At 71.3% G+C, this 115,343-nt stretch carries 93 protein-coding genes, 1 tRNA gene and 2 pseudogenes (1 of these 96 running past the window's edge); 48 read left to right on the top strand and 48 right to left on the bottom strand.

Features of this window, described 5'->3' with window-relative positions; all coding sequences use genetic code 11:
- Positions 1-929: the 5' portion of a PLP-dependent aminotransferase family protein gene (locus ACGFNU_RS41760; protein ID WP_392602170.1), read on the bottom strand. It extends 508 nt beyond the left edge of the window; 929 of the gene's 1,437 nt are visible here — the first part of the coding sequence; it begins with the start codon at positions 927-929; the stop codon falls past the left edge of the window.
- 113 nt (positions 930-1,042) lie between these two features.
- Between ACGFNU_RS41760 and ACGFNU_RS41755 the strand changes: the two genes are divergently transcribed.
- From ACGFNU_RS41755 to ACGFNU_RS41740, 4 genes are all read left to right on the top strand, one after another.
- A complete protein-coding gene (locus ACGFNU_RS41755; protein ID WP_392602169.1) occupies positions 1,043-1,990 on the top strand; it encodes a DMT family transporter in 948 nt (315 codons plus the stop codon).
- Between the two features lie 159 nt (positions 1,991-2,149).
- Positions 2,150-3,790 carry a fumarate hydratase gene (locus tag ACGFNU_RS41750; protein ID WP_392602168.1) on the top strand — a complete coding sequence of 547 codons (1,641 nt, stop codon included), beginning with the start codon at positions 2,150-2,152 and terminating at the stop codon, positions 3,788-3,790.
- 165 nt (positions 3,791-3,955) lie between these two features.
- A complete protein-coding gene (locus ACGFNU_RS41745) occupies positions 3,956-5,227 on the top strand; it encodes a serine/threonine-protein kinase (RefSeq protein ID WP_392602166.1) in 1,272 nt (423 codons plus the stop codon).
- A gap of 108 nt (positions 5,228-5,335) precedes the next feature.
- Positions 5,336-6,727 (top strand): class II fumarate hydratase, encoded by a 1,392-nt coding sequence (locus ACGFNU_RS41740; protein ID WP_392602165.1) that lies wholly within the window; start codon positions 5,336-5,338, stop codon positions 6,725-6,727.
- Between the two features lie 168 nt (positions 6,728-6,895).
- Here the strand turns inward: ACGFNU_RS41740 and ACGFNU_RS41735 are convergent, their stop codons facing one another.
- The 7 genes from ACGFNU_RS41735 to ACGFNU_RS41705 form a co-directional block, all read right to left on the bottom strand.
- Positions 6,896-7,372, bottom strand: coding sequence for a hypothetical protein (locus tag ACGFNU_RS41735; RefSeq protein ID WP_392602164.1), 477 nt, complete (start codon positions 7,370-7,372; stop codon positions 6,896-6,898).
- A gap of 235 nt (positions 7,373-7,607) precedes the next feature.
- Positions 7,608-8,060 carry a transglycosylase SLT domain-containing protein gene (locus ACGFNU_RS41730; protein ID WP_392602163.1) on the bottom strand — a complete coding sequence of 151 codons (453 nt, stop codon included), beginning with the start codon at positions 8,058-8,060 and terminating at the stop codon, positions 7,608-7,610.
- Between the two features lie 445 nt (positions 8,061-8,505).
- A complete protein-coding gene (locus ACGFNU_RS41725; RefSeq protein WP_392602162.1) occupies positions 8,506-9,441 on the bottom strand; it encodes a lytic transglycosylase domain-containing protein in 936 nt (311 codons plus the stop codon).
- Positions 9,442-9,986: 545 nt separating this feature from the next.
- Positions 9,987-11,336, bottom strand: coding sequence for a PhoH family protein (locus ACGFNU_RS41720; protein WP_392602161.1), 1,350 nt, complete (start codon positions 11,334-11,336; stop codon positions 9,987-9,989).
- A gap of 96 nt (positions 11,337-11,432) precedes the next feature.
- Complete coding sequence (locus tag ACGFNU_RS41715) at positions 11,433-12,251, bottom strand: isoprenyl transferase (RefSeq protein WP_392602160.1); 819 nt, start codon at positions 12,249-12,251, stop codon at positions 11,433-11,435.
- 136 nt (positions 12,252-12,387) lie between these two features.
- The gene (locus ACGFNU_RS41710; RefSeq protein WP_392602159.1) at positions 12,388-12,906 is read right to left on the bottom strand and encodes a hypothetical protein; all 519 of its coding nucleotides are present in this window, start codon (positions 12,904-12,906) and stop codon (positions 12,388-12,390) included.
- A 128-nt stretch (positions 12,907-13,034) separates the two neighbouring features.
- A complete protein-coding gene (locus tag ACGFNU_RS41705) occupies positions 13,035-13,556 on the bottom strand; it encodes a hypothetical protein (RefSeq protein WP_392602158.1) in 522 nt (173 codons plus the stop codon).
- Between the two features lie 116 nt (positions 13,557-13,672).
- Between ACGFNU_RS41705 and ACGFNU_RS41700 the strand changes: the two genes are divergently transcribed.
- Both ACGFNU_RS41700 and ACGFNU_RS41695 read left to right on the top strand, forming a co-directional pair.
- On the top strand, positions 13,673-15,208 hold the full coding sequence (locus ACGFNU_RS41700) for a DHA2 family efflux MFS transporter permease subunit (RefSeq protein WP_392602157.1): 1,536 nt from the start codon (positions 13,673-13,675) through the stop codon (positions 15,206-15,208).
- Positions 15,189-15,830 carry a TetR family transcriptional regulator gene (locus ACGFNU_RS41695; protein WP_392602156.1) on the top strand — a complete coding sequence of 214 codons (642 nt, stop codon included), beginning with the start codon at positions 15,189-15,191 and terminating at the stop codon, positions 15,828-15,830. Before ACGFNU_RS41700 ends, ACGFNU_RS41695 begins: the two co-directional genes overlap by 20 nt.
- A 146-nt stretch (positions 15,831-15,976) precedes the next feature.
- On the opposite strand, the gene ACGFNU_RS41690 is transcribed toward ACGFNU_RS41695, so the two are convergent.
- The 4 genes from ACGFNU_RS41690 to ACGFNU_RS41675 form a co-directional block, all read right to left on the bottom strand.
- Complete coding sequence (locus ACGFNU_RS41690) at positions 15,977-17,149, bottom strand: C40 family peptidase (protein ID WP_392602155.1); 1,173 nt, start codon at positions 17,147-17,149, stop codon at positions 15,977-15,979.
- A 206-nt stretch (positions 17,150-17,355) separates the two neighbouring features.
- Positions 17,356-19,341, bottom strand: a complete 1,986-nt coding sequence (locus tag ACGFNU_RS41685; protein WP_392602154.1) for a thioredoxin domain-containing protein — start codon at positions 19,339-19,341, stop codon at positions 17,356-17,358.
- A gap of 30 nt (positions 19,342-19,371) precedes the next feature.
- Positions 19,372-20,118: a glycoside hydrolase family 16 protein gene (locus ACGFNU_RS41680; protein ID WP_392602153.1), complete on the bottom strand. Its 747-nt coding sequence runs from the start codon at positions 20,116-20,118 to the stop codon at positions 19,372-19,374.
- Between the two features lie 181 nt (positions 20,119-20,299).
- Positions 20,300-21,235, bottom strand: coding sequence for a ribonuclease Z (locus ACGFNU_RS41675; RefSeq protein WP_392602152.1), 936 nt, complete (start codon positions 21,233-21,235; stop codon positions 20,300-20,302).
- 89 nt (positions 21,236-21,324) lie between these two features.
- On the opposite strand from ACGFNU_RS41675, the gene ACGFNU_RS41670 reads away from it, so the two are divergent.
- On the top strand, positions 21,325-21,801 hold the full coding sequence (locus tag ACGFNU_RS41670) for a pyridoxamine 5'-phosphate oxidase family protein (RefSeq protein ID WP_392602151.1): 477 nt from the start codon (positions 21,325-21,327) through the stop codon (positions 21,799-21,801).
- Here ACGFNU_RS41670 and ACGFNU_RS41665 read toward each other — a convergent pair.
- Genes ACGFNU_RS41665 through mca form a run of 3 tightly spaced genes read right to left on the bottom strand, consistent with a single transcriptional unit; the run spans position 21,776 to position 24,199 of the window.
- Positions 21,776-22,999 carry a low temperature requirement protein A gene (locus ACGFNU_RS41665; RefSeq protein ID WP_392602150.1) on the bottom strand — a complete coding sequence of 408 codons (1,224 nt, stop codon included), beginning with the start codon at positions 22,997-22,999 and terminating at the stop codon, positions 21,776-21,778. The genes ACGFNU_RS41670 and ACGFNU_RS41665 overlap by 26 nt on opposite strands.
- A gap of 25 nt (positions 23,000-23,024) precedes the next feature.
- Positions 23,025-23,324 carry a hypothetical protein gene (locus tag ACGFNU_RS41660; RefSeq protein WP_392602149.1) on the bottom strand — a complete coding sequence of 100 codons (300 nt, stop codon included), beginning with the start codon at positions 23,322-23,324 and terminating at the stop codon, positions 23,025-23,027.
- Positions 23,324-24,199: a mycothiol conjugate amidase Mca gene (gene mca, locus ACGFNU_RS41655; RefSeq protein WP_392602444.1), complete on the bottom strand. Its 876-nt coding sequence runs from the start codon at positions 24,197-24,199 to the stop codon at positions 23,324-23,326. The genes ACGFNU_RS41660 and mca overlap by 1 nt, the downstream gene beginning before the upstream one ends.
- 122 nt (positions 24,200-24,321) lie before the next feature.
- Between mca and ACGFNU_RS41650 the strand changes: the two genes are divergently transcribed.
- A complete protein-coding gene (locus ACGFNU_RS41650; RefSeq protein ID WP_392602148.1) occupies positions 24,322-24,702 on the top strand; it encodes a DUF4307 domain-containing protein in 381 nt (126 codons plus the stop codon).
- A 127-nt stretch (positions 24,703-24,829) separates the two neighbouring features.
- Positions 24,830-25,330 (top strand): transcription elongation factor GreA, encoded by a 501-nt coding sequence (greA, locus tag ACGFNU_RS41645; RefSeq protein WP_151565612.1) that lies wholly within the window; start codon positions 24,830-24,832, stop codon positions 25,328-25,330.
- Between the two features lie 90 nt (positions 25,331-25,420).
- Here the strand turns inward: greA and ACGFNU_RS41640 are convergent, their stop codons facing one another.
- Positions 25,421-25,978, bottom strand: a complete 558-nt coding sequence (locus ACGFNU_RS41640; protein WP_392602147.1) for an Lrp/AsnC family transcriptional regulator — start codon at positions 25,976-25,978, stop codon at positions 25,421-25,423.
- A gap of 122 nt (positions 25,979-26,100) precedes the next feature.
- Here ACGFNU_RS41640 and hppD point away from each other — a divergent pair, with 122 nt between their 5' ends.
- The 7 genes from hppD to ACGFNU_RS41605 all read left to right on the top strand — a co-directional run bounded on the left by hppD (position 26,101) and on the right by ACGFNU_RS41605 (position 35,566).
- Entirely contained in the window at positions 26,101-27,195 is a 1,095-nt protein-coding gene (gene hppD, locus ACGFNU_RS41635; protein WP_392602145.1) for a 4-hydroxyphenylpyruvate dioxygenase, read from the top strand.
- A 70-nt stretch (positions 27,196-27,265) separates the two neighbouring features.
- Positions 27,266-27,946: an RDD family protein gene (locus ACGFNU_RS41630; RefSeq protein ID WP_392602144.1), complete on the top strand. Its 681-nt coding sequence runs from the start codon at positions 27,266-27,268 to the stop codon at positions 27,944-27,946.
- An 88-nt stretch (positions 27,947-28,034) separates the two neighbouring features.
- On the top strand, positions 28,035-29,027 hold the full coding sequence (locus tag ACGFNU_RS41625; RefSeq protein WP_392602143.1) for an RDD family protein: 993 nt from the start codon (positions 28,035-28,037) through the stop codon (positions 29,025-29,027).
- Positions 29,028-29,087: 60 nt separating this feature from the next.
- Positions 29,088-30,614 (top strand): M1 family metallopeptidase, encoded by a 1,527-nt coding sequence (locus ACGFNU_RS41620; protein WP_392602142.1) that lies wholly within the window; start codon positions 29,088-29,090, stop codon positions 30,612-30,614.
- 133 nt (positions 30,615-30,747) lie between these two features.
- On the top strand, positions 30,748-32,460 hold the full coding sequence (locus ACGFNU_RS41615) for a M1 family metallopeptidase (protein ID WP_392602141.1): 1,713 nt from the start codon (positions 30,748-30,750) through the stop codon (positions 32,458-32,460).
- Positions 32,457-33,911 (top strand): M1 family metallopeptidase, encoded by a 1,455-nt coding sequence (locus ACGFNU_RS41610; RefSeq protein ID WP_392602140.1) that lies wholly within the window; start codon positions 32,457-32,459, stop codon positions 33,909-33,911. Before ACGFNU_RS41615 ends, ACGFNU_RS41610 begins: the two co-directional genes overlap by 4 nt.
- A 221-nt stretch (positions 33,912-34,132) precedes the next feature.
- Positions 34,133-35,566 (top strand): M1 family metallopeptidase, encoded by a 1,434-nt coding sequence (locus ACGFNU_RS41605; RefSeq protein WP_392602139.1) that lies wholly within the window; start codon positions 34,133-34,135, stop codon positions 35,564-35,566.
- A 51-nt stretch (positions 35,567-35,617) separates the two neighbouring features.
- On the opposite strand, the gene ilvA is transcribed toward ACGFNU_RS41605, so the two are convergent.
- The 3 genes from ilvA to ACGFNU_RS41590 form a co-directional block, all read right to left on the bottom strand.
- The gene (gene ilvA, locus ACGFNU_RS41600) at positions 35,618-36,841 is read right to left on the bottom strand and encodes a threonine ammonia-lyase (protein ID WP_392602138.1); all 1,224 of its coding nucleotides are present in this window, start codon (positions 36,839-36,841) and stop codon (positions 35,618-35,620) included.
- Between the two features lie 140 nt (positions 36,842-36,981).
- Positions 36,982-37,950: an ROK family protein gene (locus tag ACGFNU_RS41595; RefSeq protein WP_392602137.1), complete on the bottom strand. Its 969-nt coding sequence runs from the start codon at positions 37,948-37,950 to the stop codon at positions 36,982-36,984.
- Positions 37,943-39,127: an FIST N-terminal domain-containing protein gene (locus ACGFNU_RS41590; RefSeq protein ID WP_392602136.1), complete on the bottom strand. Its 1,185-nt coding sequence runs from the start codon at positions 39,125-39,127 to the stop codon at positions 37,943-37,945. Before ACGFNU_RS41590 ends, ACGFNU_RS41595 begins: the two co-directional genes overlap by 8 nt.
- A gap of 157 nt (positions 39,128-39,284) precedes the next feature.
- Between ACGFNU_RS41590 and ACGFNU_RS41585 the strand changes: the two genes are divergently transcribed.
- The 3 genes from ACGFNU_RS41585 to ACGFNU_RS41575 are packed head-to-tail and all read left to right on the top strand — an operon-like array spanning position 39,285 to position 43,309.
- On the top strand, positions 39,285-40,697 hold the full coding sequence (locus ACGFNU_RS41585) for a sigma 54-interacting transcriptional regulator (RefSeq protein WP_392602135.1): 1,413 nt from the start codon (positions 39,285-39,287) through the stop codon (positions 40,695-40,697).
- 14 nt (positions 40,698-40,711) lie between these two features.
- On the top strand, positions 40,712-42,736 hold the full coding sequence (locus tag ACGFNU_RS41580) for a VWA domain-containing protein (RefSeq protein ID WP_392602134.1): 2,025 nt from the start codon (positions 40,712-40,714) through the stop codon (positions 42,734-42,736).
- A 30-nt stretch (positions 42,737-42,766) separates the two neighbouring features.
- Positions 42,767-43,309 (top strand): hypothetical protein, encoded by a 543-nt coding sequence (locus tag ACGFNU_RS41575; protein WP_392602132.1) that lies wholly within the window; start codon positions 42,767-42,769, stop codon positions 43,307-43,309.
- Here ACGFNU_RS41575 and ACGFNU_RS41570 read toward each other — a convergent pair.
- Together ACGFNU_RS41570 and ACGFNU_RS41565 are read right to left on the bottom strand one after the other, a co-directional pair.
- Positions 43,306-44,334 carry an alpha/beta hydrolase gene (locus tag ACGFNU_RS41570; protein ID WP_392602131.1) on the bottom strand — a complete coding sequence of 343 codons (1,029 nt, stop codon included), beginning with the start codon at positions 44,332-44,334 and terminating at the stop codon, positions 43,306-43,308. The two genes, ACGFNU_RS41575 and ACGFNU_RS41570, sit on opposite strands and share 4 nt — an antisense overlap.
- 95 nt (positions 44,335-44,429) lie before the next feature.
- Positions 44,430-45,578: a cystathionine gamma-synthase gene (locus ACGFNU_RS41565; RefSeq protein WP_392602130.1), complete on the bottom strand. Its 1,149-nt coding sequence runs from the start codon at positions 45,576-45,578 to the stop codon at positions 44,430-44,432.
- A gap of 157 nt (positions 45,579-45,735) precedes the next feature.
- On the opposite strand from ACGFNU_RS41565, the gene ACGFNU_RS41560 reads away from it, so the two are divergent.
- Positions 45,736-47,892 (top strand): MMPL family transporter, encoded by a 2,157-nt coding sequence (locus tag ACGFNU_RS41560; RefSeq protein WP_392602129.1) that lies wholly within the window; start codon positions 45,736-45,738, stop codon positions 47,890-47,892.
- Positions 47,893-48,090: 198 nt separating this feature from the next.
- Positions 48,091-50,250 (top strand): MMPL family transporter, encoded by a 2,160-nt coding sequence (locus ACGFNU_RS41555; protein WP_392602128.1) that lies wholly within the window; start codon positions 48,091-48,093, stop codon positions 50,248-50,250.
- A 163-nt stretch (positions 50,251-50,413) separates the two neighbouring features.
- Here ACGFNU_RS41555 and ACGFNU_RS41550 read toward each other — a convergent pair whose 3' ends face one another.
- The gene (locus ACGFNU_RS41550) at positions 50,414-51,790 is read right to left on the bottom strand and encodes a cystathionine beta-synthase (RefSeq protein WP_392602127.1); all 1,377 of its coding nucleotides are present in this window, start codon (positions 51,788-51,790) and stop codon (positions 50,414-50,416) included.
- A 167-nt stretch (positions 51,791-51,957) separates the two neighbouring features.
- On the opposite strand from ACGFNU_RS41550, the gene ACGFNU_RS41545 reads away from it, so the two are divergent.
- The 4 genes from ACGFNU_RS41545 (at position 51,958) to ACGFNU_RS41530 (ending at position 56,481) form a co-directional block, all read left to right on the top strand.
- Complete coding sequence (locus ACGFNU_RS41545) at positions 51,958-53,004, top strand: SGNH/GDSL hydrolase family protein (RefSeq protein ID WP_392602126.1); 1,047 nt, start codon at positions 51,958-51,960, stop codon at positions 53,002-53,004.
- A gap of 210 nt (positions 53,005-53,214) precedes the next feature.
- Positions 53,215-54,594, top strand: a complete 1,380-nt coding sequence (locus ACGFNU_RS41540) for a PQQ-binding-like beta-propeller repeat protein (RefSeq protein ID WP_392602125.1) — start codon at positions 53,215-53,217, stop codon at positions 54,592-54,594.
- A gap of 230 nt (positions 54,595-54,824) precedes the next feature.
- Positions 54,825-56,045 (top strand): acetyl-CoA C-acetyltransferase, encoded by a 1,221-nt coding sequence (locus ACGFNU_RS41535; protein WP_392602124.1) that lies wholly within the window; start codon positions 54,825-54,827, stop codon positions 56,043-56,045.
- Positions 56,046-56,253: 208 nt separating this feature from the next.
- Entirely contained in the window at positions 56,254-56,481 is a 228-nt protein-coding gene (locus ACGFNU_RS41530; protein ID WP_392602123.1) for a DUF4287 domain-containing protein, read from the top strand.
- A 226-nt stretch (positions 56,482-56,707) separates the two neighbouring features.
- Here the strand turns inward: ACGFNU_RS41530 and ACGFNU_RS41525 are convergent, their stop codons facing one another.
- From ACGFNU_RS41525 to ACGFNU_RS41495, 7 genes are all read right to left on the bottom strand, one after another.
- Positions 56,708-57,493: a Bax inhibitor-1/YccA family protein gene (locus tag ACGFNU_RS41525; RefSeq protein ID WP_392602122.1), complete on the bottom strand. Its 786-nt coding sequence runs from the start codon at positions 57,491-57,493 to the stop codon at positions 56,708-56,710.
- A 137-nt stretch (positions 57,494-57,630) separates the two neighbouring features.
- A tRNA-Leu gene (locus tag ACGFNU_RS41520) sits at positions 57,631-57,704 on the bottom strand.
- Between the two features lie 144 nt (positions 57,705-57,848).
- Positions 57,849-59,135, bottom strand: coding sequence for a class I SAM-dependent methyltransferase (locus ACGFNU_RS41515; RefSeq protein ID WP_392602121.1), 1,287 nt, complete (start codon positions 59,133-59,135; stop codon positions 57,849-57,851).
- Between the two features lie 32 nt (positions 59,136-59,167).
- Positions 59,168-60,526, bottom strand: a complete 1,359-nt coding sequence (locus tag ACGFNU_RS41510) for an NAD(P)/FAD-dependent oxidoreductase (RefSeq protein WP_392602120.1) — start codon at positions 60,524-60,526, stop codon at positions 59,168-59,170.
- A gap of 320 nt (positions 60,527-60,846) precedes the next feature.
- On the bottom strand, positions 60,847-61,665 hold the full coding sequence (locus ACGFNU_RS41505) for a uracil-DNA glycosylase (RefSeq protein ID WP_392602119.1): 819 nt from the start codon (positions 61,663-61,665) through the stop codon (positions 60,847-60,849).
- A gap of 26 nt (positions 61,666-61,691) precedes the next feature.
- A complete protein-coding gene (locus tag ACGFNU_RS41500; RefSeq protein ID WP_392602118.1) occupies positions 61,692-62,723 on the bottom strand; it encodes an HAAS signaling domain-containing protein in 1,032 nt (343 codons plus the stop codon).
- Positions 62,720-63,055, bottom strand: coding sequence for a PadR family transcriptional regulator (locus ACGFNU_RS41495; protein WP_392602117.1), 336 nt, complete (start codon positions 63,053-63,055; stop codon positions 62,720-62,722). Before ACGFNU_RS41495 ends, ACGFNU_RS41500 begins: the two co-directional genes overlap by 4 nt.
- A 192-nt stretch (positions 63,056-63,247) precedes the next feature.
- Here ACGFNU_RS41495 and ACGFNU_RS41490 point away from each other — a divergent pair, with 192 nt between their 5' ends.
- The gene (locus tag ACGFNU_RS41490; RefSeq protein WP_392602116.1) at positions 63,248-64,003 is read left to right on the top strand and encodes a DUF2510 domain-containing protein; all 756 of its coding nucleotides are present in this window, start codon (positions 63,248-63,250) and stop codon (positions 64,001-64,003) included.
- An 8-nt stretch (positions 64,004-64,011) separates the two neighbouring features.
- Here ACGFNU_RS41490 and ACGFNU_RS41485 read toward each other — a convergent pair whose 3' ends face one another.
- From ACGFNU_RS41485 to eno, 4 genes are read right to left on the bottom strand one after another with little or no spacing between them, the layout of a single operon-like run.
- The gene (locus ACGFNU_RS41485) at positions 64,012-64,953 is read right to left on the bottom strand and encodes an exopolyphosphatase (RefSeq protein WP_392602115.1); all 942 of its coding nucleotides are present in this window, start codon (positions 64,951-64,953) and stop codon (positions 64,012-64,014) included.
- The gene (locus ACGFNU_RS41480) at positions 64,950-65,546 is read right to left on the bottom strand and encodes a DUF501 domain-containing protein (RefSeq protein ID WP_392602114.1); all 597 of its coding nucleotides are present in this window, start codon (positions 65,544-65,546) and stop codon (positions 64,950-64,952) included. The genes ACGFNU_RS41485 and ACGFNU_RS41480 overlap by 4 nt, the downstream gene beginning before the upstream one ends.
- A 51-nt stretch (positions 65,547-65,597) precedes the next feature.
- Positions 65,598-66,041, bottom strand: a complete 444-nt coding sequence (locus ACGFNU_RS41475; RefSeq protein WP_392602113.1) for a septum formation initiator family protein — start codon at positions 66,039-66,041, stop codon at positions 65,598-65,600.
- Between the two features lie 42 nt (positions 66,042-66,083).
- A complete protein-coding gene (eno, locus tag ACGFNU_RS41470) occupies positions 66,084-67,367 on the bottom strand; it encodes a phosphopyruvate hydratase (RefSeq protein WP_392602112.1) in 1,284 nt (427 codons plus the stop codon).
- A 157-nt stretch (positions 67,368-67,524) separates the two neighbouring features.
- Between eno and ACGFNU_RS41465 the strand changes: the two genes are divergently transcribed.
- From ACGFNU_RS41465 to ACGFNU_RS41450, 4 genes are read left to right on the top strand one after another with little or no spacing between them, the layout of a single operon-like run.
- Positions 67,525-68,574: an ABC transporter substrate-binding protein gene (locus ACGFNU_RS41465; RefSeq protein WP_392602111.1), complete on the top strand. Its 1,050-nt coding sequence runs from the start codon at positions 67,525-67,527 to the stop codon at positions 68,572-68,574.
- Positions 68,571-69,374, top strand: coding sequence for an ABC transporter ATP-binding protein (locus ACGFNU_RS41460; RefSeq protein ID WP_392602110.1), 804 nt, complete (start codon positions 68,571-68,573; stop codon positions 69,372-69,374). The genes ACGFNU_RS41465 and ACGFNU_RS41460 overlap by 4 nt, the downstream gene beginning before the upstream one ends.
- Positions 69,364-70,239 (top strand): ABC transporter permease, encoded by an 876-nt coding sequence (locus tag ACGFNU_RS41455; RefSeq protein WP_392602109.1) that lies wholly within the window; start codon positions 69,364-69,366, stop codon positions 70,237-70,239. Before ACGFNU_RS41460 ends, ACGFNU_RS41455 begins: the two co-directional genes overlap by 11 nt.
- Positions 70,240-70,297: 58 nt before the next feature.
- The gene (locus ACGFNU_RS41450) at positions 70,298-71,650 is read left to right on the top strand and encodes a sensor histidine kinase (protein ID WP_392602108.1); all 1,353 of its coding nucleotides are present in this window, start codon (positions 70,298-70,300) and stop codon (positions 71,648-71,650) included.
- Here ACGFNU_RS41450 and ACGFNU_RS41445 read toward each other — a convergent pair.
- Both ACGFNU_RS41445 and ACGFNU_RS41440 read right to left on the bottom strand, forming a co-directional pair.
- Entirely contained in the window at positions 71,647-71,997 is a 351-nt protein-coding gene (locus tag ACGFNU_RS41445) for a tetratricopeptide repeat protein (RefSeq protein WP_392602107.1), read from the bottom strand. The two genes, ACGFNU_RS41450 and ACGFNU_RS41445, sit on opposite strands and share 4 nt — an antisense overlap.
- 58 nt (positions 71,998-72,055) lie before the next feature.
- Positions 72,056-72,922, bottom strand: coding sequence for an NmrA family NAD(P)-binding protein (locus ACGFNU_RS41440; RefSeq protein ID WP_392602106.1), 867 nt, complete (start codon positions 72,920-72,922; stop codon positions 72,056-72,058).
- A gap of 78 nt (positions 72,923-73,000) precedes the next feature.
- Here ACGFNU_RS41440 and ACGFNU_RS41435 point away from each other — a divergent pair, with 78 nt between their 5' ends.
- Entirely contained in the window at positions 73,001-73,399 is a 399-nt protein-coding gene (locus ACGFNU_RS41435; RefSeq protein ID WP_392602105.1) for a winged helix-turn-helix transcriptional regulator, read from the top strand.
- Between the two features lie 16 nt (positions 73,400-73,415).
- On the opposite strand, the gene nhaA is transcribed toward ACGFNU_RS41435, so the two are convergent.
- The 6 genes from nhaA to mfd all read right to left on the bottom strand — a co-directional run bounded on the left by nhaA (position 73,416) and on the right by mfd (position 84,268).
- The gene (gene nhaA / locus ACGFNU_RS41430) at positions 73,416-75,278 is read right to left on the bottom strand and encodes a Na+/H+ antiporter NhaA (RefSeq protein WP_392602104.1); all 1,863 of its coding nucleotides are present in this window, start codon (positions 75,276-75,278) and stop codon (positions 73,416-73,418) included.
- Positions 75,279-75,290: 12 nt separating this feature from the next.
- Positions 75,291-76,238 (bottom strand): NADP-dependent oxidoreductase, encoded by a 948-nt coding sequence (locus ACGFNU_RS41425; RefSeq protein WP_392602103.1) that lies wholly within the window; start codon positions 76,236-76,238, stop codon positions 75,291-75,293.
- Positions 76,239-76,314: 76 nt separating this feature from the next.
- Positions 76,315-78,675 carry a transglycosylase domain-containing protein gene (locus ACGFNU_RS41420; protein WP_392602102.1) on the bottom strand — a complete coding sequence of 787 codons (2,361 nt, stop codon included), beginning with the start codon at positions 78,673-78,675 and terminating at the stop codon, positions 76,315-76,317.
- 208 nt (positions 78,676-78,883) lie between these two features.
- Positions 78,884-79,888 (bottom strand): MazG family protein, encoded by a 1,005-nt coding sequence (locus tag ACGFNU_RS41415; protein WP_392602101.1) that lies wholly within the window; start codon positions 79,886-79,888, stop codon positions 78,884-78,886.
- 122 nt (positions 79,889-80,010) lie between these two features.
- Complete coding sequence (locus ACGFNU_RS41410) at positions 80,011-80,679, bottom strand: SurA N-terminal domain-containing protein (protein ID WP_392602100.1); 669 nt, start codon at positions 80,677-80,679, stop codon at positions 80,011-80,013.
- Between the two features lie 61 nt (positions 80,680-80,740).
- Positions 80,741-84,268: a transcription-repair coupling factor gene (gene mfd / locus ACGFNU_RS41405; protein WP_392602443.1), complete on the bottom strand. Its 3,528-nt coding sequence runs from the start codon at positions 84,266-84,268 to the stop codon at positions 80,741-80,743.
- 248 nt (positions 84,269-84,516) lie between these two features.
- Between mfd and ACGFNU_RS41400 the strand changes: the two genes are divergently transcribed.
- The 5 genes from ACGFNU_RS41400 to ACGFNU_RS41380 all read left to right on the top strand — a co-directional run bounded on the left by ACGFNU_RS41400 (position 84,517) and on the right by ACGFNU_RS41380 (position 90,361).
- Positions 84,517-85,089 (top strand): TetR/AcrR family transcriptional regulator, encoded by a 573-nt coding sequence (locus ACGFNU_RS41400; RefSeq protein ID WP_392602099.1) that lies wholly within the window; start codon positions 84,517-84,519, stop codon positions 85,087-85,089.
- Positions 85,086-86,642 carry an MFS transporter gene (locus ACGFNU_RS41395; protein WP_392602098.1) on the top strand — a complete coding sequence of 519 codons (1,557 nt, stop codon included), beginning with the start codon at positions 85,086-85,088 and terminating at the stop codon, positions 86,640-86,642. Before ACGFNU_RS41400 ends, ACGFNU_RS41395 begins: the two co-directional genes overlap by 4 nt.
- Before the next feature lie 87 nt (positions 86,643-86,729).
- Positions 86,730-87,671 carry a class I SAM-dependent methyltransferase gene (locus tag ACGFNU_RS41390; protein ID WP_392602097.1) on the top strand — a complete coding sequence of 314 codons (942 nt, stop codon included), beginning with the start codon at positions 86,730-86,732 and terminating at the stop codon, positions 87,669-87,671.
- Between the two features lie 124 nt (positions 87,672-87,795).
- Positions 87,796-89,268: an adenylyl-sulfate kinase gene (cysC, locus tag ACGFNU_RS41385; protein ID WP_392602096.1), complete on the top strand. Its 1,473-nt coding sequence runs from the start codon at positions 87,796-87,798 to the stop codon at positions 89,266-89,268.
- 106 nt (positions 89,269-89,374) lie between these two features.
- Positions 89,375-90,361: a sulfite exporter TauE/SafE family protein gene (locus tag ACGFNU_RS41380; RefSeq protein WP_392602095.1), complete on the top strand. Its 987-nt coding sequence runs from the start codon at positions 89,375-89,377 to the stop codon at positions 90,359-90,361.
- A 56-nt stretch (positions 90,362-90,417) separates the two neighbouring features.
- On the opposite strand, the gene ACGFNU_RS41375 is transcribed toward ACGFNU_RS41380, so the two are convergent.
- The gene (locus tag ACGFNU_RS41375) at positions 90,418-91,197 is read right to left on the bottom strand and encodes a WecB/TagA/CpsF family glycosyltransferase (protein WP_392602094.1); all 780 of its coding nucleotides are present in this window, start codon (positions 91,195-91,197) and stop codon (positions 90,418-90,420) included.
- Between the two features lie 119 nt (positions 91,198-91,316).
- Between ACGFNU_RS41375 and ACGFNU_RS41370 the strand changes: the two genes are divergently transcribed.
- The 3 genes from ACGFNU_RS41370 (at position 91,317) to ACGFNU_RS41360 (ending at position 94,827) form a co-directional block, all read left to right on the top strand.
- Positions 91,317-92,099 (top strand): hypothetical protein, encoded by a 783-nt coding sequence (locus tag ACGFNU_RS41370; RefSeq protein WP_392602093.1) that lies wholly within the window; start codon positions 91,317-91,319, stop codon positions 92,097-92,099.
- Between the two features lie 112 nt (positions 92,100-92,211).
- Complete coding sequence (locus tag ACGFNU_RS41365; RefSeq protein ID WP_392602092.1) at positions 92,212-93,486, top strand: hypothetical protein; 1,275 nt, start codon at positions 92,212-92,214, stop codon at positions 93,484-93,486.
- Between the two features lie 72 nt (positions 93,487-93,558).
- Entirely contained in the window at positions 93,559-94,827 is a 1,269-nt protein-coding gene (locus ACGFNU_RS41360; RefSeq protein WP_392602091.1) for a glycosyl hydrolase, read from the top strand.
- Between the two features lie 63 nt (positions 94,828-94,890).
- Here ACGFNU_RS41360 and ACGFNU_RS41355 read toward each other — a convergent pair whose 3' ends face one another.
- Positions 94,891-97,704: a PKD domain-containing protein gene (locus ACGFNU_RS41355; RefSeq protein WP_392602090.1), complete on the bottom strand. Its 2,814-nt coding sequence runs from the start codon at positions 97,702-97,704 to the stop codon at positions 94,891-94,893.
- A gap of 258 nt (positions 97,705-97,962) precedes the next feature.
- Between ACGFNU_RS41355 and ACGFNU_RS41350 the strand changes: the two genes are divergently transcribed.
- From ACGFNU_RS41350 to ACGFNU_RS41310, 9 genes are all read left to right on the top strand, one after another.
- Positions 97,963-99,393: a hypothetical protein gene (locus tag ACGFNU_RS41350; RefSeq protein ID WP_392602089.1), complete on the top strand. Its 1,431-nt coding sequence runs from the start codon at positions 97,963-97,965 to the stop codon at positions 99,391-99,393.
- A complete protein-coding gene (locus ACGFNU_RS41345; protein ID WP_392602088.1) occupies positions 99,390-100,631 on the top strand; it encodes a hypothetical protein in 1,242 nt (413 codons plus the stop codon). The genes ACGFNU_RS41350 and ACGFNU_RS41345 overlap by 4 nt, the downstream gene beginning before the upstream one ends.
- Complete coding sequence (locus ACGFNU_RS41340; protein WP_392602087.1) at positions 100,628-101,497, top strand: sulfotransferase; 870 nt, start codon at positions 100,628-100,630, stop codon at positions 101,495-101,497. Before ACGFNU_RS41345 ends, ACGFNU_RS41340 begins: the two co-directional genes overlap by 4 nt.
- 25 nt (positions 101,498-101,522) lie before the next feature.
- Positions 101,523-103,025, top strand: a complete 1,503-nt coding sequence (locus ACGFNU_RS41335; protein ID WP_392602086.1) for a hypothetical protein — start codon at positions 101,523-101,525, stop codon at positions 103,023-103,025.
- A 140-nt stretch (positions 103,026-103,165) separates the two neighbouring features.
- Positions 103,166-105,247, top strand: coding sequence for a Wzz/FepE/Etk N-terminal domain-containing protein (locus ACGFNU_RS41330; RefSeq protein WP_392602085.1), 2,082 nt, complete (start codon positions 103,166-103,168; stop codon positions 105,245-105,247).
- Positions 105,231-106,952 carry a polysaccharide biosynthesis C-terminal domain-containing protein gene (locus tag ACGFNU_RS41325; RefSeq protein WP_392602084.1) on the top strand — a complete coding sequence of 574 codons (1,722 nt, stop codon included), beginning with the start codon at positions 105,231-105,233 and terminating at the stop codon, positions 106,950-106,952. The genes ACGFNU_RS41330 and ACGFNU_RS41325 overlap by 17 nt, the downstream gene beginning before the upstream one ends.
- A complete protein-coding gene (locus ACGFNU_RS41320; protein ID WP_392602083.1) occupies positions 106,936-108,261 on the top strand; it encodes a hypothetical protein in 1,326 nt (441 codons plus the stop codon). Before ACGFNU_RS41325 ends, ACGFNU_RS41320 begins: the two co-directional genes overlap by 17 nt.
- 16 nt (positions 108,262-108,277) lie before the next feature.
- Entirely contained in the window at positions 108,278-109,636 is a 1,359-nt protein-coding gene (locus ACGFNU_RS41315; protein WP_392602082.1) for an RCC1-like domain-containing protein, read from the top strand.
- Positions 109,630-110,613, top strand: a complete 984-nt coding sequence (locus tag ACGFNU_RS41310; protein ID WP_392602081.1) for a glycosyl hydrolase — start codon at positions 109,630-109,632, stop codon at positions 110,611-110,613. The genes ACGFNU_RS41315 and ACGFNU_RS41310 overlap by 7 nt, the downstream gene beginning before the upstream one ends.
- Before the next feature lie 45 nt (positions 110,614-110,658).
- Here ACGFNU_RS41310 and ACGFNU_RS41305 read toward each other — a convergent pair whose 3' ends face one another.
- The 5 genes and pseudogenes from ACGFNU_RS41305 to ACGFNU_RS41285 all read right to left on the bottom strand — a co-directional run.
- The gene (locus tag ACGFNU_RS41305) at positions 110,659-111,591 is read right to left on the bottom strand and encodes a hypothetical protein (RefSeq protein ID WP_392602080.1); all 933 of its coding nucleotides are present in this window, start codon (positions 111,589-111,591) and stop codon (positions 110,659-110,661) included.
- Between the two features lie 71 nt (positions 111,592-111,662).
- On the bottom strand, positions 111,663-112,559 hold the full coding sequence (locus tag ACGFNU_RS41300) for a glycosyltransferase family 2 protein (protein WP_392602079.1): 897 nt from the start codon (positions 112,557-112,559) through the stop codon (positions 111,663-111,665).
- Between the two features lie 137 nt (positions 112,560-112,696).
- Positions 112,697-113,674 (bottom strand): annotated as a pseudogene (gene rfbB, locus ACGFNU_RS41295) (dTDP-glucose 4,6-dehydratase); the annotation flags it as partial.
- 85 nt (positions 113,675-113,759) lie between these two features.
- The gene (locus ACGFNU_RS41290; protein WP_392602442.1) at positions 113,760-115,022 is read right to left on the bottom strand and encodes a sulfate adenylyltransferase subunit 1; all 1,263 of its coding nucleotides are present in this window, start codon (positions 115,020-115,022) and stop codon (positions 113,760-113,762) included.
- 17 nt (positions 115,023-115,039) lie between these two features.
- Positions 115,040-115,343: pseudogene (locus tag ACGFNU_RS41285) on the bottom strand (sulfate adenylyltransferase small subunit); the annotation flags it as partial.

Below are 115,343 nucleotides of genomic sequence, written 5' to 3'. Positions count from 1 at the left end.
ACCACGCGCTCGGGGTCGACGCCCTGAAGGCAGCCCACCGGCTCGCGGTCGTAGCGGAACTCCGCGTCGTAGTCGTCCTCGATGACCAGGCCGTTCACGTCCCGCGCCCAGGCGATCAGCTCGGCCCGGCGGCGGGGCGACAGGACCACGCCCGTCGGGTACTGGTGGGCCGGGGTGACGAGGATCGCACGCGCCTGCGTCCGGGCGAGCGCGGCCACGTCGACGCCCTCGGAGTCGACCGGGACGGGGGCCAGGCGGACACCGGTGGCGTCCAGCATCGGGGTCTGGCGGCTGCTGGTGGGGTCCTCCACCGCGAGTTCGCGATGCCCGTCCCCGACCAGCATCCGGACGATCGCCGAGAGCCCGTGCGCGACCCCGTTCATGATCACGATCTGGTCGGGGTCGGTGTGCGCGGCGCGGACGCGGCCGAGATACCCGGCGAGCTCGGCCCGCAGCAGCGGCGCGCCGCCCGGGTCCGGATAGCCGAGATCTTCCTTGGGGAGGGTGCGCAGCGACGCGCGCACCGCGGCGAGCCAGCGCTCGCGCGGGAACGCGGCGAGGTCGGGCAGGCTCGGCCACAGGTCGTAGGCCAGCGAGCCGTCCGGGGTGTCCAGCGACGGTCTCGCCGCGGGCTCGCAGGGCCAGAGCGGCGGGCGGGCGGCGGGGGGCGGGGCGTCCGCGCGGGCCAGGGGCGCCACCCGGGTGCCGTCGCCGCGCCGGGCGATCAGGAAGCCCTCCGCGATGAGCTGCTCGTAGGCGGTGACCACGACCCCGCGCGACACATCGAGATCACGGGCGAGGTCGCGGCTCGACGGCAGCCGGGTGCCGGCGGTCAGCCGCCCGGTCCGGACGCCCGCGCGGAACCCGGCGGCGATCTGCGAGGCGAGGCGTCCGGCGGCCCGGTCGAGGGTGAGATGCAAGTCGGTCACATAATGCTCAGCGTCCGGAGAGTGGCCGCGCGTCACCGTCGCCGCTTTGGTCCACGGTACGGCGGCCTCATTGGCCCTGTCTCAAGGTCCAAAATACTCCTAGCGTCCCTGTCATGACATCGATCACCAGCACCAGGGGCATGCTGGGCGCCGGAAGCGCCATGTTCTGCGTCGGCACCCTCACCGCGGTGTCGGCCACCATCGCCGACTACCCGGTCTTCGGCGGCCAGGCCGTCCGCTACACGGTCGCGGCCGCGATTCTGCTCGTCGTCGTGCGGTTCCTGGACGCGCGCCAAGACCGGCCACAGCTGGCGCTGCGGAATCTCACACCGCGGGATCTCGTACTGCTGACAGCGCTCGCGGGTACCGGCCTCGCCGCGTTCAACGTGTTCATCGTGGCCGCGACCCGCGACACCAGCCCGGCGACGATCGGCACGGTGATCGCCACCGTGCCGATCGTCCTGGCCCTGGTCGGGCCGATCCTCGAACGGCGCAGGCCGTCCCCCACGATCGTCGTCTCGGCCGTCGTGGTGGCCCTGGGAGCGGCGCTGGCGAACGGCCTGGGCAGCGGCACCCTGCACGGGCTCCTGCTGTCTCTGGGCGCCCTGGGCGGGGAGGTGTGCTTCTCGCTGCTGGCCGTGCCGCTGCTGCCCAAGCTCGGCCCGCTGCGGGTGTCGGCCTACTCGGCGGCCCTGGCGGCGCCGATGCTGCTGGTCATCGGCCTGATCGCCGACGGCCGCGGCGTCGTGCGGACGCCCACGGTGAGCGAGGCGGCGGGCTTCACCTACCTGACGGTGATCGTCACGACCGTGGCGTTCTTCCTCTGGTACGACGCGATCGGGCGGCTGGGCGCCGACCGGGCGGGCCTGTTCGCGGGCATGATCCCGGTGAGCGCGGTGATCACCACGGTGGTCCTCGGCCTGGGCGGCCCCGGCCCCGCAGACCTGCTGGGCGCCGCACTGGTCGCGACGGGCGTGGTGATCGGCCTACGCCCCCGCCGACGCCCCGCGGCAGCCCCCGCCCCGGCCCCCGAACCCGAACCCGAGCCGGCAGGCTGCTAGCCGCATCCCCAACGATCCGCGTCCTCTGCCGCCGCGCCCCTGCCGCCCGCGCCCCTGCTAGCGCCCCCAGGGCGGCCGAATCCCCCCTTTCATCCGGATCGCGGGCGGGGGGCCGTACCCTGTAGGGCGGCCCCATCAGAACGTGCGCGAGGATCTTCGATGCCTGAGTTCTCCTACACCGACCTGCTGCCGCTCGGTTCCGACGACACCGAGTACCGGCTGCTCACGACCGAGGGCGTGTCCACCTTCGAGGCGGGCGGCCGGACGTTCCTGCAGGTCGAGCCGGAGGCGCTGCGGCTGCTCACCGAGACCGCGATGCACGACATCTCGCATCTGCTGCGGCCCGCGCACCTCAAGCAGCTCCGCAAGATCCTGGACGACCCCGAGGCCTCGCCGAACGACCGGTTCGTGGCCCTCGACCTGCTCAAGAACGCGGGGATCTCCTCCGGCGGCGTCCTGCCGATGTGCCAGGACACCGGCACCGCGATCGTGATGGGCAAGCGCGGCCAGCACGTCCTGACCGACGGACGCGACGAGGAGCACCTCTCGCGCGGCGTGTACGACGCGTACACCAAGCTCAACCTGCGCTACTCGCAGATGGCGCCGGTCACGATGTGGGACGAGAAGAACACCGGCAACAACCTGCCCGCCCAGATCGAGCTGTACGCGGCGCCTGGCGACGCCTACAAGTTCCTCTTCATGGCCAAGGGCGGCGGCAGCGCCAACAAGTCGTTCCTCTACCAGGAGACCAAGGCCGTCCTGAACCCCAAGCGGATGCTCACCTTCCTGGAGGAGAAGATCCGCTCCCTGGGCACGGCCGCGTGCCCGCCGTACCACCTGGCGATCGTCGTCGGCGGCACCTCCGCCGAGTACGCCCTCAAGACGGCCAAGTACGCCTCGGCGCACTACCTCGACACGATTCCCAGCGAGGGCTCGCCGCTGGGCCACGGCTTCCGCGACCTGGAACTGGAGCGGCAGGTCTTCGAGCTCACCCAGAAGCTCGGCATCGGCGCGCAGTTCGGCGGCAAGTACTTCTGCCACGACGTGCGCGTCATCCGGCTCCCCCGGCACGGCGCGTCCTGCCCGGTGGCCATCGCGGTGTCGTGCAGCGCCGACCGGCAGGCGCTCGCCAAGATCACCGCCGAGGGCGTGTTCCTGGAGAAGCTGGAGACCGACCCGGCGCAGTATCTGCCGGACACCACCGACGAGCACTTGGACGACGCCGTCGTCCGCGTCGACCTCAACCGGCCGATGGACGAGATCCGCGCCGAGCTCACCAAGTACCCGGTCAAGACCCGGCTGTCGCTCACCGGCCCGCTGGTCGTGGCACGCGACATCGCGCACGCCAAGATCAAGGAACGGCTGGACGCGGGCGAGCCGATGCCGCAGTACCTGCGCGACCACGCCGTCTACTACGCGGGCCCCGCCAAGACGCCCGAGGGCTACGCCTCCGGCTCGTTCGGCCCGACCACGGCCGGCCGGATGGACTCCTACGTCGAGCAGTTCCAGGCGGCGGGCGGCTCGTTCGTCATGCTGGCCAAGGGCAACCGCTCGCAGCAGGTCACCGACGCCTGCAAAGCGCACGGCGGCTTCTACCTCGGCTCCATCGGCGGCCCCGCCGCCCGCCTCGCCCAGGACTGCATCAAGAAGGTGGACGTCCTGGAGTACGCCGAGCTGGGCATGGAGGCCGTCTGGAAGATCGAGGTCGAGGACTTCCCGGCCTTCATCGTCGTGGACGACAAGGGCGGCGACTTCTTCGCCGACACCACGGGCCCGGTGCTGACGATCGGCCGCCGCTGAGCGGAAGATCCCCGCGCCCCGAGCCCCGCGATCCATGATCGATCGCAGGTCAGGCAAGCCTGAAACGCGAGGATCGTACGCATTCGTCAGATTATTGGCCCCAAATCCAAGTTGGTGCCCAGGTCTCCAGGATGACCGCCTGGCCACTCCGGTATCTTTTCCGCCATGTCTCAGTCAGGTGGCCTCGTGCTCGCGACGCGCTACCGGCTGGTCTCGGAACTGGGTTCCGGTGCCAACGGCACCGTGTGGAGAGGCCATGACGAGCTCCTCGATCGCGCCGTGGCGATCAAGGAGCTTCGGCTCCCCGAGGATCTCTCCGAGGACGACCGGGTCGTCTTCTACCGCCGGACGCTGCGCGAGGCACGGGCCCCGGCGCAGTTGCGCTCCCCCGCCATCGTCGAGGTCTACGACGTCGTCATCGAACAGGGCCGGCCCTGGATCGTGATGGAGCTGATCGAGGCGCCGAGCCTCGAGCAGCTCGTCGAGCGATCAGGGCCGATCTCCGCCGCGCAGGCCGCGCACATCGGGCGCCAGCTGCTCAGCGCGCTGGCCGTCGCGCACAAGGCGGGGATCGTCCACCGGGACCTCAAGCCGAGCAACGTGCTGCTCGACGGCGACCGGGTCGTGCTCACCGACTTCGGGCTGGCCTACTCCTCGGGGTCGGTCAGCCTGACCAAGACCGGCCACTTCATGGGCTCCCCCGCCTATGTCGCGCCCGAGGTCGCCGCCGGCGAGAAGGCCACCCCGCAGTCCGACCTCTGGTCGCTGGGGGCCACGCTCTACGCCGCCGTCGAGGGCCGCCCCCCGTTCGAACGGGAGAACGTCATGGCCACGCTCAGCGCCCTGGCCAACGAGAACGTCGCCACCCCCCAGAACGCCGGCGCGCTCACCTCGGTGATCACCGGCCTGCTGGAGAAGAGCCCCACCCGGCGGCTCAGCCACGCCCGCGCGTCCGACCGGCTCGAACGCGCGCTGGCCGGGCCCCGCTCCGGCCGCCGGCCCCCGGCGCCGCGCTACCGGCTGGCGGCCATCATCGCGATGATCGCGGCCATCCTCGCCTCGTGCGGCATCGGCGCCACCGCGCTGATCGTCGGCATGAACAAGGAGAGCCCCGGCCCGTCCCCCACGGCGCCCACCTCGGCGGCGACCGGTGACCCGACCGGCGCGCCGGAGGGCGCGGGCTCCAGCACCCTGGTGATCCGGGCGCTCGCCGGCACGTGCCGGATCTTCGTCTCGGTGCCGGGACAGACGATCAACGTGCTGGCCAACGAGACCCTCGTCAAGGGCGACACCCGCCAGTACGACCAGCCGGAGCTCAACGTCGTCCTCCACGACGCCGCCGCCTGCGACGTCTGGGTCAACGGCAAGCAGGAACCACCGGGCGCACCGGGCGCCACCAGGCGCTTCCCCGTCAAGAAGACCACCTCCGGAGGCTGACCGCGCCTCCGGAGCGAGCCCTCATGCCGCCCCGCGCGGGAATGCGCGAGGCGGCCTGAGGGCTGGCTCTGGAAGAGGGTTAGATTCATAGACGGAGGTGGCTGGACCATGGCCGAGCAGGAATTCCGGATCGAGCACGACTCCATGGGCGAGGTGCGGGTACCGGCGACGGCCAAATGGCGGGCCCAGACGCAACGGGCCGTCGAGAACTTCCCGATCTCGGGGCGCGGGCTGGAGGCGTCCCACATCGCGGCGCTCGGCCACATCAAGGCGGCGGCGGCCACGATCAACGCCGAGCTCGGCGTTCTCGCCAAGGATCTGGCGGCGGCGATCAACGAGGCCGCGCTGGAGGTGGCCGCGGGCAGGTGGAACGACCAGTTCCCGATCGACGTGTTCCAGACCGGCTCGGGGACCTCGTCCAACATGAACGCCAACGAGGTGATCGCGACGCTGGCCGCCGAGCGGCTGGGCGCCCCGGTCCATCCCAACGACCACGTGAACGCCTCCCAGTCGTCCAACGACGTCTTCCCGTCCTCGATCCACATCGCGGCCACGGGCGCCGTCCTGACCGACCTCATCCCGGCGCTGAACCATCTGGAGGGCGCCCTCGACCGCAAGGCGATCGAGTTCGCCGCGGTCGTGAAGGCCGGCCGCACCCATCTGATGGACGCCACGCCGGTGACGCTGGGCCAGGAGTTCGGCGGTTACGCGGCCCAGATCCGGCTCGGCGCCGAGCGGCTGCGGTCGGTGCTGCCCCGGCTCGCCGAGCTGCCGCTGGGCGGGACGGCGGTCGGCACGGGCATCAACACCCCCGAGGGCTTCGCGCAGCGGGTGATCGCTGAGATCGCGCGGGTCACCAGCCTGCCGCTGAAGGAGGCGCGCAACCACTTCGAGGCACAGGGCGCGCAGGACGGGCTCGTCGAGACCAGCGGGGCCCTCCGCACCGTCGCGGTGAGCCTCATCAAGATCGCGAACGATCTGCGCTGGATGGGCTCGGGGCCGCGCGCGGGCCTGGCCGAGATCCGGCTGCCCGACCTGCAGCCGGGCTCGTCGATCATGCCGGGCAAGGTCAACCCGGTGATCCCCGAGGCGGTGGCCCAGGTGGGCGCGCAGGTCATCGGCAACGACGCGGCGATCGCGTTCGGCGGCGCGTCGGGCAACTTCGAGCTCAACGTCATGCTGCCGATGCTGGCCCGCAACGTGCTGGAGTCGATCACTCTGCTGGCCAACGTGTCGCGGCTGCTGGCCGACCGCGTCATCGCCGGCATCGAGGCCGACGCCGACCGGGCCCGCGAGTACGCCGAGTCGTCCCCGTCGATCGTGACGCCCCTCAACCGCTACATCGGTTACGAGGAGGCCGCGAAGGTCGCCAAGCAGGCCCTCAAGGAGCGGAAGACCATCCGCGAGGTCGTCCTGGAGCGCGGCTACGTCGACGAGGGCAAACTCACCCTGGAGCAACTCGACGCCGCTCTCGACGTCCTCAGCATGACACGTGCTTAAGGCTTCGCGGCCTCGACGACCTCGCCTGGAGGCTCGCCCGCCGAATCGCAAAGCGGCGAGCGCGACATCGCTTCGCGATCTCTCGTGAAGCCTCGCCTTCGGCTGGCTTCACGACCCGTTAGCGCGCTCGCGTGCGTGGCTGAGGTCGCAGATCGGGCCCGCGAGTCCCTAGTACCAGCCCGCGGCCTGGAAGTGGCCCCAGGCGGCGCACGGGCTCCCGTAGCGGTACTTCACGTACCGGAGGCCCCACTTGATCTGGGTGCGCGGGTTCGACTGCCAGTTCGGGCCCGCGCTGCCCATCTTGGAGCCGGGCAATGCCTGCGGGATGCCGTGGGCGCCGGTCGAGGCATTGTGGGAGTGCTCGTTCCAGCCGCTCTCCCGCGCCCACAACTGCTCCAGGCAGCGGTACTGCGTCGCCTGACGCCAGCCGTGCCGGGCCATCATGGCCCTTGCGAGGAGCTTGTTCGCGTGTGCCCTGCCCAGCTTGCGCTGCCTGACATGAATCAGCTTCAGGGCCCGCTTCTCGTGGATCCTCTTCTGGGCGGCCACCAGGACGGTGCGCTGAACCTTGACCACGGCGCCCTCCACGGGCTCCATGACCATGGGGCCGCCGACCACCACGGCGGCCACCCCAAGAGCGATCACTCGGAAGCGGTTACGTATGTGAGGTGACACGCCGAGTAGCGTGCTGCGAATCCGGTGAGGTTATTCGGCTGATCCGGTCACCTGTGCCAGGACTTTGCCGACCTATTGGCCCCCGCTGCCCGTCGGGGACGACAAAAGGGGCGGGTCGGAACCCGCCCCTTCGCCGTCTCGCCGGCGCTCGGCGCCCTCGGCGAATCACACGTTAACCGAGCGGATCAATGCCCATCAGGGCAGATCAGTACCAGCCACGCGAGTTGGAGTGGCTGAGCGCCCGGCAGGGGGTGCCGTAGCGGCCCTTGATGTAGCCCAGGCCCCACTTGATCTGGGTCTTGGGGTTGGTCCGCCAGTCCTTGCCGGCACTCCGCATCTTCCGGCCGGGGAGGGCCTGCGCGATGCCGTACGCGCCGGACGAGCGGTTGCGGGCCTTGTGGTTCCAGTGGCTCTCGCGGTTCCAGAGCTTCACCAGGCACTTGAACTGCCGCTTCGACCAGCCGCGCTTCTTCACCATGGGCTTGGCGATCGCCTGGTTGCGCTGGGCGCGGGTCTTCTTCTTCGCCTGGGCCTTGGCGGCGACCACGGTGGCCGTGGTGGGGGCCGAGGCCTGGGCGGGGACGGTCTCCGCGACGACGCCGAAGGTCAGCGTGGCTGCGAGCGCGAGGGTCGCGGAACGACGCAGCGCCGGCTTCACGGAGGAAGGAGGGGACTTGCGAACCAAAACGAACCTTTCATCGTGCCGGGCGGCCGGTCGGCCCAGCGGGCTTCACCTCGTTGGTGCGGCCTCACCCTGGGGGGGCGGGGCGACCGGGCACCGGAACGTCCGGAACGTGGTCACGTCCGGGACGCGGGCACGTGCGGGCAGCACCCAGCGATCGGGTGGCCGTGCACGATTTCCGAGGTGACGGCGGGACGCCGGAAAATGCGTCTCCGCCTGAGATGTAGGCGTTCCGGCGTGTCCTTTACGCCGGTGCCGTGTTGTGGGCCCGTCGAGGGGCCGGCCGCGTCAGCGCGGCATCATTCAGAGCGGGAACGGTGTCCCGCGAAGAGGACTCGCCGGTCCTCGCCGGGCGGCCGGGATGGAGGCCGCCCGGAGCCTCTGTGTGGGATTCGTACCGCCCCACATGGCGGAGGTGGCTCTAGTACCAACCCTTGGACTGGAAGGCGCCCCAGGCACCGCAAGGGGTCTTGTAGCGGCTCTTGATGTAGCCCAGGCCCCACTTGATCTGGGTCCTGGCGTTGTTGCGCCAGTCGGGCCCCGCGCTGGCCATCTTGGAGCCGGGCTTGGACTGCGGGATGCCGTACGCGCCCGACGGGTTGGCGGCGTGGGTGTTCCAGCCGCTCTCCCTGTTCCACAGGTTGACCAGGCAGCCGAACTCGCCCTTGCCGCCGAAGCCGTAGCCGGGCAGGAGGGATTTGGCGATCGCCTGCGCCTGACCGGCCGGTACCGGGTCGCCCGTGGGCGGCGAGTCGCCACCGCCATCGTCGCCGTCGTCGCCGGGCTTCTTGGTGGGGATCGGAGAGCCCTTGGGACGCAGGGCCGGGGCCTTGCCCGGCTTGCTGCGGGCGGCGCGCGAGGCGCGCTCGTAGGCGGCCTGGCGGCGCTGCGTCTCCAGCGCCTTGGTGTCGACCTGGGGCGCGTCGGCGGCGAGCTGCGGGGCCGGGGAGACCGTGGTCGCGCCGGCCGCCTTGCCGTCGCCGGAGTCGCCGGTGAGCGCGAACGCCGCGACCGCGCCGCCGCCGACCAGGACGGCCGCGCCGGCCGCCACCGCGACGACCTTGAGGCCGAGACCGGACGGGAGGGTCGCGCGCCGTGGCGAACGGTCATTGCTGATCTGGTCGCGGCCGGCCTTGTCGCGCGGCCCCTGGAGACCGGCGGCCATGGGCCCGGCGGGGAACGCGTCGACCCGCGTCGTCTCCGCGTCCAGGGGCGCGGCGGCACCCGCGGGCACCTGCCCGGGAGCTCCGGCGGGCGCCTGCTCGGCGGGCACCGCCTGCAGGCTCGCGGTGTCGCCCGCGGAGGACAGGGGCCGGCCGGGGTCCGGGGCGTCGTACATGCCGCCGGCGACCTTCACGTCGTCCTCGTGGCCCGGGGGGTCGAAGCTCTGTCGTTCGTCTCGCCTAGGGGACCAGGGGTGGTCTCCGGTCAAGGCGGTCCTTCCGACGGTCGCACGCGCATGGACACGCGCACGAGGTGCGTCCACCCCCGGCCCGTCCGCCCGCCGCGAGGGCGAGTCCGGACCCGGAGCGGAGCGTCGGCCCGCGTGGCGTGACAGGGGATGCCAGGCGCGCCCGCACCGCTCGGGGGGTGCTTACGAGGAGACACAATGCCCGAGGTCGAGGAGTGCTCCGCAACCAAAACGAGACAGAAGCCCCGGGTGAGGCCTTTGTCAACTCGCCGCAAAATTCCCGCAAAGTGCGGGTAGACCTGGGATTCCTTACCTTCGCCTTAGTTCGTGTGACCTTCATCACAATTGACCGAGAGATGATTGATCATCACCCTCGGTGAGGGGATTTCATCACGACTTTCATCACGACGAGGGCGCCCCGGCGGTGATCACGCCACCGCCGGAGCGCCCTCATCGAACGTGCTGGTCAGCCCCGTCTCCAGGGCCTCCGATCAGGCGCCCACGTCACCGAGCATGTCGGTCACCAGCGCGGCGATCGGGGACCGTTCCGAACGGGTCAGCGTCACGTGCGCGAACAGCGGATGCCCCTTGAGGCGCTCCACCACCGCCGCCACGCCGTCATGCCGCCCCACCCGCAGGTTGTCGCGCTGGGCGACGTCGTGGGTGAGCACGACGCGCGAACCGGCGCCGATCCGCGACAGGACGGTCAGCAGGACGCCGCGTTCGAGCGACTGCGCCTCGTCCACGATCACGAACGCGTCGTGCAGCGACCGGCCCCGGATGTGCGTCAGCGGCAGGACCTCCAACATGCCACGGTCCAAAACCTCCTCGACGACCTCCGGGGTGGTCACCGCCGACAGCGTGTCGTAGACCGCCTGGGCCCACGGCGACATCTTCTCGTTCTCCGAGCCCGGCAGGTAGCCGAGGTCCTGCCCGCCGACCGCGTACAGCGGCCGGAAGACCACCACCTTGCGGTGCTGGCGGCGTTCGAGGACCGCCTCCAGGCCGGCGCACAGGGCCAGTGCCGACTTGCCGGTGCCCGCCCGGCCGCCGAGCGAGACGATGCCCACCTCGTCGTCCAGGAGCAGGTCCAGCGCGATCCGCTGCTCGGCGGACCGGCCGCGCAGCCCGAAGACCTCCCGGTCGCCGCGGACGAGCCGCACCGACTTGTCGGCCTGCACCCGCGCCAGCGCCGAACCCCGCTCGGACAGCAGCCGCAGGCCGGTGTGCGCGGGCAGGTCCCGTGTCTCCTCCAGATCGGCCCGCCCCGACTCGTACAGCTCCTCGATCTGCCCCGCCGGCACCTCCAGCTCGCGCATCCCGGTCCAGCCGGACTCCACCACGGCGAGCTCGGCGCGGTACTCCTCCGCGGTGAGCCCGACGGCCGAGGCCTTCACCCGCATCGGCAGGTCCTTGGAGACCAGGACGACGTCGCGGCCCTCCTTGGCCAGCCAGCTCGCCACCGACAGGATCCGGGTGTCGTTGTCGCCCAGCCGGAAGCCGTCGGGCAGCACGCTCGGGTCCGAGTGGTTGAGCTCGACCCTGATGGTGCCGCCCTGCGCGCCGATGGGCAGCGCCTCGTCCAGCCGGCCGTGCTCCAACCGCAGGTCGTCAAGGGTGCGCAGGGCCTCCCGGGCGAAGTAGCCAAGCTCCGGATGGTGCCGCTTGGCCTCGAGTTCGGAGATGACGACGATGGGAAGTACGACCTCGTGCTCGGCGAACCGGGTCATCGCCCCCGGGTCGGCGAGCAGGACGCTGGTGTCGAGGACGTACGTGCGCCGGTCCGGACCGATCGGCCCGGGGTTCCCGGAGGCGGGACGGCGCGTGGAGGATGTGGCCACTCGATCTCCCTGTTTCTGGGGAACTGCCCGTGGCGCGCCAGTCCGCCCCCGTACGGCCGTGCCGGGCCTGGGGCGGTGATCAGGGATGGATGATCCTTAGGAACCGTAGCGCCGGTGCCGCGCGGCATACGAGCGGATCGCCCGCAGGAAGTCGACCTTGCGGAAGTCCGGCCAGTGGACCTCGCAGAAGTAGAACTCCGAATGGGCGCTCTGCCAGAGCATGAAGCCGGAGAGGCGTTGCTCCCCCGAGGTACGGATGACCAGATCGGGGTCCGGCTGGCCGCGCGTGTAGAGATGCTCAGCGATGTGCTCAACATCGAGGACCTCGGCGAGCTCCTCGATGCTGGTGCCTTTGCCCGCCTGCTCGAGGAGCAGTGAGCGCACCGCATCAGCGATCTCACGTCTACCTCCATACCCAACCGCGACGTTCACAATCAGCCCGGGAGCGTCGGATGTCGCCTCTCCGGCATCTTTCAGGACACGTGCGGTCTTGTCGGGCAGGAGATCGAGGGCGCCGACCGGCTTGACGTGCCAGCCGTCGGCGGCGAGGTTGCGGACGGTCTTCTCGATGATCGCCAGGAGCGGTTCGAGCTCCTTGGCGGGCCGGCCCAGGTTGTCGGTGGACAGCAGCCACAGCGTGACCACCTCGACCCCGGCCTCGGTGCACCAGTGCAGCAGCTCGGAGATCTTGTCGGCGCCCGCCTGGTGGCCGGTGTTGACGTCGGCCATGCCCATCGAGCGCGCCCAGCGCCGGTTGCCGTCCAGGATCACGCCGACATGGCGGGGGACGATGTCGGTGGGCAGCGACGACTCCACCCGGCGCTCGTACATCCGGTACGCGACGTCCCGTACCGCTCCGTACGCGACGCTGCTCTTGATCGCGCCGGTCAGCCTCGCACGCCGCCCCACACCCATGTGCTCCCCGTCCCGCCGTGTTCCCTAGAACGACGCCTAATTATGGCCCGGACGTGACGGTTGTCCCACCGTCTCCGGTATTTACGCAGGCGACCAGGCCCGGCCACCGCACTGGGACGATCAGTTCGCGGGACGGTCAGCGGCGAACCCGCGGCCACTGTTCGCGGTAGCCGGCCCCAGCCCGTTCGGCGTCGGCGAGGAGGTCGGCCAGGAAGCCGTGCAGCTCAGCCGAGGTGAGCACGGCCCGGACGCCGCGCCCGCCCGAGCCCCAGGCCTCGATCACCGCGCGGCGGGCGACGCGCCAGGCGCCCAGGCCGGTGCCCTGCCGCTCGATCCACACCGAGGAGGTGCGCAGCGCGCAGCGCAGCTCCCCCGTGCTCGCCACGTCCCCCCGGTCGCGGTAGCGGAAGGCGAAGAGCTCGGGCTCGCGGACGCCGCGGGCGTTCGGCGGGTCGGGGAACCGGTCGTCGGGATCGGGCCACGCGGCCGCCTGCGGCGATTCCCCGGCGCGCGCGGCGGCCACCCGGCCGGCGAGCTCGGCGAGGAAGTAGCCGCAGCGCTCCCCCACCGCGCCGAACGAGTCCCCGTCGCGCCGCAGCTCCAGCGTGACCTCGAACGGCGTGCCGCCGCGGTCGCGCGACGCGACCGGCACCACCGCGAGCGATGATCCGTCAAGACAGCGAAGTCCCCCCACGTCCGGCACAGTAGGCCAGCCCACCACCATGATCACACCCAGTGACACTAGTGATCATGTAATGAAATCCGGCCGGGGACGCCGGACGATCAGGCCTGCGGTCCGGCGGCCCGTGCGCGTTCGACGTACTCCAGGGCGGTGCGCAGCTCGCCGAGCCACTCGTCGGTGTTCTTGCCGACCAGGCGCACGCACCAGGCCAGGGCGTCGCTGCGGCTGCGCGCGACGCCCGCGTCGACCAGGGTGTCCAGGACGCGGCGTTCGGGCTGCCGGAGCCGGGTCATGACGGGCACCGAGAGCGTCGTGAACATCTCTCGCTGGTCGTCGCACTCGACGCCCCACGACACCTTGTGGCCGAACCGGTGCTCGGCCTCGCGGGCGATGGCGATGCGCTGGTCGCGGGTGTCCTCGCGGAAACGCTGGATGTGGCCCGCCACGGCGGCGGCCCGCTCGGTGCCGGCGAGGTCGCCGGCGGCCGCGGGCAGCGGCAGCCGGCCGACGACGCTGACCTCTTCCCGGTCCAGGACGACCTCGGGCACCGCCTCGAACCAGTTCTCGGGAAGCCGCCCGGAGAACCAGGCCCGCACCGTCTCCGCTGCTTCGCTCGTATTCATGTAATCAAAATTACATCTCCTTTCCGCCACAGTCCATGAGGGGGACCATATTGACTCTCGCCATCTTTTGAGAGTTACTCTCATTTCATAGAAACTTCTTTTTGGAGGTGAGAGTCATGAAAATCAGCGGCGGCTCGCGGCGATGGTGGAGTCTGGGCGCGCTCGCGCTCAGCCTGCTGGCGCTGGGCTTCGACCTGACGATCCTGAACGTGGCCCTGGCCACGCTCTCGGCGGACCTGGACGCCGGCACGAGCGAACTGCAGTGGATCGTCGACTCGTACGTGCTGGTCTTCGCGGCGTTGCTGCTTCCCGCCGGGCTCCTGGGCGACCGGTTCGGCCGCAAGCGCCTGCTGCTCCTCGGGATGGCGGTCTTCGGCCTCGCCTCGCTCGGCGGCGCGCTCGCCGGGGGCCCGGCGGAGGTCATCGTCGCGCGCGCGTTCATGGGCGTGGGCGCGGGGATCATGATGCCGCTGTCGATGTCGATCCTGCCGTCGATCTTCCCGCCGGCGGAGCGCACCCGCGCGGTCGCGATCTGGTCGGCCTCCATGGCGCTCGGCCTGCCCCTCGGGCCGCTGCTCGGCGGCTGGCTGCTGGAGCACTTCTGGTGGGGCTCGATCTTCCTGATCAACGTGCCCGTGGTCGCGGTGGGCGCGGTCGCCGTCGCCGTCCTGCTCCCGGAGTCCCGCGACACCAGCGCCCCTCGCCTGGACGTGGTGGGCACGCTGCTGTCGGTCAGCGGGCTCACGGGGCTGGTGTACGGCATCACCGAGGGCCCGGCCGACGGCTGGAGCGACCCGGTCATCATCGGCTCGATCGGGGCCGGTCTCGTCCTGCTCATCGCGTTCGTCCGGTGGGAGCGGCGCCTCGCCCAGCCGATGATGGACGTCGGGCTGTTCCGCGACCCCGCCTTCACCTGGGCCGTGATCGCCGGGACGCTGGGGACGGTCGTCATGGCCGGCGCCCTCTTCGTCCTCCCGCAGTACCTCCAGGTCGTGCAGGGCAACGGCGTCTTCGACACGGGCCTGCGGCTGATCCCGATGCTCCTCGGCCTCATGGCGGGCGGCCTGGCGACCGAGCGGCTGACCGGGCGCACCGGGCACAAGCCGCTGATCGTCACCGGGCTGTTCCTGCTGGCCGCCGGACTCGGCTGGGGCGCGCTGACCGACGTCCACGACACCTACTCCTCGACCGCGATGTGGTTGTCGGTCCTGGGCGTCGGGGTGGGGCTGACCATGATCCCGGCCATGGACGTCGTGCTGAGCCGCCTCCCCGACGACCAGGCCGGCCGCGGCTCGGGCCTGGTCCAGACCCTGCGGCAGACGGGCGCCGCGCTGGGCATCGCCGGGCTGGGCAGCCTCCTGTCGGTCGTCTACCGCGACCGCGTCGAGCTGGGCGGCCTGCCCGCGGAGGCGGCCGGCAGGGCACGCGACTCGATCGGCGGGGCCGCCGCCGTGGCCGAACGGCTCGGGGACGCCCGCCTGCTGGCCTCCGCCCAGGACGCCTACGTGCACGGGATGAACGCGGCGCTGGCGGTCTGCGCGCTCGCCGCCCTCGTCGTCGCGCTGCTGCTCTGGATCTTCCAGCCGCCGCCGGAACGTGCGCGGACGGCCGCCGATAGCCCAGAATCGGACCATGAGCACGTCGCTTCCTGAGCACGCCATCGACCGGCTCCAGGACCGGCTGGAGCGGCTTCCGCTCCGGGAGCGCAAGAAGCTGAAGACCCGGCGGGCGATCCAGGACCACGCCCTCCGGCTCTTCGTCGAGCAGGGCTACGACGAGACGACGGTCGAGCAGATCGCCGAGGCCGCGGAGATCTCTCCGAGCACGTTCTTCCGCTACTTCCCGACCAAGGAAGACGTCGTCATCACCGACGAGTACGACCCAATCATGGCGGAGATCTTCCGGGCCCAGCCGGCCGGGGCCGGCGTCATCGACGCGCTGCGCGCCACGTTCCGCGAGATCCTGCCGCAGATGCTCGCCGGCGACATGGACACCGTCATCGCCCGGATGCGGCTGACCGCCCAGGTGCCCGCGCTGCGCGCCCGCACCACCGAGTCACTGCGGGAGGGCACGCACGCCGTGCTCAAGGAGATCGTCGCCGAACGGACCGGACGCCCCGCGGACGACCTGGACGTCGAGGCGTTCACCTGGGCGCTCCTCGGCGTCCTCCAGGCGGCGATGTACGCCTGGCTGGACGGCAAGGTCGAGATCGAGAACCTGCCCGGCCTGATCGACCACAACCTCGAACTCGTCGCCAGAGGCTTCCCGCTCTGACACCCCAGCCCGCACGCGAACGCGCTAACGGGTCGTGAAGCGAGCCGAAGGCGAAGCTTCACGAGAGATCGCGAAGCGATGTCGCGTTCGCCCGCTTTGCGGTTCGATGGCCGCGCCCTCAGGGCGCGGCCATCGAGGCCGCGAAGCTAAGCAAGCCCAGCGGCCTGCCGCGGGTTGACCCGGACGGCGCCGCGCATGTTGCGGGTGTAGACGTCCTGGATCTGGACGACCGTGCCACGGCGCGGGGCGGCCAGCATCTTGCCGTTGCCCAGGTAGAGCGCGATGTGCGAGATGTAGCCCGGCGCGGTCGGGTCGTTCGCCCAGATGAGCATGTCGCCGGGCTGCGCCTTGTTGTAGGGGATCACCCAGCCGGCCCGCGCCTGGTCGGCGGCCACGCGCGGCAGCCTGATGCCCGCCCGGGCGAAGGCGTACTGCATCAGCCCGGAGCAGTCGTAGCCGCCCTCCTTCTCCGACTCGCCGCCCCAGACGTAGGGCCAGCCGAGGCGGGTGTGGGCGGCGCGGATCACCGTCTGGACCTGCTGCGCGGTCATCACCTGGCCGTTGGCGCTCGGCAGCTTCTGCGCCTCCGGGTAATCGATCTTGGGGCTGACCTCCACCGCGCGGGCCTGCTTGGGCAGCAGCTTGCGCAGGTGCTTGACGAGCGTGGCCGCCTTGACCTTCGGCGCGCTGACCAGCATCGCGTTGGAGGTCGGCATGCCGAGCGACCGGGCGCTGGCGTGCGAGATCACCGCGTCGACGTCGGCGATGCCCATGGTGGCGTACGCGCCGACGCGCAGGTTCGACTGCTTCTGCTTGCCGCCCACCGGGATCTGCGCGCCGAGCTGGACCCCGCCGTCGTTGCCCATGGTGAACGAGATCGCCACGTCACCGCCGGCGATGTTGCGCCACAGCGCGTCGGACTGGGCGGTCGGCTTGGGCGTGTAGTTGCGGAACGTGGAGGGCTCGACGCCCAGCACGCCCACCCGCTTGCCCGCGACCATCGCCTGGACCGCGTCGACGATCTCGACGCCCCGCACACCCTTGACCTTGCGCACCCTCTCGACCACCTCGGGCGGCAGCGTGCCGGGCGCGGCGACGAGCACATGCGGCGACAGGCGTTTGCCGAGCGGCGCGAGAGCGGTCGGTGACAGCTGGTAGTTGCCGGAGGCGGCGACGAACTGCTGCCGCGAGGTCTGGGGTGTGGCCTCGGGTGTGCCGCCCTGATCGTGCGCGACCAGCACCGCCGTGTTGACGGCGAGCGTGGTCAGCACCGAAACGCCGATGATCGTCGGAAGAACCCGGCGGTCCGGCCTGCGCACGGCAACACTCCCTCGTTGGTCAACCTTGACGACTATGGCTCACAAAGGTGACCACCGTCCAGATACCCGGCGCACCGCACGCCACCCTGACATGGACGGCCGCAATCAGTCAGCCCCAGCTCCGTTACCCATTGGTAACACCAAGCGTCACTGAGATCAAGGTCACTCCATGACAAACTAGCCGCCCTCTCCGGCTGCCCGGTACGTCAGGCCGGTCGACCTCGTAGTTCGCGGACGAGATCAGCCGTGGCCGTCACCGGCAGGCGGCACACGAACCCCCGGCACACGTAGGCGGCGGGCGCCCCGTCGACGAGGCCCCGCCCTTCGAGCAACGGGATCTCCGAGCCGCCCGGCTCGCCCACGGTCACCACCGCGCCGGGAGACACCGCCATCAGCGCCGTCTGGTGCAACGCCCTCGTCCGCTCGTCGTCCCGGTCGCCCACGACGGCGACCTCCAGCGGCCCCTCGGTGTACGCCTCGGTCACCGCCAGGCCCCACCCGGCGAACCGCGCGGCCTTCTCGGCCAGCAAGGTCACGGGCCCGAGCGCGCCGGCCGCCGCCTCCCGATGCCGTTCCGAGCCGGTCAGCGCCGCGTACGACAGCAGGGCGCCCGCCGCCGCGAACTGCCCGGACGGGGTCGCGTTGTCGGTCGGGTCCTGCGGCCGCCGGAACAGCCGTTCGGCGTCGTCGGCGGTGTCGAAGAACCCGCCCGCCCCGTCCTCGAACCGTTCGAGCACCGTGCCGAGCAGCTCGCCGGCCAGCCGGACCCACTTCGCGTCGCCCGTGACGCCCTGGAGCGTCAGAAACCCCTCGGCCACGTCCGCGTAGTCCTCCAGAACGCCGGCATTCGCTCCCGCGACGCCATCGCGCGACGTCCGCACGAGCCGCCCGTCCGCGATGTGCAGGCGTTCGAGGAGCCGGGCGACCTCCTCCGCGGCGGCCACCAGGTCCGGACGGCCGAACAAGGCCCCGCATTCGGCCAGTGCCGCGATCGCCAGGCCGCTCCAGGCCGCGACGATCTTGTCGTCCCGTGCCGGGGGCACCCGCTGCTCCCGCGCGGCGAGCAGCTCCGCCCGCACCCGCGCGTACCGTTCGAGGTCCTCGGGGTCGCGCAGCAGTTGCAGGACCGATGTCCCGTGCTCGAACGTCCCGGTGACGTCGAACAGCTCCTCGGCATAGGCGCCGTCGTCATCACCCAGCAGGACGCGCAGTTCCTGGGGCGTCCAGACGTAGAACTTGCCCTCGACACCCTCACTGTCGGCGTCCAGGGCAGAGGCCAGCCCGCCCTGTTCCGTACGCAGGTCGCGCAGCATCCAGTCGCACGTCTCCAGCGCGATCCGGCGCGCGAAGGGACTCCCCGTCAGCCGCCACCAGTGCGCGTAGACCCTCGCCAGCAGCGCGTTGTCGTAGAGCATCTTCTCGAAGTGCGGGACGATCCACGCGTCGTCCACCGAGTAGCGCGCGAAGCCCCCACCGAGCTGGTCGTACATGCCGCCCCGCGCCATCGCCTCCAGGGTGTGCCCGGCCATGGCGAGGGCCTCGTCGTCACCCGTGCGCGCGTGGTGCCTCAGCAGGAACTCCAGCGCCATCGACGGCGGGAACTTCGGCGCTCCCCCGAAACCGCCCCGGGCCTTGTCGTACGACCCCGCCAGCGACCTGACCGCCGCCGCGAGCAACTCCTCCCCCGGCGGCTGCGCCCCGCCCAAGGCCGGCCGCTGGGCGGCGAGAGCCGTCACGACCTGCTGCCCCTGCCCCACGACCTCGTCCCGCTGCTCCGTCCACGCCTTGTGGACCGCGTTCAGGAGCGCCTGGAACTGCGGCCGGGGGAAGTACGTGCCGCAGTAGAACGGGTGCCCGTCCGGCGTCATGAACACCGTCATCGGCCAGCCGCCCTGGCCCGTCATCGCCTGGGTGGCCTCCATGTAAACGGCGTCGACGTCCGGCCGCTCCTCCCGGTCCACCTTGATGTTGACGAACAACGAGTTCATGAGCCGCGCCGTCTGGACGTCCTCGAACGACTGGTGCGCCATCACGTGGCACCAGTGGCAGGCGGCATAGCCGACCGACAGGAGGATCGGGACGTCGCGCCGCCGGGCCTCGGCGAACGCCTCGTCGTTCCACTCCCACCAGTCCACCGGATTGCCCGCGTGCTGCAGCAGGTACGGGCTCGTCGCGTCCTTGAGGCGGTTCATGCCCCGATCCTGCCCGATCCGGCTCCCGCCTCACTTCGGGTGTTTGTAGATCTTGACCCAGTCGACGTGCATGGTGACCCATTTGGGGGTGCCGCGGGTCCGGCAGAAGCCGCGGCCGCGGTCGCACACCTGGTCGTTCTGCAAGGCGAGGCCCATCTTGCTGCGTTCGGGCGTCAACGGGCCGCGGTAGCTCCACACCTTCTTACCGTCCATCCAGAACGTGAGGCTGTGCGGGAGCCAGTCGACCGCGTAGGTGTGCCATTCGGTGGCGTCGGTCCGGATGTTGTGGGGCCGCATCGTGTTGCCCGGCCCGTGGTGGATGAAGATCCCCACGTTCTGCCTGGTCGCGTCGATGACCTCGGCGAAGTCGATCTCCGCGTACTCGGGCCTGCCGAAGACCTCCGGCCACAGCAGGGCGACCGCCGAGTAGCCGACGCCCTTCTCGGCGCGCATGCGCACCTCCCAGCGGCCGTGCGTCAGGTTGAGGTGAGAGGCGATGCCGCCGGACAGATCCTTGCCCTTGTAGATGCCGCCGGTGAGCTTGAGCGTGCCGTCCTCGACCTTGGTGGCGGCCTTGGTACGCGGGTTCGTCCTGGCGTTCGGGTAGTCGTAGACCAGCCACTTCGAGGTGTCGACACGATCGCCGTCGAAACCGTCCACGAGCACCGGCTTGCCCCAGAAGCCAGGCGTCTTCGGCCCGGCCTTCCGGACGGGACGCGGGCTCGGCGGCGGGGTCTCGCTTGGACGTGGCCTCGCGGCGTCCGGCTCGCTTCGCACGGGGGTCGCTGTAGAGGCCCGTTCCGTCTCCGCTGAATCACAGGACGCAATGGTCAGGAGCACAAGCAGCACGGCGGCACTCCGGGTCGGCGACATGCCCCCATGACAACAGCGCGCGACGAAAGACCCGCCAAAGATGCCGATAGTCGCCTACCGCTTGCTTTTCGGGCCGATCAAGGCGTCAGGCGCGGCGCCGCGGCGGCAGGACGACCCGGTCGAGATCGTGGACGAGCACGATGTCCCCGCCGTACGCGGCGGCCGCCTGCTCGACGAAGCGCGGCTCGTTCTCCGCGCGGTAACGCTCCGAGATATGGGTCAGCACGAGCCGCCGCACGCCCGCGGCCGCCGCCACCTCGCCCGCCTGCCGTGCGGTCAGATGGCCGTAAGCGGCCGCCAGCGCGGCGTCCTCGTCGAGGAACGTCGACTCGATGATCAGGAGGTCCACGTCCGCCGCCAGCTCGTGCACGCCGTCGCAGAGCCGGGTGTCCATGATGAACGCGACCTTCTGACCGGGCCGCGGGACGCTGCACTCCGCCAGGGTCACCGTGCGCCCGTCCGGAGCGACGACCTCGCCCTCCTCCTGGAGCCTCCGGACGAGCGGGCCGCGCAGCCCGTGCGCCGCGAGGAGGGCGGGCTTCATCGTCACGCCGTCGGGCTCCTCCAGCCGGTAGCCGTACGCCTCGACCGGATGCGACAACCTCCGCGCGGTCAGGCCGAACGGCGCGTCGCCGGTGTCGAGGGCCATCCGTTCACCCGAGACGGGCTGCTCCTTGATGACCTCGGTGCCCCGGAAGGGGGTCGCGTACCGGAGCCGCTCCCAGTACTGCGCGCCGCTCGCCGGGAACGCCGCGTCCACCCGGTGCTCGACGCCGTCGCGGGCGATGCGCTGCACGATCCCCGGGACCCCCAGGCAGTGGTCGCCGTGGAAGTGCGTCACGCAGATCCACGTCACGTCGCTCGCGGTCACCCCGGCGAAGGACATCTGCCGCTGCGTCCCCTCGCCCGGGTCGAACAGCAGGCCGTGCCCGTCCCAGCGCAGCAGATAGCCGTTGTGGTTACGGGACTTCGTGGGCACCGCGCTGGCGGACCCGAGCACGACGAGATCGCGAACGGACATCCCTCCATGGTGCCGCCCGGCGGTCCGGCAGCCGAACGATATTCTGCCGAGAGTCGCCGCAAGTGAGCCCTTACCCCGGAGGTGCGCCCGTGGGCAGCAGCAAGCGAGACAAGATCAAGATGACGCCCGCCGAGACCGCGGACTTCCTGACCTCCTCGTACAAGGTGCAGGTCGCCACGGTCGGCAAGGACGGCGAGCCGCACCTGGTCACGATGTTCTACGCGCTGCTCGACGGCAAGATCGCTTTCTCCACGTACAAGTCCTCGCAGAAGGTCCTCAACCTGCGCCGCAATCCGACCATGACCTGCCTGGTCGAGGACGGCGACGAGTACGGCGAGCTGCGCGGCGCCGCCCTCTACGGGCAGGGCCGCGTCATCGAGGACCCCGCGATCCGCCTCCAGGTGGGCGCGGTCGTCGGCGCCCGCCTGGCGGGGATGCCGGTGCCCGAGATGGGCGCCCCCATCGAGCCCGAGTTCGCCGCGGCCCTCGAACAGTCGCTGGCCAAGCGGGTCATCATCGTGATGGAGCCCGACCGCGTCGTCAGCTGGGACCACCGGAAGGCGTGACGGCGACGATCCCGGCCTCCGCCTCGGACTGCTGCCGGCGGAGGAAGGCCCGTACGGTCAGGACGTCCCAGACGGCCAGGATCACCATGACGGCGGTCGAGGCGCACGCCAGGAACAGCGGGGTGACGAAGGAGTAGGTCAGGCCCAGGGCGGCGAGCGCGAGGACCGCGGTGACCCTGACGGCGGTGAGATGACCGAAGACGACCCGCTTGAAGAGCGCGTGGCCGAAGACGAAGAGCGCCGGGCCGCCCAGCACGACGGCGGCGGTGCCGCCGCTCACGTGGCCTCCCGGGTGCGCCATCACGAGCTCGTCCCCCACGGCGGTGACGATGATGCCGGCGATCATCGGGAGGTGCACGAACGTGTAGGCGATCCGGCCCAGCCGTCCGGGGTCGTCGGATCCGGCGATGAGCTCGGCCGCGGCGTCGGCGGCCCGGTCGAAGTAGAGCCACCACATCGCCGCCGCGGTGAGGAAGGCCTGCACCATCGCCAGCGTGGTCGCGGCGGTCGGGTCATGACCGGCGAACGTGGCGCCGGTGATCAGCAGGGACTCGCCGAGCGCGATGATCGTGAAGAGCCGGCACCGTTCGGCCATGTGCTCGCCGTCGATCGTCCAGTCCGTCGTCCGGGACCGCCCCAGCCCGGGAACCCGGTACCCCGCCCAGGGCCCGGCGTACTCCAGGACGACCGCCGCGGTCCAGAACCAGATGCGGGCCTGGTCGTCCACCAGCGCGCCGGCGATCCAGACGGTCGCCGGGACGGCGATCCAGACCATGATGCGCCGGAAGTTGGGCCCGAGCTCGTGGCGCCGGGTCACGACCACCACGTAGAACGTCCGGCCCGCCTGCACCGCCACGTAGGCGCCCGCGAACCACAGCGCCCGGCCGTCGTCGAAGGCGTGCGGGATCGACGCCGACATGATCATGCTGGCGAGCATCACGCCCGCGAGCATGATCCGGTTGCGCTGGTTGTCCGGGTCGAACCAGTTGGTGGTCCAGCTGGTGTACATCCACGCCCACCAGACGGCGAGCAGCAACAGCAGCGTCTCGGCGGCGCCGCGCGGCGTCAGGTGCTCCAGCAGCCGATGCGACAGCTGCGTCACCGCGAAGACGAAGACGAGATCGAAGAACAGCTCGAACGGCGTGACCCGCGCCGCGCCGTCGCGGTCTCGGAGGGGGCCGGGGAACAGAGAACTCACGGGCCGATCATGCCCGAGACGAAGGTCAGGCGGTGCCGCCGCTCTCCTTTTCGGCGGGCTCCGCGTCGGCCTTGGGGGACGGCGCGGCCTTCGCGGACGTGGCGGACGGCGCGGACGGCGACGGCTTCGCGGCCTTGGCGGACTGCGCCGCCTCCCACTCCCGCTGCTTGAGGTCGGCCTCGCGCGGCGCCTGGATCCTGCCGATCTGCTTGTTCATCGAGCGGATCAGGAAGACCAGGGCGACGACCAGGGCGAGGAAGACCCCGAAGCCGAGGAAGCCCGGCGTGACGGTGTCATCGTTCAACGGCATGGCCAGCGGGAACACTACAAAGCCACCTTCTCCCGGATACCGGCGAACAGGTCGTCCTCCGGCAGCTCGGTGTCGACCAGGGACCTGGCCAAATGGTAGTCCTCCGTCGGCCATGCCTCACGCTGGAGGTCCAGCGGGCACACGAACCAGAAGCCGTTCGGGTCGATCTGGGTGGCGTGGGCGAGCAGCGCCTGGTCGCGCGTCTCGAAGTGGTCGGCGCACTGCACGCGGGTCGTCACCGCCCACGGCTGCGGCCGGCCCTCCATGTTCTTGAGCCACTCGCCGTAGGGCGACTCGATCCCGGCCTTGGTCATCGCGCTGTCGAGCGCGACGAGCCGGTCCTTGGTGAAGGTCATGTGGTAGTAGAGCTTGAGCGGCTGCCACGGCTCGCCGGTGCCCGGGTAGCGGTCGGGGTCGCCCGCGGCCTCGAACGCCTCCACCGAGACCTCGTGGGTCTTCACGTGGTCGGGGTGCGGGTAGCCGCCCTTCTCGTCGTAGGTGAGCATCACGTGCGGCCGGAACTCGCGGACGGCCTTCACCAGCGGCTCGGTGGCGGCGTCGAGGGGCTCCAGGGCGAAGCAGCCCTCGGGCAGCGGCGGCAGCGGGTCGCCCTCCGGGAAGCCGGAGTCGACGAAGCCCAGCCAGCTCTGCCGGACGCCGAGGATCTCACGCGCCCGCGCCATCTCCTCCTCGCGGACCTTGCCGATGTCGGCTTTGATCTCGGGGCGGTCCATCGCCAGGTTGAGGATGTCGCCGCGTTCGCCGCCGGTGCAGGTGACGACGAGCACCTCGACCCCGTCCGCGACGTAGCGGGCCATGGTCGCCGCACCCTTGCTCGACTCGTCGTCAGGGTGGGCGTGCACGGCCATGAGCCGCAGCGGTTCGGACACCTGCTCGGGCACCTCGGGATCTCCCTCTGGAGGCTCTTGGCGGACCCCGGTGCGGAGCACTCGCCACGACGGAAGAGAATTGTTCCTGACAACGTCCGCACCCCGCACGGAGATTCCCCGCGATGGCCACGAGCGCCCCAGCCGCACCGACCTCATCCCGCCGCGGCAAGTTCGGCCTGGTGGTGATCGGCCTGCTCGCCGCCGTCTGCGCGGGCGGCTGGGCGATCATCATGGCGAACGTGGGGCAGCAGCCCGGCATCGCCAAGCAGACGATCACCTACAGCGTACTGAGCGACTCGTCCGTGCAGATCAAGTATTCGGTCTCCAAGGGCGAGGCCGACGAGGTGCGCTGCGTGGTGGACGCGTTCGACACCGACTTCGCCGTGGTCGGCAAGCGGGAGATCACCGTGCCGCCCGGGACCAAGACCATCACGCGGACGGACGTGCTCCCGACGAGCAAGCGGGCCAACGGAGCCCGCGTCGAGAGCTGCCGCAAGGTGTGAATCGGCTGGTGGAAGCCCGCCGGTGGATGGCCGGTTGCAGGGGGCCTCAAGGGGGAACCTTTACCTCTGCACACCGGATAGGCTAGAGGTTTCACCCGGCCGCATTTCATGTGGATGAGGAGTATCCGTGACCGAGACCCGCGCTGACAACGTCACCTGGCTGACCCAGGAGGCGTACGACCGGCTCAAGTCTGAGCTGGACCATCTGTCGGGCCCGGGCCGCATCGAGATCGCAGCGAAGATCGAGGCGGCGCGGGAAGAGGGCGACCTGCGCGAGAACGGCGGCTACCACGCGGCCAAGGAGGAGCAGGGCAAGATCGAGGGTCGCATCCTCCAGCTGCAGAGCATCCTGGAGAACGCGCGCGTCGGCGAGGCGCCGCGCACCGAAGGGGTCGTCGGCCCGGGCATGACCGTCACGATCTCCTTCGAGGGCGACGACGAGGAGGTCACCTTCCTGCTCGCCTCGCGCGAGGAGAGCGGCGCCCCCATCGACGTCTACTCCCCCAAGTCCCCGCTGGGCGCCGCGATCAACGGCAAGAAGGTGGGCGAGAAGGCGTCGTACTCCCTGCCCAACGGTCGCAGCATGACCGTCGAGATCCTGGACGCCACGCCGTACCAGGGCGCTTAATCTCTTCCCCCTTGACCAGGGGGATCGCAGGCCGGGCCTTTATCGCGGCCCCCGCCCACCCATGAGCGGGCTAGCCGCATTCGAAGACTTCTAGTCGGTCCGCCGCTCCATCCGGGGTGGCGGACCGCCGGTTTTTCCAGGCCTCGCCGCGCTTCCGGCCCTCCCCTGCCCGCCCGTCCGCCTGCCCGCCGCCGCCCGGACGAGCGGGAGCGCGCGCTGCCGCACCTGGGTGGCCAGCGAGATCACCGAGGACGCCCGCTCCACCCCCTCCACATCGACGATCATGTCGATGACCCGTTGCAGGTCCTGGTTGCTGCGGGCCACCACGCGGCAGAGCATGTCGTTCTCCCCGGTGATCGTGTGCGCCTCGATCACCTCCGGCACCCCGGCCAGCCGTTCCGCCACCGGATCGTGCCCGCCGGCCTGCCTGATCTGCAGGGTCACGAACGCGGTCACCCCATAGCCCAGCGCGCCCGGATCGACCTCCGGCCCGAAGCTCCGGATCACGCCGTCCCGCACCAGCCGGTCGAGCCGCGCCTGCACCGTGCCGCGCGCGACGCCGAGGCGCCGCGACGCCTCCAGCACGCCGATCCGCGGCTCGGCGGCGAACAGCTCCAGCAGCCGCGCGTCCAGGTCGTCGATCGTCACCCCAGCCCTCCCATGGTCACCATGTACAGAAAGCCCGGCGTTACCCGTCGGTCACCCGGCAGATTGCCCAGTGATTCAGACCACTGTTGCGCAGTCTGTAGTCGATTGTCGAGATTGGGGGCATGGATGAGTTCCCGGTCAAGGGCATGGACGCCGTCGTCTTCGCCGTCGGCAACGCCAAGCAGGCAGCGCACTACTACTCGACCGCTTTCGGGATGCGCCGGGTGGCCTATCGCGGCCCCGAGAACGGCAGCCCCGACGAGGCGGTGCACGTGCTGGAGTCCGGCGGCGCCCGGTTCGTCTTCCGCGGCCCGGTGCGGGCGGGCACCGACCTCGGCCGCCACGTCGCCGAGCACGGCGACGGCGTGGTGGACCTGTCCATCGAGGTCCCCGACGCGGAGGCGGCGTACCGGCACGCCCTCGCCAAGGGCGCCACGGGACTGGCCGAGCCGTACGTCATGGAGGACGAGCACGGCAAGGTCGTGATCGCCGCCATCGCCACGTACGGCGAGACCAGGCACACCCTCGTCGACCGCAGCAACTACTCCGGCCCCTACCTGCCGGGCTTCGAGGCCGCCGACCCGATCGTGGAGCCTCCCGCGGCCAAGCGGTACTTCCAGGCGATCGACCACTGCGTCGGCAACGTCGAGCGCATGAACGAGTGGGCCGACTTCTACCACCGCGTCATGGGCTTCACCGACATGGCCGAGTTCGTCGGCGACGACATCGCCACCGAGTACTCCGCGCTGATGTCCAAGGTCGTCGCGGACGGCACCCGCAAGGTCAAGTTCCCGCTGAACGAGCCGGCCGAGAGCAGGCGCAAGTCCCAGATCGACGAGTACCTGGAGTTCTACGGCGGGCCCGGCGTCCAGCACATCGCCCTGGCCACGGGCGACATCCTGGCTTCGGTCGACCAGATGCGCGCCGCCGGCGTCGAGTTCCTGGAGACCCCGGACTCCTACTACGAGGACCCCGAACTCCGCGCCCGCATCGGCGAGGTCCGCGTCCCCGTCGAGGAGCTCCAGAAGCGCAAGATCCTCGTCGACCGGGACGAGGACGGCTACCTGCTGCAGATCTTCACCAAGCCCGTGCAGGACCGTCCCACGGTCTTCTTCGAGCTGATCGAACGGCACGGCTCGCTGGGCTTCGGCAAGGGCAACTTCAAGGCGCTGTTCGAGGCCATCGAGCGCGAGCAGGAGCGCCGCGGCAACCTGTGAGCCCGCCTCGGTCCCCCGTGGACCCCTCCTCCCTCTCGGGGGGCCGAGGTTTACGCCACAATGGGCCGTCATGACCCCCCAGGACCCCTCCCCCGAGTGGCAGCCCCCTGAGCCCGAGCGTCCCCGTCCCTACGAGGGAACGTACGGCGGAGTGCGGCCCCCGGCGCCCGGGGGCGCTGTGCCCCCGGGGCCCTACCCGCAGCAGGGACCGTACGCGCCGCACGGACCGGAACTGGCGAGCCGCTGGGCCCGCCTCGGCGCCTCCCTCCTGGACGGCTTGATCGTGGGCGCCGTCTCCGCGCCGTTCCTGATCCAGGCGATCCGCTGGAACGAGCTGGACGAGATCGCCCAGTCCGGCCGGTCCACCTCACCGCTGGACGCGTACGACATCCCGCGCCTGATCGCGGGGTACGCCGTCGCGCTCGTCCTGGGCTTCGCCTACTTCACGATCCAGCACGCCAGGTCGGGCCAGACCGTCGGCAAGCGCGCGGCCGGGATCCGGGTCGTCCGGGCCGACGACAACGGCGCGATCACCTGGCGCCAGGCCGTCCTCAGGCAGGTCGTCGTCTACCTCTTCAACGCCGTCGCGGGTGTGGCCAACTTCGTCTTCCCCCTCATCAGCCTGGTCGGCGTGCTCGACCCCGCCTGGATCCTGTGGGACCCCCGCCGGCAGTCCCTGCACGACAAGGCCGCCGGGACGCTGGTCCTCAAGGTCGACCACCGCGCCCCGAATCCCTACCGCCGGGACTGATCCACTTCTGGTCCTCGTTCGGGAAAGCTTTGGCCTGGGCGAGGCGTGGCGGTGTTTCGGCGGCCGGACACGGGCTCACGTTGTCGGCATGACCCAACCGCCGCACGATCCCGCACCCGGGGAGCAGCCGGACGACGAGCCCGGCACCAGGCCGCCCGCGTACAGCGAGCCGCCCCCGCACGGCGAACAGCTTCCCTACGACCGGCCGTCCGCGAAGAACGAGCCGCCCCCGTACGGGCAGCAGTCCCCGTATGGCGAGCAGCGCGCCTACGGCGAGCAGCCCTCCTACGGGCAGACACCGTCGTACGGGCAGACACCCGCGCCCGGGGAGCAACCTCCCTATGGCCAGCAGCCCCCCTCCGGCCAGCAGCCTTCCTATGGTCAGCAGCCGCCATATGGGGGCCAGTCGCCTTATGGGGAGCAGCCGTACGGAGGAGGCCAGCCACCGTCCGGGGAGCAGCCGTACGCGGGAGGGCAGCCGCCGTACGGGGAGCGACCGCCTCCGTATGGGGGCCCGGGACAGCCTCCTTACGGCGGGCAGCCTCCGCACGGAGGCCTGCCCGGGTACGGGGGCGGAGACAGCGGTTACAACGATCCCGCCGCGGGGCTGGCGAGCATCGGCCGGCGTCTCGGCGCCGGCCTGATCGACCTCGTACTGGTGTTCGTCGTGACCAGCGTCATCTCGCTGCCCTTCGTCGACTGGAACCGCGTGTTCGACCCGGAGAACGGCGAGTCGGTGACGTTCTCGGCCGGGCAGGGGCTCGCGAACGTGATCGGCGCGGTGCTGGCGTTCCTCTACTACTGGCTCATGACCCGGACGTCCGGCCAGACGCTGGGCAAGAAGGCCCTCGGCATCCGGGTCGTGCGGGAGGAGGACGGCGGGGCCGTCGCCAACGGCCAGGCTCTCAGCCGTGCGGGGCTCTACGTCGTGCTCGTGATGATCTGCTGCTGCGTGGCGGGGATCGTCGACGTGGCGTGGATCCTGTGGGACGCGCGGCGGCAGGCGCTGCACGACAAGGTCGCGCACACGGTGGTGGTCAAGGTCCAGGCCGGGGCGCCCAGCCCGTACACCGGTCACTGACCGACTTCGGCGGTAGATCCAAGTTGCCCAGACCGCCTCCGCGACGGCAGTCTGGGCACCGTGACTTCGGCCGGACGCTCCCGCAGACCCCTTCTCCGCCGCCCAGCCTCGCGTGGGCTGGCCGCGCTCGCCGTCGCGGGGGCCCTGACGGGCTGTCAGGTCACGATCGGCGACAAGGACACCGCCGACCCGAGCCCGCCGCCACCGCCGAACTCCGGGACGGGCGGCCCGAGCGGGCCCGACACGGCGGGCGACCGTTATGTGCCGGGCGACGGCAACGGCGGTTACGACGTCCAGCACTACAAGCTCAAGCTCGCCATCACGCCGGGCGGAGCCAAGGAGCTCGACGGCACGGCCGAGATCACGGCCACCGCCACCGAGCGGCTGAGCCGCTTCAATCTGGATCTGACCGGGCTCGACGTCGCCGAGGTGACCGTCGACGGGGCCCCGGCGCAGCAGCAGCGGCAAGGCAGCGAGCTGATCGTCTCCCCGGCCAAGGCGCTGGAGAAGAACGCCAAGTTCACGGTGTCCGTGCGCTATTCGGGCACGCCGCAGCCCGTCGTGGACCCGATCCTGGGCCGGTACGGCTGGATCCGCACCTCGGACGGGGTCTTCGTGGCCTGCCAGCCGAGCGGCGCGCACACCTGGTTCCCGAGCAACGACCATCCGAGCGACAAGGCCACGTTCGACTTCGAGGTCACGGTGCCCGCGGGGCTGACCGCGGTGGCCAACGGCGAGCCCACGTCCAACGTGCCGAGCGGCGACGGGTCGGCCACTCCCGGCGACGGCCCGGACATCATCCCGGCCGCGGCCAGCCGCCGCGCGGTCACCACGAGCTGGCGGGTCAAGGACCCGATGGCCACCTATCTCGCCACGGTGACGGTGGGCCGGTTCGGCGTGAAGACCGGCAAGACGCCCGGCGGCATCCCGATCATCTCAGCGGTCGACCCGTCGGTGCCGGCCGTGCGGCTCGACGCCTTCCACGCCAAGAACGCCGAGGTCACCGACGAGCTGGTGAAGCTGTTCGGCCCGTTCCCGTTCACCTCCACGGGCGGGATCGTCGACAACGCGGCGGTCGACTTCGCGCTGGAGACGCAGAACCGGCCCGTCTACAGCGCCCTCGGCTCCGACCAGACGATCATCGCGCACGAGCTCGCGCACCAGTGGTTCGGCGACAGCGTCAGCGTCACCAAATGGCAGGACATCTGGCTCAACGAGGGCTTCGCCACCTACGCCGAGTGGATCTGGAGCGAGCGCGTCGGCAACGAGACGCTCCAGGCGAAGTTCGACGGCCTGTACGCCGACGCCGGCAACCGCGAGCTCTGGAACGTCCCGCCCGGCAACCCCGGCCGCGCCAACATGTTCGGGCGCTCGGTCTACGACCGGGGCGGGATGACCCTGCACGCGCTGCGCAAGAAGGTCGGCGACGAGAAGTTCTTCGAGATCCTCAAGACCTGGGCCAAGGAGCGGCGCCACTCGAGCGGGACGACGCCGCAGTTCGTCCAGGTCGCCGAGCGGGTGTCCGGGCAGCGGCTCGACACGTTCTTCGACGCGTGGCTCTTCAAGCGGGGCCGCCCCGCGCTGTGACGCCCGCCGGGTGATCGTTTCCGTACTCTGCGGGTGAATGTGCGGCAAGGGCTCGGAAAAACCCGGCCAAGTGACGCGACGCCGCGCCTGGACGGCCAGCAGTGTGGGCCGGGTGAACGGGCCTTGGGGACGCATGACCGCGGCGACCACCGCCGCCGCCGTGCTGGTAACGATCAACGGCAGTGAGACCGCGACGGCCGGCGCGGCCGACCCCGGCGGGGAAGGGCGGCCCACGGCCGAGCCCTGTCCGCCGAAATCCGCACCGGCGCCTTCGCCGAAGCCGGCATCGACGCCCGCGGCATCGCCCGCGGCTACACCTGCGGCCTCGCCCGCGGGCGAACGGCTGTTCCGCCGGCTCGCGGTGCCGCCACCCGACGCTCCCGCCGCCGCGTCCGTCCCGGCGCCACCACCCGGTGCGGCGAGCGGCCCGGTCCCGCACGCCCTGCAGAGTTCCGGTCCCGACACGCCTCCCGGGCACAGCACCGCGCTCGACGGCTGCGACCCCGGGACGGGCGGGACGTCCGGCCCCGTGCCGGCGCGCGCCTCCGTCGGCAAGCCGGGTGCGGCCGGAATGGGCGACCCGTACTTCCGCGAGGCGGGCAACGGCGGCTACGACGTGCTGCACTACGACGTGGCGCTCGCGTACGCCAAGGGCGGCAAGGTCGACGCGACCGTGACCGTCACCGCCGAGGCCACCCAGGACCTGTCGCGCTTCAACCTGGACTTCCGCGGGCCCAAGATCGTCGGCATCACCGTCGGCGGGCGGCGCGCCGCGTACCGCCGCAAGGGCCAGGAGCTCACGGTCGTTCCCGCCGCGGGGCTCAAGGCCGGCACGGAGTTCACCACCGTGGTCCGCTACTCGGGCCGGCCGGGCCCGGTGCGCAACGGCTCGCTCGGCACGTACGGCTGGGTGCCGAGCAAGGACGGCGCGGTCGTCGTCGCCGAGCCGGACGGCGCGCCCACCTGGCTGCCGGTCAACGACCACCCGAGCGACAAGGCCACCTACGCCTTCCGCATCACGGTGCCCAAGGATCTGCGGGCGCTCGCCAACGGCTCGCCCGGCCAGGTCGTGCGCCAGGGCGCCACCACGACGTACGAGTGGGCCGAGAAGTCGCCGATGGCCCCCTACCTGGCCATGGTGGCGATCGGGAAGTTCCGGGTGAAGCACGGCATGGCGGGCCGGACGCCGGTGATCACCGCCGTGGACCCGCGGTTCCGGAAGACCGCCGGGGCCCTGCACAAGACCACGGTCAAGGCCCTCGCCTGGGAGTCCTCGGTCTTCGGGCCGTACCCGTTCGCCACCGCCGGCGGCATCGTGGACGACCCGCGGCTGGACTACGCGCTGGAGACGCAGGAGCGGCCGGTGTACGCCGGGTTCGCACCCGACGACGACTTCATCGTGCACGAGCTGGCCCACCAGTGGTTCGGCAACACCGTCAGCGTCACCCGGTGGCAGGACATCTGGCTGAACGAGGGCTTCGCCACCTACGCCGAGTGGCTGTGGCGGGAGCGCGGCAAGAAGGACTCCGCCAAGAAGATCTTCAAGCGCTACTACCGGCAGCCGGGCGGGTCGCCGATCTTCAGCCCGCCGCCGGGCAGGCCGGGCCGCCGCAACCTGTTCAGCTTCTCGGTCTACATCCGCGGCGCCATGACCTTGCAGGCCCTGCGCCAGCGGGTCGGTGACAAGGCCTTCTTCACGATCCTCAAGACCTGGCCGGCGGCGCACCGCGACGCCAACGCGACCACGCCGCAGTTCGTCGCGCACGCTGAGAAGGTCTCCGGCAAGCAGCTCGACAGGCTGTTCAAGGTCTGGCTCTACACGAAGGGCAAGCCCAAGAAGTGGTGAACAAGCCTGCCGCGGCCCGTCGTACGGCCGCGCTGCTCCTGACGCCCGCGCTCGCCGCCGCCGTCCTGCACGCCCGTGAGCAGGGCGGCGCCGCCGGACGTCCCGCCGCGGAAGGTTCGGCGGTCCCCGCACGCGCTGCGGCCGAGACGTTCACGGCGGGTGCGCCGGGTGTGGGCGACTCGTACTTCCCGGACGCCGGCAACGGTGGCTACGACGTCGGGCACTACGACATCAGCCTCGACTACGTGCCTCGTGGCCAGCGTGTCTCCGGCACCACGACCATCACCGCGAACGCGACCCAGAACCTCGCGCGGTTCGATCTGGACTTCGTCGGCAACAAGGTCCGCTCGGTGAAGGTGAACGGTGCGCCGGCCACGTTCGCGCGGCATGGCCAGGAACTCGTGGTCACACCGCGCGGCGGGGTCGCGAAGGGCGACCGGTTCACCGTCGCGGTGACGTACGCCGGTTCGCCGCGGCGGCTGCACGATCCCGTGCTCGGCCAGACCGGCTGGATCCCCACCGCCGACGGCGTCGCCACGCTCTCGCAGCCGGTCGGCTCCGCGACCTGGTTCCCGCTGAACGACCACCCGTCGGACAAGGCCACCTACGCGTACGCCGTCACCGTCCCGAAGGGCCTCTCGGTGGTGGCGAACGGCGAGCTCGAAGGTTCGGCGAACGCCGGCGGCAAGAGCACGTTCAGGTGGCGGTCGGCCCAGCCGATGGCCGGTTATCTGGCGCTGATCGCGATCGGGCGGTTCACGACGCTCGACGGGCGGTCGCCGGGCGGTGTCCGCACGTTCACCGCCGTCGACCGCGGCAACCGCAGCAGCCCCAAGCGCCTCCAGGAGCTCACCGCCGACGTGACCGACTGGGGCACGCGGACCTTCGGCCGGTTCCCCTTCGACTCCACCGGCGGCATCGTCGACGATGTGCCGGTCGGGTACGCGCTGGAGACGCAGAACCGGCCGATGTACCCCGGCGGCGCGAGCGTCACGCTGATCGTCCACGAGCTGGCCCACCAGTGGTTCGGCGACAGCGTCAGCGTCGCCCGGTGGCAGGACATCTGGCTGAACGAGGGCTTCGCCACCTATACCGAGTGGTTGTGGAGCGAGCAGCACGGCGGCCGCAAGGCCGAGGCGTTCTTCGCCAAGGCGTACTCGCGGCCCCGCAACTACCCGGGCTGGAAGATCCCGACGGCCGCGCCGGGACGGAAGGGGCTCTTCGAGTCGTTCCCGGTGTACGTCCGCGGGGCGATGACGCTGCACATGCTGCGCAAGACCGTCGGCGACGCCGCGTTCTTCCGGATCCTGCGGGCCTGGACCGCCGAGCACGCGCACGGGAACGCCACGACGGCCGACTTCCGGAAGCTCGCCGAGCGCGTCTCGGGCCGCGACCTCGACCGCCTGTTCGACGCGTGGTTGTCCACCCCGCGCAAGCCGAGCCCCCGCTGAACGAAGGACCACCTCCGCCTGGGGATGGCTTTTAACCGAAAAGCTGGCCCGAACTGGCCGATTTGATACCAAATCGCGCTTGCACGGCTATTGATCAGCCGAAATTCTTGGGGCTGCCGTGCTTTTCTGGGGGGCGACCCCCAGACCCCCGCGGACTCCCCATCACGCCTTGCTTCGCGGCGGCGTGCGGGGCCCCAACGACTCCTCCGAGGACGAGGTCGATGAGCAGATCCCCCAAGGTTCTGGCCGCCGTGGCGCTGACCGCCACCGCCGGCCTTCTTGTATCAGCGGCCCCCGCCCAGGCCACCGCCGTCCGGTTCACGCCCGGCGCCCCCGGGGCGGGTGACCCGTATTTCCCCGACATGGGCAACGGCGGCTACGACGTCGCCCACTACGACATCGGGCTCAAGTACGACCCGGCGACCAAGGGCGTCCAGGCCGTCACCCAGATCAAGGCGCGCGCCACGCAGAACCTCTCGCGCTTCAACCTCGACTTCCTGGGCCCGCTGAAGATCTCGGCGCTGCGCGTGGACGGCAAGAAGGCCGCCTACAAGCGCACGGGCGCCCAGGAGCTGGAGATCACGCCGCCCAAGGGGCTGCGCGAGGGCAAGCGCTTCTCGGTCGCCGTGGCCTACTCCGGCGTGCCGCAGACGATCAATGACCCGGCGCTGGGCGTGTCCGGCTGGGTGCCGACCGCCGACGGCGGGATCATGCTCAACCAGCCCATCGGCGCCGCGACGATCTACCCGGTGAACGACACCCCGCTCGACAAGGCCACCTACAGCATCACGCTGGCCGCGCCGAAGGGCCTGGCGACGCTGGCGAACGGCGACCCGGCGGGTTCGTGGACCAAGGGCGGCCTCGCGGTCTCCCGGTGGAAGATGCGCCAGCCGATGGCCAGCGAGCTGAGCATGATCGCGATCGGCAAGTACGACGTGCTGCGCACCAAGCTCCGCACCAAGAACGGCTCGATGCCCAACATCACGGCCACCGACCAGCAGCTGGGCATTTCGGCCGCACTGGCCAAGGACTTCAACAAGCAGACCGGCGACTACCAGAACTACCTCGCCACGATCTTCGGCGCCTACCCGTTCTCCTCCACCGGCGGTATCGCCGTGAAGGCGAACGTCGGCTACGCGCTGGAGACCCAGGGCCGCCCGGTCTACGACCTCACCCGGCGTCCCGGCACCATCCCGCGGCCGGACCTGCTCGTCCACGAGCTGGCCCACCAGTGGACCGGCGACAGCCTGACGCCGAAGCGCTGGGCCGACATCTGGCTCAACGAGGGCTTCGCGACCTACTCCGAGTGGCTGTACTTCGAGAAGTACACCGGCAAGCCGGTCCAGCAGACCTTCGACGAGGTGTACGCCACCCCGGCCGACGACGACCTGTGGAAGCCGAAGACCGCCGACCCGGGCCGGGACAACATCTTCCACCCGACGGTCTACGACCGCGGCGCCATGACGCTGCACGCGCTGCGCAAGGCGATCGGCGACAAGAAGTTCTTCGCGCTGGCCAAGGCCTGGCCGACCGCCAACCGGTACGGCAACGTCAGCACCGCGGACTTCATCCGCTTCGCCGAGAAGATCTCCGGCAAGCAGCTGGACGCCCTCTTCCAGAAGTGGGTCTACACGTCCGGCAAGCCCACCCTCTGATGTAGGTGATCGATCGGTCACGGTGGTCCCTCGCCGGAGGGGCCACCGTGATCAGCTCAGCGTCAGGGTGTAGCCCTTGGCGCGCAGACGACCGAGGACCTCTTCGCCGTGGTCGGAGCCTCGCGTCTCCAGGTGGAGCAGCACCTCGGCCTCTTCGACGTGAAGGCGCGCGGCGACCCGCTCGTGCATCACGTCCAGCACGTTCACGCCCAGCTCGGCCAGCTCGCTGAGCAGCGTCACCAGCGCGCCCGGCCGGTCTTTGAGCCGGCAGCGGACGACCATGTAGCGGCCCGCCCCGGCCAGCCCGTGGCGCAGCACCTTGGCCATCAGCAGCGGGTCGATGTTGCCGCCCGACAGCAACGCGACGACGGGCGTCCGGACCGCGTACGAGTGCTCCAGCAGCGCGGCGACGCCCGCCGCGCCCGCCGGCTCGACCACCAGCTTGGCGCGCTCCAGGCAGAGCAGCAGCGCCTGCGAGATCGACTCCTCGGTCACCGTGACGACGGCGTCGACCAGCTCGTTGACCAGCTCGTAGGTGAGCTCGCCGGGCGCGCCCACCGCGATGCCGTCGGCCATCGTCGGGTTGACCTCGACGCGCATCGGCCGGCCGGCGGCGAGCGACGGCGGGAAGGCCGCGGCCCGCTTGGCCTGGGCGCCGACGACCTTGATGTCGGGCCCGCCGCGCTCGCGCGCCACCGCCCGCAGGGCCACCGCCACCCCGGACATCAGCCCGCCCCCGCCGACCGCGCCGACGACGGTGCGGACGTCCGGGCACTGCTCCGCGATCTCCATGCCGATCGTGCCCTGCCCGGCGACCACGTCGGGGTGGTCGAACGGGTGGATGAGCACGGCGCCGGTCTCCTCGGCGCGGGTCTGGGCGGCCACCAGGCAGTCGTCGACCGTCGGCCCCGGGAAGACCACGTCCGCGCCGTAGCCGCGGGTGGCGGCCACCTTGGGCAGCGGCGCGCCCTCGGGCATGAACACGGTGGCCTTGCAGCCGAGCATGGCGGCGGCCAGCGCGACGCCCTGGGCGTGGTTGCCGGCGCTCGCCGCGACCACGCCGCGGGCCCGCTCGCCGTCGCTGAGCCGCGCGATGCGCACGTAGGCGCCGCGGATCTTGAACGAGCCGGTGCGCTGCAGGTTCTCGCACTTGAGGTAGACGGGCCCGCCGACGATCTCCGACAGCACCCGGGAGTGGACCAGCGGAGTCGGAACGATCACTCCGCGCAGCAGCTCCTGGGCCGCGCGGATCTCATCGGCGCTGACGAGGTCCATCCCCGCATCCTCTCACCCCGGGAGACCCGTCCTGACCCATCCCTCACGGCCCGCTGACCGGCGCCCGACCGGCGCCCGACCGGCGCCCGACCGGCGCCCGACCGGCGTCCGGCCGACGCCCGACCTGGCACGCGGACCGTTCAGTCGGCGTTCCAGTAGCGGTCCGCGGCGAAGATCAGGGCGGCCGCCCCGATGAGGCCCGACGTCTGGCCGAGCGCGGCGGGCACCACCTGCACCTGGCGGGCGAACCTCATCCGGGCGTGGACGCGCAGCGCCTCCTCCAGCGGGTCGAAGAGCAGCGCGCCCGCCTGCGACAGGCCCCCGCCGATCGCGACGACCTCCAGGTCGCACAGGTGGGTGGCCGAGGCGATCGCGATGCCGAGCGCGCGCCCGGCCCGCACCATGGCGGACTCGGCGACCGGATGGCCGCGGCGCGCGTCGCCCGCCAGGTCGACGCCGGTGGCGTCGCGCCGCCCCGTCCGCCAGCCCTGCTCCTGCGCCCAGGCCACCAGGCCGGGGCCGCGCGCGATGGCCTCCAGGCAGCCGCGCCCGCCGCACACGCAGGGCGGGCCCTCGGGGTCGACGACCACATGGCCGATATGCCCGGCGTTGCCGCTGGCGCCGTCGATCAGGTGCCCGTTGAGGACCATCCCGCCGCCCACCCCGGTCGACACCACCATGCCGAGCACGTTGTCGCGGCCTCGCCCGGCGCCGCGCCAGTGCTCTCCGACGGCCACGCAGATCGCGTCGTTGTGCACCCGGACCGGCAGGCCCGCGTACCGCGACCGCAGCCGGGCCCGCAGCGGGAACCCGCGCCACGCGGGGATGTTGAGCGGCGACACCTCGGCCGCCGGCCAGGTCATCGGGCCGCCGCAGCCGACGCCGACGCCCGCGAGATCGGGACTGCCGGCATCGGCGGCGACCTTGTCCAGCAGCGACTCCAGCGTCCGCCAGAGCCCCTCGGCGTCCACGCCCGCGTCGTTCGGGGTGACGATCCGGTCGTAGGCGGCGACGCGCCCGCCGGGCTCCACCACCGCCACGGCCGTCTTCGTCCCGCCGATGTCGATCGCCATCACGGGCGAGCCGGCGTCGTTCGGCGGGTCAGTCATCGCGGCCGGCCGGGCCGAACGCCAGGATCGAGGCGGTGAACCCGTGGACGTGGTTGCGCCCGGCCACCGGGCCGATCTCCCCCGCCGCGAAGAAGCCGCCGACCCCCACGTCCCCGAACGTGCGGCTGAGGACCTGCGCGTCGTGGTCGGAGTCGGGGAACATCGTCCGGCCCCGCCCGTTGCACGAGAACAGCAGCGCGCCCTCGACGGGGCCCACCTCGAAGCGGTCGAGCAGCGCGGCGAGGTCCTCGTCGGCGGCCCCCGCGTCGCGCACCTGGAACCGCACCGTGCGGCCGACCTCGACCACGTCGCCGATGGCGATGGCGCCGCTGTCGGTGTCGGCGCCCACCACGCCGCGGACGAGGAAGTCGCCGTGCTCGTGCTCCTCGGCGTACTCGTCCATGGCCACGCCGATCAGCAGCCCGCGGCCGGCGAGCTCCTGCTCCTCCTCCGGCAGGCCCAGCACGATCTGCTCCAGCTTGTCGAGCGCGGGCGTGCCGGCCAGCTCGTACAGCACGTTCTCGTCGGCCTTGGTCACCACCATGTCCGGCCCGATCGGGCGGGCGCCCTGGCTGACCACGGTCGCGGCCGTGACGGCGCCGCCCAGCACGACACCGACCGCGCCCGAGTCGAAGATCTCGCCGTCGAGGAACACGCGGGTGCCGCCGCGGCCGCCGGGCTCGGGGCCCGGCCCGCCGCTCTCGGCCATGCCGCCCACCAGGGGCAGCCCCGGCATCGCGTCGTCGGAGCGCTCGACGAACGCGTCCACCGGGAAGGTGTACGGATCGGCGAGCAGCACGCCCACCACGTCGTCGTCGTGCCCCTCGGGCATGCCGACGACGATCAGGCGGTCGTCGGTCTTGAGTGTCTCCAGCCGGAAGGGCTCCAGACGGGCACCGGGCAGCACGGCCGCCCAGGCGCTCACCGCGCTGTCCTCCTCCACGCCGCGGCCCCCGCCGATCACCCCGGAGGCGCTGCACCCGAGGACCACGGCGCCCTCGGCGGTGGTCATCGCGCGGTACGCGGCGGCCTCCAGCTCGTCGGGGTCGCTCGTGGAAATGAACACACAGACCAGATCTGGTGGTGAGTCCAGCGGCGCGAGCGCCTGTTTCACCGCCGATTCGGCGGCGCTGGGCAGATCGGGTCCGAGGGCCAGGCCGTCACCGAAGCGAGCCATCGGCCTCCCCTCCTTCGAGCCGTACACCGGATGGGGTCACGTCTCCCAGTCTCCCTGCTCGGTCGCGCAGGCCCAAATAGGCGTCCCGCGGCCCCCGCCGCCGCGATTACGGCGACCGGGGTGCGATTCCCCGGATCGGCGACGTAATGTCGATCGCGTGCGTCCAACCACACCTCGCGAGACCACACTGGGCGATCTTCGCACCAGTGGTCACATCCAGCGGTCGGTGAAGGCCGAGCTCCGTCACAACCTGCTCGTCCGGCTGAGATCCGGCGAGCCGCGCTTCCCCGGGATCGTCGGCTTCGACGACACCGTGCTCCCCCACCTCGAACGCGCCCTGCTGGCCGGACACGACCTGGTGCTGCTGGGCGAGCGCGGCCAGGGCAAGACGCGGCTCATCCGCACGCTGACCGGGCTGCTGGACGAGTGGACGCCGGTCATCGCGGGCTGCGAGATCAACGACCATCCGTACGAACCGGTCTGCGTGCGCTGCCGGCGGCTCGCCGCCGAGACCGGCGACGACCTGCCGGTCGCGTGGAAGCACCGGGACGACCGGTACGGCGAGAAGCTCGCCACCCCGGACACCTCCGTCGGCGACCTGATCGGCGACGTCGACCCGATCAAGGTGGCCGAGGGCCGGACGCTGGGCGACCCCGAGACGGTGCACTTCGGCCTGGTGCCGCGCACCAACCGCGGGATCTTCTCCATCAACGAGCTGCCCGACCTGGCCGAGCGCATCCAGGTGGCGCTGCTCAACGTCCTGGAGGAACGCGACGTCCAGGTCCGCGGCTACGCGCTGCGGCTGCCCCTCGACGTGCTGCTGGTCGCCAGCGCCAACCCGGAGGACTACACCAACCGCGGCCGCATCATCACGCCGCTGAAGGACCGGTTCGGCGCCGAGATCCGCACCCACTACCCGCTGGAACTGGAGGCCGAGCTCGACCTCATCCGGCAGGAGGCGGCGATCGACGAGCTCCAGGCGGAGGTCCCGGGCCACCTGCTGGAGGTGATCGGGCGGTTCACGCGGCTGACGCGCGAGTCGACCGCGGTCGACTCGCGGTCCGGGGTGTCCGCGCGGTTCGCGCTCGCGGGCGCCGAGACCGTCGCCGCGGGGGCGCTGCGCCGCGCCGCGCTCACCGGGGAGGAACGCCCGGTGGCGCGCGTGTGCGATCTGCCCGCCGTCGTGCCGTCCCTGATGGGCAAGGTCGAGTTCGAGGTCAGCGAGGAGGGTCGCGAGCAGGAGGTGCTGGAGCATCTGCTGCGGCGCGCGACCGCCGAGACCTACCGCCGCACGCTGGGCGCCGCCGACCTGTCCGGGCTGCTCGACAAGTTCGACGCGGGCGAGGTGGTCGAGTCCGGCGAGCTGGTCTCCTCGGCCGAGCTGCTGCGCCGCATCGGCCCGGTGCCCGGCCTCGCCAAGATCATGGAACGGCTGGAGCTGTCCGGGGACTCCCCCGGCCAGGCCGCGGCCGCGCTGGAGTTCGCCTTGGAGGGGCTCTTCCTCACCCGCCGGCTGTCCAAGGACGCCTCGTCCGGCCGCGCCGACGGGACCGCCACCTACCGAACCTGAGTCAGGGGCCGCTGATGAGCCGTTACCGGTATGGGGCGTACCACGACGGGCCCGACCCGCTCGCGCCGCCCTACGACGTCCGCGACGCGCTCGACGCGATGGGCGACGCGGTGCTCGAGGGCAACCGGCCCGACGACGCGCTGCGCGAGCTGCTGCGCCGCGGGCTGCCGGGCGCGGAGGGCCGCCGCGGGCTCGACGACCTGCTCCGGCAGGTTCGCGAGCGGCGGCGCGCGCTGCGCGACCGCGGCCGGCTCGACGGGACACTGGAGCAGGCGCGCGCGCTGCTCGACACCGCGATCGGGCAGGAGCGCGCGGAGCTGTTCCCCGATCCGAGCGACGAGGCCCGGCTGCGCGAGGCCGAGCTCGACACGCTGCCACGCGACACCTCGCAGGCGATCCGGCGCCTGTCGGATTACGACTGGCGGTCGCCCGCCGCCCGCGAGACGTTCGAGCGGCTGAAGGACCTGCTGCGGCGCGACGTCCTCGACGCGCAGTTCCAGGGCATGAAGCAGGCCCTGCAGAGCCAGGACCCGCGCATGATGGAGCGGGTCAAGGACATGATGGCCGCGCTCAACGAGATGCTCGACAGGGACGCGCGCGGCGAGCACACCCAGGATGACTTCGACCGGTTCATGCAGGAGTACGGCGACTTCTTCCCCGACCAGCCGCAGAACCTCGAAGAGCTGGTCGACTCCCTGGCCCGCCGGGCGGCGGCCATGGACCGGCTGCTCGCCTCGCTCAGCCCTGAGCAACGCGAAGAGCTCGCCGGGCTCATGGAGCAGGCCATGCAGGACGCCGGCCTGGCCATGGAGATGTCACGGCTGAACGACGCGCTCCGCGCCCGGCGGCCGGAGCTCGGCTGGGGCGGCCAAGAGCAGATGACCGGCGACAACCCGCTCGGCGTGGGCGACGCCACGACCGCGCTGGCCGAGCTCGCCGACCTGGCCGAACTGGAGGCCGCGCTCGGGCAGGAGTACCCCGGCGCCCGCATGGACGACATCGACGAGGCGGCCGTCCGCCGCGCCCTCGGCCGCCAGGCGGTCGACGACCTCGCCGAGCTGCGCCGCATCGAGAAGGAGCTGGAACGGCAGGGCTACCTGCAGCGCAAGCGCGGCAAGCTGGAGCTCACCCCCAAGGCCGTGCGGCGGCTCGGCGAGACGGCGCTGCGCAGGGTTTTCTCGCAGCTGGAGGCGGGCCGCCGGGGCGACCACGACCAGCGCGACGCCGGGCAGGCGGGCGAGCTGACCGGGTCGAGCCGCGAGTGGCGGTTCGGCGACGAGCAGCCCCTGGACGTCGTCCGCACGATCGGCAACGCCATCCACCGCGGCGCCATGGAACGCCCGGCCTCGCCCTCGCTGGGCAAGGCTCAGCCGAGGGACGCCAACGGCACCGGTGGCGCCCACGGCACCAACGGCGTGCGGCTGTCCGTGGACGACTTCGAGGTGCACGAGACCGAACGGCGCACCGCCGCCGCCGTCTGCCTGCTCGTCGACCTGTCGTACTCGATGGTGCTGCGCGGGACGTGGGCCGCCGCCAAGCAGACCACGCTGGCGCTGCACACCCTGGTGACGAGCAAGTACCCGCAGGACGCCATCCAGATCATCGGCTTCTCCAACTACGCGCGCGTACTGCACCCGACGGAGATGACCGGGCTCGACTGGGACATGGTGCAGGGCACCAACCTCCACCACGCGCTCATGATCGCGGGCCGCCATCTGGACAAGCATCCCGACTTCGAGCCGATCGTGCTGGTGGTGACCGACGGCGAGCCGACCGCGCATCTGCGGTCCGACGGCCGGTCGGTGTTCGACTACCCGCCGTCCGCCGACACGCTGGTGCTCACGATGGCCGAGGTCGACAAGATGACCCGGCGCGGCGCCTCGCTCAACGTCTTCATGCTGGCCGACGACCGGCGGCTGGTCTCGTTCGTGGAGGAGGTCGCGCAGCGCAATGGCGGCCGGGTCTTCGCGCCCGACGCCGAGCGGCTCGGCGAGTACGTCGTGAGCGATTACCTGCGGGTACGGCGCGGCCGTCGCTAGCCCCCGCGCGGGCGGGCTAGGGTCGGCGCCATGTCGAACTCCGATCGCCTGCTGCTGATCCTGCACATCGGGTTTGCGATCTTCACGCTGGGCCCGCTGACCGCCGCGACGATGGCCACGCCGCGGTTCATCCGCAGGCGGAACACCGTCGTGCTCCGGTACCTCAACCGGACGACGCGGATCTACGGCCTCGCGACGCTCGGCATCCTGCTGTTCGGCATCTTCCTCGCCAAGGGCGACTTCGCGAGGGTCTGGCTGACGGCGTCGCTGACGTTGTTCATCGTGGGCCTCGTCCTGCTGACGCTGGTGGAACGGGACCAGCGCAAGGCGATCCACCTGCTGGAGGTGGCCGAGGCCGAGGCGGCACCCGTCACGTCCGCCGGCAAGGACGAGGACGGCGAGGAGGACGAGCCGGGCGAGAACGAGGAAGGCGCCGCCTCACCGGCCCCGCCCCCGGCTCCGGCACAGGCCGGCGTCGCCGAGGTGGAACGCGGCCGGATCGCCTCCCTCTCGGGGGTGGTCGCGCTGCTCTGGCTGGTGATCCTGTTCCTGATGGTCTGGTACGGGCGTTAGGGCTTCGTCCGGGACTTGATCCAGGACAGCATCGCCGGGTAGACCGTCTCGTCGTTCAGCAGCGCGTTGCCGTGCAGGTCGCCGGGCACCGTCCTGACCGTGACGGGCACGCCGACGGCGCGCAGCGCGCTGGCCAGGCCGGTGCTCTGGGTCACCGGGACGAAGTCGCCCGCGCTGTGGATGAGCAGCATGGGCGCGTCGCCGGGCGTGGCGTGGGCCGCGGAGTTGGCGTCGTCGACCAGGTCCCAGCAGGCGGGGCTGGTCTGGCTCGGCACGCAGCCGAGGAGCTTGACGACCGCGCCGCGCAGGCTGCCCTGGGAAGGGGTCGCGGTCGCCGCGCTGCCGTCCTGGTAGGCCAGATAGGGGGTGTTGACCGGCGACAGGGCCACCACGCCGCGCACCTGCCCCGAGCCGGTGCCGGCCGTGCCCAGCTGGGTCGCCAGCTGGCCGCCCGCGGAGGCGCCGACCACGACGAGCCGCTTGGGGTCGACGTTCCATGTCTTGGCGTGCTTCTTGACGAAGCCGAGCGCGGCCTGCGCGTCGTTGCGCTGCGCGGGCCAGTGCGCCATGCCGGACAGCCGGTAGTCGGCGGCGAAGACCGTGAAGCCCTGCGTCGTCAGGCGGCGCGCGAAGTACTTCCAGCCAGTCCTGCTGCCCTTGCGCCAGGAGCCGCCGTGCAGCAGCAGAACGCCCGGGCGGGCCTGCTGCTTCTGCGCCTTCTGGCCCTTCTTCGGCTTGGCCGGGGCGCGCCAGTAGACGTCGACCCGCTGGCGCGGATGCCGTCCGTAGGCGTAGGTGCGCTGCCTGGGCGGCTTCGGCGTCACGATCACCGCGCGCGCGGAGACCACCGAGGAGTCGGCCCGCGGTGACGGGGCGCCGGCCGTCGGGGCCGAGGCCGTCGTGGACGAAGTCCGGGCATCCGTCAGCACGGGCGCGGGCGGGTCGGCCTGCGCGCCCGCCGGAACGGCCACGGCCGACAGGCAGGTCGCGGCGAAGGCCGCTCCGGCGACCAGTACTTTGCGCACTCGGGCCCCTTTCTCGGCGGAACCTGGCGCGCACATCATAAAGCCTTGATCATGTCCATGCCCCCCGAAGCCGCCTGAGACGGGAGACACCTACCTCACGCGAGGGCCTGGTCGAGGTCCCGGAGGAGGTCGTCGACGTCCTCGATGCCGACCGAGAGGCGCACGAGATCGCTGGGGACCTCCAGCGGCGAGCCGGCGGCGGAGGCGTGCGTCATGCGGCCCGGGTGCTCGATCAGCGACTCGACGCCGCCCAGGGACTCACCGAGGGTGAAGAGCTCGGTGCGCTCGCAGACGCGGACGGCGGCCTCTTCGGAGGCCATCCGGAACGAGACCATGCCGCCGAAGGCCTTCATCTGCTTGGCGGCGGCCTCGTGGCCCGGGTGGGCGGGAAGCCCCGGGTAGAGGACCTCGGTGACCGCCTTGTGGCGGCTCAGCATGGCGACGACGGCCTCGGCGTTGGCGCAGTGCCGGTCCATCCGCACGGCCAGGGTCTTGATGCCGCGCAGGGTCAGCCACGCGTCGAACGGGCCGGCGACCGCGCCCATCGCGTTCTGGTGGAAGGTGAGCCGCTCGCCGAGGCCGGGGTCCGCCACGATCAGCGCGCCGCCGACCACGTCGGAGTGGCCGCCGATGTACTTGGTGGTGGAGTGCACGACCACGTCGGCGCCCAGCGCCAGCGGCTGCTGGAGGTAGGGCGAGGCGAAGGTGTTGTCGACGGCGAGCAGGGCCCCCGCGTCGTGGGCGACGGAGGCCAGCGCGGCGATGTCGGCGATACCGAGGAGGGGGTTGGTCGGCGTCTCGACCCAGATCAGCTTCGTCTCCAGGCGGACCGCCGCGCGGACGGCGGCGATGTCGTTCAGCGGCACCGGGTCGAAGGTCACGCCCCACGGCTCGGCGACCTTGGCGAAGAGCCGGTAGGTGCCGCCGTAGGCGTCGTTCGGGATGACGACGTGGTCACCGGGCTTGAGCACCGTGCGCAGCAGCGCGTCCTCGGCGGCGAGGCCGGACGCGAACGCCAGCCCGCGGGAGCCGCCCTCGATCTCGGCCAGGCAGGTCTCCAGGGCGGTCCGGGTCGGGTTGGCCGACCGCGAGTACTCGTAGCCGCCGCGCAGCCCGCCGATGCCGTCCTGCTTGTAGGTGGAGACCTGATAGATCGGGGGGACGACCGCGCCCGTCGTGGGGTCGGCCTCCTGCCCCGCGTGGATGGCCAGCGTCTCGAATCCCTGGTGAACGTCCTTGTCCATGAGGACGAGGCTACCCACCCGCGGCGATACCGGAGGACGAGGGACCCACCCCGCAGGTATCAGGCCAGGGTTGGCTTCGCAGCGGGACCACAACGAGAAATCCCATCTTTAGCGTCTTTGTCATTCCCCCCATACATCTGAGCTGAAGGAAAGACGCATGTTCGCATGGCTCGCGCGCGTCGTCGTCAGACATCCGTGGTGGACGATTCTGGCCTGGGTGGTCGCCGCCGTGGCCATCGTCATGACTGCACCCGCCATCTCCACGCAGGAGGACACGGCCGACTTCCTCCCGTCCAAGTACGAGTCGATCCAGGCCGCGAAGATCGCTGAAAAGGCGTTCCCGCAGCAGGACGAGGAATCCGCGCTGATCGTCGTCAAACGTTCCGACGGGGCGCCGCTCACCGCCGCCGACGGCGCCAAGGTCACCCGGGTGGCCAAGGCGCTGGAGGGCCGCAAGCCCCCGGTGGTCCGCACGTTCACCACCGGGCCGGACACGGTCGCGCCCAACAAAGCCGTCCAGATCATCGGCATGCCGATGGTCGGAGACGACGACGACAAGATGAGCGAGGCGGTCAAGCAGGTCCGCGATCAGCTGCCCGCCCAGCTGACGGGCACCGGGCTCGACGCCAAGATCGGCGGCAATGTCGCCGCCTGGGTGGACAACGAGAAGTCGTTCGAGCAGTCCTTCGAGATCGTCGGCATCGCGACGTTCATCCTGATCATCGGCCTGATCCTGCTGATCTTCCGGGCGCCGCTGGCCGCCCTGCTGCCGCTGCTGGTGATCACGGCGACGATGCAGGTGGTGAACGGGCTGGTCGCGTTCGCGGCGAACGCCTTCAACTGGGAGGTCGGTGACGACCTCGGCATCATCATGCTGATCGTGCTGTTCGGCATCGGCACCGACTACATCCTGTTCCTGCTGTTCCGGTTCCGTGAACGGCTGCGCGCCGGGGACGACAAGCGGACGGCGATGATCCTTTCGATGGAGCGGGTCGGCGAGGTCATCTTCTCCGCCGCGGCCGCCGTCGCGATCGCCTTCCTGGTGATGCTGCTGGCCGCGTTCGGCGGGTTCGGGCCGATGGGCCCGGCGCTGGCGATCGCCGTCACCGTCATGGCGATCACCGCGCTCACCCTCGTCCCGGCGATCGTCTCGCTGCTCGGCACCGCCGTCTTCTGGCCGTCCAAGGCCTGGCGCAAGCACCCCAAGGGCAGCCAGGCGGCCGCGCTCGGCCGGCTGGTCGGCAAGCGCCCCGCGCTGGTCGCCCTCGTCTCCGGTGCCCTGCTCGTCGGCCTCGCCGCCGGCACGTTCTCCTTCAAGAGCAACAACGACTTCTTCGCCGGCTTCCCGCAGGACACCGAGTCGGCGCAGGCCAACAAGGACATGCAGAAGGGTTTCCCTCCCGGGCTGACGACGCCGGTCTCGGTGTACGTCAAGCGTTCGGACGGCAAGGCCATCGGCCAGGGGCAGCTCGCCGCGTTCAGCGCGAAGGCCAAGGACGTGCCCGGCGTGGGCCGCGTCCAGCAGCCGGAGGTGAGCACGGCGGACCGGTCCGTGGGCCGCGTCGACCTGCTGCTGAAGCAGAACCCGCTCTCGGCGGAGTCGATCGAGCTGGTCCGCGGCGATCTGCGGGACGCGGTGCACAAGGCCGCGCCACCCGGCACCCGCACCTACGTCGGCGGGGAGACCTCCACGTTCGCCGACATCAACAACGTCATGAACCGTGACCTGTCGGTCATCCTGCCGGTGGCGGCGCTGCTCATCGCCTTCATCCTGGCCCTGCTGCTCCGCAGCATCGTGGCGCCGATCTACCTGGTCGCGGTGGTGCTGCTCGGCTTCGCGGCCACGCTGGGCGCGGCGGTCTACACGTTCCAGGGCGCGCTGGGCGAACCCGGGATCACCTTCCAGCTGCCGACGATCCTCTACCTGTTCGTGCTGGCCATCGGGACCGACTACAACATCCTGCTGACCGCGCGGCTGCGGGAGGAGGCCAAGGAGGGCAACGACCCGCGCCGGGCCGCCGCCCTGGCCGTCGAGCACGGCGGCCCGACCGTCGCCGCCGCCGGGCTCATCCTGGCCGGGACCTTCTCGGTGATGATGCTGGCGAAGGTCTCGATGCTCCAGCAGATCGGCTTCTCGGTGGCGATCGGGATCGTGCTGTCGGCGTTCGTGATCTCGATCTTCCTGGTCCCGTCGATCACCGCGCTGCTCGGCCACAAGGCGTGGTGGCCCGGTCACGGCGACGAGCCGCCGGTGCGCAAGGGCCACGATCCGCTGGAGGAGCAGTTCGCCGCCTCCGCGAGGCATGCCCGGTGAGTCGCCCGCGGCGGCGTCCTGCCTGATCGGAAAGGGTCTGGCAGGAGGAGGGTGGACCTAGGTCCACCCTCCTGGAGGAGGAGATCCTCCATCGGAGGTATGGGGTGATAGTTCGGCGCTCAGGCTGACCACAAACGCCAGAACGTTCCATACGGTTGATCGGTATCGCTGGATAAATCACACCTTGAAGGAATCCGAATGTTCGCACGGCTTGCGCGGTTCGTCGTGAGACACCCGTGGTGGACGATCTTGGCGTGGGTCGTCGCCGCAGTCGCCATCGTCGGTCTCGCGCCCAGTATCGAGACCAAGTCCGACCAGGCAGACTTCCTGCCCAGTAAGTACGAGTCCATCCAGGCCGCGAAGCTGGCGGAGAAGTCGTTCCCGCAGGCCGCGGACGCCACCGCGTTCGTCGTGGTCCAGAAGCCCGGCGGCGCGAAGATCACGCCGGCCGACAGCACCAAGATCACCCAGGCCGCGCAGACGCTGACCGCCAAGAAGTACAAGAGCGTGGTGGCCATCCAGACCAGCCCGCAGTCCGTGGCGCCCAACCAGGCGTTCCAGCTGATCAACGTGTCGCTGAAGGGCACCGATCAGGACGCCCAGAAGGACCAGGGCGAAGCGATCAAGAACATGCGCAAGGACCTGCCCGGCGCGCTGGGCAGCGGCCTGACCGCGAAGGTCGGCGGTGACACGGCGTCCTTCGTCGACAACGAGGACTCCTTCACCCAGTCCATGGCGCTCGTCTCGGCCGGCACGTTCATCCTGATCATCGGGCTGATCCTGCTGATCTTCCGGGCGCCGATCGCGGCCATCCTGCCGATCATCGTCATCTTCGCGACGGAGATCGTCTCGATGAAGGTGATCGGTGCGGCGTCCAAGCTGCTGAACTTCTCCGGTGACGACAGCCTGCAGATCATCTTGACGATCGTCCTGTTCGGCATCGGCGCGGACTACTACCTGTTCCTGCTCTTCCGCTTCCGCGAACGGCTGCGGGCGGGCGACGACAAGAAGACCGCCCTGATCACCACGGTGGAGCGGGTCGGCGAGGTCATCACCTCCGCCGCCGCCGCCATCGCCGTGACGTTCCTGGTGCTCATGCTCGCCGCGTTCGGCATCTTCTCCGCCTGGGGCCCGTCGCTGGCCATCGCCGTCATCGTCATGGGCATCACGTCGCTGACGCTGTTCCCGGCGCTGCTCTCCCTGCTCGGCACGGCGATCTTCTGGCCGTCCAAGTCCTGGAAGAAGGAGCCCGAGGCCAAGGTCTCGGCCGGGATGGGCCGGATGGTCGGCAAGCGCCCCGCGCTGGTCGCCCTCGTTTCCGGCGGCCTGCTGGTCGTCCTCGCCCTCGGCGCGTTCAACTTCAAGGCCGACTACGACTTCCAGGCCAGCTTCCCGCAGAACACCGAGTCCGCGGAGGCCATGAAGGAGATGCAGAAGGGCTTCCCGCCCGGACTGACCACGCCGGTCCAGGTCTACCTGGAGTCCACCGACGGGCAGCCGATCGCCAAGGCCAAGCTCGACGACTTCGCCGCGAAGGCCAAGACCCTGCCGGGTGTGGGCGGCGTCAACCCGCCCCAGACCGGCACGGGCGGCAAGGTGGTCCAGATCGACCTGCTGCTCAAGAAGAACCCGAACAGCAACGAGTCCATCGCGCTGGTCAAGGACGAACTGCGGCCGGCCGCGCACGAGATCGCACCGGCCGGCACCAAGATGCTGGTGGGCGGCGCCACCGCGGTCTACGGGGACATCAACAAGGTCGTCAACCGCGACCTGTCGGTGATCCTCCCCGTGGCCGGCGTCCTGATCGCGCTCATCCTGCTGCTCCTGCTGCGGTCGGTGGTCGCACCGCTCTACCTGGTGCCGATCGTGCTCCTCGGCTTCGCGGCCACGATGGGCTCGGCGGTGTTCGTCTTCCAGGGCGCGATGGGCCAGCCGGGTGAGATCTTCCACCTGCCGATCATGCTGTACCTGTTCGTGCTGGCCATCGGGACCGACTACAACATCCTGATGACCGCGCGACTGCGCGAGGAGGCCAAGGAGGGCCACGAGCCGCGCAAGGCCGCCGCCCTGGCGGTCCAGCACGGCGGCCCGACCGTCGCCGCGGCCGGTCTGGTCCTGGCGGCCACCTTCTCGGTGATGCTGCTGGCCAAGGTCACGATGCTCCAGCAGATGGGCGGCTCCATCGCCATGGGCATCGCGCTGTCGGCCTTCGTGATGGCCATCTTCCTGGTCCCCGGCGTCACCGCGATGCTGGGCCACAAGGCCTGGTGGCCCGGTCACGCCGACCGGCCCAAGGCGGTGCCGCCGGGCACGGGCGAGACCCGCGAGGACTTCGTCCCGTCGGGTTACCGCTCCTGAGACGTTGGATTGCGGCGTGGGGTCTGAAATAGCCGCCCACGACCACGCGCCGCAATTCAACTTCGTGAGAAGGCGAAGCGCCGGAGATCAGGACGATCTCCGGCGCTTCGCCGCGTTCAGCCCCGCCTCGGGACGGGCCTCCGCCTCGGGACGGGCCCGCGGGTCAGGACGATCCGCCGGCCAGGAAGGCGAGGACGTCCTGGCGGGTGATGAGGCCCTTGGGCTTGCCGTCCACGAGGACGACGGCGCCGCCGGCCTTCTCCAGGACCTCGACGGCCTTGCTGACCGGCTCGCCGGAGCCGAGCGTCGGCAGCGGCGCGGACATGTGCGCCTCCAGAGGGTCGGCCAGCTTCGCCCGGTCCTTGACCAGCACGTCGAGCAGGTCGCTCTCGACGATGGAGCCGACCACCTCGGCGGCCATGACCGGCGGCTCCTCCTTCATCACCGGGAGCTGCGACACCCCGTACTCACGCATGATCGCGATCGCGGTCTGCACACTCTCGTGCGGGTGGACGTGCACGAACTCCGGCAGGGCGCCGCCCTTGCGGGTGAGCACCTCGCCCACCGGGGTCTCCTCGGTGGACGGGGCGAGGAAGCCGTAGTCGGCCATCCATTCGTCGTTGAAGATCTTGGAGAGATAGCCGCGGCCGCCGTCCGGCAGCAGCACCACGATCACCGCGTCCGGATCCGCCGCGGCGGCGACGCGCAGCGCCGCGACGACCGCCATCCCGCAGGAGCCGCCGACCAGCAGGCCCTCCTCGCGGGCCAGCCGGCGCGTCATGACGAACGAGTCGCGGTCGGAGACGGCGATGACCTCGTCGCAGATGTCGCGGTCGTAGGTCTCGGGCCAGATGTCCTCGCCGACGCCTTCGGTGAGGTACGGGCGGCCGCTGCCGCCGGAGTAGACCGAGCCCTCCGGGTCGGCGCCGATGATCTTCACCGCGCCACCGGAGATCTCCTTGAGGTACCTGCCGGTGCCGCTGATGGTGCCGCCGGTGCCGATCCCGGCGACGAAGTGCGTGATCCGCCCCTCGGTCTGCTCCCACAGCTCGGGCCCGGTCGTCTCGTAGTGCGAGCGCGGGTTGTTGGGGTTGGTGTACTGGTTGGGCTTCCAGGCGTCCGGGATCTCGGCGGCGAGCCGGTCCGAGACCGAGTAGTAGGAGTCCGGATGCTCCGGCGAGACCGCGGTCGGGCAGATGACCACCTCGGCCCCGTACGCCCGCAGGACGTCGATCTTGTCCTTGGCGACCTTGTCCGGGCAGACGAAGACGCAGCGGTAGCCGCGCTCCTGCGCCACGATGGCCAGGCCGACCCCGGTGTTGCCGGAGGTCGGCTCGACGATGGTGCCGCCCGGGCGCAGCTCGCCCGAGGCCTCGGCGGCGTCGATCATCCGGACCGCGATGCGGTCCTTCACCGAGCCGCCGGGATTGAAGTACTCCACCTTGGCCAGCACCTGCGGTGCCGGGCCTCCGGTGACCTTGCGCAGCCGGACGAGCGGGGTGTTGCCCATGAGCTCGACGAGCGAATCGTGTACGTGCACGCGACGTCCTTGTCGGGTTTCAACAGGTCGCATCCGCGTTCGGCCGCAGCGGCGCGGGATGCGGATTCGGATAGATTCCAGTTTCCGAAGGTAGCCCAGAACAGCCGTCGGGGGCATCCGCGGCCGTACGGGGTACAACCTCTGGTAATGACGGAGGGTGAGCGACGATGCTGAGAGCGTTGACCGCGCGGCGCATAGCGACCGCGGCAGCGTACGGGGGCGGTGGCATCACCGCACTGGGCGGGATGACGTTCGGGTTGGTCCTCGCGGAGGCCAAGATGGCCCGCCGGATCATCCAGGCGACGCCGTACGGCGACCCGCCCGCGGCCGACAACCTCTACGGCGGGCGGTTGCCCGGCGAGCCCGTCTCGTTCGTCATGCTCGGCGACTCCACCGCGGCCGGTCTCGGCGTGGCCGTGCCCGAGGAGACGCCCGCCGCGCTGCTGGCCGCCGGGCTGTCGGCGATCGCGGCCCGCCCGGTGTGGCTGACGAACGTGGCGAAGTCGGGATCCCGGTCGGAGGCGCTCGAGGAGCAGGTCTCCCGGGCGCTGGCGGCGGAACCGGAGATCGCCGTCATCATGATCGGCGCCAACGACGTCACCGGCCGCGTGTCCGCCGTCGAGTCCGTGCGCCATCTGGCGGCCGCGGTCGAACGCCTGCGGGCCGCGGGCTGCGAGGTCGTCGTGGGCACGTGTCCCGATCTGGGCTCGGTGAAGCCCCTCATGCAGCCGCTGCGGTGGATCGCGCGCCGCGCCAGCCGCCAGCTCGCCGCCGCCCAGACGATCGCCGTGGTCGAGCGCGGCGCCCGGTCGGTCTCGCTCGGCGACCTCCTCGGCCGCGAGTTCGCCGCCGATCCGCTGGCGATGTTCAGCGACGACCGCTACCACCCGTCCGCCCACGGCTATGCCGCGGCGGCGATGGCGATGCTGCCCTCGATGGCCGCCGCGCTCGGTCTGGAGCCCGATCCCGAGGCGCTGCCCGACCCGCGCCGCGGCGAGGGCGTACTGCCGGTCTACCTGGCGGCCGCCGAGGCGGCCGAGGAGCCCGGCACCGAGGTGGCGGGCACCAGGGTCGCCGGTCGCGAACGCGGCCCTCGCGGGGCCTGGGCCACGCTCCTGCGTCGCCGCCGCCCGCTCGACCGGGACGTGGAGGACGGCCTGGAGGAGGCGCCGGCACCGGGGCACATCGCCTCTGGCGAGGCCGGCGCCGCCTGATGCGCGGCCCCGCCCCGGCGGTTCGCGGCGTGACAGAAACAGCTCCGGATTTGTAGTTCCTCTGTTACGTTCTGTTGTTGCGACGACGACGGCGGGTGCCGCGGGCGGCCTTGAGGGCCCGGCGCCCCGGAGCGGCAGGCAGGCGCCGTCGCCTCACGGCTCGGCCATCCCCGTCCCTTGACACCCATAGCGCCCGCTGAGGAGCTACCCATGGCCTCGCACACTCGACGATCACGACACTCCGCAATCAATCCGGCACACATCGCCATGGCGGCGCTGCTGCTCGGGGCGGCGGCCTGCTCCAGCGGCCCCGGCACGAGCGGCGCGGCGGCCGCGCAGAGCGGCTGGTCGGGCAAGGGCGTGAACACGGTCAGCCGTCCCGTCACTGGGGCCGACGTCACGGCCGTGACGGCGCTGCGTCCCGACGGCTCGCTGGAGACGTCGGTGTTCGACCTGGCCAAGGGCCGGAAGTTGTGGACCCGCCCGGCCACGATGGTCGGCCGGCTCTCCGGGATGGGCGTCCAGCCGCCCGCGGTGGTCGACGCCGCGGGCAGCGGGGTCGTGGTCTCGCTCGAACCGCAGAAGACCGGCAAGTGGAAGGCGACGCTGGTCGCCCGCGACGCCCGTACCGGCGCGCAGAAGTGGGTCCGGCCGGTCGACTCGACGTTCGGTCCGGTGCGCTGCGGCGCCTACGTCTGCATGTCGGAGTTCACGGCCCGCAAGAGCGCCCGGTTCGTCGTCCTCGATCCGGCGGCGGGCGGCAGGCAGCTGTGGAAGATGGCGGGCATCACCGAGGTCGAGTGGGCCGATCCCGCCAAGCTCGTGGCGTTTCGGATGGCCAGGCATCCGACGCTGGAGGCCCACGACCTCAAGACCGGCAAGACGTTGTGGAGCTTCCCGGTCGAACGCGCGGTCGGCTCCGGCGTCAACCTCTCCGGCGGCTGGGCGTTCGGCTCGCTCGGGGACGTGATGGTCGGCTACGTGGCCCCGTACCAGCCGCGCAAGGGCACGCCGCTGTCCGCGTTCGGCTTCTTCGGCATGGACATGGCGACCGGCAAGCCGGTGTGGACGCGCAAGCGGCTGCTCCGCGTCTATCCCAGCGCCAATCCCTCCGTCGCGCTGATCACCCGCCAGGTCACCCCGGCCGGCGGCTACGGCGGCTTCGAGCAGCTCGATCCGCGAACGGGCCGGACGACCGGCACGATCACCGCGGACAAGGCCCCCGAGAGCGCCTGGTGGCTGGCCTTCCCGGCGGACCTGACGAGGCTCGGCTTCCTGTCGCAGGGCCGCGCGGGCGCCGCCTACGACCTGCGCAGCGCCGCCCGGGCCACGACCAAGGGCGTGCGCGCCTGGTCGTTCTGCACGGTCAATCCGGCCGAGCTGAAGATCACCGGGCAGCGCGGCTTCTTCCCGGTCGCCCCGCTGTGCGCCTACGACCTCTCCACCGGCAAGAGGATCAGCGAGCCCGGCCCGCCGCCCGGCTGGTACACGGGGGCCGTCAAGGGGTGGCGCACCTGGCGGGACGAGCGTGGCCTGCTGCACGCGATCAAGGACGCCAAGGGCACGACTCCCGGTATGTACGGCCTCTGATCCGGCACGGGCCGATGTGTGGCGCGGATCACAAGGTGGGCCGCGTCCGGCGGGGCGCGGGGGGAACGATTGTCGCGACGTGAGCAAGTGCCCGCTTATTGGACTCATCGTCCATAGGCTCCGGGCCCCGCCGTGTACGCCCGTCCCGGCAGCGGCTAGATTGCCTAGTGACCGGTGAGTAACACCGTCGCCGGGGACAGCCACCGGCCGCTCAGACAGGGAGATCCGACATGCCCGAGGCAGTCATCGTCGCCACCGCGCGTTCGCCCATCGGCCGCGCGTTCAAGGGGTCGCTCAAGGACCTGCGCCCGGACGACCTCACCGCCCAGATGATCACCGCGGCCATGGCCAAGGTGCCCCAGCTCGACCACACCCAGATCGACGACCTGCTCCTCGGCTGTGGCCTGCCCGGCGGCGAGCAGGGCTACAACCAGGCCAAGGTGGTCGCCACGCTGCTCGGCTGGGACAGCGTGCCCGGCGCGACGATCACGCGCTACTGCTCCTCCTCGCTGCAGACGTCCCGGATGGCGCTGCACGCGATCAAGGCGGGCGAGGCCGACGTCATCGTCTCGGCGGGCGTCGAGATGGTCAGCCGCTTCGCCAAGGGCAGCAGCGACGGCCTGCCCGACACCCAGAACCCGCTGTTCGGCGACGCCGAGGCCCGCACCGCCAAGGCGGCCGAGGGCGGCGCCGGCCTCTGGCGCGACCCTCGCGAGGACGGGTCGCTGCCCGACATCTACATCGCGATGGGCCAGACCGCCGAGAACGTGGCGGGCATCCGCAACGTGAGCCGCCAGGCCCAGGACGAGTTCGGCGTCCGCTCACAGAACCTGGCCGAGAAGGCCCTCGCCAACGGGTTCTGGGAGAAGGACATCACCCCCGCCACCCTGCCCGACGGCACGGTCGTGTCCAAGGACGACGGCCCGCGGCCCGGCACCACCTACGACAAGGTGTCGACGCTGCAGCCGGTGTTCCGTCCCGACGGCACCGTCACGGCCGGCAACTGCTGCCCGCTGAACGACGGCGCCGCGGCCGTCATCATCATGAGCGACGCCAAGGCGGCCGAGCTCGGCATCACCCCGCTGGCCCGCATCGTCTCGACCGGCGTCACCGGCCTGTCCCCCGAGATTATGGGCCTCGGCCCGGTGGGCGCCTCCCAGCGCGCGCTGGCCCTGGCGGGGATGACCATCGACGACATCGACCTGGTCGAGATCAACGAGGCGTTCGCCGCGCAGGTCCTGCCGTCCGCCGACGAGCTCGGCGTCGACATGGACAAGCTGAACGTCAACGGCGGCGCCATCGCGGTCGGCCACCCGTTCGGCATGACCGGCGCCCGGATCACCTCCACCCTCGTCAATTCGCTGCAGTTCCACGACAAGCAGTTCGGCCTGGAGACCATGTGCGTGGGCGGCGGCCAGGGCATGGCGATGGTGCTGGAGCGCCTCAGCTGACGTCCCCGGTGCCGGGTTCGTGACCGGCACCCCTTCCCACCTCGAACGGCCCGCGCGAGAGGCGCGGGCCGTTGGTTTTTTATATGAACGATCGTTACGTTATGAATGATCTACGTTACGTAATGGATAGGTCCCCGTTAGGGGGTTGTCACATCCTGGTCGCTGTTGCAGAGTCGGCAGGAAGAGCCCCGCTTCCTGGAGGTGCCAATTGTCTTTGAACCACTCGCCGGAGACGCACACCAAGCTGATAGCCCGCATCCCGCAAGTCACAGGACGTGACATCCCCGAGTGGTTCACCGCCATAGAGAACGGACCCGCCTTCCTCCGCTGCGAGGAGCGCTGCAACTGGCTCGCCGACGAACACGGGCTCTCGCACGGCTACGCGGCCGCACTGGTCCGCGAGCACGAGCGCACCCGCCGGGCGCGCCACTACTGACTTGAACGCCCCACCGGCCGGCAACGACGCCGGGCCGGCGGCGGCCCCCCACACAGACTTAGCGGGATCCCGCCAACGGATGGCCTCCGCAGTCCTACCGCTACGCGGTACGACCCTGGTGCCGAGATCCCGCAACTGATTCGCCCCCTGCCGGAGCCAAGGCCGGCAGGGGGCGAGTCACGTTTCTGGGACGCGGAACGCTCCGCTGGCCCGGAGGTACGAGAGGCTAGTCCCGGAAGTACGAGAGCAGCCGCAGGATCTCCAGGTAGATCCACACGAGGCTCAGCGTGAGCCCGAACGCGCAGTACCAGGCGAACTTCTCCGGCGCGCCGGCCCGCACGCCCTGCTCGATGGAGTCGAAGTCCAGCAGCAGGAAGAAGCAGCCGACCAGGATAACGATCACGCTGAACGCGATCCCGAGCGGGCCGTTCTCGCGGATGCCGATGCCCGAGTCGTTGAAGAGTCCGACGACGAGGTTGACGAGCATGAGCCCGACGAGCGCGAGCCCGGCGGCGCACACGAAGCGCGCGAACTTCGGCGTCACCCGGATGATCTTCAGCGAGTGCACCGCGAGCATCGCGGCGAACGCGAGCGCGGTGCCGATGACCGCCTGGAAGACGATCCCGGAGTAGAACGTCTCGTAGTAGTGACTGACCCCACCGACCCCGACGCCGTAGACCGCCGAGAACGCCAGCACGAGCGGCGCGTTGGCCTTGCCCGAGAAGCTGATGTACAGGCCGATGCCCAGCTGCAGCAGAAAGGCGACCACCGCGATCGTCCGCGCGGTCTGGACCGGCACGAACGCCCAGGTGAGCGCGCCGGTGGCCACCAGGGTGGCGAGGCTCAGGAAGCTGCGGATGACGACGTCGTCGTAGGTCATCGTCCGCTGGGCGGGGGGCGCGTAGGACGGCGCGTTGTACATGTCCTGGAGGTGCTGCGGAGGCGGCGCGCCGTAGCCGCCTCCCTGCCCACCGAAGGCATTGCCCCGGAACGCCGGGTTCCTGCTCTCCATTGCTGCCTCCACTCAGGCGAACTGGTCCGATCATTCTAGAGGCCGGGGACGCTTTCCGGCGCCTCCGGAGCGTGACGGCCTGGTATCGGGAAGATGGGCGAACGGCCGGCGCCCATGGAAAGGCGCCGGCCGTGATGTGCCCCCGGTCGGATTTGAACCGACACCTCTGGCTCTTTTAGGGAACCTGCCTCTGCCGTTGGGCTACAGGGGCGGCGCAATCATACCCACGCTCATTGGCGGTCCCACGTGCCGCTATTCGACCGAGACCGCATTTTCCGCCGAGTCGAGCCGCAGTGCAGGTCAGAGCACCCAGGACGGGGCAGAACGCCGGAATGGCGAGCGCTTCATCCCGTTATTACGGCGCGCCATCCGTATGGACCGCGAACGCCTCGACCATGGTTGTTCCTGCCCGTCCGTCGCGATCACGGCGAATTGCACAGATTTCATGGACGCCGACGCGGCCGCTCTCGCAGGCCAGTGCGGAGGCCGCGAGATAGAGCAGCCAGACCCTGGCCCGGCCCGCTCCCGCGATCTCGGCGCATTCGGCCCAGTGCCGCTGGAGGTTGGCCGCCCAGGCACGCAGCGTGCGGGCGTGGTGCTCGCGCAGCGCGCCCACGCCGCGCACCTCCAGGCCGGCCTCCTCCACCTCGCCGACGATCTCGGCGAGCGGGCGCAGCTCGCCGTCGCCGGGGAACATGTAGCTGGTGGTGAACGTCCGCCGGATCTGGTGCGGGCCGGGCCGCCGCACCGGCTCCTGGATCAGGAGCCGGCCGCCGGGCGCCAGCAGCTCGTACAGCCGGGGCATGTCCCGGCCCAGCGACTCAAGGCCGGCGAGCCCGACGATGGCGTCGTAGGGCCCGCCGCCCGCGGCGGCGAGATCGCGGCCGCGCGGCTCGACCCGGTCGGCCAGCCCGGCGGCGGCCGCGCGCTCGCGGACGTGGTCGGCCTGCCCGGCCGTGCGGGTGAGGCCGACGACGCGCACGCGATGCTGCTCGGCCAGGTGGCACGCCAGGGCGCCCCACGCGCAGTTGAGGTCGAGGACGCGGGCACCGGGGAACAGGCCGAGCCGGTCGGCGACCGAGTCGAGCGCGGTCCGCTGCGCCTGCTGGAGATCCACCGCGCCGTCCCACAGCCCGCTGCCGTGCGCCATCTCGCCGCCGAACAGCCGGGCGAAGAAGGCGGACGGGGCCTCCAGCGGGCCGGGTTCGGCGCCGTTGCCGCGCCGGCCGGACCGGAACTCCTCGGGCGGGGGCTTGGGCTCGGGGCCCACCGCGCCGAGCGTCACCGCCGTCCGGACGATCTCGCGCTTGTCGTCGGTGCTGAGCCGGATCGGCTCGTCGCCGCTGCGCATGACGCGCTGCACGGCGCCGAGCGCCGCGAAGACGTCGCCCTCGATGTCCAGCTCACCGGCGACGTAGGCGCGGGCGAGCCCCATCTCGCCGGGCTTCCACAGCAGCCGGCGCAGCGCGCGGCGGTGCCGGATGACGAACGCGGGCGCGGTGGCGGGCCCGATCGTGCTGCCGTCCCAGGCGCGGACCCGGATCGGCAGGTCGTCGGCCGCCGCCGGGCCGTCGCCGTCCTCGGCACCGAGCATGATCTTGGTGAGCAGCGGGGCGAGCCGGGAGGCCACACCGTCCTGCACGACGCGTGCTCCTCTCGGCCGTCCCTTGACACCTAGTCGTCGTGGCGCCGGCCGGCCGCGAGCTCGAACTCCCGCCGGGGCCGCTCCAGCGCGCCGAGCGAGACGATCTCACGCCGGAAGAACAGCGCGAGCGTCCAGTCCGCGGTGACGCGCATCTTGCGGTTGACCGTCGGCACCCGAGAAAGATGGTATGTGCGGTGCATGAACCAGGCGAGCACGCCCCTCAGCTTGATGCCGTACACGTTCGCCACACCTTTGTGGAGGCCGAGCCCGGCAACGGACCCGACATAGGCGTGCTTGTACGGCTTGCGGGGCTTTTCCCGCAGGTCGCGCACGATGTTGTCGGCGAGCACCTTGGCCTGCCGCACCGCGTGCTGGGCGTTGGGCGCGGTGAACTCGCCGGGCTTGGTGAGGTCGGGCACGGCGGCGTTGTCGCCCGCCGTGTAGACGCCATCGAGGCCCTCCACGACCAGCTCGGCGGTCGCCTTGATCCGGCCCTTGTCGTCGATCGGCAGGTCGCTGTCGCGCACGACCGGATTGGCCTTGACCCCGGCGGTCCACACCAGCGTGCCGGCGTCGAACTCCTCGCCGTCGCTCAGCACGATGTGCCGTTTCTCGGCGGACTTGAGCATGGTCTTCAACTTGATCTCGATGCCGCGGCGGCGCAGCGCCTCGACCGTCCACTCCCCCATCTCGGGCCCGACCTCCGGCAGGATCCGGTCGGCGGCCTCGACCAGGATCCAGCGCAGTTCCTTCTGGTCGATGGTCGGATACCACTTGACCGCGTCGCGGGACAGGTCTTCGAGCTCGGCCAGCGCCTCCACGCCGGCGAAGCCCCCGCCGACGAAGACGAAGGTCAGCGCCCTGCGCCGCGCCTCCTCGTCGTCGATCGAGGAGGCGATGTCCAGCTGGTGCAGGACGTGGTTGCGCAGGAAGATCGCCTCTTCGACGGTCTTGAAGCCGATGCCGCAGTCGGCCAGGCCCGGGATCGGCAGCGTGCGGGAGATCGACCCGGCGGCCACGACGAGCTGGTCGTAGGCGAACTCCCGCTGTTTCTCCCCCGCGTTCGCGGCGCCCGCCGGGCGCACGGTCACCTTGTGCGCGGCATGGTCGATCTTGGTGACGTGCCCGTTCACGATGGTGCAGCGTTTGAGCACCTTGCGCAGCGGGGTCACCACGTGCCGCGGCTCGATGTTGCCGGCCGCGGCCTCCGGCAGGAACGGCTGGTAGGTCATGTAGGACTGCGGGTCCACCACGGTGATCGTGACCTCGCCGCGCCGCAGGTCACCCCGCAGTTTCCTCTGCAGGCGCAGCGCGGTGTACATGCCGACGTAGCCGCCGCCGACGATGAGGATCTTCCGGGCAGTGTCCGATGTACGCAGAGCTGGCATATCCCTGGAGGTACCCGGATCTGCCCCGAATCACATGCTCGCTTCGGTAATCACGGACTTACATCAGTAATCAGGTGCTTACTTCAGTAATCACGCACTTGCTTCAGTAATCACGCAATCCAGGCGAACATCTTCGCCCTCTCCGGCATCTCACTGGATGTATCGCAAGAACGGCGGCGGGACAGGGCCCGACGGGGGCGCCAAGCGGCCGGATCGGACCGCGGGGGTGCGAAGGACGGTCCGTCCGCTTGGCCACGGCCCTGCCCCGCCGTTCGACCTGTTCAGGGGGTTCTTGCCGTTCCCCGACCGCCCTCTGGCCGCTACCGGCCGCCCAGGCCGGCGAGAGTGCGGGCCCGGGCGAAGACGGTGTCGAGCATCTCCTCCGTGACCCTGCCGGTGAAGGTGTTCTGCTGGCTCGGGTGGTACGTCCCGACCATCGCCACCGGGTCGCCCGCCGGGGATGTGATTTCGATCTCCACCCCGTGGCCGAAGGAGGGCCGGGGCCTCGGCAGCGCGTATCCGGCCTGCCGCAGCGCGGGCCAGGCCCCCTGCCAGGCGTAGCCGCCGAGCATCACGATGACCCGCACGCTCGGCGCCACCTTCTCGATCTCGTGCGTCAGCCAGGGCTGGCAGGTCAGGCGTTCGGCCGGCGTCGGCTTGTTGTCGGGCGGGGCGCACCGCACGGTGGCCACCATCCGGGCGCCGATCAGCCGTTGCCCGTCGCCCGCGTGCACGCTGGTGGGCTTGGCCGCGAGGCCGACCCGGTAGAGCGAGGCGAACAGCCAGTCGCCCGAGCGGTCGCCGGTGAAGACCCGCCCCGTCCGGTTGCCGCCGTGCGCCGCCGGGGCCAGCCCGATCAGCAGGATCCGGGGGTCGTCGTCGCCCCAGCCCGCGATCGGGCGGCCCCAGTACTCCTCGTCCGCGAACGCCCGGCGCCGCTCGACGGCCACCCGTTCCCGCCACTCGACCAAGCGGTCACAGGCCCGGCACACCGACTGGCGCGCGCACAGCTCGGCCAGATCGGGCGCCTTCTCCGCCAGCTCGACCACCTGCGCCGCGTCGTGCGCCACGGGCGTGTCCGGGGTGGCCGGGTCTTCCGGCCACCCTGTTCCCGGCGGTACGAAGGGTGCATTGGTCATGCCAGCGATCCTCGCATGACCTCAGGTCAGCGTGTCGGCGTGGAGGTGGGGGTGGGGGTGGGAGGCGAGGCGACCGGAGTGGGGTCGGCCGTCGGAGCGTCCGAAGGGCTGGGCATCGGGATGGCCGAGGGCCTGGGCTTGGGCGTGGGCATCGGGGTACCGGGAACGCACGAGGGGCCGGGCGTCGGCTCCGTCCCCGAATCGTCCTGCCGGCGGAGCGGCAACGGATAGGAATTGGTGATCGGGGGCTTGCTCCCGCAGCGCTCCAGCTCATAGCCGTATCCCTCGTAGGGAAGCTGCAGCGGGTAGCCGTCCTGGTTGTAGAGGAGGATGTCCTGGAGCGGCTTGCCGTCCTTGGAGTACGGGTAGAGGTTCGCGAGGTCCTGCCATTCCGCCGGCTGTGCGGCGGCCTCGGGCTCCGCCACCGCCACCTGCGAGATGTCACGCGAGGCCAGCTGGGTGAGGCCGAGATTCGCCTGGATGGCGACGAGGAGGGCGATCGCCAGGCCGTTGAGCCCGATGATCAGAACGCGCGGCGCGCCTTTCGCGTGCGCACGCGAAAGCCGGCCGAGGGCGATCGAGGCCACCACGAAGAGGATCAGGACCGCCCACTGGGCGGCGCCCCGGGGGCGGGTGTGCCAGTCGTCGTCCCAGAACCGCCAGAGCAGCAGGGCCGCGACCCAGGCCCGCACGATCCACCACACCGAGCGGAACTCCTTGAGGAAGCCCCACCCGGAGCGGAGGGCCGCGGAGTCGTCGACCTTCTCGCGGAGCCGGGCCTCCATCGACTGGAAGGTGCCCGCGGCGGTGTCGCGGACCGAGCGCCGGGTCCGTACCGTTCCGGTGCCGTAGGCGGCGCGGAGCTCGGTGGCGTACTCCACGGGGAGGCCCAGGCGGCTGACCAGCGGCTCGTCCGACTCGGCGGAGACCTCGGCGAGGTGATCCTCCAGATCCTCCAGCAGTTCGGCGCGGTCCGCCTCCGGAATGTCGGCGAGGGCGGCCCGGACGTCCCGGGCGTACTGCTCGATCTCTTCCTGCCTGTCGATCGGCGAGTTCATGGCGTCCCCTTGTCGACGTCGTCCAGAAGATCGTTCATGGTGTGCGCGAAGGCGGCCCAGGTCTTGGCCGATCCGGTGAGCTGGGCGCGGCCCGCGTCGTTCAGGCCGTAGTACTTGCGGTGCGGCCCCTCCTCGGAGGGGACGACGTAGGAGTTGAGCGCGCCGCCCTTGAAGAGCCGGCGGAGCGTGCCGTACACCGACGCGTCACCGACGTCGTCGAGCCCTGCCTCGCGCAATTGCCGGACCACGTCGTAGCCGTAGCTGTCGTTGCGATCGAGGACGGCCAGCACGGCGAGGTCGAGCACTCCCTTGAGAAGCTGGGTGCTGTCCATAGTGCGGTATACGGTACTACGCATTGCGCGGTACCGCTCAATAGCCGGTTCTAAATCGGGAACGGGCCGGATGTGGCGCGCGTCGCAGTGGCAAGTCATATCGCCCGCCTGGTCCCGACTCGATACGATGCGACTCGCATTGCCGGTCGGGGAGGCGGGTGTCCGGCGCACCGTGCTGAGCGGAGGCATGCCTTGTCGCAACCGGGCTGGTACCCAGACCCCTATGGCAGCGGCAGCCTGCGCTGGTGGGACGGGCAGAACTGGACGCAGAACCTGAATCCGCAACCCGCGACGCCGCCCCGGCAGGCGCTCCCGCAGGAGCAGCCTCAGTACACCCCGCAACCGCAGGGCCAGTACGCGGAACACCCGGGGCAGTACGGAGCGCAGGCCGACTGGGGTCAGCCGGCGGCTCCGCAGCCGCTCGACGCCATCGTGCGCGGGCTACACCTGCACGCCGACGAGCAGCTGGTCGGCTATGGCACCACCTCTCTCGCCTGGGGGCACGTCGAATGGGTCGCCTACTGGGCGGCGGTTCCCGCTGGTAGCGAATACGGCCCGCAGCCCGACGGCGTTCAATGGGTCTTCCAGGTCGGCCGCCATCCGTTCCACGGCGGGCCCAGGGTCGAGGTGGTCATGGAGCAGGAGGAGCTCTGGCTCCGGCTGGTCGAGATGTGCCGCCGCCTGGTCGAGCCGCGGCTGGTCGGCGAGCTCGCCCGCGAGGTGCGCGACGGCGAGTCGATCGACGTGGCGCAGGGGCTGACCGTCCATCCCGGCGGCGTCCGCGGCAACCGGGTCTCGCTGAGCTGGTCGGCGATCTCCGGCGCGACCCTGGAGAACGGCCGCGTCTGGATCCAGCAGGCGAGCGGCTCGGCCGCGGTGCTGTACGTCCCGCAGCAGAACCCGAACGCCGTGCTCATCCCCGCCCTGCTCGCCGCCCTCAAGCGGTAGCGCGCGCGTCAGGACAGCGACCAGGCGATGCCGTCGAGGATGTCGTGCTCGCTGACCACCACGGCGCCGAAGCCGTACTCGCGCATGATCCGGTCGAGGATCAGCGCGCCCGCGCCGATGACGTCGACCCGGCCGGGGTGCATGACGCCGATCGCCGCGCGCTCGGCCCGCGTCGCGTGCAGCAGGTTGCGGGTGACCTCGTGCACCTGGGTGGCGGTGATGCGCGACAGGTGGATCCGGGCCGGATCGTACTCCGGCAGGCCCTGGGCGATCCCGGAGATCGTCGTGACCGAGCCCGCCAGCCCGACGAGCGTGCGCGCCTCGTCCACCGGAACGGTCCTGCGGACCTCGGCGAGCGCCGCGTCGATGTCGGCGGCCGCGGCGGTGATCTGCTCGGGCGACGGCGGGTCGCCGTCCTTGAGGTGGCGCTCGGTCATCCGCACGCAGCCGATGTCCATCGAGCGGGCCGCCTCGACCGTGTCGCCGCCGAGCACGAACTCGGTGGAGCCGCCGCCGATGTCGACCACCAGATAGGGCCGGGCGGGACGCAGCGCGGCCAGCTCGCGGGTGGCGCCCAGGAACGAGAGCTCGGCCTCCTCGTCGCCGCTGATCACCTCGGGCACGACGCCGAAGATGTCGACGACGCCGCTGACGAAGTCGGCCCGGTTGTCGGCGTCGCGGGTCGCGCTGGTCGCCACGACGCGCACCTTCTCGGCCCGGTGCCGGTCGATGAGCCCGGCGTAGCCGCGCATCGCGGTGAACGTCCGGTCGAGCGCCTCGGGCGCCAGGCGGCCGGTCTCGTCGACGCCCTGCCCGAGCCGCACGATCTCCATGCGCCGCTCGACGTCGGTGAGCGACCCGCCGGAGCCGCCCGCGCCGTCCGGGACGATGTCGGCGATCAGGAGGCGGACCGAGTTGGTCCCGCAGTCGATCGCGGCGACGCGTGTCACTGGGCCTCCTCGGGGCCGGCCTCCGGATCGGGATCGGCCTCGGCATCGACACAGACGCAAGGGCCGGACCGCCACCATTCGGGCAGCGCGTCCAGGGCCTCACGGCCGAACGGGTTGACGCCGGGCACGGCGAGCTCGTGGCCGATCAGCGCGTGCAGGCACTTGACGCGTTCGGGCATGCCGCCGGCGCTCTGCATGCCCGCGGGGAGCGGCTCGACGCCGTCCTCACGGGTCGCCTCGTCGCGGCGCCGCAGGTAGTCGTCGTGCGCCACGGCGTACGCGGCCTTGAGGGACGGGTCGTGGGCGAGCCGTTCCTGCATCTCGCGCATCATCCCGCCGCCTTCGAGGGTGCCGATGGCCGAGGCGGCCTTGGGGCACGTCAGGTAGAAGAGCGTGGGGAACGGCGTGCCGTCGGGCAGCCGCGGCGAGGTCTCGATGACCGCGGGCAGCCCGCACGGGCACCGGTAGGCGACCCGCCGGATGCCGCGCGGCGCACGGCCGAGCTGGGCCGCGACCGCCCGCCGGTCCCGGGGGGAGGACCCCCCGGACGCACCGGTCACGGCGCCGGTGGCCTGGTCTGACTTGTTGATCATTTCCGTCCCCACCCGAGCCGTCCCGGCCGTGTCTCCCTGCACTCCAGGACGTCAGCGCGGTCTGTCCGCGGCCTCCACGGACCGCCAGAGCGACTCGTACCACGGCGGCCTGCTGGACCGGCCACCCTGCTGGTCCTGCGGGCCATCTCCCCCACCACCGTCAAGAACGATGAAGCACTTCTCCCCCGGGTTGCAATAGTGGAGTCTTCGCTTGGCTTCTCGCTCAATGTACGACTTATCCCCCAGTCGTTGCTTGCGTTGGGCGAGTTCTTCCACTTGCTCGCGCGCCACGCGTTCCTTGTGTTCGAGGTCGGCGATCTCCTGGCGCTGCGCGATGTACTCGCGCACGGGATAGGCCAGGCTCAGCGCGATCGCGCACATCACGATCGCCAGGATCGCGGCTCGGCTGGTCAGCGCGGGGTTCTTGCGCGTACCGCCGCCCGGGGAGGAGTCCTTGCCTCCCCGGACGGCCTTGCGGTCGTCGTCCTTCGCCAAAGCGGGCGCCCCCTGCCGGGTCGACGGCGGTACGTGCGGCGATCAGCCTTCCCGGGTGAAGCGCGGGAAGGCGGCGGCGCCGGCGTAGCGGGCGCCGTCGTCGAGCAGCTCCTCGATGCGCAGGAGCTGGTTGTACTTGGCGACGCGGTCGCTGCGCGCCGGGGCGCCGGTCTTGATCTGGCCGCAGTTGGTGGCGACGGCCAGGTCGGCGATCGTGGTGTCCTCGGTCTCGCCGGACCGGTGGCTCATCATGCAGCGGTAGCCGTTGCTCTGCGCCAGCGAGACGGCGTCGAGCGTCTCGGTCAGCGAGCCGATCTGGTTGACCTTGACCAGCAGCGCGTTGGCGGTGGCGGTGTCGATGCCGCGCTGGAGCCGCTCGGGGTTGGTGACGAACAGGTCGTCGCCGACCAGCTGGACCTTGCCGCCGACCGCCGCGGTGAGGGCCTGCCAGCCCGCCCAGTCCTCCTCGTCGAGGGGGTCCTCGATGGAGACCAGCGGGTAGGCGTCGACCAGCTCGCCGTAGTAGGCGGCCATCTGCTCGGAGGTGCGCTTGGTGCCCTCGAAGTCGTAGGACCCCTCGGTGTGGAACTCTGACGCCGCCACGTCCATCGCCAGCGCGATGTCGCGGCCCGGGGTGAAGCCCGCCTGGCCGATCGCGTCGATGATCAGGTCGAGCGCCTGGCGGTTGCTGGGCAGGTCGGGGGCGAAGCCGCCCTCGTCGCCCAGCCCGGTCGACAGGCCCCGGCTCTTCAGCACGGACTTGAGCGCGTGGTAGGTCTCGGCGCCCCAGCGGACCGCCTCGGAGAACGTCGGCGCGCCGATCGGCGCGATCATGAACTCCTGGACGTCGACGTTGGAGTCGGCGTGCGCGCCGCCGTTCAGGATGTTCATCATGGGCACCGGCAGGAGGTGCGCGTTGGGGCCGCCCACGTAGCGGAACAGCGGCAGCCCCGCCGAGTCGGCCGCGGCCCGCGCGACCGCCAGGCTCACGCCCAGGATCGCGTTGGCGCCCAGGTTCGCCTTGTTGGGCGTGCCGTCCAGGTCGATCAGCAGCTGGTCGATCAGCCGCTGCTCCGACGCCGGGTAGCCGACGAGCTTCTCGTCGATGGTCTCGTTGACGGCCCGGACGGCGTCGCGCACGCCCTTGCCGCCGTACCGCTCGCCGCCGTCCCGCAGCTCGACGGCCTCGAACTGGCCGGTGGACGCCCCGCTGGGCACCATGGCGCGCTGCTCGGTGCCGTCGGCGAGCAGCACCTCGACCTCGACGGTCGGGTTGCCGCGGGAGTCAAGGACTTCCCGGGCGAGTACGGCCTCGATCGACGACACGGGCAACTCCCTTGGTTCTGCTGCGGCTGATGGTTCTGAGCCTATCGAAGGCGGGCCCTCGTTACGGAACCGTGCCACACCTGCGACTTGACGAAGGCATTACCTACATTGTCTACTGTGACCATCAAACACACTTGATAAGTAGGGAATACTGACAATGCTCGGCAGATACCGCGGCCGGATCGCCGCCACAGCACTGATCGTCCTGGCTGGAGCCGGCACGTTGGGCGCCTGCGGCGACGACTCCGACGGCGGGAAGTCCGGTGCGCCCGCCGCGCTCAAGCTCGGCTACTTCCCCAACATCACGCACGCGACCGCACTGGTGGGCGTCGAGAAGGGCATCTTCGCCAAGCACCTGGGCACCGCGCCCAAGACCGCGACGTTCAACGCCGGCCCGGCCGCCGTCGAGGCGGTCTTCTCCGGCGCCGTCGACGCCACGTTCGTCGGTCCCAACCCGGCCATCAACGCCTGGGCCAAGTCCAAGGGCAAGGCGATCAAGATCATTTCCGGCGCCGCGTCGGGCGGTGTCGCGCTGGTGGTCAAGCCGGGCATCAAGACCCCGCAGGACCTCAGGGGCAAGAAGATCGCCACCCCGCAGCTGGGCAACACCCAGGACGTGGCCGTCCGGTACTGGCTCAAGAAGAACGGCCTGACCGCCAACAAGGACGGCAGCGGCGACGTCAAGGTCGTGCCGCAGGAGAACGCCACGACCCTGCAGACCTTCGCCCAGGGCACCATCGACGGCGCCTGGGTGCCCGAGCCGTTCGCCTCCCGCCTCGTCCTGGAGAGCAAGGGCGTGAAGCTGGTCGACGAGAAGACCCTCTGGCCCGGCGGCAAGTTCGTCATCACCCACCTGATCGTCCGCCAGGACTTCCAGAAGAAGCACCCGGACCAGGTGAAGAAGCTCCTCCAGGGCGTCGTCGAGGCCACCGCCTACCTCAACGACGACCAGGCGGACGCCAAGAAGGCCGTCAACGCGGCACTCAGCAAGCTCAGCGGCAAGCCGCTCAAGGACGCGGTGCTGGACTCGGCCTTCAAGGAGATCCAGTTCACCACCGACCCGGTCGCGCCCTCCCTCGTCCAGGGCGCCCAGCACGCGGAGGAGATCGGACTCCTCGAGAAGACCGACCTGAACGGCATCTACGACCTCGGTCCTCTCAACGAGATCCTCAAGACAAGCGGAAAGGCACAGGTCAGCGACAAATGACACAGGCCGTCCAGGCCGCCCCGAGCCGGACCGCGGCCGCGGTACGGCTCGACGGCGTGTCCAAAGCATTCGGTTCCGGCACCTCGGCGCTGCTGGCGCTCGACAACGTCTCGCTGGACGTCGCGCCGGGCGAGTTCGTCTGCCTCCTCGGCGCGTCCGGCTGCGGCAAGAGCACCCTGCTCAATCTGGTCGCCGGCCTCGACGAGCCGACCGCCGGAACGATCGACATCGACGGCGCCCGGGTCGCGCTCATGTTCCAGGAGCCGGCGCTGTTCCCGTGGCTGAACGTCACCGCCAACATCGAGCTGGCGCTCAAGATGCGCGGGGTGCCCCGCGCGCAACGCCGGTCCCGCGCCGGTGAGCTGCTCGACTCGGTGCACCTGGGCGACTTCGCCAAGAAGCGGCCCCACCAGCTCTCCGGCGGCATGCGGCAGCGGGTCGCGCTGGCCCGCGCCCTGGCCCTCACGGTCGACGAGACCGACAGCGGGCAGGGCACCGTCATGCTGATGGACGAGCCGTTCGGCGCGCTCGACGCCATGACCCGCGACCTCCTGCACGACGAGATCGAGCGGATCTGGCGCGAGCGCGGCCTGACCGTCCTGTTCGTGACGCACAACGTCCGCGAGGCCGTCCGCCTCGGTGACCGCGTCGTCCTCCTCAGCAGCCGTCCCGGCCGCGTCGTCGAGGAGTTCCCCGTGCCGATGGCACGGCCGCGGCGCATCGACTCGCCCGAGGTCGCGTCCCTCGCCGCCACCATCACCGACCGGCTGCGCGCGGAAGTGAGTCGTCATGGCGCTTGACATCGGCAAGAAGAGCCGGCCCGAGCTGGAGAGGCAGATCGCCGGGCTGGACGCCCTGGAGCTGACCACCGGCTCGCGGCGCAACCCGCTGCTGCGCTTCTGGTCGGCCCTCTGGCCCATGCTCACCGCGGTCGCCATCGCGCTCGCCGCGTGGCAGGCCGTGGTGATGAGCGGCTGGAAGGAACGCTACGTCCTGCCCGGCCCGACGGACATGGCGCCCGACTTCGTCGACCAGATCACCAGCGGCTCGTTCTGGGAGGCCGTCGGGCTGACCATGCAGCGGGCCGTCATCGGGTTCGCCCTGTCCATCGTGATCGGCGTGGCGATCGGCGTCGCGGTGTCGCAGTCGCGCATCATGCGGCGGGCGTTCGGCTCGCTGATCACCGGCCTGCAGACCATGCCGTCGATCGCGTGGTTCCCGCTGGCGATCCTGCTGTTCAAGCTCAGCGAGAGCGCGATCCTCTTCGTCGTGGTGCTCGGCGCCGCCCCGTCGATCGCCAACGGGCTGATCGCCGGCGTCGACTACACCCCGCCGATCCTGCTGCGCGCCGGCAAGGTCATGGGGCTGCGCGGCCTCGACTTCTACCGGCACCTGATCATGCCGGCCTCGCTGCCCTCGTTCGTGGCGGGGCTCAAGCAGGGCTGGGCGTTCGCGTGGCGCAGCCTGATGGCCGGCGAGCTGCTGGTCATCATCGGCGACACCACGTCGCTCGGGGTCCTGCTGTCCCAGGCCCGCGAGCTGAACGACACCCCCGCCATGATCTCCTTCATGATCATGATTCTGATCATCGGCATCCTCATCGACCAGCTCTTCGGCGTGGTCGACCGGGCCATCCGCACCCGCTGGGGCCTCGACTCCGGCTGACAGAGTTTGACCCGCCGACCGGGTGGCATTTGCCCAGCTCAGGGAAGTAACCAGCGCGATGAACGCGCTGTGGCGATGGATCCGGCGAGAGCCCGAGATCCGGGTCCGGGTCACGGTCTCGGCCGTGCTCGTCTCCGGGCTGTTCTCCCTCGCCCTCTACGTGGCGGTGATGACGATGGTCCGCCAGGAGGAGGTGAGCGACCGCGAACGGATCCTGGCCCGGACCGGACGCCGCGTGGCCGCCCTCGTCCGCATGGACAAGCTGACCGAGAGCACCATCACGGGCAACGTGGACCTGGTCCAGGTCGTCGACTCCCGCCGTCGCGTGCTCGCGGCCACCCCGGGGATGAAGGGCCGGCCCGCGGTCGACTTCCCCCCGCCCGCCGCCGACGACGACCGGCGCGACGGCGTCACCTGCCGGAAGGACGGCTGCTATCTGACAGTCGCCATACGGGCCGACGACCGTGCCGACCCGAGGGTGGTGTACTCGCTGGCCCGCCGCCCGGGCCTGATGCCCGATCCCCTGCTCGGCACGATCCTCACGCTCTGCGTCCCGCTCATCGCGGGCCTGATCGGCTACGGCACCTGGCGGTCGGCGGGCCGCGCGCTCCAGCCGGTGAACGAGATCCGCCGCGAACTCGATGAGATCACCGCGTCCGACCTCGAACGCCGCGTCCCCGTACCGCCCCGCGACGACGAGATCGCCCGCCTCGCCAGGACCGTCAACGCCACCCTCGATCGGCTGGAAGGCGCCGTCGCCAAGCAACGAGCGTTCGTCTCCGACCTCTCGCACGAGCTGCGCAGCCCCCTCACCGGCCTGCGCACCGAACTCGAACTCGCGCTCTCCGACCTGGACGCGACCGACGTCCCCGAGACCCTCCAGGCCATCCTGCGGAACGCCGAACGCCTCCACGCCGTCGTCGACGACCTCCAGGCCCTGGCCCGCCTGGACTGCCAGGCGGGCCTCAAACGCGAGTCCGTCGACCTGCACGCCCTCGCCGACCAGGAGATCCTCCGCCGCCCCCGCCGCTCCAAGGTCACCATCGACGGCGACGACACCGTGGTCATCCAAGGCGGCCGCAACGAACTCGCCCGCCTCTTCGCCAACCTCATCGACAACGCGGACCGCCACGCGACGTCCACCCTGACCGTCACCGTCCGGAACGTCCCTCACGGAGCCCGGGTCGAAGTCATCGACGACGGCCCCGGCATCGCCCCGGGCGACCGCGAGCGCGTCTTCGAACGCTTCGCCCGCCTGGCCGACGGCGTCCACCGCGACGCCGGCGGCACCGGCCTGGGCCTCTCCATCGCCCGCGACATAGCCGCCGCCCACGGCGGCACCCTCACCATCACCGACCGCGAAGACGAAACCGAAGGCGCCCGCTTCCTCCTGGACCTCCCCAGGAGTTAGGCGAGGTTGGCGGCGGTGACGGAGACCTCGATCTCGGTCGACGTGTCGGCGCCCATGGCCTGGGCCAGCTTGCGGTAGCGGGCGGCCTCGTCGTGGCGGGACTGGCGCTCCAGGGAACGGGCGAGCGCCTCGTACGCCCAGCCGTTGCCGGGGTCGAGCTCGACCAGGCGGGCGAAGGTCTCCTCGGCGCGGCCCAGCTGGGCGCTGTGGAAGTAGGCCCGGCCGAGCAGCTCGACGACCGCGCGGTTGGACGGGTCGCCGGCCACGATCGGAGCCAGGAGCTGCGCGGCCGAGATGTAGTCCTTCGCGTCGAAGAACATCGTCGCGCGCTGGTAGTCCTCGTACATGTGGCCTCCTTTGGAACGGCCCGTACAACCGGTCGGTGGGGTGTTTTGTTCCCCCTGGTCAGGGCGTTGATATGGCCTGGGCGATGGTCTCCCGGACGGGGCGCGGGCCGGTTCCCAGAAGGGTGGCCAGGTCGGTGTCGTGGCCTTTGAGGGTGCCCGCGTTGATGTTGGAGAACAGGGAGAGCGTGTGGTTGATCTGGTAGGGCTCCAGGCCGAGGCCCGTCAGCGCCGCGCGGGTTTCGGAGAGGGAGACGGACTGGTATTCGACCTGGCGTCCGAGCGCCTCGGCCAGGATCTCGGCGATGTCCTTGCCGCCGATCGTGGTGACGCCTTCGAGTTCGTAGGTCTTGCCGGCGTGCCGGCTCCGGTGGTTCGCCGCGAGATCACGCTGGGTCTCGGCCGCGACGCGTACGGCCACGTCGGCTAGGTCCTCCCTGGCCACGACCGAGGCCCGGCCGCTGCCGAGGGGTGCCGCGAAGACGCCGGTGTCGGCTGCCGGGCCCGCGCCCATGGCGGCCAGACCAGCCGGTATCTCGGCGTACAGGCCGTTGCGCAGGATGGTCACGTCGAAGGGGCCGTCGGCAAGGCGTGCCTCCGTCCAGCGATGCGGGAGCGCGATGCTCATGAAGTCGCCCGAGCCGGCGAGGCTGGTGTAGATCACATGCCGGACCCCGGCCCGCGCCGCGGCGTCGGCGACGGCGTCATGGCGGGCGATCACGACGTCGTCCTCGGCGTATCCGGCCGAGACGAAGACCAGCACATCGATGTCCTTGAAACCCTCGGCCAGAGTCTCCGGCTCGTCGAAATCGATCCGGCGGGCGGTGACGCCGTCACCTGAGCGAGTGCCCGCCACCACATCGCGGCCGGACAGGCCTTTAAGGATCAGGCCGCCGAGCCCTCCGGACACACCGGTGACGAGAATCATCAGGACACTCCTTACGTTGATCAGAACGACGGAATCGAGCATCCGCGCTCATCGGCGCGGCCGTAAGGAGGCACTTCCGTGTCGGTCACGAACATGCCCGTAAGTCCCCAGGTCCTCGGGCCGTGCGGCGATGACGACTGCGGCATCCGCGAGCTGCTCGACCGGATCGGCGACCGGTGGACCGTGCTGGTGCTCGTGGAGCTGTCCAAGGGCGTACGTCGGTTCCGCGAGCTGGAGAGGGCGATCCCAGGGATCTCGCAGCGCATGCTGACGCTGACCACGAAACGGCTGTGCCGGGACGGCCTCGTCGAGCGAAACGCTTATCCGACCATTCCGCCGCAGGTGGATTACCGTCTCACGGAGATGGGACGCAGCCTCGCCCAGACCATCGTGACGTTGGCTGATTGGTCGCGGGAGCACAAGGGCGCTATCGGCGAAGCTCGGCAACGCTGGGACGCCGAGCACCCCGAGATGTAGGCGGATACTGCTACTGCTACTGCTGCGGAATGCGGCATTGGTCGCTGCCCAGGGCGGCGTCTATGGCGGCGCTGAACGAGTCGAAGTCGTAGTCCCCCTCGTACATCGTCCCGTTGATGAAGAAGGCCGGAGTGCCCATGACGCCGCTGCGCTCGCCTGATTCGCGGTCGGCGTTGACGCGGGCGCGGTGGTCCTCGACGTCGGTCCAGGGGTCGAAGCCGAGTTCGGCGGCGTAGCGGGTGAGGTCCTCGTCGGTGAGGGCGAGCTGGTTGCGGAAGAGCTCGTCGTGCATCTCCCAGAAGAGGCCGTGGTCGGCGGCGGCCTCGGCTACCAGCGCGGCGGGGACGGCCCGCGGGTGGATCTCGCGCAACGGGAAGTGGCGGAAGACGAGGCGCAGGTCGTCGCCGTAACGTTCACGTAGGCGGAGCAGGGTCTTTTCCGCCTTCCCGCAGTACGGGCACTCGAAGTCGGCGTACTCGACGACGGTGACGGGGGCGGCCGCGGGGCCGCGGGCATGGTCGGCGGCGGTAACGGGCGGCAGAGGGTCGGGGCTCACATCGCGTTCGTCGGGCAGGCGCGGCGGCGCGCAGACGGCGCCGCGGTCCCAGGCGAGGCGGAAGACCAGCCAGCCGAACCCGGCCGACAGGAGGGACCCCGCGATGATTCCGATCTTGGCTTGGCTCTGGAGCGCCTGATCGGCGAACGCGAGGTCGGTGATGAACAGCGACACGGTGAAGCCGATGCCCGCGACGGCGGCGCCCCCGAAGATCTGGCCCCAGACCAGGTTGCCCGGCAGGTCGCCCCAATTGAGGCGCAGCGGGATCCACGTGCCGAGCACGACCCCGGCGAACTTGCCGAGGAGGAGGCCGAGGGCGATGCCGATGGTGATCGGCGAGGTCGCCGCGCGACGGAGCGTCTCGGCGTCCAGCCGCACCCCCGCGTTCGCCAGGGCGAAGATCGGCACGATGACGTAGCTCGTCCACGGGTGCAGGCGGAGCTGGAGCCGGTCGTTCACCGACACCGTCCGCCGCACGCTGCGGGTCGCCTCGCGTTCGAGCTCGGGGGTCGGGTCGCGGGACAGCGCCTGGACGAGCTCGCCCGCACGCAGCAGCTTGTGCTCGCTCGGCGCGTACACCACCACGAGCCCGCCCAGGACGATCCCGGCGAGCGTGGGGTGGACGCCGCTTTCCACCATGGCCACCCATACCCCGAAGCCGAGCAGCACGTACGCGGGCGCCCGCCAGATGTAGAGCCAGCGCAGCGCCATGATGAGGCCGATGAGCGCGAACGCGGCCAGCAGCGCGGGCACCGACACGTCCTCGGTGTAGAAGAGCGCGATCACCAGGATCGCGCCGACGTCGTCCACGACCGAGAGCGTGAGCAGGAACGCGCGGAGCGGCTCCGGGCAGCGCGTGCCGATGACCGCCAGCAGCCCGAGCACGAACGCGGTGTCGCTGGCGATGGGGATGCCCCAGGCCGCCGCGCCCGCGCCGCCCGCGTTGGCGGCGTAGTAGATCAGGGCGGGCAGGACCATCCCGCCGAGCGCGGCCGCCATCGGGACGGCGATCAGCCGCCGGTCGCGCAGCTGCCCGACCTTGACCTCGCGGCTGATCTCCAGCCCTATGACGAAGAAGAACACCGCCATCAGGCCGTCGTTGACCCAGTGCTGCAAGCTCAGCGCGAACGAATGTTCCCCGAAGCGCAGTGACAGGTCGGTGTGCCAGAACGTCTCGTAGGTGTCGTCCCAGGGCGAGTTGGCCCAGGCCAGACCGGCCAGGGTGGCGGCCAGCAGCACCAGCGTGCCGGCCGTCTCCGTCGCCAGGAACAGGCGCAGGGCGTCGGGGACGACCCGCGCGGCCATGGACCGCTCAGGTGCCACGTCAGCGCCTCGTCACAGGCGGATCACGGTCTTGCCATGAGAACCTCCGGCGCGCCCGCGGGCGATCGCGGCGGGCGCGTCCTCCATCGAGACCTCGTCGTGCACCATGACCCGCAGCCTGCTCGCGTCGATGAGACTCGCGATCTCCGCCAGCAGCGCCGGGCTCGCCTCATTGTCGAAGTTGAGCCCGCGCAACTGCTGGGCGGCCATCTTGTCGGGGTTCACCGACCAGATCGAGCTGATGTACGTGCCGCCGGGACGCAGCAGGCCCGCGAGCCGCTCCACCGCCGGCTGGTCGCTCACCAGGTCGATGATCTCGTCGAGGCCGTCGGAATGCGCCCGGAGCACCTGCTCGTTGACGTCGGCGTCCCGGCCGTGGTCGACGATCTCGTCGGCACCGAGACGGCGCATCTCCTCGGCCATGTCGCCGCGGGCGGTCGCGATGACCTTGGCGCCGCGGTCGGCGGCGAGCTGGACCGCGGACTGGCCGACGCCGCCGGTCGCGCCCACGACCAGGACGGTGTGGCCCTCGTCCACCCCGGCCTTCTCGACCATGTTGAGCGCGGTCATCGTCGCGGTGGGCACCGCGGCGGCCTGGCTGTAGATCATTCCGGCGGGCATCGCCGCCACGGCCGCCCCCGGCGCGGCGATGGCGTACTCGGCGAAGCTGCCGAGGCCGCGCGGCGCCATGAAGAACTGGCCATAGACCTGGTCGCCCGGTCTGAACGACGTCTCGCCCCTGCCGGTCGCCTCGACCACCCCGGCCCCGTCCATCCCCATGATCAGCGGGAACGCGTGGTCGACGGCGTCCTTGAGCATCCCGTCGCTGATCTTCCAGTCGACCGGATTGAGCCCGGCGGCGACCATCTTGACCAGTACCTCACCCGGGCCGGGTTCCGGCACCGGCAGGTTCATCAGCGCCGGGGTGGCGCCGAACTCGGACACGGCGATGGCTCGCATGGCTGTTCCCCCAGGTCAACGTGCTCTCTGCCCCGGAGGTGATCTACCCAGTGATCCAGCGGGTCAAAGCCCGGGGTCAGTCCGGACGGCCGGGGAGCTTCGGCGACCGGGGGTCGGGGTTCAGGTCGGGGAACCTCTTCTTGCCGCCCTTGCTCAGCCGCAGCGTGATGGTGTCGCCGGGCTCGGCGGGCCCCGGCCCCGGCTCCATCTCCGCGACCGTGCCCTTCGGATACGTGCCGGACTCCACCGGCCGGCCGATGCCGACCTGGAACCCGGCGGCCCGCAGCCTGGCGATCGCCGCCCGCAGCTTCATGCCGCGCACGTCGGGGACCTTGACCCTGTCCTCACCGGACCCCTTGCTGAAGTAGTGCGAGGGCGGCCGGTGGAACGACGTCGCGTCCCGGCCCTCCAGGGCGCCCGCCATGCTGTCCTGCCAGATCGGCGCGGGGATCGTGGCCCCGAAGACCGCCCCGTAGCAGTTGCCGTCCATGCACAGGCTCGTCATGGGGTACCGGTAGCCGCCGCGCGGGTCGCCCACCCAGACCGCCGAGGCCAGCTCCGGCGTGTAGCCCGCGAACCAGGCGGCAGAGAAGTTGTCCACCGTGCCGGTCTTGCCGGCGGCGGGCCGGCCGATGCCCATGCCGCGCGCGGTGCCCTTGGTGAGGACGCCGCGCAGCACGTAGTTGACGGCGTCGGCGACGCCCTTGTCCATGACCTGCTTGCAGCCGGCGCCCGGCACCTTGACCGGCTTGCCCGCGGCGTCGGTGATGCGCTTGATGGCGATCGGCGAGCAGTACTCGCCGCGGGCGCCGAACGCCGCGTACGCCGCCGCCAGCCGCAGCGGCGACACGGTGTTGAACCCGAGGGTGAACGAGGCGTACTGCTCCATCGGCTTGCCGTTGGCCTGCCGCATGCCCAGCCGTTCGGCCATCTTGACCGTGTCGCAGAGGCCGACCTCGCGCTGCAACGCCAGGAAGAAGGTGTTGACCGAGTGCTGCGTGCCCGTCGTCAGGCTGAAGGTGCGGCCGCCCTCACCGTCGGCGGAGTTGCGCAGCGACGCGTTCGGGTCGCTGATCCGCTGGCCCTTGCAGTTGCGGTAGCCGGTCGGGGTGAAGCGGCGCGGTGCCATCAGCCGGGTGCCGAACGGCATGTCCTCTTCGAGCGCGGCGGCCAGCGTGAACGCCTTGAACGTGGAGCCGGCCTGCATGCCGATGCTGGAGCCGTGGCTGGCGTCGGCGGCGAAGTTGATCCACGTCTTGCCGCGCACCTTGTCCGAGCCGAGCTTGCGGTCCACGACCATGCCCTTGATCTCGCCGGTGCCGGGCTCGACGAGCGCCTCGGCGGCGGCCTTGCGCGCGGAGTTCTTGCGCGGGACGTGGTTGTCGACGGCGCGCTGCGCGGCCTTCTGCGTCTGCCAGTCGAGCGTGGTGTGGATGGTCAGGCCGCCGCGCTTGAGCAGCCGTTCCCGCACCTTCGGCGTCTTGCCGAACACAGGGTTGGTGAGGATCTCGCGCTGGACGTAGTCGCAGAAGAACGGCGCCTTGCTCGTGACGCAGCCGTTCGGCGTGTCGTGCAGGTTGAGGTGCAGGTCCTGCTTGGCGGTGACGGCGGCGGTCTGGCGGTCGAGCCAGCCGAGGTCGGCCATCCGCTGCAGGACGACGTTGCGGCGCTCCTTGGCGCGGCCCGGATAGCGCGTGGGGTCGTAGGCGTACGGGTAGCGGATCACGCCGGCGAGGGTCGCGGCCTCCTGGAGGTTCAGCCGGGACGCGGGCTTGTCGTAGTAGTGCCGGGCCGCGGCCTCGATGCCGTACGCGCCGTCGCCGTAGTAGGCGATGTTGAGGTAGCGGCGGAAGATCTCGTCCTTGGAGAACTTCTTCTCCATCGCGACCGCGTAGCGCAGCTCACGGATCTTGCGGGCCGCGCTGATCTCCTTGGCGGCCTGCGCCTGCTCGCGCGACTCGGCCTGGGCGAGCAGCAGGTTCTTCACGTACTGCTGCGTGATGCCCGACCCGCCCTCCTTCACCTCGCCGGAGCCGAGGTTGTTGGCCAGCGCGCGCAGCGTGCCCTTGGAGTCGAGCGCGCCGTGCTCGTAGAACCGGCTGTCCTCGATCGCCAGCACCGCGCGCCGGACGACCGGCGCGATCTTGGTGATGGGGACGTCGACGCGGTTCTGGTAGTAGAAGGTGGCGAGCGTCGAGCCGTCCGCCGCCAGGATCTTGGAGCGCTGCGGCACGCCGGAGGTGTCGAGGTCGTACGGCTCGCTCTGGAACCACGTCGAGGTGTCGCGCGCGCCGACGCCGAGCGTGCACGCCGTCGGCAGGATCATCAGCGCGACGAGGACGCCCGCGAGCAGCGCGAGACCACCGAGGCCCCTGATCGCACGAGCCTTCTGCCCCGCGCCTCGACGACCACCACGCTCTCCGGTCCCAGCCAGCACGCGCTCAGCGTAAACGGACGTACCTCGCAAGACCACCCCATCTGCGATCTTGCGCCCGAGATAACGCAGTTGGCCCGGCAGATCGTTCGCGAGGAGCGTCCAGCGGGCGGTCCACCGGCGAACGGGCGAACCGCGGCGAACGAATGAACTCTGGCGAACGCGTGAACCGCGGCGAACGGGTGAACGCGCTCGCCGGGCCCGCGTGCCGTCACTCCTGTCGCGCGCACTCCCAGTCCCTGACACGCTCGCGGTATGCCCGCGAGACGGCGCGCAATTCCGCCTCGGCGTCACGGCCTTGCGCACGCGCCTCACGAACCAGGGCGAAAAGGCGCAAACCAATGTCGTCGGACTGCCCGGATTTGGCCTTTTCGGACACGTCAGCCCGGTCGGCCCCGTCGGTGGGCTCCGCGGGCGCCCCGGCGCGCTCGGCGCGGCGCTGGAGCTGCGCGGCGAGCGACAGCGCGGGCTGGCCCATCGGCACCCCGTCGAAGATGGAGGCGGTCTCGCCGCTCTTGGCCGCCCGCTCGGCGGCCTTGATCTGCTCCCAGTTGGCGTTGACCTCGTCGGCCCCCGACACCGTCACGTCACCGAAGACGTGCGGGTGCCGCCGGACGAGCTTGTCGACGATCCCTGCCGCGACGTCGTCGATGGTGAACGCCGTCTCGTCCGCGCGTTCGGAGGCCACCACCGCGTGGAAGGCGACCTGCATCAGCACGTCGCCCAGCTCCTCGCGCAGCGCGCCCAGATCGCCGTCCTCGACGGTGTCGGCGACCTCGTACGCCTCCTCCAGCAGGTACGGGACGAGCGACGCGTGGGTCTGCTTGGCGTCCCAGGGGCAGTCGCGGCGCAGCGTGTCCATGACCGAGACCAGGTCGAGCAGCCGCGCGCCCGGCAGGTCGTACGAGCCGTGCAGGACCTCGATCTCGACGGGATCGTTCAAGACGAGCTGCCCGATCTCGCGCATCAGCCGCTCGTCGCCGTCCGGGTCGGCCACCCACACCACGCCGCCCCCGGCACGGGCCGCCGCGACCAGCGCGGCGGGGTCCGGCTCACTGACTCGCTCCGCCTGGACGCCCGCCTCCTGGAGGTAGGGCAGCAGCGGATGGTCGTCGCGGACCAGCACCCGGGCGGCCGAGCGCAGCGTCTCCCACGCCTTCCAGCCGAGCAGCCCGGGCGCGACCCGGTGGGTCGTGGCCAGCAGTGTCAGTCCCATAGTCACGCAGTCAGTCCCATAGTCACGCAGTCAGTCCCATAGTCACGCAGTCAGTCCCATAGTCACGCAGTCAGTCCCATAGTCACGCAGTCAGTCCCATAATCACGCGGTCAGGCTCATGGTCAGCGGACACCCGATTCGGTCGCGGACAGGCGGGTGGTGATCGGCGAGACGGTCAGCCGGTTGCCGTCGAACGAGCCGAAGCGCGGGTTGACCTGGATGTCGAGCTTGTCGGCGGCCTGCCGGAACAGCGCCACGGCCTGCTGCTGCGCCTGGAGCGTCGCCGGGCTCTGCTCGCTCGCGTCGGCCCCGAGCTTCTGCAGGATCAGGCTCTGCGCGGCGTTCATGCGGGCGACGTCGCGGGTGAACTCCTTCGGCATGCCGAGGGCCACCACGATCGACTCGGCCGGGGCCTGCTGGCTCATCAGCCCGATCGTCCGGTCGACCTGGCTCTCGGTCACCGACACCCCGGCGGTCTCGGCCGCCGCCGCGGCGACCCTGAAGTTGACCATCGTGTCGAGCGCGGACCGCGCGCTGCAGTCGGCGGGCTCGCCCGACGTGGGCTGCTGCTGCCGCTGGCTCTCCAGGGCCGCCCGGACCTGGTTGGCCACCTGGTCGTTCTTGAACTGCCGCCGGCAGTCGAGCACGGCCTGGTCGAGCCTGGCGGTGGTGATGCGGTCGTCGCCGACGACCGCGGCGGCCCCCACCTTGACCGGGTCGCCGCCGCAACCCGCCAGGGCCCCGGCCAGCACCGCCCCCGCGAGCGTCGCCTTCACTACTTTTCCGAGCACGGCAGTCCCATTCCGATCCGTGATCACTCCCGGGTCGGTGATCACTTCCGAGTTCGTCAGCTTACGGGGACTTGGCGGCGGTGGCCTCCAGGAACAGCGCCTCGACCAGGTCCGTGGCCCACTTGAGCAGCTCTTGGTCCCGCAGCGGACGCCCGCCGAGCGGTGCCGTCTTGGGCGTGGGCACCAACAGGGTATTGGTGGCGGGCTTGAGGATGCTCTTGGGATAGAGCCGCTGCAGCCGCACCTGCCTGGAATCCGGCAGATCGACCGGGGCGAACTTCACGAAGTTGCCCTGCAGCGTGATCTCGGTGAGCCCCGCCTTCCGCGCCTTGGCCCGGAACCGCGCGACCTCCAGCAGGTTGAGCACCGGCACCGGCAGCGGGCCGAACCGGTCCTTGAGCTCCTCGTGCACGGCCCCGATCTCGTCGTCGGAGACGATCGCCGCGATCCGCCGGTAGGCGTCGAGGCGCAACCGCTCGCCCGGCACGTACTCGTGCGGCAGGTGCGCGTCGACGGGCAGCTCGACCTTGGTCTCGGGCATCTCCCGGACGCCGCCGCCCTCCTTGAGGTCGCGCACCGCCTCGCCGACCATCCGGACGTAGAGGTCGAAGCCGACGCCCGCGACGTGCCCGGACTGCTCCGCGCCGAGGATGTTGCCCGCGCCGCGGATCTCCAGGTCCTTCATCGACACGTACATGCCCGCGCCGATCTCGGTGTGCTGGGCCAGCGTCGCGAGCCGCTCGTGCGCGGTCTCGGTGAGCGGAGTCTCCGGCGGGTAGAGGAAGTAGGCGTAGGCGCGTTCGCGGCCGCGCCCGACCCGGCCGCGCAGCTGGTGCAGCTGCGAGAGGCCGTACATGTCGGCGCGGTCGACGATGAGGGTGTTGGCGTTGGGCACGTCGAGCCCGGACTCGACGATCGTGGTCGCGACCAGGACGTCGAAGTTCTTCTCCCAGAAGTCGACCATGACCTTTTCGAGCTCGTGCTCGTTCATCTGGCCGTGCGCGACCGCGACCCGCGCCTCCGGGACGAGCTGCTGCAGGGTGGCGGCGACCCGGTTGATCGACCGCACCCGGTTGTGCACGAAGAAGACCTGGCCCTCGCGCAGCAGCTCCCGGCGGATGGCCGCGGCGATCTGCTTCTCCTCGTACGGGCCGACGAATGTGAGGATCGGGTGCCGTTCCTCCGGCGGCGTGAGGATCGTCGACATCTCGCGGATGCCGGTGAGGCCCATCTCCAGCGTGCGCGGGATCGGCGTGGCGGACATGGCGAGCACGTCCACCTGCGTCCGCATCCGCTTGAGCTCCTCCTTGTGCTCGACGCCGAAGCGCTGCTCCTCGTCGATGATGACGAGGCCGAGCTTCTTGAACCGGGTCTGCGAGGAGATGATCCGGTGCGTGCCGACCACCACGTCGACGGTGCCGTCGGCGACGCCGCGCAGCGTCTCCTCGATCTCCTTGTCGGTCTGGAACCGGCTGATCGGCTTGACCGTGACCGGGAACGCGCCGAACCGCTCGGAGAACGTCGACAGGTGCTGCTGCACCAGCAGCGTCGTCGGGACCAGCACCGCGACCTGCATGCCGTCCTGGACGGCCTTGAACGCCGCGCGCACCGCGATCTCGGTCTTGCCGTAGCCGACGTCGCCGCAGATCAGCCGGTCCATCGGGACCGGCTTCTCCATGTCCTCCTTGACCTCCTCGATGGCGGCGAGCTGGTCGGGCGTCTCGACGTAGGGGAACGCGTCCTCCAGCTCGCGCTGCCACGGGGTGTCCGAGCCGAACGCGTGGCCCGGCGAGGCCATCCGCGCGGAGTAGAGCCGGATCAGCTCTCCGGCGATCTGCTTGACCGCCTTGCGCGCCTTCGACTTGGCCTTGGCCCAGTCGGCGCCGCCGAGGCGGTGCAGGCTGGGCGCCTCGCCGCCGACGTAGCGGGTGAGCTCCTCCAGCTGGTCGGTCGGGACGAACAACCGGTCGCCCTTGGAGTATTCGAGGATCAGGTATTCGCGCGTCGCGCCCTGGACGGTGCGGCTGACCATCTCGACGTACCGGCCGACGCCGTGCTGCTCGTGCACGACGTAGTCACCGGCGCGCAACTGCAACGGGTCGATGCCGCCGCGACGCCGCGACGGCATGCGCCGCATGTCCTTGGTGGAGGACTTCTGCCCGGACAGGTCGGTCTCGGTGAGGACGGCCAGCTTGACCGAGTCGAACGTGAAACCGTGCTCAAGCAGGCCCGTGGTGACGTTGACCAGGGACGGCTCGGGCGGGACGGGCAGGTCGGTGAGCTTGGCGCCCAGCCCTTCCTCTCCCATCAGCTGGACGAGGCGTTCGGCGGGACCGTGGCCGGGCGTGACGAGCGCGACCCGCCAGCCATCGGAGATCCAGCCCTTGAGGTCGCCCATCACGCGGGCGGTGTCGCCCCGATAGGCCTCGGCGGCGTGCACCCCGAGCTGCAGTGCCTCGCCTTCGGGGTTGAGCGCGGTGATGGACCAGCGCGGCAGCCCCAGCGCGTTGCTGTGCTCGCGTACTTCCTCGAGTGAGCGGAACGCGGCGGCGCCCAGATCGATCGGCGCCTCTCCCCCGGCGGCCGCGTTGACCCAGCTCGCCTCCAGGAACTCCTGGCTGGTGCGGACGAGTTCGACCGAGCGCGTCCGGATCCGCTCGGGCTCGCAGACCAGCAGAGTCGAGCCCTTGGGGAGCAGATCGGTGAGCAGCTCCATGTGGTCGGCGAGGACGGGCGAGAACGCCTCCATGCCCTCGACGGTGTCGCCGTCGGCGATCCGGCCGAGGACCTCTTCCAGCGCCGGGTGCTCTTCGGCCAGCAGCTTGGCGCGTTCGCGCACCTCGGGGGTCAGTGGCAGCTCGCGGCACGGCGGCGCCCACAGCCCGTCCGGGGCCACTTCGAGCGACCGCTGGTCGGCGGCCTTGAAGTAGCGGATCTCCTCGACCGTGTCGCCCCAGAACTCCACCCGCAGCGGGTGCTCCTCGGTCGGCGGGAAGACGTCGAGGATGCCGCCGCGTACGGCGATCTCACCGCGCTTCTCCACCAGGTCGACCCGGTGGTAACCGGCGTCGACGAGCCGGCGCACCACGTCCTCCAGCTCGGCGTCCTCGCCACCGCGCAGCCGCACCGGCTCCAGGTCGCCGAGCCCCGACACGATCGGTTGCAGGACGGCCCGGATCGGCGTCACGACCACGTCGAGCGGGCCGCCAGCGCCCTGCCCGCCCGTACCCTGCCGGCCCGCCCCGTCGCCGGACGCCGGATGCGTCAGCCGCCGCAGCACCGCGAGCCGCTGCCCGACCGTGTCCGAACGCGGCGACAGCTTCTCGTGCGGCAACGTCTCCCAGGCGGGGAAGTGCGCCACCCGCTGGGGGTCGAGCAGGCTCGTCAGCGCCGCCGCGAGGTCCTCGGCCTCCCGCCCGGTGGCGGTGACCGCCAGGACCACCCCGTCGCCCGCGCGGGCCAGCGCCGCGCCGAGGATCGGCCAGAAGGACGGCGGCGCCACGATCTCGTGGTCGGTCCGCGCCTCCTTGAGCGCACGGTCCAGCCCAGGGTCGGTACACGCCAGATCAACAAGTCCAGAAAGCGTCATCATCGCCCGTTACTCGTCCACACCGCCGGGCCCGCGGGCCCGCGCGGACACCCCCCGCCCAGCCGCGGGGCAGCCCGAAAATCCGGGGAAGGCCAGCTGTCCCCGGTAGCACTACCCAGCCTACGCGCCCGTACCGACACCCGCGCGTGCGCTGTCAGAAGCCCGTCAGCGTCCTCCGGATGCCAGTTTTGCGACTTATGTGTGTAGAATTAGACGAAATTGTCTCAACCTAGACGAGATTGACGCACATGGCCTCCAGCGAAGAGAAGATCATCGCCGCGGCGATCAGGCACCTGAACAAGGAGCCCACGGCCTCGATGGCCCGGCTCGCCGAGGCGATCGGCACGAGCCGGGCGACCCTGCACCGCCACTTCGCCAGTCGCGAGATCCTCATCCACACGCTGGGCACCCGATCCCTCGACCGCTGGGAGGAGTCGCAGCGGGAGGCCGGGCTGGCCGAGGCCGCCGCCTCCGGCGACGCGGAGCGGATCGCCGCCGCGCTGCGCACGGTGATGCGCCTCTTCGTCGCCGACGCCGACGAGTACGGCTTCGCGCTCACCGACCACTTCATGGCGCAGATGCCCGATCTGGTCGCCCGCGCCGACGAGCTCGAAGAGCGCGAGATCGTCTTCTACACGGCCGCCCAGCGCGCCGGCGTGCTCCGCCCGGACCTGCCCGTCCGGTGGATCTCGTACACGGTCTACGGCCTGCTCGTCGCGGCCCGCGACAGCCTCCGCTACGGCAACGTCGCCCGCCGCGACCTGGATCAGCTCGTCCTCGAGACCTTCCTGAACGGCAACGCGGCCAGGGGCACCCCATGACCATCACGCAGACCACCGCCGCCGCCCCCGCGACCCCGCCGCCGCATCCGCGGCGCTGGGCCGGGCTGGCGGTCCTGTCGGCGAGCCTGCTGCTCGTCGTCATGGACATGACCGTCCTGAACGTGGCGCTGCCCGACATCTCCGCCGACCTGCGGCCCGATTCGGTGGGGCTGCTGTGGATGGTCGACGTCTACTCGCTCGTGGTGTCGGGGCTGCTCGTCACCGTCGCCAACCTGGGCGACCGGTGGGGCCGCAAGCGCATGCTGCTCACGGGCTTCACGATCTTCGGGCTGGCGTCCGCGGCCGTCCTGGTCGTGGACGGCACCGGCCAGGTCATCGCGCTCCGGGCGCTGCTCGGCGTCGGCGGCGCGATGATCATGCCGTCCACGCTGTCGATGATCCGCAACCTGTTCACCGACCCCCGGGAACGCGCGACGGCGCTCGGCATCTGGGCCACGATGGCCGCGCTCGGCGGCGCGCTCGGCCCGATCCTGGGCGGCGCCCTCCTGCAGCACTTCTCCTGGCACTCGGCGTTCCTGGTCAACGTTCCGGTCATGGTCGTCGCGATCATCGCCGGGCTCGTCCTGCTCCCGGAGTCGCGCAACCCCAGCCCGAGCCGCTGGGACGCCCTCGGCACGGTGCTGTCCATCGTGGGCATGGTCGCACTGGTCTACGCGATCAAGCACCTCGGCAAGGAGGGCTTCGGCGACGCCGGAGCGCTGGTGTCGGCGGCGGTCGCGATCGTGACGCTCGGCTGGTTCCTGCGCCGCTGCCTGCGGCGGCCCGACCCGATCCTGGAGATCCGGCTGTTCCGGCGGCCCGCGTTCAGCGCGGGAGTGCTGGCCGCGCTCACCGTCAGCATCGCGATGGCGGCGACCATGCTGCTGATGGCGCAGTGGATGCAGCTCGTCCAGGGGTACTCGCCGCTGGAGACCGGGTTGCGGCTGCTGCCCGAGGCGGTCGGCGCGGCGATCGCGTCGCCGCTGGCGCCCGCGCTGGCGAACCGGATCGGCGCGCGCACGGTCCTCGCGGGCGGGCTCGCGCTCACCGGCGCGGGCTACCTGGTGATCTTCTTCTGGCCGGAGCCGCTGACCTACCTCGCGGTCGCGATCTCGCTGGGCCTGGTCGGCGTCGGGCTCGGCTCGCTCGCCATCGCGTCCGCGGTGATCATGGCGGGCGCGCCGCCGGCGAAGTCGGGCAGCGCGGCCGCCATCGAGGAGACCGGGTACGAGCTCGGCGGCGCCCTCGGCGTCGCGGTGCTCGGCAGCGTGGCCGCCGCCGTCTACCGCGGCGACCTGCCCGCCGAGCGGCTCGCGGCCGAGGGCGTCTCCGGGCCGGCCGCCGGCGCCGTGCGCGAGTCGCTCGGCGGGGCGATGGACGTCGCGCGGGAGGCGGGAGCCGCCGGGGCCGACCTGGCCGCACGGGCGCAGCAGGCCTTCACCGAGTCGCTCCAGTGGGCCGGCCTCGCCGGGGGCGTCCTCCTGGTCGTCACCGCCGCCGCCGTCTGGCTCATGACGCCCGCCGACCTGGACGTCTCCTCGGGTCACGACTGAGAACGGCGCATAGATCCACGACACGTGCGAGACCAAGAATGAGTAAATAGCGAACGCTCCGCAGTCGGGCGATTACGATGCGAGTTTGTGACCGATCTGCGAAGGCCGCCGGTCAACGACGGCGACTTGTTCTCCGAACGCGCCCGCCAGTACGCCCGCGACAGGCCCCTGCAGCGCATCCACATCCTGGAGGCGGGCTGCGGGTGGGGTCGCGGGCTCGACCTCGGTGACCGCGAGTACCGCGTCACCGGGGTCGACATGGACGCGCCCGCGCTGCGCGCCCACACCCGCGACCGCACCGACCTCGACACCTGGCATCTCGGCGATCTGCGCACCGTGCCGATGCCGCCGCGCGCGTACGACATCGTGCACGCGACGTACCTCATCGAACGGGTGCCGAACGCCGAGCTCGTGCTCGACCGGTTCGTGGCCGCGCTCAAGCCGGGCGGGCTGCTGCTGGTGCGCATCCGCGACCGCGACACCGCCTTCGGCTTCCTCGACCGCACGCTGCCCCGGTGGCTGTGCGGCCCGATCTGGCGGCGGCTCGCCGACCGCCGGCGCCCGGGACAGGCCAGGCCCGAGCTCGTCGAAGCGAACGCCGAGGCCGACGCGGAGGCGCGAGCCGAGGCAAGGGCGGAAGCGCGGGCCGTAGCGGACGCGGAGGCGCGGGCCGAAGCGGGAGCGGGGGCCGAAGCGGGAGCGGGGGCCGAAGCGGGGGCGAACGCGGGAGCGGACGCCGAGGCCGCCGGGCAGCCGGACGGCCGGGCCGCCGCCGTGCCGCCGCCCGCGATCTACGAGCCGGTGGCGTCGCGGCACGGCATGCAGTGGTACTGCGTGATGCGCGGCCTGGTGATCGCCGAGGAGTACGCGTCGCGTGGCGGGGCGAACACCGGCGCGGCCGGAACCGGCCTCACCGGGGGCCTCTGCCGCCTGGTGTCGAAGGTCAGCCGGGGCCGTCTCACCGCCGAGCACAGCGAGATGACGCTGGTCATCCGCAAGCCGGAGAACCGCTTCGCCAGAGTCATCTGAACCCCGCCGATACCGGCCACGGCCGGCCAAGGTGCACGCATCCTCCGAGCCGCAGTATTTTTGCGGAAATGCCCACTGACCTGGACCAGCCCGGCATCCGTGCCGGGCAGGATCGGAGACCGCGGTGACCGCCGACGCCGGCCTTCCCGACACGCTGCGCGACCTTCCCGCCTGGACCCCGGGTCCGGCTGAGCTGGCCGACCTGGAGCTCCTGCTGGCCGGGGTCTACCGGCCGCTCGCCGGCTTCCTCGGCTCGTTCGACACCGCCATGGTGATCGCGGGGGGGCGGCTGGCCGACGGCACCCCCTGGCCCGTCCCGGTCACGCTCTCGGTTCCCAAAGATCTGACGACGTCCGAACGTCTGGTTCTCCAGGACCCGGAGGGGGTCCCGCTGGCCGTCCTGACGGTCACCGAGACCTGGCAGGACCCGACCACGCAGGACTGGAGGCTGGCCGGTCCGCTGGAGGCGCTGCGGGCGCCGGCGCACGGGCCGTTCCACTCCATGCGGCGCCGTCCCGACGAGATCGAGAAGGTGGACGGGCCGGTGCTGGCGGTGGCCACGCGCGAGCCCCTGCACCGCAAGCAGCTCGGCCAGCTCCGCCAGGTCGCCGAGCGGCTCGGCGCGCGGGTGCTGCTGCTCCCGCTGCTCGGCGGCGAGCATGACGAGGCCCTCGTCCGGGCGTTGCTGGCGGTGCGCAAGGAGCTGCCCGAGGGCACGCAGACCATCCCGGTGCCGCTGGCCCGGCACGATCTCGACGGCGACCGCGACACCCTGCTGCGCTCGCACGTGGCCGCCGCGTACGGGGCGACGCACCTCCTCGCGGACGCCGAGGCCGAGGGCACGGCGGTGCCGGTGATCATCCCGGAGCCGTGGGCGTACGACGCGGACGTCGAGGTGTGGCGGCCGGTGGCCCGCATCGAGCCCGACCACGTCCAGGCCGAGCTGACCCACGACCAGCTGAACGAGCTGCTCGACCGGGGCGAGCCGATCCCGGACTGGTTCACCCCGCCCGCGGTGGCCGCCGAGCTGGCCGTCGCCCGGCCGCCCAAGCACGAGCGCGGGCTCACCGTCTTCTTCACCGGCCTGTCGGGCTCGGGCAAGTCGACGGTGGCGCGCGGCCTGGCCGACGCCCTGGTCGAGCGCGGCGGCCGCACCGTCAGCCTCCTGGACGGCGACGTCGTGCGGCGGCTCCTGTCGGCGGGGCTCACGTTCTCCAAGGCCGACCGCGACCTCAACATCCGGCGCATCGGCTACGTGGCCGCCGAGGTCACGCGGCACGGCGGCGTCGCGATCTGCGCGCCCATCGCCCCGTACGCGGCCACCCGCGCCGAGGTCCGGCGCATGGTGTCGGCGGCCGGCGACTTCGTCCTCGTCCACGTCTCCACCCCCCTGGCGGAGTGCGAGCGCCGCGACCGCAAGGGGCTGTACGCCAAGGCGCGCGCCGGGCTGATCCCCGAGTTCACCGGGATCTCCGACCCCTACGAGGAGCCGTCCGACGCCGATCTGTCCCTCGACACCTCCCAGCTCGCCCCGGGCGAGGCCGTGGATCGCGTCCTGGAGCTCCTGGTCGCCGGCGGCTGGGTCCGCGCCGAGTGACGCAGGTCACGTACTGAGGCGACCGCCGGGGGCAAGGTTCGGAACGATTCGGGGTACCCCTTACCCTGGTGTTCTAGTTTTCCTATATGCCTGGTAGGTCATGCCAATGGACTTCGATTGGACGATGGCGCTCGGCTCGTTCCTCGTGGCCATCGTCGTCGGTCTCACCGGCATGGGCGGCGGCGCGCTGATGACGCCGATGCTCGTGACGTTCTTCGGCGTCAGCCCCCTCGCGGCGGTCTCCAGCGACCTGGTGGCCGCCGCGGTGATGAAACCCGTCGGCAGCGCGGTGCACTACCGCCAGGGCACGATCAACATGCGGCTGGTCGCCTGGCTGTGCGTGGGCTCGGTGCCGGCAGCGTTCTCCGGAGTGCTGATCGCGCGGGCCCTCGGCCACGGCGCCGAGGTCGAGGACGTCATCCAGAAGGCGATGGGCGTCGCCCTGCTCATCGCGGCCGCCGGGCTCGTCGTCCGCGGCTACCAGGCGCTCGTCGACCGGGCCGCGCGGCGGACCGGCGCCGACCGGCGCACCGCCGCGCCCGGCGAGCCCGCCGCCCGCCAGACGCCCGACATCACGATCCGGCCGGTCCCCACGGTGATCGTCGGCATGGTCGGCGGCCTGGTGGTCGGCATCACCTCGGTCGGCTCCGGCTCCCTGATCATCGTCGCCCTGCTCGCGCTCTACCCCACGCTCAAGGCGAACCAGCTCGTCGGCACCGACCTGCTCCAGGCCGTCCCGCTGGTCTTCGCCGCCGCCGTGGGCCACCTGCTGTTCGGCGACTTCCAGATGGAGGTCACCGCGGCCCTGCTGGTGGGCTCGATCCCGGGCGTCTACCTCGGCTCCAAGATCTCCTCCCGCGCGCCGGGCGGCCTGATCCGCCGGGCCCTCGGCTTCGTGCTCGTGGCGTCGGCGCTGAAGATGTTCGGCCTGGGCGCCGTCCCGCTCGCCTGGACGCTCATCGGCCTCGTCGCGGGCACCGCGGCGGCATGGATGCTGGTCCGCCGCCACCACGGCCTCCCCGCGCTCCCCTTCTCCGAGCGGCCGCCCGACGAAGCCGAAGAGCACCCGGAACCCGCCCCCCAGCGCACCTGAAGGTCAGCGCACCTAATCTCGGGCGCACCTGCGATCGCGCGCGCGCAGGCGCCGTGTCAGCCGGACTGGCGGCCGTGGCGGACGCGATGGGCCAGGACGGTCAGGACGTACGAGCCGAGCTCGATCGTGTAGCGGCGCCAGAGGCGGCGCGGCTCGCGGGCCAGCCGGTAGAGGAAGCCGACGCGGAGCTTGAGGACCCAGGAGGGGTAGTACTCGCGGCGTTCGGCGAGGTGCTCGAAGTAGGCGCCGCACGTGATGATCACCGGCGCGTCCAGCCTGTCGCGGTGGTCGGTGACGAACCGTTGCTGGAGCGGGGTGCCCAGGCCGACGTGGAGGATGTCCGGCTTCGCCTCGTTGATCTGCGCGACGAGGCGGTCGGCGTCGGCGGGCGGGATCTCTCCGGTGGCGTCGGCCCAGTGCCCGTGCTCGGTGCCGACGATGTCGAGGCCCGGGAACCACTGCCGGAGGTTGGCCGCGGCCTCGTCGGCGACGCCGGGGGCGTTGCCGAAGAGGTAGACGCCCCAGCCCTCGCCGGCGGGCAGGCCGAAGAGGTCATCGGTGAGGTCGTCGTTGGCCATCCGGCCGGGAACGGGACGGCCGAAGATCTTCGCGGCCAGGACCACGCCCCACCCGTCGGCGAGGTTGAGGTCGAAGCCGTTCATCAGGTCGCGCAGGGCGGCGTCCTTGGACGCCTTCCGCACGTAGTCGGGGTTGGCGAAGGTGATCGTCAGCTTGCGCCGCTCGGTGACCGCCGCCGCCATGAAGCGGCGCAGCGCCGGGGCGTCCACCCTGCTCACCCGGACACCCAGCACGTCGACCGTTTCGTGGTCCCACATCTCGCGCCCCCTCGCTAGAGCCCGGTCAGGCTAGCCGAGGATCAGCGCGCGCCGCACACGAAGATGGGAGCATTGTGATGGTTGGACCGGATAGTCCGGTCCCGGCTAAGGTTGCCGCCGTGACGATCAGGAATCGGGACAACCTTCTTTCAGCAGGCTATTACGCCCTGCTGATTCTGCTGGTCAGCGCGGTTCTGTTCCAGGTTCTGAGCGATATCCTGCCGGTCGGCGCAAAGCAGGTCTCCCACAACACCGAGGCCTATACAACGGCGGCGATCCTCGCGCTCTGGGTGCAATTCGCCCGGCCCAGGCTGCATGGTTCCCGATGGGAATGGCCGGTCACCTGGGCCGTCGCACTGTGCGCTTTCGGCGTCGCCCTGCTCTTCTATCTGGCCGAAGAGTGGCCGACACGGGTCACCACCCTCAACGAGGCGTTCTTCGCCTTGGCGGCCCTCATCCCGTACGTCCAGCCACGGCGGCGCCACAGGGACGCCGCACTGGTCCTCTCGGGGCTCACGCTCGCGCTCATCGTCTTCGGCGGCTGGACCGCCATCGTCACCGACATGGCCGAGGCGCTGGCCGTCCTCCTGCTCGCCCCGCTCGCGCTGGACGTCTTCGACCGGCGCGTCCTCGACCCGGCGGCGCCGGCCGCCAGGACGCGCCGGATCGGCTGGTTCGCGTTCCTGATCGTCGCCCCGGTCGTGCTGCACGTCCTGGCCTACCGGATCGGGCTGAGCGGGATCCCCGGCGACGTCGTGAGATACGCCGTCCGCTTCTACGAGGCGTTCATCTTCCTGCTGATCTTCCAACTCTTCTTCGCGGTCGTCACGCCACGCCGAGCACGGAAATCGACGGGATCACCAGTGGAGGACCGATCACGAACGGCCGCACAGACCCCCTAAGGCACGACCCGGCACAGACGTTCCCTTGTGACTTATGTGTGCTCTTCAAGACCAATGGGTGCCCGGTGTGGTACACATTCCCAGTTATCACAGCGCGAATCGGAGCAAATCCATGCGTCGACGCCTCGGCCTGACCGCCGCGACGGCCGCAGCCATGCTGACCGGGGCCGCACTGAGCCCCGGCGCGGTCGCGGACATCAAGCAGACGAAGGTCGTGTCCGCGAACCCGGCCAACACGACACCCCACGTCCTGGACGGCACGGTTCGCGCCATCGCCGTCGTGGGCACGAAGGTCGTCGTCGGCGGCAACTTCACCAAGGTCCGCGAGGCCGGCTCGGGCAAGCCCCAGATCGCCCGCAAGAACCTCTTCGCCTTCGACGCGAAGACGGGGAAGGTCGACACGGCCTTCAAGCCCGCGGTCAACAGCACCGTGTACGCGCTCCAGACCGGCGACGCCAACACCGTGTACGCGGGCGGCGGCTTCTGGACCGTCAACGGCACGCAGACCGGCGGCCTGGTCCGGCTGGGCGTGCCCAACGGCAAGCTCGTCACCGCGTTCAAGCCGAACGTGGGCGGCGGCGTCGTCTACGACTTCAAGCGGCACGGCGCCAAGATCTACCTGGGCGGCATGTTCACCAAGGTGCGCGGCGTCACGCGCAACACGCTCGCCGCCGTGAACGCCACCAGCGGCGCGCTCGACACCGGCTTCGCCCTCACGCCCAGCGACCCGCGGGCGGGCGCGCTGAAGGTCTTCAAGATGGCGATCAACCCGCAGGGCACGAGGCTGCTCATCAACGGCACGTTCACCAGGGTGAGCGGCCAGCGCCGGGCGCAGATCGCCATGATCGACACGCAGACGTCCCCGGCGAAGCTGAGCAGCTGGGCCACCGAGCAGTACGCGGACCTCTGCAACATCAACTCGTTCCACACCTACATGCGCGGCATGGACTTCTCCCCCGACGGCGCCTACTTCGTGGTGGTCACCACCGGCGGCGGTTACGGCACCTCGGCCCTCTGCGACTCGGCGGCGCGCTGGGAGACCGCGAAGACGGGCAGCGGCCAGCGGCCGACCTGGGTCAACTGGACCGGCGGCGACACCCTGCTGGCAACGGCCGTCACCGGCGCGGCGGTCTACGTCGGCGGCCACCAGCGCTGGCAGGACAACCCCTACGGGCGCGACTTCGCCGGCCCCGGCGCGGTCTCCCGGCCCGGCATCGCCGCGCTGAACCCCGCCACCGGCAAGGCCCTGGCCTGGAACCCGACGCGCACCCGCGGCCACGGCGTCGAAACGCTGGTGGCCACGCCGAACGGCCTGTTCGTGGGCAGCGACACCGACCAGCTCGGCAAGGAGTACCACGGCCGCGTCGGCTTCTTCCCGCTGTCGTGAGCCGGAGCCGATCCATGCCCAGTTGGGATGGCGCCTGGCCGGGGCGAAAGGCGAAAACTATAGTCATCGCTCATGATTTCGCCCCGGTCTGACGGGCCGCGCCGAGACGGCCGCGGACGTTCGCCCGAGCGCGCCCCGGCACGCTCTTCCAGGGGCACGTTCCCGCGCCTGTCCAAGCCCGCCCTCGCAGTGGTCGCCGGCACCTCGTGCGGCGTCGCGGCGGTGCTCGTCGCGCTGAACGTCGGAGACGGCTCCGGCCAGGCCGCGCGGGTCGCGCAGCGGCCCGATCCGCGGCAGGCCAGCCAGTCTCCGATCGCCGCGGGCCCCGCCGCCACCGCCGAGCAGGACCGGGACCGCGGCACGGCAACGCTCCCGGGGAGCGGCCGCGCGGCCACCCGCCCGAAGAAGCGCTGTACCGTCGACAAGGTGCTGGCGCCGACCTGCGGCGCCTGGTGGGGCGCGGCGGTCAACACCTATCCGCAGCCGGCGGCCCTGCGGGCCTTCGAGCGGAAGATCGACCGGCCGGTCGCGGTGTACCACAAGTACTACCGCGGCAAGCAGGTCTTCCCCTCCCGCACCGACATCGCCCTGGCCCGCGAGCCGGGGCGGCGGCGCCTGCTCCTGCTCAACTGGAAGCCGGACGCGGGCGAGTCGTGGGCGAAGGTCGCCTCGGGCTCGATGGACGGCCACATCGACACGCTGTCGGCCCACATCAAGCGGAACTTCCCCGAGCGCTTCTGGCTGGCCATCCACCATGAGCCCGAGGAGGAGGTGCGGGAGCGGCCCGGCTCCGGCTACACCGCCGCCGACTACCGGGCCATGTTCCGCCACGTGGTGAAGCGGTTCCGCGAGAACGGCGTCGACAACGCCGTCTTCACGATGGTCTACATGGGCTACTCCGGCTACGTCGTCAAGCCGTGGTTCAAGGCCACCTACCCCGGTAACGACGTGGTCGACTGGATCGGTTTCGACGCCTACGCCGACCCGTCGGTGAAGACGTTCACCCATCTCGTCGACCGCGCCGCCCCCGCCGAGCGCAGGCTCGGCATCGCGGGCTTCTACCGCTGGGCGCGCGCGAACCTCTCCAGCCGCAAGCCGCTGATGCTGAGCGAGTGGGGCGGCACCGAGCTGAGCGGCGACCCCCGCGACAAGGCGGAGCTGTTCCGCAGCATCGCCCGGGAGATCAAGAGCTACCCGGCGCTGAAGGCGCTGATCTACTGGGACGCCAAGAACGGCCACAAGTTCGGCGACACCCGCGTGGACGCCAGCGGCCAGGCACTCCAGGCCTACCGCGCGCTCGGCAGATTGCCCTACTTCAACCCCGCGGTGCCGAAGCGCTGATACCGGGAGACGACGAAACGGCCAGGCCCCTGAGGGCCTGGCCGTTCCTTCGCGATCTGACCGCTAGCCCTTCGGGGCCAGCACGATCGTCCACATCAGGGCCCGGCTCGCGGCGTCGGTGGTCGCCTTCAGGCCGCCGTACGCCCCGGCCGGGACCGCGCCGTTGCTGTCGGCGACCAGGGAGGTGACCCGGCCGCTGCCGGTCCCGATCGAGGTCGCCCGCGCCGTCACGTCCGCCGGGGCCGTCCAGGCGGTGGTCGTGGACGACTTGTCGCCCCAGTACGAGACGACCCACGAGCCCGCGACCGCCGCCGCGTTCGGCGTGGTGTGCCCGGTGGCCGCGGCCGCGTCACCGGCTTCGGCCGCCGTCGCCACCGGCGCCGTCGCGCTGGTGCCCGAGTACGCCAGGAGCCGCAGGTCGGCCTTGGCGAAGTCGCTGATCCCGACGTTCACCGCGTTGCCCGCGTCACCGGCCTCGGCGACCCGCTGCCACACCGTCGAACGGGCGATGCCGCTCTGCGTGCCGACCTGCGTCCAGCCGGGCGGCGGAGTGATCGTGAACCCGGTGTTGTTGACGTTCAGGATCAGCACCAGCCCGTCGCCGGCCTGGACGTTCGCCGGGACGGTGACGCTCGCCTGCTTGGTGTTGGCGTTGAAGCCGTCGGTCCCGCGGAACGCCACCTGCGCGCGGTCGGGGGCCACGACCGCCGTCTGGGTGACGGTGTCCTGGTCGCCGCGGTTGTCGGTCACGGTCAGCTTGACCTGGTAGGAACCGGCCTCCTGGTAGGTGTGCTCGGCGGTCTCCCCGGTGGCGGTCTGGCCGTCGCCGAAGTCCCAGCGGTACGAGGCGATCGAGCCGTCGGGGTCGGCCGAGGCGCCGCCGTTGAACGTGCAGCGCAGGGCGGCGCAGTTCTGGGTGAACGACGCCTTCGGCGCCTCGTTCGGGGTGCCCGCGTAGAGGAACAGGACCCGGCCGCGCCAGTCGCCGGTGTCGACGGTCACGGGAGTGCCGGACGGAACGCCGTTCGTGAAGGCCATCTTGTTGAGGCGGCCGGTGGAGGTGTTGACGAAGTAGAGCTGGCCGTCGTGCGCGAACATGCCGCCCACGCTCGACCAGCTGCTGCCCGCGAGGCTGGTGCTCGCGGTCCACTCCTGGCCGCCGACAACGCCGTTCTCCGGTGTGAAGTACCGGTAGTAGAGCGAGGACGTGCCGCGCGTGTAGTAGATGCGGCCCCCGGTGAAGAACATGCCCCGGATCGACTTCACCTGGTCGTGCCAGGTGCTCATGTTGGTGAGCAGGTCACCGGTCTTGATCTCGGCAGGGGCGCCGAACGCCTGGCCGTCGAACGTCCGGGAGTAGAACTTGCCGTCGCTGGCGCCGTGGTAGAGCCGGCCACTGATCATGAACGCGCCGCGCTGCGTCCGCCAGTCGACCCCGCCGGTCGCGTCCTGGGTGACCGCCCCCGCGGTGGTGCCGTCGAACGAGCGGTGCCGCAGGAAGTTGGGGTCGAAGGAGCCGGTGCCGCCGCCGTAGTAGACGTTGCCCGGCAGCTTGCCCACGGACTTCTTCGGTATCACGGTGCCGCCCGCCAGCGGGAACATCGCCAGCTTCATGTGGGTCTCGCCACCGGCGATGTCGGTGTCGCTGCCCATCCAGAGCCCCTGCGAGGTGGCGAGCAGGTCGAAGACGCCGACCCCGCGCGTACGTCCGGGGTTCCAGCTGAAGGGCAGCCCGTTCTCGGGGTCGAGGGCCGCGATGCCCTCGCGGGAGACGGCGCCCTGGCCGGGGGTGTCGACGCCGAACGGGTTGTTGGACCAGCGGAAGTGGCCGCCGACGTACACCACGGAGTCGGTGATCTCCACGGCGTAGGAGGTGTCGCCGCCCGTCTGGGTCACCCAGGTCGGCTGGAGGCCGCTGCCGGTGGCCGCGGTCTCCCAGCGCGCCTGCGTGTCGCACAGCTTGGCGACACCGCCCGCGGCGCCGGTCGTGGTGACCACGAAGAACCGGCCGTCCGGCGAGAAGTCGACGTCGCGCATGTAGCTGTCGAAGGACGAGGAGCAGCTGTCGGCGTAGCGCGCGGTCTGCCAGTCGGCGAGCTGCGCGGTGGCGCCGCTGATGTCGATCATGGCGATCTGCCGCCGGGTCTGCCCCGCCACGGTGGTGAAGTTGCCGACCGCCACGAGCCGGTCGCCGGCGGGGTTGACGTCCATCTTGTAGACGAGCGTCGTGCCGCCGTTCTGCGTGCCGGTGAAGTTCAGGTCGACGAAGTCGTCGCGGGCGCCGGTGGCCGGGTTGACGGTGGCCAGCGCGGCCCGGTCGACCCCGCCGACCTTGGCCTGGTTGCCGGCGACGTACAGCCGGCCCCCGGCCAGCCGCAGGTCCTTGACGCGGGCGTCGAACTGGGGCTTGAACGCGGTGTCGAGCGCGCCCGTGGTGGCGTCGATCCGGCCGAGCACCAGGCGGTCGGTCCCGTTGATGCTGCGGAACATGCCGCCCAGGTAGAGGTCCTTGCCGTCGGCCGTGGGCAGCAGCACGCTGACCTCACCGCCGAGGACGTCGGGGGCGAAGTCGGGGATGATCTCGCCGGTCGCGGCCTTGACGGCGAAGACGCCGTGCCGCTCCAGGACCGGCTTGCCGGCGCCCGGCTCCTTGACCTGGGTGAACGAGCCCCCGAAGTAGACGCGGTCGCCGAGCTGCACGATCGACTTGACCGCGCCGTCCTGGACCTGGGGGGTGAAGTCGGCCGGGTCGGCGCTCACCAGACGATCCTGGTGCTCGGCCGCCGCTTGAGTTCCTGGTGAGGCTGCGGTCAAGGCCCCCGCCGCCAGCACCGATCCGATCGCCACGGCGATCAGCCCGCGCAAGCTTGAACGCACACCCGCCCCTTTCGTTCCGGTGGCGCGCGGCGGATGACGCCGCGCCATGGGTGGTCCGGCGTCGTTCGCGTGCTGCCGGACGAGGCAGCGTATCGAGGCGAAACACGAGCACACACGACATAGGGCTAACTATTAGGTCTCAACGTGCCCATACACTTCGTTCCTGATCAGGGCGGGTCGAGACGGGACATCGCCGCACCTGGCACCGCCGGCGTGGCTGACGGGTTAGCCTGCGAAGTCGGGACGACTGGGGGCAGTGTGAGCGGGACGAGAGCGACGGGCGCGCCGGGCGGCGTCCCGACGTGGTCGCGCCCGCGACCGGGGGCCACGCCGCACTTCGGCAAGATCTACCGCACCCGCCGCAAGTTCTCGCTCAGCCACCGGCTGGGGCCCGGCTGGCCGCTCACCGTCATCTTCGTCGGGTTCCCGGTGTGGTGGCTGCTCGGCCTCGGCACGTTCATCTTCCTGCTGATGACCGTGCCCATGGCGCTGTACCTCTACCGCAACCGGGCCCAGCTGGTGGTCCCCCGCGGCTTCGGGCTCTGGCTGTTCTTCCTGGTCTGGGTCCTGCTCGGGGTCGGCGTGCTCTGGGCCCAGGCCCCGGGCGCGGCGGTCGGCGGGGGCATGGGCCGGTTGCTGGTCTTCTTCTGGCGGGTCGCCTGGTACGTGGCGGCGACGGTCGTCCTGCTCTTCATCGGCAACCTGCGCGAACGCGACCTGCCGGCCGACCGGGTGGCCCGGCTGCTGGGCCTGATGTTCGTGTTCACCACGGTCGGCGGGCTGATCGGCTCGTTCTTCCCCACCCTCGAACTGACCTCCCCGGTCGAGATGATCCTCCCGGGCGGCCTGGCGAAGAACGAGTTCATGGCCGACTGGATCCATCCCAAGGTCGCCTCCATCGAGTCGATCCTGGGCTTCGAGCAGGCGCGGCCGATGGCGCCGTTCCCGTACGCCAACACCTGGGGCTCGGCCTACGCGTTCTTCCTGCCCTTCTTCATCATGACCTGGCTGGTCCAAGGCTCCCGGACGCGGCGGGCGGCCGGCGGTGTGATCCTGCTGCTCTCCCTGTGGCCGGTCGTCTACTCCCTCAACCGGGGGCTGTGGCTGGCGCTGGCCGTGATGGCGCTGTTCGGCATCGCCAAGATCCTGGCGAACGGCGACCTCTCGACGGTCCGGCGCACCGTCACGGCGATGCTGGCCGGCGCGGTGCTGATCGCCGCCTCACCGCTGCCGGGGATGATCCAGACCCGGCTCGACAACCCGCACAGCAACAACCGCCGCGGGCTGCTGGCCTCCCAGACGGTGCGCAGCGCGATGACCGGCTCGCCGATCGTCGGCTTCGGCTCCACCCGCGACGTCCAGGGCAACCTCACCTCGGTGGCGGGCGGCGACCGGCCCGGCTGCCGGGCCTGCGGCGCGCCCCCGCTGGGCACGCAGGGGCACATCTGGCTGCTGATCTTCGCCACCGGGCTGGGCGGCACGATCACGTTCCTGCTCTTCTTCGCCCTGTTCTTCTTCCGCCACTGGCGCTCGCGCGCGCCCTACTGCCTGGCCGGCTGTGCCGTGCTCCTCTCGTTCGGGCTGTTCGTGCTGACCTACGACCTCGTGGAGGTCCCGCTGTTCACGGTGATGATCGCGGTGGCGCTCATGTGGCGCGCCCGCCGCACGGCCCGGGGCGGCCCGGCATGAGCGGCGCGACGAAGGCCGCCGCCTGGGTCGAGACGGTCGAGGCCCTGTGGCCCGGGGCCCGGGTCGAGCCGCACGATCGCCGTGCGCCGGCCGGCCGGGGCGGCACAGGCGCGGGGAGCGGCGGCACCGCGGACGGCCACCGCCGCGAGCTGGTCTTCCTTCCCGACGCCGACCACCCGCGGCTGCTGCTGCCGGCGGGCATGCCGGGCGTCGCCGCGGCGGCGCTCCGCCGCTACAGCCACGATCTCGGGGTCAAGCAACGGGTCTCCCGGTCGCTGGCGGCGATGGCGGCGCGTACGGGCCTGCCCGAACGGGCCATGCGCGACCGGCTCCGCGTCCACGGCGGGGAGGGGGCCTCGATCGAAGACCATCTCGGCGAGCTGCTCGGGCGCACCGTGGTGGTCTCCGTGGGCCTGGGGCCTCTCCGGGCCAACCGCAAGCCGATCCTGCACGTGCTGACCCCGGACGGCGCGGCGGTGGCGTTCGTGAAGGTCGGCGACACCCCCACCGCCCTCGGGCTGATCGCCGCCGAGGCGAAGGCGCTGGCGAACCTGGCGGGCCGGGAACTGCCCGGGATCGACGTGCCGCGCGTCCTGCATCACGGCGACTGGCGCGGCCTCGGCCTGCTGGTCCTCTCGGCCTTGCCGACCACCGCCCTCGGCTGGCGCCCGCGCCGCTCCGCGCCGCTGGCGGCGATGCGCGCTCTGGCCGCCTCCGGCGCCGGACGGCACGAGGTGAAGCTGGCCGACAGCCCGTACTGGGCCGAGATCCAGCAGGTGCCGGCCCGGCTCGACGACGCCGGCGCCGCCGCCCGGCTGGCCGAGGTCATCGAACGCGCCGGCGAACGCCACGGTTCCGTGGCGCTGGAGTTCGGCGCCTGGCACGGCGACTGGACCCCGTGGAACATGTCCTGGCGCCGCGGCAAGGTGCAGCTGTGGGATTGGGAACGGTTCGCCGACGGGGTTCCCTGCGGTTTCGATCTCCTGCACTACCGCTTGCAGGAGGCCTCCCGGACCGCCGCCCGGTCACCCTACGAGCACCTGCCCTCCCCCGAACTGGCGGCTGAGCTGGCCGCGCCGCTCGGCCTCTCCGGTGCCGCGGCCACCGCCCTCGCGGAGCTCTATTTCCTGGAGCTCTGCGTCCGCTACCAGCTCGCCGCCCAGGAGCCGATCGGGGCACCGCTGCGCGCGCGCGCCGACCAGTTGCTCAGCCTGCTGCACGCCGGAGGACACGCATGATCTCGCGACGCGACGCCCCGCAGTGGGTGAAGGACTCCGGCCGGGCGACCACCCGGTCCATCGGGCGCCTCACCACCGAGCTCCGCATGCTCCCCGACTTCCTCATGGTCGGCACGCAGCGGGGCGGCACGACCTCGCTGTTCCGCTCGCTCGCCGAGCATCCGGCCATCGCCCAGCCCAACTTCCACAAGGGTGTGCACTACTTCGACGTGAACTACCAGCGCGGGCGGCGCTGGTACCGCGGGCACTTCCCGACCCGGGCGGCCGCCCGCCGGCGCGCCGCCGAGGTCGGCTGCCGGCCGCTGGCGTTCGAGTCGGCCGGCTACTACATGCATCACCCGCTCGCACCCGCGCGGATCGCCGCCGATCTTCCCGGGGTCAAGCTGATCGCCCTCCTTCGCGACCCGGTCGAGCGGGCCTTCTCCGCCCACAAGCACGAGCTGGCCCGCGGCTTCGAGACCGAGCCGTTCGAGCGCGCCCTGGAGCTGGAGCCGGCCCGGCTGGCGGGCGAGGTCGAGAAGATCCGTGCCGACGGCGGGTACCTGAGCCACAGCCACCGCCATCACTCCTACGTCGAACGCGGCCAGTACGCCGACCAGCTGGACGTGCTCTTCGGCCTGTTCGGGCGCGAGCGCGTGCACGTGCTGTTCGCCGAGGACTTCTTCGCCGAGCCCGAGCCGCACTATGACCGCATCATCGACTTCCTGGAGTTGCCGCGCTGGCGTCCCGCGACGTTCGAACGCCACAACGCCAGGCCGAGCTCGCCGATGCCCGAGTCCGTCCGGGCCCGGCTGACCGGCCACTTCGAGCCGTACGACACCAGGCTCACCGAGCTGCTCGGTGAGGTCCCCGCCTGGCGGCGCTGATGGGGCGATGGGACGAGGCGATGAGATGAGCGACCCGCTGCGATCACCCGCGGTCCCGGGGCGCCGGATCCTGGTCCGGTCGTCGCCGCCCCCTCCGCCCGACACCGTGCCGCTCGCCCGCTACACCAGGTTCGTCCGGCGGCAGTGGCCGATCATCGCCGTCTGCGTGATCGCCGGATCCGTCCTGGGACTCCTGCGGACGATGCTCCTGGTCGACCCCACCTACACCGCGACCGTGGTGGTGCTCGCCCCGCCCGTGCCCCTCCACACGGGCCTGCAGAGCACCACGCTGCTGCCCGCTCCGCTGGCGACCCCGGTCAAGCGCCGGCCGCGCGAGTCCACCATGGACACCGAGACCCAGCTCGTGCACTCCGACGAGGTGCTCCGCCGGCTCAGCTCCTTCCCCGGCTTCCGGGCCGGACGCGAGGAGCTCACGCGGCGGGTCGCCATGCGCGTTCCGGAGAACACCCGCGTCCTGCACATCATGGTGACCGCCGACACCCCGGTGCACGCCCGCGACGGCGCCGACATCGTCGCCGAGACGTACCTCACGCTGCGCGGCGAGATCCTCGGCGGCATCCAGCAGCGGAACCGCGAGGGCCTGGAACGCCGCCGCGACCTCCTGCGCAGGCAGCTGGCCTCTCTGCCAGGCGACCCGTCCGACCTCACCCGGCTCACGGTGCGCACCCGCCGGCAGGCGATCATGCGCGAGATCGGCGAGGTCGAGAAGCAGCTCACCCAGCTCGAGGGCACCGCGATCCAGCCCGGCGAGGTGGTACGCGGCGGCTCCACGCCGCAGGTCGCCGACGATCCCGGCCGCGAGGTCTCGCCGACCACGGGCGCCGGGCTGGGACTGCTGGCGGGCGTGGGCCTCGGCATGGCGCGGGCGCGGCGCCCCCGGCGGCTGCGCACGCGGGCGGAGATCCGCGAGTCGCTGGGCCTGCCGGTGCTGGCGGAGATCCGGGACGACCCGGTGGGCTGGCAGAACGCCGGCCGCCGGCTGCGCAACCTCGTCCACCAGGAGGACGCCACCACGATCCTGCTGGCCGGGGTCCCCGGCCGGGTGGCCGTCGATCCGGCGCGCGACCTCGCCGCCGCCGTCGTCGAGAGCGGCCGGACGGTGACCCTGCTGCGCATCGACCAGGGCGACGGGGCCGACGAGACCTGGCACGAGCGCGCGGACGACGGGCTGGACTCCGATCCCCGCTTCACGGTGATCGTGCTCCGCAACCCGGACGAGGACCGGAAGATCACCAAGGCGATCGCCGCCGCCCGCCGGGTGTCCTCGGTCGTGGTGGTCGTCGGCGCCGGGCTGAGCGGTGCCCGGACCCTCTCGGTCGCGCTCGCGTGCGACCTCAACGTGCTCGTCACCGACAGTGCCCACGCGCTGGACCAGGACCTCGCCGCGGGCGTCCGCGCGCTCGAGGCGGTCTCGGCCAAACCGCACGGCATCGTGCTGGTCGGTGCCGGGACGGGACGCGACCACGGCAAGCGGAGACGGAACGACCTTGCGCCGGCGTCCGGCTGAATGGCTCGGCCGGACACGCCGGTCTCGCGGGAAACGCAAGGCCAGGGCGTGGCACGGTGGACTGCAGGTAATGTCGAGGCAAACACGCGGCCTGGTGCCGGTCGACGAGTTCAGAGGCATCGAACACTTGGGGAGACGAAGTGGCGGCCGACCAGACTGGAACAGCCCATGGACAGCTCGTCGCCGCCCTGCGCCGCCAGCGCAAGCTGATCCTTCTCATCGCGCTGCTCACCACCGGCGCGGGCTTGGCGGCCGGGCTGCTCACCACGACGCTCTACACGGCGACGGCGTCCACGCTCGTGTCGCCCCTGGAAGGCAACCCGTACTCACCGCAAGGGCGTGGTGACGACCTGCTCAACCTCGAGACCGAGGCGCAGCTCGTCAAGACCGACGCGGTCGCCAAGATGGTGCGCGCCAAGCTCCGCACCGAGGAGTCGCCCGGCGAGCTGCGCGCCCAGGTCACCGTCCAGGTGCCGCCCAACACCCAGGTGCTCAACATCAGCTTCGCGGCCAACGGCCCGGCGCAGGCGCGCGACGGGGCCCAGGCCTTCGCCGACTCCTACCTCGCCTACCGGCGCCAGCGCACCCAGGCCATCCTCGACGGCAAGCTGAAGAAGCTGCAAGACAGCTCGCGCCGCGTCGAGGGCGTGCTCCAGACCGCGACCACCAAGCTCCAGTCGTCCACCGGCTCGCAGCGCGCCTACTGGAACACGCGCGTCCAGGCCTACACCAACCAGCTCGGCGTGATCGAGGAGCAGTCCAACGACGTCCGGAGCACCCCGATCAACCCTGGCCAGGTGATCAGCCCGGCTCTCCCGCCGGCGACGCCGGCCGCGATGCGCCCGCTGACCTTCGCCGGCGGCGGGCTGATCATCGGCCTGCTGCTGGCGGTCACCCTCGTCCTGCTCCGGATGCGCACCGACCGCCGCCTGCACGGCGTCCAGGACATCGAGCAGCTGGGGGTCCCGGTGCTCAGCACCGTGCCGCGCCCGAAGCAGGGCGAGGGGTCGCTGGCCCTGGCGAGCGCCCCCAAGGGCGGCGCGGGCGACGCCTACCGCCGGCTGCGCGCCTCGATCGTCGCCGGCGCGCCGTCCGCCCCGGTCGCCCTGCTGGTCACCGCGGCGACGCCCGGCCGCTCGGCGACCGTGGTCAGCTCCAACCTCGCCGTCGCGCTGGCGCTGGCCGGCTCGGCCACGATCATGGTCGACGCGGCGAGCAGCGAGCCCGACCCGGCTCCGCTGTTCGGCCTGCGGCGCTCCCGGGGCCTCTCCGAGGCGCTGCTCAGCGGCGTCGACCCCGCCGAGCTGCTCGTGCACGCCGACTCCCAGTTGCGGCTGCTGCCCCGCGGCGGTGACCCGGTCGAGGCCGCGCACCGCTTCAGCGGCCCGCGGATGCGCGAGGCGATCGACGTCCTGCGCCGGCGCGCGGGCTTCGTCGTGGTCAACTCCGACAGCGTCAGCGACGCCGACGCCCAGGCGCTGCTGGCCCTGGCCGACGCGGTGGTCCTGGTCGTGACGCTGGGCGTGACGACGCGGGACGAGCTGGAGCAGGCCTATGCCGAGGCCGAGCGGACCAAGACCCTCGTGATCGGCGTCGTCGTCGACACCCCGCCGAGCAAGCGGGCCAAGCGTGCCGAGGGCCACACCCGGCGGATGGACGGCGGTCCGTCCGTGCGGCTGTCGGACGGCCACGAGCCGGAGCGCAGGCCGGGCACGGCCGCGTCGCCGTCGCCCTCCCCCTCGTCCACCGCGTCATCGGCGGCGTCCGGCACGCTGGCGTCCACCGCGCTGTCCTCGTCATCGCGGCGCGCCGAGGGTCACCTGCCGGGTCAGCGCGCCGAGGGGTCCCGCGCGGGCCGGCGGCGCGCCGCCGAGAAGGCCGCCGACCTCGACGCGGCCGACCCGACGTCGACCATGCCCGACCACACCGCGCCGCTGCCCATGGTGAGCGACCTCAGGCTGACCGCCTCCGACGACGACGGCACCGAGCTGCCGGACAAGCCGGTGGCCAGCTCGGCCAGGAAGAGCAAGGCCGGGCAGAGCACGTCCGGCGGACGGCACGGCCGCTCGCCGGAGACGACGGGCGAGGGCGTCCGCGAGGTCGCGGACTACTGGCCGAGCCTGACCTGGGGTTCGGACGAGGACGAGGAGCGCCGCGACACCGGGCGCGAATCCAAGGGGAGCACGGGATCCAACGGTGCCAAGAGTGAACCAGGCTCCTGACGGGCCGAATCTCGGCCGCCTCGCCAGGGGCGGAGCCCTCAACCTCGCCGGAGCGGTCTCCGCCGGAGTGCTGGGGCTCGCCCTCGTCTTCGTCGTCGCGCACGCCTACGATCCCGCCACCGCGGGCGCGTTCTTCGCCGCCACGTCGCTCTTCCTGATCCTCGGCGCCGCGGCGGGCCTCGGCACCGACACCGGCCTGCTGCGCTGGGTGCCGCGCCACCTCGCGCTCGGCGACCCGGCGGCGGCGCGCCGCACGGTGCCGATCGCCCTGGTGCCGGTCGCGGCGCTCGCGGTGACCTGCGCCGTGGTGCTGGCCGTGCTCGCGCCCTGGCTGGCCGGCCGGCTCGGCTCCGGTGAGCCGGAACAGGTCACCGTCATGCTGCGGGTGCTGGCCGCCTTCCTCCCGCTGGCGGCGCTCCAGGACGCCCTGCTGGCGGCGACCCGCGGGCATGGGGCGATGCGGCCCACCGTGGCCATCGAGAAGGTCTTCCGGCAGTTCGCGCAGGTCGGTGGGGCGTCCGCCGCGGCCCTGCTGACCGATCACCCTGCGGCGCTCGCGCTCGCCTGGGCCCTGCCGTATCTGCCGGGCATGGTGGCCGCGGCGCTCTGGTACCGGCGGCTGGCCACCCGCACTTTCGCCACACTCGATGACGTCGCCGCAACAACGACCGCGCCGCCGCCTTCGCCGTCGCTCTCCGCGCCGTCGCAGTCCACACCGCCGCCGTCCGCGGCCTCACCGTCCGCACCATCGCAGTCCGCGCCGCCGCAGTCCGCAGCCACGCCGTCTGAGGGGGGCCGGGGGGCGATCAAGGCGCAGGCCGCGGAGTTCTGGCGGTTCACCTCGCCCCGCGCGGTCGCCGGCATCTGCCAGCAGGCGCTCCAGCGCGCCGACATCGTGCTCCTGGCGGCCCTCGCCTCGCCTCGCGAGGCCGCCCTCTACACCGCCGCGACCCGCTTCATCGTGATCGGCCAGCTGGGCACCCAGGCCGTCCAGAACGTCATGCAGCCCGCCGTGAGCCGGCATCTGGCCCTGTCCGACCGCGTGGGCGCCCAGAAGGTCTTCGCGGTCGCCACGACGTGGACGGTGCTGCTCACCTGGCCGGTCCACCTCACGGTCGCGGTGGGCGCCTCGGTCTACCTGTCACTGTTCGGCTCCGGCTACAGCGGCGCCGGCCAGGCGCCCACGGTGATCCTCGCGCTGGCCATGCTGCTCGCCACCGCCGCCGGCCCCCTCGACGTGCTGCTGCTCATGGCCGGCCGGAGCGGGCTCAGCCTGGTCAACAGCGCCACCGCGCTGGCGGTGAACATCGCCCTGAACCTGCTGCTCATCGACCGGTACGGGGCGACGGGCGCGGCGATCGCCTGGGCCGCCGCCATCATCACCCGCAACCTCCTCGGCATGGTCCAGGTCCGCCGGATCCTCGCCATCGGCCCGAAGGGAGCGGGGCTGCCGCTGGCGGCGTCCGTGGCGCTCCTGTGCTTCGGTATCTTGGCCCTGGTCATCAGGGAGATCTTCGGTGCGAACGCGGCCGGACTGGCGATAGGCCTCATCTCCGGCATGGCCGCATACGGTGCCCTACTCTGGTTCGGCCGGGACCGGCTCGCGCTCACCGCGTTCACCGCACTGCTGCCCGGCCGGCGTGGCGCCCGGCCGCCGGTGCCCGACGACGACCCTCCAAGGAGAGTGCATGCCCGCAAAGCTTGACCAGGTGCGACGTCGTTCGCGCACTCTCCTGCGCAAGGCCGGGGTCGCCCCCAGCGGCCCGCTGTACGGGCGGCTCGTCGACGCCGGGCGTTCCCTGCCCATTCCGCCCAAGGCGCGCTCGGCGGTGTCCACGGCGGTGCTCCGGCGCCCCTGGCACACCATGGTCCCGCTCGACCGCCTGCTGATGGGCGCGCAGGGAGGCTGGACGGCGCGCGAGTTCGCCGACCGCACCGATGACATGCTCTGGCCGTCCACCCCGTTCCTCGACGGGCCGCACGTGGCGCTGCTCAGGCTCGTGGACGAGCGCGGCGCGGATCACCCGCTCACCGACGAGGAGCTCCTCGGCACCGCCTACTGCCGGCTGGGTCTGCGCTGTATCGCGGCGGGCTCCACCTACTTCGGGGCCACCGACGAGGCCGGAGTGATCACGGCGGCCCGCGTGTTCATCGAGCGCTACCAGGGCAAGGCGACGCGGCAGCGGGGCCGGCGCCCCGACCAGAGCGGCCCCGGCGATCCCGTGCTGGTCGCCCCGGTGCGCGGCTCGGACTACTACCAGGTGCTCGACGGGCACCACCGGCTGGCCGTCGCCGCGATGCGCGGCCGGACGACCGCCCCGGTCCTCGCCAAGTGGCTGCCCGTGACGACCCCCCTCCAGGACCATCTGCTCAAGATGAGCTGGATCGACGGCAACCGGGAGCTCTACCAGCCCCTGGACGCGCCAGAGCTCCACAACTGGGCCAGAGTACGTCAGTGCACCGATCGCCTTGAGAAGATGCAGGCGTTCCTGGCCGAACGGCAGATCGCGGCTCCGGCGAGCTATCTCGACGTCGCCAGTTGCTATGGCTGGTTCGTCTCGCAGATGTCCGAGGCCGGTTTCACCGCCTCGGGCATGGAGCGCGACCCGCTGGCGATCCCGCTGGGCCGGGCCGCCTACGGGTTGCCCGGCGACGCCATCGCCACGGGAGACTGCGTCGAGCTGCTGCGCGACGCCGGCCGCACGTGGGACGTGGTGTCCTGCTTCAGCCTGCTCCACCACTTCGTGCTGGGCCGCGGCTCGGTCTCCGCCGAAGAGCTGATCAAGCTGCTCGACCGGGCGACCGGCCGGGTGCTGTTCTTCGACACCGGCCAGGGCCACGAGGAGTGGTTCCGCACCTCGCTGCACGGCTGGGACCCGGCCCGCATCGCCGCGTTCCTGCGCGAGCACACGACGTTCGACGAGATCGTCGACCTCGGCCCGGACGACGACGCCCGGCCGCCCTACGACGACAACTACGGGCGGCATCTGTTCGCCTGTGTCCGCGGTCGCTGACCGCCCGCCGGCCCTGATGAGCGACGTCCAGATCAGGATCCGGCGGGCCGCACCGCTCCGCGCGCGCACGGCGGCCGCGGTGATCGCGGTGACCGTCACGGCCACCGCGTGCACGGTCTCCACCAGCCAGGAGTACAAGATCCCGCAGGCGCATCCGGCGCCTCCGCCGGGTGCCGCCGCGCGCGAGGCCGGCGAGGTCTGGACCGCCGGCCTGAACGGTGACGGCCAGCTCGGCCGCGCGCCGGGCAAGCCGATGGACGCGGCCCTTGCACCGGCGGCGGGAGCGGGCGGCCGTGGCCGGTTGCGCGCCGTCGCGGTGGCCGCCGGCGGCCGGCACTCCCTCGCGCTGGTCTCCGGCGGCCGGGTGGCGGCCTGGGGCGCCAACGACAAGGGGCAACTCGGGGACGGCACGCGCATCGGCCGGAGCGAGCCGGTGGCCGTCCGGGCACCGGGCGGTTCCGGGCTGCCGCTCACCGGCGCCGTCGCGATCGCCGCCGACACCGACTTCTCGATGGCGCTGCTCCGCAACGGAAGCGTCGTGACCTGGGGCGCGGGCACGGTCGGCCAGCGCGGCATCGGGCGGACGGGGCGCACCGGCGAGCCGCCCGACCCGACGGTGGTGCTGCGCCCCGACGGTCGCGGGCCGCTCACCCGGGTGAGCGCGATCGCCGCCGACGGCAACACGGCACTGGCCCTGCTCAAGGACGGCACCGTGGTCGGCTGGGGCTCGAACGACTTCGGGATGGTCGGTGACGGCAGCTCCGTCGACCGTGCCCTCCCGCGCGCGGTGCGCGGTCCCGAGGGAGAGCAGCGGCTCGCCGGCGTGACCCAGATCGCCACCGGCGGGCAGCACGGGCTGGCCCGGCTGCGCGACGGCACGGCGGTGAGCTGGGGCCGCAACGACTACGGGCAGCTCGGCGACGGCACCCTGACCAACCGGCTGGAGCCGGTGCGCGTGTCCGGGCCGCACGGCCTTCCGGTGCTCCGCGACATCGTCACGATCACCGCCGGTGAGCAGCACAACTTCGCGCTGCGCGGTGACGGCGGCGTGGTCGCGTGGGGCAACAACACGGCCGGGCAGCTCGGCGACGGCACGACCAACTCCTCCCCGCGGCCGGTCCAGGTCGTGGGGGTGCAGAGCCCGCGGCTGCGCGGCGTGGTCCGGATCGTCGCGGGCGAGGCCTACGGTGTCGCGACCCTCACCGACGGCTCGGTCCTGACCTGGGGATCGGGCAGCAAGGGCCAGCTCGGCTCGGGCGCCAAGGCCCCGCGGACCAAGCCGGGAACGGTCGTGCTGGCCGGCGGGCGCCCCGCCGGCCGCGTGCTGGACGTGGGGGCGGGCCGCCGGCACCTGGCCCTGCTGATGAGATGGTGAGGCCGCGAGCGCCGCGGACCGGCGCGATCTCCCTCGTTCTGCTGTCGGCGACCCTGGTAGCGGCCTGCGGCGGCGGTTCCGACGACCGGCCGCGTCCCCGGGTGGCCCTCGGCGTCGCCGCGCAGAACCAGTCCGAGATCCAGCAGCGCGAGGACGAGACCGGGCATCGGCTGGCCGGCGTCCGGGTCTTCCGCCGCTGGGACGAGCCGGTCTTCGACTCCAGTACGCGGTGGGCGCGGCACGGCGACCGGGCCCTCTACCTGTCGATCAAGTCGAAGCGGCTGGACGACACCGTCATCCGGTGGCGCGACATCGCCGACGCCGAGCGCGGCACGCCGCTCCACAACGATCTGCTCTCCCAGGCGAAGCAGCTGAAGGACTTCGGCGCGCCCGTCTACCTGATCTTCAACCACGAGCCCGAGGCGCGGCCCTCCCGGCCGATGGGCACGCCCGCCGACTTCGTGGCGGCCTGGCGGAGGCTGGTGCGGGTCTACCGGAAGGCCGGAGTGAGCAACGTCCGCTACGTGTGGACGGCGACCAGCCTCGCCTTCAGCCGGAACGGCGGGCGCGAGGCGCGGGAGTTCTACCCGGGCGACGCCTACGTCGACGGGATCGGGGTCGACGCGTACAACTGGTACCAATGCCTGAGCCCCACCACTCCCTGGCTCAGCCTGGCGCAGCTGATCGAGCCCCATCGCCTCTTCGGGGCCGCACACCCCGGCAAGGAGCTCATGGTGCTGGAATGGGCGTCCGCCGAGGATCCGCGATCACCGGGGCGCAAGGCGGCCTGGTTGCGCGAGGCCGGCGAGCTCCTCCAGCGGCCGCCGTACGCCGCGTACACCGCGCTGATCTACTGGGACGGCCGGCACGTCCCCGAGGCCTCGCACATCAAGTGCGACCTGGACTACCGGAGCTCGGCGAGCAGCCTGTCGGCCTGGCGTCAGCTAGCCGACTCGGCCGCGTACCGGTTCCACTGATCCGGCCGTAGACGCTGGACGCGGAAGACCCCTAGACCTTCACCTTCAGGCCGTGGGTCCGCCGGGGCCCGCGTGCCGTCCACCGCCCGGAGCCTGGGGCCCAGGCGCGGCGGCGCCCGGTCCGGCCACCGGCTTGTCGGCCGCGGGGCTCGGTGTCCCTGGGCCATCGGAAGCGCCGGGCGCACCAGGCATGCCGGGAGCACCGGGAGCGCCAGGCGTGCCGGGGCCGCCGGGAGCGGCGTTGGCCGGAACGGCCGGAGCGCCGCCGGGCTTGGGAGCTCCGGAGGTCTTGCGGCGGCGCATCAGCACGAAGCCGGCGCCTCCGGCGGCCGCCACGATCACCACACCGATCACGACGAAGAGCAGCACCGGGGTGCCCCCGTCGGACTTCTTCGCGGCCTTGGCGGGCGAGGCGGCCGGGTCGGGCAGCGGCGCGCCCTGCTGCGGCACGGGAGCGCCCTTCTTGCCGGTCGGCTGGTTGCCGGTCGTGGAACGGCCGTTGCTCTGGGCGCCCACCTTCCGCTCGTCGAGCTGCCGGATGAACGCCACCAGCGCCCGGTCCGGCTTGCCCTTGTTGCCGCCGACGGCCTGGCGGTAGGCGGTGAGCACGGTCGCCTTGGGCAGGGCGGTCGAGGACGCCTGGAGGGAGGTGCCGGCCAGGACGACGTAGGTGCCCTTGCGCCGCATCGCCGCCTGGAGCTTGCCGATCGCGACCGCCGGCTTCACGCCCGCGGGCAGCACCGCGATGAAGACCGGCGTGGAGCGATCCTGCGCCCCGCGCAGCGCGTCGAGCTGGGTGTCGGTCTTGAAGTAGCGGGCGCTCGAATCGACGTAGTACCCGGCTTCACCGATCGACTCGGCCACCATGTTCCAGTCGGGCTCGGCCGCCCGCGCGGGAGCGGCCGCCCAGCCGGTCAGGACGAGCAGGGCGAGCGCGAGGATGCCTGGCACCGTCAGGCGGCGCGGGAAGGTGTCCACGGGTGCGGCTCCTTTGTGACGTTCGGCCGAAAAGGCATCGTAGCGGGGAGAATGCGGGCGGGTGCCGGAACTCAGATGCCGCGGCCCCGGGTGTGGAGGGCCAGCAGGACCCGTTTGCCGGAGACGGCGCCGGAGGCCACCGCGAGCGCGAAGGGCACCCGGCGTTCCTTCCAGTTGGCGCGCAGGGCGCGGGCCGACCAGCGGACGGCGTCGGCGCGGCGGCCGACCGTGGCGCAGCCGAAGGCGATCTGGCCGTAGACGCGGCCGGCGGCGGCGGGCGAGCGGCCGATCTCGGGATAGCGGTCGAGGAACCACTCCAGGGCCGCGACCTTGGTCTCCCAGGCCTGGGCGTAGTACGAGGTCAGACCCCACAGGACGCGTACGCAGGGCTCGTCCACGTTCACGATCGGATGGCGGCGGGCGGCGCGGAGCGCGAGGTCCCAGTCCTCGCCCTGGGCGCCGGGGATGGACTCGTCGACCATGCCGATCTCGACGAGCGCCGCGCGGCGCGCGACGTAGGTCGAGGAGTGCACGCTCATCATGCGGTCCTGGATGAGCGCGTCGTAGGTCACCCGGCCGGTGCCCGCGAGCCGGGGCAGCTCCCGGCCATCGAAGTCGATCATGATGCCGGAGCTGCAGAGCACCGCCCCGGGCTCGGCCTGGAGGGCCTCGACCTGGGCGGCGAGCTTGCCCGGCAGCCACTGGTCGTCATCGTCGCAGAAGGCCACGAGGTCGGTGCCGAGGGCCAGGATGCCGCTGTTGCGGGCCCCGGCGAGCCCGGGGGCACGATCGTTCTTGATCACCTCGACCCGGTCGGAGACCAGGGAGAGATCGGGCTCGGCGCGGTCGTACACCACGATCGCCCGCAGCTCCCCCGCGTACTCCTGCGCCAGCACCGACTCCAGCGCCCGGCGCAGCAGCTCGGGCCGGTTGTGCGTCGGCAGGACGACTCCGACGGAGGGGACCATGGCGACCTCGCATGGCGGGCCCGGCGACCCGCTGACCTTGGTTTTCGGGGGGCCGCCGGAGGCGTCCGGCGGTCCGCACGAGTCTACGGGCGGGACGGCGGTCGCGAGGCGCCCCATGCATGACTTGTCATCGATCGTCAGGCGGCGTCCTTGGAAGGGGTCTCCTTGAGGGGCTCCCACCAGGTGCGGTGTCGCTCGTACCAGCGGACGGTCTCGGCGAGGCCCTGGGTGAGATCGACGCGTGGCGTGTGGCCCAGGGCGCGGAGCTTGGCGCCGGAGAGGGCGTAGCGGCGGTCGTGGCCCTTGCGGTCGGGGACGTGCCGGACCCGCTCCCAGCCGGCGCCGACGGCGTCCAGGAGGCGGCGGGTGAGCTCGCGGTTGGTCAGCTCGCCGGTGCCCTCGACGTGGTAGACCTCGCCGGGCGCTCCGTGCTCGGCGACCAGCTGGACGCCGCGGCAGTGGTCGTCCACATGGATCCAGTCGCGGACGTGGTCGCCGTCGCCGTAGAGCGGGACGTCATGGCCGTCCAGCAGGCGCGTGACGAACAGCGGAATGATCTTCTCGGGGTACTGGTAGGGCCCGTAGTTGTTGCCGCAGCGCGTCAGGCTGACCGGCAGGCCGTGGGTCCGCGCGTACGCGCGGGCGATCATGTCGCCGCCCGCCTTGGCCGCCGCGTACGGGGAGTTGGGCGCGAGCGGCGCGTCCTCGGCCCACGCGCCGGTGTCGATCGAGCCGTACACCTCGTCGGTGGAGACCTGGATGACGCGGCGGGTGCCCGCGTTCAGGCACGCCCGCATGAGGGCCTGGACACCCTGGACGTTCGTGCGCACGAACTCGCCCGCGTCGTCGATGGACCGGTCGACGTGCGACTCCGCGGCGAAGTTGAGCACGACGTCATGGCCGGGGACCACCCGTGCGAGAAGGCTTTCGTCGCAGATGTCGCCGTGGACGAACGTGAAACCGCCCTCGACCGGCTTCAGGTTGGCCAGGTTGCCCGCGTAGGTCAGCTTGTCGAGGACGGTGACCCGCGCTCCGGCCCAGGCGGGGTACGAGCCGGAGACCAGTGAACGCACGTAGTGGGAGCCGATGAACCCGGCTCCGCCCGTGACGAGGACGGACGGCCTCGATCGGGACGGGCGCCCGGTGGAAGGGCGCCCGTCCCGATGATGGCGGTCGATGGCCAAGGTCCCCGTGTCCGGCCTACTTGGCGCCGATGATCATTCCGGCGCCGACGGTGTTGTTGGTGGCCTCGTCGATCAAAATGAACCCACCGGTCAGGCGGTTGCGGCCGTAGTCGTCGACGAACAGCGGCTGGGTGACGCGCAGGCTGATCCGGCCGATCTCGTTCAACTCCAGCGAGGTGGCCTGCTCGTCACGGTGCAGGGTGTTGACATCCAGCCGGTAATTAAGATCCTTGACCATCGCGCGGGCGGTCCGGGTGGTGTGCTTGATCACCAGCTTCATCCGCGGCGCCAACGCCCGATCCGGCGTCATCCAGCACACCATCGCCTCGATGTCCTGCGCCACCTCCGGCCGATTGTTCGGCCGCGCGATCATGTCCCCACGCGAAATATCGATGTCATCGGCCAGCCGCAGCGTGACCGACATCGGTGCGTACGCCTCGCCGACCGGGCCGCCCGGGCCGTCGATGTGGGTGATGGTGGTGGTCAACCCCGACGGCAGATGCACCACCTCATCACCCGGCTTGAGCACCCCGCCGGCCACCTGCCCCGCATAGCCGCGGTAGTCGTGCAGATCAGGGTCGGTGGAGGCGTGCGGGCGGATCACCGACTGCACCGGGAACCGCACATCGATCAGATTACGGTCCGAGGCGATGTGCAGATGCTCCAGATGATGCAGCAGCGACGACCCCTCATACCAGGACATGTTCGCCGACCGCTCCACCACGTTGTCGCCATGCAACGCCGAAATCGGAATGAACGTCAGATCGGCCACCTCCAGCTTGGAGGCGAACGCGGTGAACTCATCGATGATCTGCTCATACACCGTCTGGTCGTAGTCGACCAGGTCCATCTTGTTCACCGCCACCACCAGATGCGGCACCTTCAACAACGTGGTCAGAAACGCGTGCCGCCGCGACTGCTCCACAATGCCCTTACGCGCATCCACCAGGATGATCGCCAGGTCGGCGGTGGACGCACCGGTCACCATGTTGCGGGTGTACTGAATATGGCCCGGGGTGTCGGCGATGATGAACTTACGCCGCGGGGTGGCGAAATAGCGGTAGGCGACATCGATGGTGATGCCCTGCTCCCGCTCGGCCCGCAACCCATCGGTCAACAACGCCAGATTGGTGTACTCCTCACCCCGATCAGCACTGGTGCGCTCCACGGCCTCCAACTGATCCTCAAAGATCGACTTGGAGTCGTACAACAACCGGCCGATCAACGTCGACTTACCGTCATCGACACTGCCCGCCGTGGCGAACCGCAGGATGTCCATCTGCTTGGAGGCGGTCATTAGAAGTAACCCTCCTTCTTGCGGTCCTCCATCGCGGCCTCGCTGGCCCGATCGTCGGCGCGGGTCTGGCCGCGCTCGGTGATCCGGGTCGCCGCGATCTCCTCGATCACCTCGTCCAGGGTGGCGGCGCTCGACTTCACCGCGCCGGTGCAGGAGGCGTCGCCGACGGTGCGGTAGCGGACGGTGGCCTCGAACGCCGGCTCGTCGCCGCCGCGGTTGGCGTAGGAGATGTCGGCCAGCAGCATCCCGTCACGCTCGAACACCATCCGGCTGTGCGCGAAATAGATCGACGGCAACTCCAAC

It is taken from the genome of Spirillospora sp. NPDC048911 (assembly GCF_043198015.1).
Classification (GTDB): Bacteria; Actinomycetota; Actinomycetes; order Streptosporangiales; family Streptosporangiaceae; genus Spirillospora.
The sequence above is the reverse complement of the archived record's forward strand: the minus strand, read 5'-3'. Positions and strand labels throughout refer to the sequence as shown.

Coding starts and splice junctions, on each gene's coding strand:
- ACGFNU_RS41535 (WP_392602124.1), top strand. CDS start 54,825: ATGCCCGAGGCAGTCATCGTCGCCACCGCGCGTTCGCCCATCGGCCGC.
- ACGFNU_RS41425 (WP_392602103.1), bottom strand. CDS start 76,238: ATGCGAGCCATCGCCGTGTCCGAGTTCGGCGCCACCCCGGCGCTGATG.
- ACGFNU_RS41315 (WP_392602082.1), top strand. CDS start 108,278: ATGAGCGACGTCCAGATCAGGATCCGGCGGGCCGCACCGCTCCGCGCG.
- ACGFNU_RS41605 (WP_392602139.1), top strand. CDS start 34,133: ATGAGCAGATCCCCCAAGGTTCTGGCCGCCGTGGCGCTGACCGCCACC.
- ACGFNU_RS41320 (WP_392602083.1), top strand. CDS start 106,936: ATGCCCGCAAAGCTTGACCAGGTGCGACGTCGTTCGCGCACTCTCCTG.
- ACGFNU_RS41375 (WP_392602094.1), bottom strand. CDS start 91,197: ATGTGGGACCACGAAACGGTCGACGTGCTGGGTGTCCGGGTGAGCAGG.
- ACGFNU_RS41705 (WP_392602158.1), bottom strand. CDS start 13,556: ATGAATACGAGCGAAGCAGCGGAGACGGTGCGGGCCTGGTTCTCCGGG.
- ACGFNU_RS41395 (WP_392602098.1), top strand. CDS start 85,086: ATGACCATCACGCAGACCACCGCCGCCGCCCCCGCGACCCCGCCGCCG.
- ACGFNU_RS41300 (WP_392602079.1), bottom strand. CDS start 112,559: ATGGTCCCCTCCGTCGGAGTCGTCCTGCCGACGCACAACCGGCCCGAG.
- ACGFNU_RS41745 (WP_392602166.1), top strand. CDS start 3,956: ATGTCTCAGTCAGGTGGCCTCGTGCTCGCGACGCGCTACCGGCTGGTC.
- ACGFNU_RS41505 (WP_392602119.1), bottom strand. CDS start 61,665: ATGACCAATGCACCCTTCGTACCGCCGGGAACAGGGTGGCCGGAAGAC.
- ACGFNU_RS41310 (WP_392602081.1), top strand. CDS start 109,630: ATGGTGAGGCCGCGAGCGCCGCGGACCGGCGCGATCTCCCTCGTTCTG.
- ACGFNU_RS41455 (WP_392602109.1), top strand. CDS start 69,364: ATGGCGCTTGACATCGGCAAGAAGAGCCGGCCCGAGCTGGAGAGGCAG.
- hppD (WP_392602145.1), top strand. CDS start 26,101: ATGGATGAGTTCCCGGTCAAGGGCATGGACGCCGTCGTCTTCGCCGTC.
- ACGFNU_RS41290 (WP_392602442.1), bottom strand. CDS start 115,022: ATGGACATCCTGCGGTTCGCCACGGCGGGCAGTGTCGATGACGGTAAG.
- ACGFNU_RS41415 (WP_392602101.1), bottom strand. CDS start 79,888: ATGGGACTGACACTGCTGGCCACGACCCACCGGGTCGCGCCCGGGCTG.
- ACGFNU_RS41615 (WP_392602141.1), top strand. CDS start 30,748: ATGACCGCGGCGACCACCGCCGCCGCCGTGCTGGTAACGATCAACGGC.
- ACGFNU_RS41555 (WP_392602128.1), top strand. CDS start 48,091: ATGTTCGCACGGCTTGCGCGGTTCGTCGTGAGACACCCGTGGTGGACG.
- ACGFNU_RS41445 (WP_392602107.1), bottom strand. CDS start 71,997: ATGTACGAGGACTACCAGCGCGCGACGATGTTCTTCGACGCGAAGGAC.
- ACGFNU_RS41750 (WP_392602168.1), top strand. CDS start 2,150: ATGCCTGAGTTCTCCTACACCGACCTGCTGCCGCTCGGTTCCGACGAC.
- ilvA (WP_392602138.1), bottom strand. CDS start 36,841: ATGGACCTCGTCAGCGCCGATGAGATCCGCGCGGCCCAGGAGCTGCTG.
- ACGFNU_RS41360 (WP_392602091.1), top strand. CDS start 93,559: ATGATTTCGCCCCGGTCTGACGGGCCGCGCCGAGACGGCCGCGGACGT.
- ACGFNU_RS41625 (WP_392602143.1), top strand. CDS start 28,035: ATGACCCAACCGCCGCACGATCCCGCACCCGGGGAGCAGCCGGACGAC.
- ACGFNU_RS41540 (WP_392602125.1), top strand. CDS start 53,215: ATGGCCTCGCACACTCGACGATCACGACACTCCGCAATCAATCCGGCA.
- ACGFNU_RS41480 (WP_392602114.1), bottom strand. CDS start 65,546: ATGATCAACAAGTCAGACCAGGCCACCGGCGCCGTGACCGGTGCGTCC.
- mfd (WP_392602443.1), bottom strand. CDS start 84,268: ATGACGCTTTCTGGACTTGTTGATCTGGCGTGTACCGACCCTGGGCTG.
- ACGFNU_RS41695 (WP_392602156.1), top strand. CDS start 15,189: ATGAGCACGTCGCTTCCTGAGCACGCCATCGACCGGCTCCAGGACCGG.
- ACGFNU_RS41365 (WP_392602092.1), top strand. CDS start 92,212: ATGCGTCGACGCCTCGGCCTGACCGCCGCGACGGCCGCAGCCATGCTG.
- ACGFNU_RS41575 (WP_392602132.1), top strand. CDS start 42,767: ATGTCGAACTCCGATCGCCTGCTGCTGATCCTGCACATCGGGTTTGCG.
- ACGFNU_RS41560 (WP_392602129.1), top strand. CDS start 45,736: ATGTTCGCATGGCTCGCGCGCGTCGTCGTCAGACATCCGTGGTGGACG.
- ACGFNU_RS41595 (WP_392602137.1), bottom strand. CDS start 37,950: ATGACTGACCCGCCGAACGACGCCGGCTCGCCCGTGATGGCGATCGAC.
- ACGFNU_RS41700 (WP_392602157.1), top strand. CDS start 13,673: ATGAAAATCAGCGGCGGCTCGCGGCGATGGTGGAGTCTGGGCGCGCTC.
- ACGFNU_RS41525 (WP_392602122.1), bottom strand. CDS start 57,493: ATGGAGAGCAGGAACCCGGCGTTCCGGGGCAATGCCTTCGGTGGGCAG.
- ACGFNU_RS41465 (WP_392602111.1), top strand. CDS start 67,525: ATGCTCGGCAGATACCGCGGCCGGATCGCCGCCACAGCACTGATCGTC.
- ACGFNU_RS41565 (WP_392602130.1), bottom strand. CDS start 45,578: ATGGACAAGGACGTTCACCAGGGATTCGAGACGCTGGCCATCCACGCG.
- ACGFNU_RS41685 (WP_392602154.1), bottom strand. CDS start 19,341: ATGAACCGCCTCAAGGACGCGACGAGCCCGTACCTGCTGCAGCACGCG.
- ACGFNU_RS41755 (WP_392602169.1), top strand. CDS start 1,043: ATGACATCGATCACCAGCACCAGGGGCATGCTGGGCGCCGGAAGCGCC.
- ACGFNU_RS41500 (WP_392602118.1), bottom strand. CDS start 62,723: ATGAACTCGCCGATCGACAGGCAGGAAGAGATCGAGCAGTACGCCCGG.
- ACGFNU_RS41335 (WP_392602086.1), top strand. CDS start 101,523: ATGAGCGACCCGCTGCGATCACCCGCGGTCCCGGGGCGCCGGATCCTG.
- ACGFNU_RS41380 (WP_392602095.1), top strand. CDS start 89,375: ATGGACTTCGATTGGACGATGGCGCTCGGCTCGTTCCTCGTGGCCATC.
- ACGFNU_RS41580 (WP_392602134.1), top strand. CDS start 40,712: ATGAGCCGTTACCGGTATGGGGCGTACCACGACGGGCCCGACCCGCTC.
- ACGFNU_RS41675 (WP_392602152.1), bottom strand. CDS start 21,235: ATGTCCGTTCGCGATCTCGTCGTGCTCGGGTCCGCCAGCGCGGTGCCC.
- ACGFNU_RS41400 (WP_392602099.1), top strand. CDS start 84,517: ATGGCCTCCAGCGAAGAGAAGATCATCGCCGCGGCGATCAGGCACCTG.
- ACGFNU_RS41450 (WP_392602108.1), top strand. CDS start 70,298: ATGAACGCGCTGTGGCGATGGATCCGGCGAGAGCCCGAGATCCGGGTC.
- ACGFNU_RS41460 (WP_392602110.1), top strand. CDS start 68,571: ATGACACAGGCCGTCCAGGCCGCCCCGAGCCGGACCGCGGCCGCGGTA.
- ACGFNU_RS41340 (WP_392602087.1), top strand. CDS start 100,628: ATGATCTCGCGACGCGACGCCCCGCAGTGGGTGAAGGACTCCGGCCGG.
- ACGFNU_RS41495 (WP_392602117.1), bottom strand. CDS start 63,055: ATGGACAGCACCCAGCTTCTCAAGGGAGTGCTCGACCTCGCCGTGCTG.
- ACGFNU_RS41345 (WP_392602088.1), top strand. CDS start 99,390: ATGAGCGGCGCGACGAAGGCCGCCGCCTGGGTCGAGACGGTCGAGGCC.
- ACGFNU_RS41590 (WP_392602136.1), bottom strand. CDS start 39,127: ATGGCTCGCTTCGGTGACGGCCTGGCCCTCGGACCCGATCTGCCCAGC.
- ACGFNU_RS41715 (WP_392602160.1), bottom strand. CDS start 12,251: ATGGGTGTGGGGCGGCGTGCGAGGCTGACCGGCGCGATCAAGAGCAGC.
- ACGFNU_RS41440 (WP_392602106.1), bottom strand. CDS start 72,922: ATGATTCTCGTCACCGGTGTGTCCGGAGGGCTCGGCGGCCTGATCCTT.
- ACGFNU_RS41545 (WP_392602126.1), top strand. CDS start 51,958: ATGCTGAGAGCGTTGACCGCGCGGCGCATAGCGACCGCGGCAGCGTAC.
- ACGFNU_RS41510 (WP_392602120.1), bottom strand. CDS start 60,526: ATGCCAGCTCTGCGTACATCGGACACTGCCCGGAAGATCCTCATCGTC.
- ACGFNU_RS41650 (WP_392602148.1), top strand. CDS start 24,322: ATGGCCACGAGCGCCCCAGCCGCACCGACCTCATCCCGCCGCGGCAAG.
- ACGFNU_RS41740 (WP_392602165.1), top strand. CDS start 5,336: ATGGCCGAGCAGGAATTCCGGATCGAGCACGACTCCATGGGCGAGGTG.
- ACGFNU_RS41630 (WP_392602144.1), top strand. CDS start 27,266: ATGACCCCCCAGGACCCCTCCCCCGAGTGGCAGCCCCCTGAGCCCGAG.